This window comes from Actinoplanes sp. CA-015351 (assembly GCF_050955685.1).
GTDB lineage: Bacteria > Actinomycetota > Actinomycetes > Mycobacteriales > Micromonosporaceae > Actinoplanes.
Genome location: NZ_CP192102.1, coordinates 5692445 through 5807787 on the forward strand (window position 1 = coordinate 5692445; position 115343 = coordinate 5807787).

General features: G+C 70.1%; 91 protein-coding genes and 1 pseudogene (1 of these 92 cut by a window edge). 50 read left to right on the forward strand and 42 right to left on the reverse strand.

Translation table 11 applies throughout. The annotated features are described in order from the left end of the window. Positions 1-72: 72 nt before the first annotated feature. From ACQP2E_RS26000 to ACQP2E_RS26010, 3 genes are all read left to right on the forward strand, one after another. Positions 73-1533 carry a benzaldehyde dehydrogenase gene (locus ACQP2E_RS26000; protein WP_433825557.1) on the forward strand — a complete coding sequence of 487 codons (1461 nt, stop codon included), beginning with the start codon at positions 73-75 and terminating at the stop codon, positions 1531-1533. 837 nt (positions 1534-2370) lie between these two features. Then, a complete protein-coding gene (locus tag ACQP2E_RS26005) occupies positions 2371-3195 on the forward strand; it encodes an aldo/keto reductase (RefSeq protein ID WP_433825558.1) in 825 nt (274 codons plus the stop codon). Positions 3196-3283: 88 nt separating this feature from the next. Beyond that, positions 3284-3553 (forward strand): YggT family protein, encoded by a 270-nt coding sequence (locus tag ACQP2E_RS26010; RefSeq protein WP_433825559.1) that lies wholly within the window; start codon positions 3284-3286, stop codon positions 3551-3553. A gap of 66 nt (positions 3554-3619) precedes the next feature. Here the strand turns inward: ACQP2E_RS26010 and ACQP2E_RS26015 are convergent, their stop codons facing one another. Beyond that, positions 3620-4594, reverse strand: a complete 975-nt coding sequence (locus tag ACQP2E_RS26015) for an acetylxylan esterase (protein ID WP_433825560.1) — start codon at positions 4592-4594, stop codon at positions 3620-3622. A gap of 59 nt (positions 4595-4653) precedes the next feature. Between ACQP2E_RS26015 and recD2 the strand changes: the two genes are divergently transcribed. Both recD2 and ACQP2E_RS26025 read left to right on the forward strand, forming a co-directional pair. Then, positions 4654-6825, forward strand: a complete 2172-nt coding sequence (gene recD2 / locus ACQP2E_RS26020) for an SF1B family DNA helicase RecD2 (protein ID WP_433825561.1) — start codon at positions 4654-4656, stop codon at positions 6823-6825. 1397 nt (positions 6826-8222) lie between these two features. Then, complete coding sequence (locus ACQP2E_RS26025; protein ID WP_433825562.1) at positions 8223-8870, forward strand: DUF4360 domain-containing protein; 648 nt, start codon at positions 8223-8225, stop codon at positions 8868-8870. Between the two features lie 8 nt (positions 8871-8878). Here the strand turns inward: ACQP2E_RS26025 and ACQP2E_RS26030 are convergent, their stop codons facing one another. The 5 genes from ACQP2E_RS26030 to dhaK form a co-directional block, all read right to left on the reverse strand. Beyond that, on the reverse strand, positions 8879-10207 hold the full coding sequence (locus ACQP2E_RS26030) for a YibE/F family protein (RefSeq protein ID WP_433825563.1): 1329 nt from the start codon (positions 10205-10207) through the stop codon (positions 8879-8881). A 98-nt stretch (positions 10208-10305) separates the two neighbouring features. Then, entirely contained in the window at positions 10306-10992 is a 687-nt protein-coding gene (locus ACQP2E_RS26035) for an acetoacetate decarboxylase family protein (RefSeq protein WP_433825564.1), read from the reverse strand. A gap of 24 nt (positions 10993-11016) precedes the next feature. Further along, positions 11017-12585 (reverse strand): methyl-accepting chemotaxis protein, encoded by a 1569-nt coding sequence (locus ACQP2E_RS26040; protein WP_433825565.1) that lies wholly within the window; start codon positions 12583-12585, stop codon positions 11017-11019. Between the two features lie 82 nt (positions 12586-12667). Further along, on the reverse strand, positions 12668-13279 hold the full coding sequence (gene dhaL / locus ACQP2E_RS26045; protein WP_433825566.1) for a dihydroxyacetone kinase subunit DhaL: 612 nt from the start codon (positions 13277-13279) through the stop codon (positions 12668-12670). A 1-nt stretch (position 13280) separates the two neighbouring features. Continuing rightward, positions 13281-14279 (reverse strand): dihydroxyacetone kinase subunit DhaK, encoded by a 999-nt coding sequence (gene dhaK, locus ACQP2E_RS26050; protein WP_433825567.1) that lies wholly within the window; start codon positions 14277-14279, stop codon positions 13281-13283. A gap of 96 nt (positions 14280-14375) precedes the next feature. Here dhaK and dhaM point away from each other — a divergent pair, with 96 nt between their 5' ends. The 3 genes from dhaM to ACQP2E_RS26065 all read left to right on the forward strand — a co-directional run bounded on the left by dhaM (position 14376) and on the right by ACQP2E_RS26065 (position 16460). Then, a complete protein-coding gene (gene dhaM / locus ACQP2E_RS26055) occupies positions 14376-14762 on the forward strand; it encodes a dihydroxyacetone kinase phosphoryl donor subunit DhaM (protein ID WP_433825568.1) in 387 nt (128 codons plus the stop codon). After that, positions 14746-15006 carry an HPr family phosphocarrier protein gene (locus tag ACQP2E_RS26060; protein ID WP_433825569.1) on the forward strand — a complete coding sequence of 87 codons (261 nt, stop codon included), beginning with the start codon at positions 14746-14748 and terminating at the stop codon, positions 15004-15006. The genes dhaM and ACQP2E_RS26060 overlap by 17 nt, the downstream gene beginning before the upstream one ends. Before the next feature lie 122 nt (positions 15007-15128). Next, positions 15129-16460, forward strand: coding sequence for an endo-1,4-beta-xylanase (locus ACQP2E_RS26065; protein WP_433825570.1), 1332 nt, complete (start codon positions 15129-15131; stop codon positions 16458-16460). 11 nt (positions 16461-16471) lie between these two features. On the opposite strand, the gene ACQP2E_RS26070 is transcribed toward ACQP2E_RS26065, so the two are convergent. Continuing rightward, on the reverse strand, positions 16472-17749 hold the full coding sequence (locus ACQP2E_RS26070; RefSeq protein WP_433834056.1) for an acetyl-CoA C-acetyltransferase: 1278 nt from the start codon (positions 17747-17749) through the stop codon (positions 16472-16474). A gap of 52 nt (positions 17750-17801) precedes the next feature. Between ACQP2E_RS26070 and ACQP2E_RS26075 the strand changes: the two genes are divergently transcribed. The 5 genes from ACQP2E_RS26075 to ACQP2E_RS26095 all read left to right on the forward strand — a co-directional run bounded on the left by ACQP2E_RS26075 (position 17802) and on the right by ACQP2E_RS26095 (position 24391). Continuing rightward, positions 17802-19139: a 3-oxoacyl-ACP reductase gene (locus ACQP2E_RS26075; RefSeq protein WP_433825571.1), complete on the forward strand. Its 1338-nt coding sequence runs from the start codon at positions 17802-17804 to the stop codon at positions 19137-19139. A gap of 1 nt (position 19140) precedes the next feature. Then, a complete protein-coding gene (locus tag ACQP2E_RS26080) occupies positions 19141-19998 on the forward strand; it encodes a MaoC/PaaZ C-terminal domain-containing protein (RefSeq protein WP_433834058.1) in 858 nt (285 codons plus the stop codon). 888 nt (positions 19999-20886) lie between these two features. Further along, positions 20887-22119, forward strand: coding sequence for an acyl-CoA dehydrogenase family protein (locus ACQP2E_RS26085; RefSeq protein WP_433825572.1), 1233 nt, complete (start codon positions 20887-20889; stop codon positions 22117-22119). Positions 22120-22254: 135 nt separating this feature from the next. Further along, entirely contained in the window at positions 22255-23787 is a 1533-nt protein-coding gene (locus ACQP2E_RS26090) for an AMP-binding protein (RefSeq protein ID WP_433825573.1), read from the forward strand. A gap of 67 nt (positions 23788-23854) precedes the next feature. Next, a complete protein-coding gene (locus ACQP2E_RS26095) occupies positions 23855-24391 on the forward strand; it encodes a DUF6879 family protein (protein ID WP_433825574.1) in 537 nt (178 codons plus the stop codon). Here ACQP2E_RS26095 and ACQP2E_RS26100 read toward each other — a convergent pair. Continuing rightward, positions 24381-29630: a DUF3320 domain-containing protein gene (locus ACQP2E_RS26100; protein ID WP_433825575.1), complete on the reverse strand. Its 5250-nt coding sequence runs from the start codon at positions 29628-29630 to the stop codon at positions 24381-24383. The genes ACQP2E_RS26095 and ACQP2E_RS26100 overlap by 11 nt on opposite strands. A 56-nt stretch (positions 29631-29686) precedes the next feature. Then, positions 29687-31267, reverse strand: coding sequence for an FAD-dependent oxidoreductase (locus ACQP2E_RS26105; protein WP_433825576.1), 1581 nt, complete (start codon positions 31265-31267; stop codon positions 29687-29689). Positions 31268-31344: 77 nt separating this feature from the next. Here ACQP2E_RS26105 and ACQP2E_RS26110 point away from each other — a divergent pair, with 77 nt between their 5' ends. Next, complete coding sequence (locus ACQP2E_RS26110) at positions 31345-31926, forward strand: helix-turn-helix domain-containing protein (protein WP_433825577.1); 582 nt, start codon at positions 31345-31347, stop codon at positions 31924-31926. On the opposite strand, the gene ACQP2E_RS26115 is transcribed toward ACQP2E_RS26110, so the two are convergent. From ACQP2E_RS26115 to ACQP2E_RS26125, 3 genes are all read right to left on the reverse strand, one after another. Then, a complete protein-coding gene (locus ACQP2E_RS26115; RefSeq protein WP_433825578.1) occupies positions 31903-32835 on the reverse strand; it encodes a phosphoglycerate dehydrogenase in 933 nt (310 codons plus the stop codon). The two genes, ACQP2E_RS26110 and ACQP2E_RS26115, sit on opposite strands and share 24 nt — an antisense overlap. A gap of 16 nt (positions 32836-32851) precedes the next feature. Then, a complete protein-coding gene (locus ACQP2E_RS26120; protein WP_433825579.1) occupies positions 32852-34390 on the reverse strand; it encodes a glycosyltransferase family 39 protein in 1539 nt (512 codons plus the stop codon). A gap of 209 nt (positions 34391-34599) precedes the next feature. Further along, on the reverse strand, positions 34600-36708 hold the full coding sequence (locus tag ACQP2E_RS26125; protein ID WP_433825580.1) for a PhoX family protein: 2109 nt from the start codon (positions 36706-36708) through the stop codon (positions 34600-34602). A gap of 154 nt (positions 36709-36862) precedes the next feature. On the opposite strand from ACQP2E_RS26125, the gene ACQP2E_RS26130 reads away from it, so the two are divergent. From ACQP2E_RS26130 to ACQP2E_RS26140, 3 genes are all read left to right on the forward strand, one after another. Then, positions 36863-38233, forward strand: a complete 1371-nt coding sequence (locus ACQP2E_RS26130) for a cytochrome P450 (RefSeq protein WP_433825581.1) — start codon at positions 36863-36865, stop codon at positions 38231-38233. A gap of 86 nt (positions 38234-38319) precedes the next feature. Continuing rightward, positions 38320-38979: a hemerythrin domain-containing protein gene (locus ACQP2E_RS26135; RefSeq protein ID WP_433825582.1), complete on the forward strand. Its 660-nt coding sequence runs from the start codon at positions 38320-38322 to the stop codon at positions 38977-38979. Continuing rightward, on the forward strand, positions 38976-39791 hold the full coding sequence (locus tag ACQP2E_RS26140; protein WP_433825583.1) for an AfsR/SARP family transcriptional regulator: 816 nt from the start codon (positions 38976-38978) through the stop codon (positions 39789-39791). The genes ACQP2E_RS26135 and ACQP2E_RS26140 overlap by 4 nt, the downstream gene beginning before the upstream one ends. A 195-nt stretch (positions 39792-39986) precedes the next feature. Here ACQP2E_RS26140 and ACQP2E_RS26145 read toward each other — a convergent pair whose 3' ends face one another. After that, complete coding sequence (locus ACQP2E_RS26145; RefSeq protein WP_433825584.1) at positions 39987-40922, reverse strand: EamA family transporter; 936 nt, start codon at positions 40920-40922, stop codon at positions 39987-39989. Positions 40923-41184: 262 nt separating this feature from the next. Between ACQP2E_RS26145 and ACQP2E_RS26150 the strand changes: the two genes are divergently transcribed. The 3 genes from ACQP2E_RS26150 to ACQP2E_RS26160 all read left to right on the forward strand — a co-directional run bounded on the left by ACQP2E_RS26150 (position 41185) and on the right by ACQP2E_RS26160 (position 48167). Continuing rightward, a complete protein-coding gene (locus ACQP2E_RS26150) occupies positions 41185-44076 on the forward strand; it encodes an AfsR/SARP family transcriptional regulator (protein WP_433825585.1) in 2892 nt (963 codons plus the stop codon). A 150-nt stretch (positions 44077-44226) separates the two neighbouring features. Next, positions 44227-46734 (forward strand): alpha-L-arabinofuranosidase C-terminal domain-containing protein, encoded by a 2508-nt coding sequence (locus tag ACQP2E_RS26155; protein ID WP_433825586.1) that lies wholly within the window; start codon positions 44227-44229, stop codon positions 46732-46734. A gap of 11 nt (positions 46735-46745) precedes the next feature. Next, on the forward strand, positions 46746-48167 hold the full coding sequence (locus ACQP2E_RS26160) for a family 43 glycosylhydrolase (protein WP_433825587.1): 1422 nt from the start codon (positions 46746-46748) through the stop codon (positions 48165-48167). A 53-nt stretch (positions 48168-48220) separates the two neighbouring features. Here the strand turns inward: ACQP2E_RS26160 and ACQP2E_RS26165 are convergent, their stop codons facing one another. From ACQP2E_RS26165 to ACQP2E_RS26175, 3 genes are read right to left on the reverse strand one after another with little or no spacing between them, the layout of a single operon-like run. Beyond that, positions 48221-49312 carry a flavin-containing monooxygenase gene (locus ACQP2E_RS26165; protein WP_433825588.1) on the reverse strand — a complete coding sequence of 364 codons (1092 nt, stop codon included), beginning with the start codon at positions 49310-49312 and terminating at the stop codon, positions 48221-48223. Next, positions 49309-49644, reverse strand: coding sequence for an NAD(P)-binding protein (locus ACQP2E_RS26170; protein WP_433825589.1), 336 nt, complete (start codon positions 49642-49644; stop codon positions 49309-49311). The genes ACQP2E_RS26165 and ACQP2E_RS26170 overlap by 4 nt, the downstream gene beginning before the upstream one ends. After that, a complete protein-coding gene (locus tag ACQP2E_RS26175; protein ID WP_433825590.1) occupies positions 49641-51326 on the reverse strand; it encodes an FAD-dependent oxidoreductase in 1686 nt (561 codons plus the stop codon). The genes ACQP2E_RS26170 and ACQP2E_RS26175 overlap by 4 nt, the downstream gene beginning before the upstream one ends. 118 nt (positions 51327-51444) lie before the next feature. Between ACQP2E_RS26175 and ACQP2E_RS26180 the strand changes: the two genes are divergently transcribed. Then, positions 51445-52248 carry an alpha/beta fold hydrolase gene (locus tag ACQP2E_RS26180; RefSeq protein WP_433825591.1) on the forward strand — a complete coding sequence of 268 codons (804 nt, stop codon included), beginning with the start codon at positions 51445-51447 and terminating at the stop codon, positions 52246-52248. A gap of 969 nt (positions 52249-53217) precedes the next feature. Here ACQP2E_RS26180 and ACQP2E_RS26185 read toward each other — a convergent pair. Continuing rightward, positions 53218-53433, reverse strand: coding sequence for a hypothetical protein (locus ACQP2E_RS26185; RefSeq protein ID WP_433825592.1), 216 nt, complete (start codon positions 53431-53433; stop codon positions 53218-53220). A gap of 152 nt (positions 53434-53585) precedes the next feature. Here ACQP2E_RS26185 and ACQP2E_RS26190 point away from each other — a divergent pair, with 152 nt between their 5' ends. Continuing rightward, positions 53586-54365, forward strand: coding sequence for an SIR2 family NAD-dependent protein deacylase (locus ACQP2E_RS26190; RefSeq protein WP_433825593.1), 780 nt, complete (start codon positions 53586-53588; stop codon positions 54363-54365). On the opposite strand, the gene ACQP2E_RS26195 is transcribed toward ACQP2E_RS26190, so the two are convergent. From ACQP2E_RS26195 to ACQP2E_RS26210, 4 genes are read right to left on the reverse strand one after another with little or no spacing between them, the layout of a single operon-like run. Continuing rightward, the gene (locus ACQP2E_RS26195; protein ID WP_433825594.1) at positions 54313-55848 is read right to left on the reverse strand and encodes an acyl-CoA synthetase; all 1536 of its coding nucleotides are present in this window, start codon (positions 55846-55848) and stop codon (positions 54313-54315) included. The genes ACQP2E_RS26190 and ACQP2E_RS26195 overlap by 53 nt on opposite strands. Next, on the reverse strand, positions 55848-56306 hold the full coding sequence (locus tag ACQP2E_RS26200; RefSeq protein WP_433825595.1) for a MaoC family dehydratase: 459 nt from the start codon (positions 56304-56306) through the stop codon (positions 55848-55850). Before ACQP2E_RS26200 ends, ACQP2E_RS26195 begins: the two co-directional genes overlap by 1 nt. Further along, positions 56303-57169, reverse strand: a complete 867-nt coding sequence (locus ACQP2E_RS26205) for an amidohydrolase family protein (RefSeq protein WP_433825596.1) — start codon at positions 57167-57169, stop codon at positions 56303-56305. The genes ACQP2E_RS26200 and ACQP2E_RS26205 overlap by 4 nt, the downstream gene beginning before the upstream one ends. Beyond that, entirely contained in the window at positions 57169-58062 is an 894-nt protein-coding gene (locus tag ACQP2E_RS26210; protein WP_433825597.1) for an SDR family oxidoreductase, read from the reverse strand. The genes ACQP2E_RS26205 and ACQP2E_RS26210 overlap by 1 nt, the downstream gene beginning before the upstream one ends. 179 nt (positions 58063-58241) lie before the next feature. Between ACQP2E_RS26210 and ACQP2E_RS26215 the strand changes: the two genes are divergently transcribed. Next, positions 58242-58652 (forward strand): MarR family winged helix-turn-helix transcriptional regulator, encoded by a 411-nt coding sequence (locus ACQP2E_RS26215; RefSeq protein WP_111647602.1) that lies wholly within the window; start codon positions 58242-58244, stop codon positions 58650-58652. Between the two features lie 123 nt (positions 58653-58775). Here ACQP2E_RS26215 and ACQP2E_RS26220 read toward each other — a convergent pair whose 3' ends face one another. The 3 genes from ACQP2E_RS26220 to ACQP2E_RS26230 are packed head-to-tail and all read right to left on the reverse strand — an operon-like array spanning position 58776 to position 62252. After that, positions 58776-60170, reverse strand: a complete 1395-nt coding sequence (locus ACQP2E_RS26220) for an amidase (protein WP_433825598.1) — start codon at positions 60168-60170, stop codon at positions 58776-58778. A gap of 10 nt (positions 60171-60180) precedes the next feature. Then, entirely contained in the window at positions 60181-61788 is a 1608-nt protein-coding gene (locus tag ACQP2E_RS26225) for a CocE/NonD family hydrolase (RefSeq protein WP_433825599.1), read from the reverse strand. Continuing rightward, a complete protein-coding gene (locus ACQP2E_RS26230) occupies positions 61788-62252 on the reverse strand; it encodes a DUF3237 domain-containing protein (protein ID WP_433825600.1) in 465 nt (154 codons plus the stop codon). Before ACQP2E_RS26230 ends, ACQP2E_RS26225 begins: the two co-directional genes overlap by 1 nt. A gap of 70 nt (positions 62253-62322) precedes the next feature. On the opposite strand from ACQP2E_RS26230, the gene ACQP2E_RS26235 reads away from it, so the two are divergent. Beyond that, on the forward strand, positions 62323-62910 hold the full coding sequence (locus tag ACQP2E_RS26235; RefSeq protein ID WP_433825601.1) for a TetR/AcrR family transcriptional regulator: 588 nt from the start codon (positions 62323-62325) through the stop codon (positions 62908-62910). On the opposite strand, the gene ACQP2E_RS26240 is transcribed toward ACQP2E_RS26235, so the two are convergent. Genes ACQP2E_RS26240 through ACQP2E_RS26260 form a run of 5 tightly spaced genes read right to left on the reverse strand, consistent with a single transcriptional unit; the run spans position 62897 to position 68046 of the window. Then, positions 62897-63688: an ABC transporter ATP-binding protein gene (locus ACQP2E_RS26240; protein WP_433825602.1), complete on the reverse strand. Its 792-nt coding sequence runs from the start codon at positions 63686-63688 to the stop codon at positions 62897-62899. The two genes, ACQP2E_RS26235 and ACQP2E_RS26240, sit on opposite strands and share 14 nt — an antisense overlap. After that, on the reverse strand, positions 63688-64635 hold the full coding sequence (locus tag ACQP2E_RS26245) for an ABC transporter ATP-binding protein (protein ID WP_433825603.1): 948 nt from the start codon (positions 64633-64635) through the stop codon (positions 63688-63690). Before ACQP2E_RS26245 ends, ACQP2E_RS26240 begins: the two co-directional genes overlap by 1 nt. Then, the gene (locus tag ACQP2E_RS26250; RefSeq protein ID WP_433825604.1) at positions 64632-65471 is read right to left on the reverse strand and encodes an ABC transporter permease; all 840 of its coding nucleotides are present in this window, start codon (positions 65469-65471) and stop codon (positions 64632-64634) included. Before ACQP2E_RS26250 ends, ACQP2E_RS26245 begins: the two co-directional genes overlap by 4 nt. Next, entirely contained in the window at positions 65468-66409 is a 942-nt protein-coding gene (locus tag ACQP2E_RS26255) for an ABC transporter permease (protein ID WP_433825605.1), read from the reverse strand. The genes ACQP2E_RS26250 and ACQP2E_RS26255 overlap by 4 nt, the downstream gene beginning before the upstream one ends. After that, entirely contained in the window at positions 66406-68046 is a 1641-nt protein-coding gene (locus tag ACQP2E_RS26260) for an ABC transporter substrate-binding protein (protein ID WP_433825606.1), read from the reverse strand. Before ACQP2E_RS26260 ends, ACQP2E_RS26255 begins: the two co-directional genes overlap by 4 nt. Positions 68047-68203: 157 nt before the next feature. Between ACQP2E_RS26260 and ACQP2E_RS26265 the strand changes: the two genes are divergently transcribed. The 3 genes from ACQP2E_RS26265 to ACQP2E_RS26275 are packed head-to-tail and all read left to right on the forward strand — an operon-like array spanning position 68204 to position 72757. Further along, entirely contained in the window at positions 68204-70504 is a 2301-nt protein-coding gene (locus ACQP2E_RS26265; RefSeq protein WP_433825607.1) for a putative bifunctional diguanylate cyclase/phosphodiesterase, read from the forward strand. A gap of 55 nt (positions 70505-70559) precedes the next feature. After that, positions 70560-72128 carry an MFS transporter gene (locus ACQP2E_RS26270; protein WP_433825608.1) on the forward strand — a complete coding sequence of 523 codons (1569 nt, stop codon included), beginning with the start codon at positions 70560-70562 and terminating at the stop codon, positions 72126-72128. A gap of 14 nt (positions 72129-72142) precedes the next feature. After that, on the forward strand, positions 72143-72757 hold the full coding sequence (locus ACQP2E_RS26275) for a TetR/AcrR family transcriptional regulator (RefSeq protein WP_433825609.1): 615 nt from the start codon (positions 72143-72145) through the stop codon (positions 72755-72757). Positions 72758-73112: 355 nt separating this feature from the next. On the opposite strand, the gene ACQP2E_RS26280 is transcribed toward ACQP2E_RS26275, so the two are convergent. Further along, a complete protein-coding gene (locus tag ACQP2E_RS26280; RefSeq protein ID WP_433825610.1) occupies positions 73113-73895 on the reverse strand; it encodes a DedA family protein in 783 nt (260 codons plus the stop codon). A 133-nt stretch (positions 73896-74028) separates the two neighbouring features. Here ACQP2E_RS26280 and ACQP2E_RS26285 point away from each other — a divergent pair, with 133 nt between their 5' ends. Further along, positions 74029-78864, forward strand: a complete 4836-nt coding sequence (locus ACQP2E_RS26285; RefSeq protein WP_433825611.1) for a DUF4011 domain-containing protein — start codon at positions 74029-74031, stop codon at positions 78862-78864. On the opposite strand, the gene ACQP2E_RS26290 is transcribed toward ACQP2E_RS26285, so the two are convergent. Beyond that, complete coding sequence (locus ACQP2E_RS26290; RefSeq protein ID WP_433834060.1) at positions 78815-80548, reverse strand: polysaccharide biosynthesis protein; 1734 nt, start codon at positions 80546-80548, stop codon at positions 78815-78817. The two genes, ACQP2E_RS26285 and ACQP2E_RS26290, sit on opposite strands and share 50 nt — an antisense overlap. A 235-nt stretch (positions 80549-80783) precedes the next feature. Between ACQP2E_RS26290 and ACQP2E_RS26295 the strand changes: the two genes are divergently transcribed. The 11 genes and pseudogenes from ACQP2E_RS26295 to ACQP2E_RS26345 all read left to right on the forward strand — a co-directional run. Continuing rightward, positions 80784-82199, forward strand: a complete 1416-nt coding sequence (locus ACQP2E_RS26295) for a polysaccharide biosynthesis tyrosine autokinase (RefSeq protein WP_433825612.1) — start codon at positions 80784-80786, stop codon at positions 82197-82199. Beyond that, positions 82196-82954, forward strand: a complete 759-nt coding sequence (locus ACQP2E_RS26300) for a TylF/MycF/NovP-related O-methyltransferase (RefSeq protein ID WP_433825613.1) — start codon at positions 82196-82198, stop codon at positions 82952-82954. Before ACQP2E_RS26295 ends, ACQP2E_RS26300 begins: the two co-directional genes overlap by 4 nt. Next, a complete protein-coding gene (locus ACQP2E_RS26305; protein ID WP_433825614.1) occupies positions 82951-83766 on the forward strand; it encodes a transketolase in 816 nt (271 codons plus the stop codon). The genes ACQP2E_RS26300 and ACQP2E_RS26305 overlap by 4 nt, the downstream gene beginning before the upstream one ends. Beyond that, positions 83763-84701: a transketolase family protein gene (locus ACQP2E_RS26310; RefSeq protein ID WP_433825615.1), complete on the forward strand. Its 939-nt coding sequence runs from the start codon at positions 83763-83765 to the stop codon at positions 84699-84701. The genes ACQP2E_RS26305 and ACQP2E_RS26310 overlap by 4 nt, the downstream gene beginning before the upstream one ends. Next, positions 84676-85785 (forward strand): DegT/DnrJ/EryC1/StrS family aminotransferase, encoded by a 1110-nt coding sequence (locus ACQP2E_RS26315; protein WP_433825616.1) that lies wholly within the window; start codon positions 84676-84678, stop codon positions 85783-85785. Before ACQP2E_RS26310 ends, ACQP2E_RS26315 begins: the two co-directional genes overlap by 26 nt. Before the next feature lie 5 nt (positions 85786-85790). Beyond that, positions 85791-86798, forward strand: a complete 1008-nt coding sequence (locus ACQP2E_RS26320; protein WP_433825617.1) for a glycosyltransferase family 2 protein — start codon at positions 85791-85793, stop codon at positions 86796-86798. Further along, on the forward strand, positions 86795-87832 hold the full coding sequence (locus ACQP2E_RS26325) for a DegT/DnrJ/EryC1/StrS family aminotransferase (RefSeq protein ID WP_433825618.1): 1038 nt from the start codon (positions 86795-86797) through the stop codon (positions 87830-87832). The genes ACQP2E_RS26320 and ACQP2E_RS26325 overlap by 4 nt, the downstream gene beginning before the upstream one ends. Continuing rightward, entirely contained in the window at positions 87825-89135 is a 1311-nt protein-coding gene (locus ACQP2E_RS26330) for a GNAT family N-acetyltransferase (RefSeq protein WP_433825619.1), read from the forward strand. Before ACQP2E_RS26325 ends, ACQP2E_RS26330 begins: the two co-directional genes overlap by 8 nt. Before the next feature lie 26 nt (positions 89136-89161). Next, positions 89162-90424: a lipopolysaccharide biosynthesis protein gene (locus ACQP2E_RS26335; protein ID WP_433825620.1), complete on the forward strand. Its 1263-nt coding sequence runs from the start codon at positions 89162-89164 to the stop codon at positions 90422-90424. Then, positions 90421-91671, forward strand: coding sequence for an O-antigen ligase family protein (locus ACQP2E_RS26340; protein ID WP_433825621.1), 1251 nt, complete (start codon positions 90421-90423; stop codon positions 91669-91671). The genes ACQP2E_RS26335 and ACQP2E_RS26340 overlap by 4 nt, the downstream gene beginning before the upstream one ends. A gap of 644 nt (positions 91672-92315) precedes the next feature. Further along, positions 92316-92696, forward strand: a pseudogene (locus ACQP2E_RS26345) (formylglycine-generating enzyme family protein); the annotation flags it as partial. 685 nt (positions 92697-93381) lie between these two features. Here the strand turns inward: ACQP2E_RS26345 and lexA are convergent. From lexA to ACQP2E_RS26375, 6 genes are read right to left on the reverse strand one after another with little or no spacing between them, the layout of a single operon-like run. Then, positions 93382-94005, reverse strand: coding sequence for a transcriptional repressor LexA (lexA, locus tag ACQP2E_RS26350; RefSeq protein WP_433825622.1), 624 nt, complete (start codon positions 94003-94005; stop codon positions 93382-93384). A 58-nt stretch (positions 94006-94063) separates the two neighbouring features. Continuing rightward, on the reverse strand, positions 94064-95287 hold the full coding sequence (locus ACQP2E_RS26355) for an MFS transporter (RefSeq protein ID WP_433825623.1): 1224 nt from the start codon (positions 95285-95287) through the stop codon (positions 94064-94066). After that, on the reverse strand, positions 95284-95937 hold the full coding sequence (locus ACQP2E_RS26360) for a helix-turn-helix domain-containing protein (protein ID WP_433825624.1): 654 nt from the start codon (positions 95935-95937) through the stop codon (positions 95284-95286). Before ACQP2E_RS26360 ends, ACQP2E_RS26355 begins: the two co-directional genes overlap by 4 nt. 60 nt (positions 95938-95997) lie before the next feature. Next, positions 95998-97176 (reverse strand): hypothetical protein, encoded by a 1179-nt coding sequence (locus ACQP2E_RS26365; RefSeq protein WP_433825625.1) that lies wholly within the window; start codon positions 97174-97176, stop codon positions 95998-96000. After that, on the reverse strand, positions 97173-98390 hold the full coding sequence (locus tag ACQP2E_RS26370; RefSeq protein WP_433825626.1) for a hypothetical protein: 1218 nt from the start codon (positions 98388-98390) through the stop codon (positions 97173-97175). Before ACQP2E_RS26370 ends, ACQP2E_RS26365 begins: the two co-directional genes overlap by 4 nt. Next, a complete protein-coding gene (locus ACQP2E_RS26375; protein WP_433825627.1) occupies positions 98387-99448 on the reverse strand; it encodes a hypothetical protein in 1062 nt (353 codons plus the stop codon). Before ACQP2E_RS26375 ends, ACQP2E_RS26370 begins: the two co-directional genes overlap by 4 nt. A gap of 115 nt (positions 99449-99563) precedes the next feature. Between ACQP2E_RS26375 and ACQP2E_RS26380 the strand changes: the two genes are divergently transcribed. Further along, positions 99564-100163 (forward strand): TetR/AcrR family transcriptional regulator, encoded by a 600-nt coding sequence (locus ACQP2E_RS26380; RefSeq protein ID WP_433825628.1) that lies wholly within the window; start codon positions 99564-99566, stop codon positions 100161-100163. A 276-nt stretch (positions 100164-100439) separates the two neighbouring features. Next, on the forward strand, positions 100440-100634 hold the full coding sequence (locus tag ACQP2E_RS26385) for a helix-turn-helix transcriptional regulator (RefSeq protein ID WP_433825629.1): 195 nt from the start codon (positions 100440-100442) through the stop codon (positions 100632-100634). Between the two features lie 18 nt (positions 100635-100652). Here the strand turns inward: ACQP2E_RS26385 and ACQP2E_RS26390 are convergent, their stop codons facing one another. The 3 genes from ACQP2E_RS26390 to ACQP2E_RS26400 form a co-directional block, all read right to left on the reverse strand. Continuing rightward, positions 100653-100985, reverse strand: coding sequence for a hypothetical protein (locus ACQP2E_RS26390; RefSeq protein ID WP_433825630.1), 333 nt, complete (start codon positions 100983-100985; stop codon positions 100653-100655). Then, positions 100975-103107, reverse strand: coding sequence for a hypothetical protein (locus tag ACQP2E_RS26395; protein WP_433825631.1), 2133 nt, complete (start codon positions 103105-103107; stop codon positions 100975-100977). The genes ACQP2E_RS26390 and ACQP2E_RS26395 overlap by 11 nt, the downstream gene beginning before the upstream one ends. An 86-nt stretch (positions 103108-103193) precedes the next feature. Next, positions 103194-103532 carry an L-rhamnose mutarotase gene (locus tag ACQP2E_RS26400; RefSeq protein WP_433825632.1) on the reverse strand — a complete coding sequence of 113 codons (339 nt, stop codon included), beginning with the start codon at positions 103530-103532 and terminating at the stop codon, positions 103194-103196. 78 nt (positions 103533-103610) lie between these two features. Here ACQP2E_RS26400 and ACQP2E_RS26405 point away from each other — a divergent pair, with 78 nt between their 5' ends. The 5 genes from ACQP2E_RS26405 to ACQP2E_RS26425 all read left to right on the forward strand — a co-directional run bounded on the left by ACQP2E_RS26405 (position 103611) and on the right by ACQP2E_RS26425 (position 107780). Next, entirely contained in the window at positions 103611-104447 is an 837-nt protein-coding gene (locus ACQP2E_RS26405; RefSeq protein WP_433825633.1) for an alpha/beta hydrolase family protein, read from the forward strand. After that, a complete protein-coding gene (locus tag ACQP2E_RS26410; RefSeq protein ID WP_433825634.1) occupies positions 104444-104881 on the forward strand; it encodes a MarR family winged helix-turn-helix transcriptional regulator in 438 nt (145 codons plus the stop codon). The genes ACQP2E_RS26405 and ACQP2E_RS26410 overlap by 4 nt, the downstream gene beginning before the upstream one ends. A gap of 294 nt (positions 104882-105175) precedes the next feature. Beyond that, a complete protein-coding gene (locus ACQP2E_RS26415; protein ID WP_433825635.1) occupies positions 105176-106531 on the forward strand; it encodes an NAD(P)/FAD-dependent oxidoreductase in 1356 nt (451 codons plus the stop codon). A gap of 39 nt (positions 106532-106570) precedes the next feature. Beyond that, positions 106571-107209, forward strand: coding sequence for a thymidine kinase (locus ACQP2E_RS26420; protein WP_433825636.1), 639 nt, complete (start codon positions 106571-106573; stop codon positions 107207-107209). Between the two features lie 40 nt (positions 107210-107249). Further along, positions 107250-107780 carry a hypothetical protein gene (locus tag ACQP2E_RS26425; RefSeq protein ID WP_433825637.1) on the forward strand — a complete coding sequence of 177 codons (531 nt, stop codon included), beginning with the start codon at positions 107250-107252 and terminating at the stop codon, positions 107778-107780. Here the strand turns inward: ACQP2E_RS26425 and ACQP2E_RS26430 are convergent. Beyond that, positions 107771-108664, reverse strand: a complete 894-nt coding sequence (locus tag ACQP2E_RS26430) for a lamin tail domain-containing protein (protein WP_433825638.1) — start codon at positions 108662-108664, stop codon at positions 107771-107773. The two genes, ACQP2E_RS26425 and ACQP2E_RS26430, sit on opposite strands and share 10 nt — an antisense overlap. Positions 108665-108729: 65 nt before the next feature. Here ACQP2E_RS26430 and ACQP2E_RS26435 point away from each other — a divergent pair, with 65 nt between their 5' ends. The 4 genes from ACQP2E_RS26435 (at position 108730) to ACQP2E_RS26450 (ending at position 114615) form a co-directional block, all read left to right on the forward strand. Beyond that, positions 108730-110499 (forward strand): ABC transporter ATP-binding protein, encoded by a 1770-nt coding sequence (locus ACQP2E_RS26435; protein WP_433825639.1) that lies wholly within the window; start codon positions 108730-108732, stop codon positions 110497-110499. A 116-nt stretch (positions 110500-110615) separates the two neighbouring features. Then, a complete protein-coding gene (locus tag ACQP2E_RS26440; RefSeq protein WP_433825640.1) occupies positions 110616-112421 on the forward strand; it encodes an ABC transporter ATP-binding protein in 1806 nt (601 codons plus the stop codon). Positions 112422-112802: 381 nt separating this feature from the next. Beyond that, positions 112803-114116, forward strand: coding sequence for a DUF3500 domain-containing protein (locus ACQP2E_RS26445; protein ID WP_433825641.1), 1314 nt, complete (start codon positions 112803-112805; stop codon positions 114114-114116). Positions 114117-114207: 91 nt separating this feature from the next. Beyond that, the gene (locus ACQP2E_RS26450; RefSeq protein WP_433825642.1) at positions 114208-114615 is read left to right on the forward strand and encodes an RDD family protein; all 408 of its coding nucleotides are present in this window, start codon (positions 114208-114210) and stop codon (positions 114613-114615) included. 68 nt (positions 114616-114683) lie between these two features. Here ACQP2E_RS26450 and ACQP2E_RS26455 read toward each other — a convergent pair whose 3' ends face one another. After that, positions 114684-115343, reverse strand: the end of a protein-coding gene (locus ACQP2E_RS26455) for a M14 family zinc carboxypeptidase (RefSeq protein WP_433825643.1). The gene runs 1869 nt beyond the window's last position; the window shows 660 of its 2529 coding nt (coding positions 1870-2529); its start codon lies beyond the right edge, outside the window; its stop codon occupies positions 114684-114686.

Consider the following 115343-nt stretch of genomic DNA (forward strand, 5'->3'; position numbering starts at 1 on the left):
GAACACTCTGTTGATCTGCCGGAAACATGGGCATAGCGTCGGCGAACCCCAGCACGCAGAGAGGGCGGGCACATGCTCCTCGACGAGAAGACCTGGACCGGCAACATCTTCATCGGTGGGGCCTGGCGGCCGGGCCGCGGCGAGGGGTACGACGTCGTCGAACCCGCCACCGGCACCGTGCTCGGCCGGATCGGGCAGGCCACCCCCGCCGATGTCGACGAGGCCGCCCGCGCCGCCGCCGAGGCACAGCGGGCCTGGGCCGCTACCCCGCACACGGCACGTGCCGCGGTGCTGCGCCGGGCCGGGCAGCTCTGGGCCGAGCACGCCGAGGAGATCAGCGGCTGGAACGTACGCGAGGTCGGGGCGATCCCGCCGATGGCCGGGTTCGCCCTGCACACCGCCGAGCAGGAGTGTTACGAGGCCGCCGCGCTGCCGTCCCGGCCGTACGGCGAACTGCTGCCCAGCGAGGAGCCGCGCCTGTCGATGGCGCGGCGGGTGCCGGCCGGCGTGGTGTCGGTGATCGCCCCGTTCAACGTGCCGATCATCTTGGCGATCCGTTCGGTGGCGCCGGCCCTGGCGCTCGGCAACGCGGTGATCCTCAAGCCGGATCCGCGTACCGCTGTCACCGGCGGGGTCGCCCTGGCCCGGATCTTCGAGGAGGCCGGGCTGCCGCCGGGTGTCTTCCAGGTGCTGCCGGGTGGCGCCGGCGTCGGCGAGGCCCTGGTGGTTCACCACCTGGTCCGGGTCATCTCGTTCACCGGCTCGACCGCGGCCGGCCGCCGGGTCGGCGCGCTCGCCGGTGAGCACCTCAAGCGGGCCCACCTGGAACTCGGCGGCAACTCGGCGCTGATCGTGCTGGACGACGCGGACGTCGAGGCTGCCGTGAACGCGGCGTCGTTCGGCTCCTGGTTCCACCAGGGCCAGATCTGCATGACGACCGGGCGGCACCTGGTGCACGAACGGCTCTACGACGATTTCGTGGAACGGCTCGCCGCGAAGGCGAACGCTCTGCCGGTCGGCGACCCGGCCCGGGAAACCGTCGTGCTCGGCCCGATCATCGACGCCGCCCAGCGCGACAAGATCCACAGTGTGGTGACCCGCTCGGCCGGTTACGGCGCCCGGATCGCGGCCGGCGGCACCTACCGTGATCTCTTCTACTCCCCCACCGTGCTCGCCGACGTCGCCGACGACACGCCCGCGTTCGTCGAGGAGATCTTCGGTCCGGTCGCGCCGGTGCTGCGATTCCGCAACGAGGAGGAGGCGGTCCGGCTCGCCACCGCCAGTGAGTACGGTCTGTCACTGGGTATCGTGACGCGCGACGTCATGAAAGGGCTCGCGCTCGCCGACCGGGTGCCGACCGGCATCGTGCACATCAATGATCAAACGGTCAGCGACGAGGCGAACAGTCCGTTCGGCGGGGTGGCCGCCTCCGGAACCGGCTCACGCTTCGGTGGCCCGGCCGCCAACGTCGAAGCGTTCACCGAGACCCGCTGGGTCACCGTGCGTGACAAGCCGCCGGTGTACCCGTTCTGAGGAAACTTGTTTCCGCGTAGTTAAAGCGGAGGCAAGATGCTTGCATCGGATGCACGGTCATCAATAATGAGCGCCATGAATCGAGCCGAGGCGATGCCGGTTGCCGGATCCCGGAGCACGACCCCATCGCCGGAAACCAAGCCCACCGACCCCCTGACGGGCCGGTTGCTTCCCCGGGTCCGGCCACCAGCGCCAGCACCGGCGCCGGCGGCCCCGGGAAGCCCACCGGTCAGACGGAGACCGGGCGCCACCCGACGGCTGGTCGGGTTGTGAGCCCACCCGCGCGGCAGCCGGTTCCCCATCCAGCTGACCGCGCCCCCACCGTCCGGACCATCCCCCGACCTCACCCATCCCCCCGTCGAGTCAGGCCCACCCCCGCCCGGACTCCCCTGGACCGCACTCCCTTGGAGCAGCACGGCCCGACCGGTGGCATCGCACCCTGCCGGCTCCGCCGCAGCCTCCTCGCCAGCACCCGGCGACCCCGGAACCGCCGCCGCAGACCCGGCGGCGAGCCGGTGAGCGCGCCCACTGCCACCCACCGAGCCGGCGGCGAGCCGCCCGGCGCGACCATTGGCCACCGCCCAGCCGGCGGCAAGTCTGCCGTGACGGCGCGAGCTTTCGCTGTCTGCGGGAGCCGTGTCCCCTCCGGGGGCGGACTGGCGCTTGCGGTTACGCGTACCAAAAAGGGGTTGATCTGCGGATCTCCCGAGATGAATGCGCCGCACCCGCCGCGCCCACCACCCTGGGCCGCGAGGCGGCTTGCCGGAAAGCGTTGTTGATCATGCGGGTTTCGGGGTAAGCGTTAGGGCACCGCAACGCAACCCGGAGGCGAATCGCATGGCTGACACGCCAGTCATCACTCTCAACAACGGCATCACCATGCCGCAGATCGGCTACGGCGTCTTCCAGATCCCCGAGGCGGACACTGCCGCCGCGGTCACCAGCGCGCTGGAGGCGGGTTACCGCAGCATCGACACCGCGGCTGTCTACGGCAACGAGGCGGGTGTCGGCGCCGCTCTGCGCGACGCCGGGATCCCGCGCGACGAGCTGTTCGTCACCACCAAGGTGTGGAACAGCGATCAGGGGTACGACGCGACGCTGAGCGCGTTCGACGCCAGCCTGGCGCGGCTCGGGCTCGACCACCTGGATCTGTACCTGATCCACTGGCCGACGCCGAAGCACGAGAAGTACCTGGACACCTGGCGGGCGCTGGAGACGCTCTACGAGCAGAAGCGGGTACGCGCGATCGGCGTCTCCAACTTCTTCCCGGAACACCTGCGTGCCGTGGCGGATCTCGGCGGCACCGTTCCGGCGGTGAACCAGATCGAGGTGCATCCCGCGCTGCAGCAGCGTGAGGTGCAGGCGGCCGGCGCCGAGCTGGGTGTGGTGACCGAGGCGTGGAGCCCGCTCGCCCAGGCCGGCGTGCTCGACGACCCGCGGGTGACCTCGATCGCCGCGACCCACGGCCGGTCGCCGGCCCAGGTGGTGCTGCGCTGGCACGTGCAGCAGGGCCGGGTGGTGATCCCGAAGTCGGTCACCCCGTCCCGGATCCGGGAGAACTTGGCGATCTTCGATTTCGAGCTGACGCCCGCCGAGGTGGCCGAGATCGACGGCCTGGAGCGGGACGGGCGCACCGGACCGCACCCGCTGCACTTCAACTAGGTTTTTCAGTGGCTCAGGAAACGTAAAGGAAGCACACAGGAAGCCGACTCATAGTTAAGGCACACACCCCGCAGTTGGAGGTTCCGCGATGCTTCTCGCTCTTGTCGGTCTGGTTCTGCTCGTGGTCCAGTTCTTGCTGATCGCCCGCGCGGTCCTCGACTGGAGCGTCGCCCTGGCGGGTCCGGCCATGCCCGGCTCGATCCGCTCCCGGGCGATGAGCGCGGTCTACACGGTGACCGAGCCGATCCTGGCTCCGGTCCGGCGGATCGTCCCGCCGCTGCGGGTCGGCGGTGTCTCGATCGACCTGTCGTTCATCCTGGTCTTCCTGGCGATCGGCATTCTCCGCGCGCTGATCTAGTTTCCCTCGGCCTGTACGGCTTCGTCCCGGCCCGGACCGCTCTCTGCGGTCCGGGCCGTTTCGTCGTCATCGCACGATGTCGTCGACGAACTCACAGGCCAGGGTGTCGAAGTACGTCCGGCCGCCCTCGTGGCCATCCCACTCGTAGACCTCGATCCGCTTCTCGCCGGGGATCGCGTTGTATGCGCCGAACACCCCGGACGGCGGGCAGACGTCGTCCATCAGGCCCACCGACAGCAGCGCCGGCGCGGTGACCCGGCGGGCGAAGTGCACCGCGTCGACGTGGTCGAGCGTGTTCAGGGTCTTCTCCGCCAGGTGCGGGTTCGTCCGCAGGAACCGGACCACCTCGGCGTACGGGTTGATGTCGGTGACCGTGACGGCTCTCCGGATGTCGCAGAGGAACGGCACGGCCGACACCACCGCCGACACCAGATCGGGCACCAGACCGGCAGTGGCCAGCGACAGCGCGCCGCCCTGGCTCTTACCGGTGACGACGATCCGGGAGGCGTCGACGCCGGGCAGTTCGGCCGCTGTCTCCACGGCGCGTACCGCGTCGGTGATCAGCCGCCGGTAGTAGAACGACTCCGGCGCCTGCACGCCCCGGGTCAGGAAACCGGGCGACGACGGGCCGGAACCGGACTCGTCCGGGTCGGGGGTGTCCCCGCCGCGCCAGCTGCCGCCCTGACCCCGGGTGTCCATGATCAGGTGAGCGAACCCGGCGCTGGCCCAGACGAGCCAGTCGATCGGCAGGCCGCGGCCCCCGCCGTAACCGATGAACTCGACGACGACCGGCAGCGGGCCGGTGCTGCCCGCCGGACGGTTCAGCCAGGCTTTCACCGGCTGGCCGGCGTACCCGCTGAACGTCACGTCGTACGTGGTGATGCCCCGCAGCGGGGTCTCTGCCTCGGCCACCTTGGGCGGGATGGCAGCACGGCGGGCCGCAGCGAGCGTGCCGGACCAGAAGGTGTCGAAACCGGCCGGTTCGGGGTGAGAGGGACGGTACGTGCGCAATTCGTGGAGTGGAAAGTCAAACAGCGCCATGAGTGATCACGCTATGCCCTGCCGTGGTCACGTTCCAGAGGACGAGGCACCATGGCAGCGTGTCAAAGGCCTCCCCCCACGTGCTGGAAGCGGTACTCGAACGACTCACCTATGTGAACGAGGAGACCGGGTACACCGTGGCCCGGGTCGCCACCGGCCACGGATCGGACCTGCTGACAGTGGTCGGCGCGCTGCTCGGCGCGCAGCCCGGGGAAAGCCTGCGGCTGAGCGGCTGGTGGTCATCGCACGCACAGTACGGGCGGCAGTTCGAGGTGATCTCGTACACCACGGTGCTGCCGGCCACCATCCAGGGAATTCGGCGATATTTGGGATCCGGGCTGGTCAAGGGCATCGGGCCGGTCTTCGCCGAGCGGATCGTGGACCACTTCGGACTGGAGACCCTGGAGATCATCGAGGAGTCACCGGATCGGCTGATCGAGGTGGCCGGCCTCGGACCGAAACGCACCGCGAAGATCACCTCGGCCTGGGCCGAGCAGAAGGCGATCAAGGAGGTGATGGTCTTCCTCCAGGGCGTCGGGGTGTCCACCTCGATCGCCGTGCGGATCTTCAAGAAGTACGGGGACGCGTCCATCTCCGTGGTGAAGAACTCGCCGTACAAGCTGGCGTCGGACGTGTGGGGCATCGGCTTCAAGACGGCGGACACGATCGCGCAGGCGGTCGGGATCCCGCACGACAGCCCGGAACGGGTGAAAGCGGGGCTGCAGTACACGCTGTCGCAGGCGACCGACAACGGGCACTGTTTCCTGCCTGTCGCACAGTTGTCGGAGGAAGCCGCCAAGATCCTTGAGGTACCCGAGGGGCTGATCCCGTCCTGCCTGGCGTCGCTCATCGAGGAGGAGGGCGTGGTTCGCGAGGACGACTCGGTTTACTTGGTGCCGTTCCACCGCGCTGAGCAGTCGCTGGCTTCGACACTTCTTCGCCTTTTGTCGGATAAATCGGATAAGTTGCCATCGTTTGCCGGCGTCGACTGGGTCAAGGCCCTCGCCTGGCTGCACAAACGCACCGGCACCGACCTCGCCGCCGAGCAGGAACAGGCCGTCAAACTCGCCCTCACCTCGAAGGTCGCGGTGCTCACCGGCGGCCCCGGCTGCGGCAAGAGCTTCACGGTCCGCTCGATCGTCGAGCTCGCCGCCGCGAAACAAGCCAAGATCGTGCTGGTCGCGCCGACCGGCCGGGCCGCGAAACGGCTCGCCGAGCTGACCGGCCACCCCGCCGCGACGGTGCACCGGCTGCTGAAGCTCCAGCCTGGCGGCGAGGCCACGTACGACCGGGACAACCCCCTCGACGCCGACCTGATCGTCGTCGACGAGGCCAGCATGCTCGACCTGATCCTGGCGAACAAGCTGGTCAAGGCGGTTCCGCCGGGGGCGCACCTGCTGCTCGTCGGCGATGTCGACCAGCTGCCCTCGGTCGGCGCCGGCGAGGTGCTGCGCGACCTGCTCGCCGCCGAGGCCATCCCCCGGGTGCGGCTCACCCAGATCTTCCGGCAGGCCGCGCAGAGCGGCGTCGTCACCAACGCCCACCGCGTCAACCAGGGCCGGCCGCCGGTCTTCGACGGCATGCGCGACTTCTTCCTCTTCCCGTGCGACGACACCGAGGAGGCCGCCGCCCTCACCGTCGACGTGGTCTGCAACCGGATCGGCCGCAAGTTCGGCCTCGACCCGCGCCGTGACGTGCAGGTCCTCGCCCCGATGCACCGCGGACCGGCCGGCGCCGGCGCGCTCAACGGCCTGCTCCAGCAGCAGCTCACCCCGGGCCGCGAGGGGCTTCCGGAGAAACGGGTCGGTGGCCGCGTCTTCCGGGTCGGCGACAAGGTCACCCAGATCCGGAACAACTACGACAAAGGCGCGGCAGGCGTCTTCAACGGCACCGTCGGCGTCGTCACCGCGCTCTCGCCCGAGGAACAGACCCTGACGGTACGCACGGACGAGGACGAAGTCATCGAATACGACTTCGACGAGTTGGACGAGCTGGCACACGCGTACGCCATCACGATCCACCGTTCGCAGGGGTCGGAGTACCCGGCCGTGGTGATCCCGCTGACCACCAGCGCCTGGATGATGCTGCAGCGGAACCTGCTCTACACCGCGATCACCCGGGCCAAGAAACTGGTCGTGCTCGTCGGCTCGCGCCGGGCCCTGGCCGCCGCGGTCCGCACGGTCAGCGCCGGGCGTCGGCACACGGCACTGACCCGCCGGCTCGGGTCGTAGTCACGGCCGGCTTAACGCGGCGGTCGCCGTGACGTACAGCCGGCAGCCGTGACGCACAGCCGGTTTTCCCGGGGCCGGCTCGCAGGTGACACCGAGCTGAGCTGGGCCGCGTGACGGACGGGCTCCGCGGAGGCGGAACTCGTGTTCTGGCGTTTCGATGGACAGGGCTGAACGGGCCACCACCAATATGCCCGATTCGCAATTTTCGCACTCTCGTGATGGCCGGCACTCACGGCTGATCCTGCTGTCCAATTCGCTTGAGTAGACGACGGCGTGCGGTTGCGCCATCGGACCGACCCGAAACTCACAAGTTCCGCCGCCGCGCCCAACGCCCAGCCCGTTTCGCTCGGCGCTGCCGGAGCAACCGCACGACCGCACGACCGCACGACCGCACGACCGCACGACCGCAGCCCAGTGTGGGTCCAGTGTGTTGATTTAGGGTTCGATCCGCACCCAATGTCCACACGCACGCTGACGAAACGGCTGCTCGTGTCGACTACAGGTTCGCATCGCACCCTAAATCAACACACTGTGGGGCTGCCTGTGGCAAAGCCGGCCCCGCGGTGCGCGGCGGAGCGCTTCGGTGCGCGGCGGAGCGCTTCGGTGCGCGGCGGAGCGCTTCGGTGCGCGGCGGGTGCGCGGCGGGTGCGCGGCGGGTGCGCGGCGGGTGCGCGGCGGGTGCGCGGCGGGTGCGCGGCGGGTGCGCGGCGGGTGCGCGGCGGGTGCGCGGCGGGTGCGCGGCGGGTGCGCGGCGGGTGCGCGGTTCACCGGCGACCTGCTTCGTCGCTCTGCGTGCCGCGCCCACGGGCATCACGTGCCGATCTTGGTAACTGGCGGTGCCTGGAGGCCCCACCATGCTCCACACATCGACCACCGGCCCGCCTCGCCGTGACAGCGTGTAACACTCCGCAACCAGAAGCCTCCAAGATCGCGGACTGGTCGGCTCGTGCCGCTCGGCAAGACGCTGGGCGCCGGCTCGCGAGGGCGCCGGCCCATTCAGGCAGCAGGGTCACGGCTGCCAGCTGCACACCACGTACCCGGCCGGCGCACACGGCTGCCGGCTCGGCGCGCGCAGAACGGGCCGGCTCGGCGCGCGCAGAACGGGCCGGCTCGGCGCGCGCAGAACGGGCCGGCTCGGCGCACACGGCTGCCGGCTCGGCGCGCGCAGAACGGGCCGGCGCGGCGCGCTTAGCACGGATCGGGCTCGGCTGTGGGGTGATCGGGAATATCAGGTGCTAATGGTCGCCTTTACCGGACTTCCGTTCGACTGTTTCCCGGCCTGGCCATGCGGTTCCGCGAAATCACTATGGTGGGAAATGGGAACAATTGAAGAATCCTTCTCGGCGAACAATTCTCCGGTTTCGCCTAATGGATTCCTTACGAACGGAGTAATTCTCATGTTGCGTACGCTCACCGCGGGGGCGGCGATGTTCGGCGCACTGGCCATGGCCGCGCCGGTCCAGGCAGCGCCGGCGGGCAACCCGACACCCGACGAGATGATGATCATTGACGTGGTCAAGGCCAACGGGTCGGGCTGCCCGGACGGCACGGCAGCCATCACGGTGTCGAAGGACAACAAGGCCTTCACCGTCTCGTACTCCGAGTACACCGCGCAGGTCGGCCCGGAGGCCTCGGCTCTGGACTTCCGGAAGAACTGTCAGCTCGCGCTCGACATCAAGGTGCCGAACGGATTCACGTTCGCCGTCGCGACCGCCGATTACCGCGGTTATGCGAACCTGCAGAAGGGCGCCTGGGCCGAGCAGAACGCCGGTTACTACTTCCAGGGATATTCGCAGACGACGCGTACCCGGCACCCTTTCAAGGGCCCGATGGACGGCAACTGGCAGCGCACCGACGAGGTGGGAATCGCCTCGCTGAACTTCCTGAACTGTGGTGACCGCCGGTTCCTCAACATCAACACCGAATTGCGCGTGAACCGTGGCACGTCGGACTCGAAGAAGCACACCAGCTTCATCTCGATGGACTCCACCGACGCGTCGCTGAACACCGTCTACCGCGTCCAGTGGAAGAAGTGCGGAAAGTAGGAACCCGGTCAGTCGCGGTCGACGAACGCGGCCCAGCGGTTCTCCTCCGGCGGACGCCGTCCCCCACCCTCGGCGGGGGCGGCATCGCCGGCGGCCGCATCACGCGCCACATCACCACGCGCCACATCACCATCGGAGGCGTCGGCCGCCGGGTGGGGCGCCCTGGCTGACAGCAGCGCCGCCAGCGCCGTGGTGATCGGCACCGCGGCGACCAGGCCGATCGTGCCGACCGCGCTGCGCACCAGCTCCTGCGAGATCAGCTGTGAGGTGAGCAGCTCGCTCACCGGCGTGTTGCCGGCCGCGAACAGCAGCATCAGCGGCAGCGACGCGCCGGCGTACGCCAGCACGATCGTGTTGATCACCGAGGCGATGTGCGCACGGCCGATCCGGGTCGCGGCGCCGTAGAGCTGCCGGAAGCCGTACCGCGGGTTGGCGACGGCCAGCTCGGCGACGGTGGCGGACTGGGTAACGGTGACGTCGTCGAGCACACCGAGCGAGCCGATCACGATGCCGGCCAGCAGCAGGCCCTGCATGTTGACGTCGCCCTGGGTGATCGTCAGATAGTTCGACGTCTCGTCGGCCACCCCGGTCAGGTGCACGGCGGCCGTCGCCGCAGCGGCCAGCACCGCGGTGATCGCGAGGCTGGCCAGGGTGCCGGCCACCGCGATCGTGGTGGTCATCGAGAAGCCGTGCGTCAGGTACAGCACGATCAGCATGATCGCGGCGGCGCCGACGACCGCCACGGCGACCGGCGAGCGACCGTCCAGGATGGCCGGCACGATGAAGAAGAGCAGGATCGCGAACGTGACGGCGAGCCCGCCGAGCGCGGTCAGCCCGCGCCACCGGCCGAACGCGACGACCGCGAGGGCGAACGCCGCGCCGAGCAGCCACAGCTGGGTCGACCGCTGATGGTCGGTGATCGAGTACTCGCGGGTGCCGTCCTCATTCTCCAGGACCATCAGCGTCACGTCGTCGCCCGGACCCACCTCGGGCGCGCCCGGGCCACCGGGGATCTCGCTGGTGACACCGGTGCCGTCGTCGAGCGTGACGGTGACGGTTCCGCAGCCGGTCAGCGGCGTCTCGCCCTCGGGCACCTCCGGGCAGGCCTCCGGCGTGACCGCGACGATCCGGCCGAACGCCCGCTCCGGCCCGGCGCCCTCGGTGGACTGCGGGGTGTCGCGCGGCCAGAGCAGCAGCATCCCGAGCGCGGTGATCAGGACGGCAGGCACCAGCAGCCACAGGGTGATCCGGCGGGCACGGGCCGACATCGGCTGTGCCGGGCCGGCGGTGTGGTGATGGTGGTCGTGGCCGGCCTGGTTCATCTCACTCCTCGTCACGGGTCGGCGATGCTCCCGCCGAACCGCGGGCCGGCGATACCTTCTGCCGAACCGCGGGTCGGTGATGCTTCTGCCGAACCGTACCCAAGGAACCTTTTTCAGCCGCGGGTGTTCCCCTTCTCCGTGGAGTGGGCCTTGCGCGCCCGGTCGGTCGGCGTGCGGCCGAACACCAGCCAGAAATCGGTGATGGCGAGGCTCAGCACGGGACGCCGCCCGGCCAGGTATCCGATCGGGCCCTCCGGCTCGACCTGCCAGGCCGCGGTGGTCGTACGCAAGCCGCCCCGGCCTCGCACCGGTGTGCGCCGGACCGTCTCGCCCACCGCTTGGGCGACAGTGAGTGCCAGCGGGAAACGGCCCGGAAGCCGCCCTTTCAGCCGGACCAGCGCGGAGCCGATGCGCCGGCCGCCGGGCGCCACCGCCGCCTGCGCGTCGACAAGCGGTTCGTTCTCCGCGTCGATCGTGAAATCGGCCATCTCTTTCGGGATGCCCCAGAGCCGCCGGCCGCCCTCACGGGAGGCGAGGCTGTCCACCCAGATGTCGGTGATGCTGACCCGGGGACGGCCGCGCTCGTGCACCAGCACGGCACTGAGCAACTCCTGGTAGTGCAGGACGCCGCCGGGCTCGTACCGAACCCAGGCGGCGCCGACCGCGACCCGGCCGCCGACCGTGATCGGCTGGACCGCTGTGTCGAGGACCGGGGGGAGCTGCGGCAGCCTGCCCCGCGGGACGAGGAAGACCGAGAGATACATCTGGCCGCGCAGATGCCAGGGCTCGGGCGGGTACATGGCCTCTACATTGACAGCTGTCGGTCAGTAGCGGAAGCGGGAGACCACCCGCTGAAGCTGCGCGGCGGTGATGTTCAGGGCGTCGGCGGCGGTCCGCGTCTCGCCGACCGTGTCGGTGGTCCGGCGGGTCGCGTCGGAGACCGTCGTGATCGTCGCCGCGATGTCGCCGGCACTGCTGGCCGCCTCGGACAACGTCCGGTTCATCTCCTGGGTGGTGGCGGTCTGCTCCTCGACCGCCGAGGCGATGGTCAGCTGGAGGCCGTTGATCCGCTCGATGATCGTCGAGATCTCGGCGATCGCGGTGACCGCGCCGCTGGTGTCGGCCTGGATGGCCTGGACCCGCCCGGAGATGTCCTCGGTGGCCTTCGCCGTCTCCTGGGCCAGGTCCTTCACCTCGCCGGCGACGACCGCGAAGCCCTTGCCCACCTCACCGGCACGGGCCGCCTCGATGGTGGCGTTCAGGGCCAGCAGGTTGGTCTGCTCGGCGATGCTGGTGATCACCTTGACCACGGTGGCGATCTCCTCGGAGCTCTCGCCGAGCCGCGCCACGATCGCGTTCGTCGCCGAGGCGACGTTGACGGCCTGCGCGGCGACCTCGGTGGCCTCGGTCGTCGAGACGCTGATGTCGCGGATCGCCGAGCCCATCTCCTGGGAGCCGGCCGAGACGATCTGGAGGTTGCCGGAGACCACGTCGGCCGCCGAGGCGACCGTGCCGGCCTGCGAGGACGCCTGCTGCGCGGCGGCGTCCACGGCGATCGAGACCGAGCTGAGCTGGCCCGCCGCGCTCTGGATGGTGTCGGCGTTGCGGGCCACCTGGACCACGTCCTCGCGGAGCCTGCCGATGCCCTTGTCCAGGGCGGCGGCCATCCGGCCGATCTCGTCCTGGGTCTTCACGCCGGAGGTGCGGGTCAGGTCGCCCTCGGCGAGGCCTTCGGCGATGTGCGAGACACCGTGCACGGTCTCGCCGACCCGGGCCGCGACCCGGAACCCGATCAGCAGGCTGAGCAGCACACCCGCCACGAGCAGGCCGGCGATCAGGTACGCGGCGTTGCGCCCGGACTTCTCCGCGGCGGTGATCTGGGCCTCGGCCATCGCCGTCGCCTGGTCCTGCAGCGCCACCTGGTCCTCGCCGAGGGCGTCGTGCAGGGTGGTGTACTCCTGCAGGGCCGCGGTCAGTTCGGTCGCCGACGCCGTGGAGCGGTCGGTGCCGACGAACTCGACGAACGCGTCCCAGTCGGTGTTCGCCTTGGCCACCGTGCCGTCGCCGGGCAGAGCCGCGTCGAGGGAGTCCAGGGCCCCCTCGACGGCCGCCTTGTTCGCCTCCATGCCGGCCAGGAGCTGCTCGGCGATGTTCGGGTACAGCTGCACCGCCGAGACGCCGCCCACGTACGCTTCGATGTTCTTGCTGAACGTGCCGACCGCGTTCGCGATCGTGATCGACTGCCGCTGAGCGGTGGCCGCGTCCTGGTTCAGCTCGTACACGGTCTTGATGGCTACCCCGCCGACGATCAGACCGCTGACGGTCGCGACCATAGCCGCAGAGCCGATCTTCGTACGCAAGGACCGGTTGTCGAACAACCCGCCGATACCCATCACACCTCCCGGAGCCTCCGATCATTCTCGGTACGCCGGAGACCCCGATGAGTGGAACTTGGCGGATTTGCCCACTGAGAACCTATTTTGCGGTAACGGCATTCAGTGCTCTGAAAATCAACGCCGTCGAGGTGGCTCCCGGGTCCTGGTGTCCGACACTTCGCTCGCCCAGGTACGACGCCCGGCCCTTGCGCGCGCGCAGATCGACGGTGGCCCGGGCGCCCTGCTCGGCCGCCCGTGCCGCGTTCTCGGCCGCCGCCGCGAGGTCGTCACCGGTGAAGGCGTCCACCGCGGGCTGGAACGCGTCCACCATGGTCGCGTCCCCCGGATCCGCCTTGCCGAGTTTCCGGACCGCCTCCAGCCCGGCCCGCAGTCCGGCGGCCAGCTCCGGCGCGGTGACCGACGGGCCGGCCGGCAGCGCCTTGCCCAGCGCCCGGAACGCGCTGCCGTACAGCGGGCCGGACGCACCGCCCACCTTGGAGATCAGGGTGGTGCCGGCCTTCACGAAGACGTCGCCGACGCTGTCGAACGTGCCGGCGTCCAGGGCCGCGATCACGGCCGTGAAACCCCGGCTCATGTTCACCCCGTGATCGCCGTCCCCGATCGCCGCGTCGAGCCGGGTGAGCTCGCCGGCCGAGGCCGCGACGGAGTCCGCCGCGGCCCGCAGCCACGCGATGGCGAGATCCACCTCCACGTCAGGCACCCCACCGCAGGCCCGGAGTGGACACCGGAGCGTCCCAGAGCTGCAGGAACTCGTCGGTCGCCTTGGTCACCGTGATCGACAGGCCGGCCATGTCGAGGCTGGTCACGTAGTTGCCGACGAGGCGCCGGGCGACGGTTATCCCGCGCGCTTCGAGCAGCTTCACCAGCGTGCCGTAGACCAGGTACAACTCGATGAGCGGTGTGCCACCCAGCCCGTTGACCAGGACGATCACCTCGTCCGGCGCGGCCAGCGGCTTGGCTTCCAGGATCGCGTCCAGCGCCGCGGCGACCAGGTCGTTCGCCGGGCGCAGCTTCTCCCGCCGGCGGCCCGGCTCGCCGTGGATGCCGACGCCCGCCTCGATCTCGTCGTCCGGCAGGTCGAACCCGGGACGGCCGGCGGACGGTGTGGTGCCGGCCGTCAACGCGTACGCGAAAGAGGCCGAATGGGTGTTGACCTCGCGCCCGATCGCCGCGACCTCGGCCAGTTTGCCGCCCTCCTCGGCGCGCGCCCCGGCGATCTTCTCGACCAGCAGGGTGGCGCCGGTGCCGCGCCGCCCAGCGGTCCACGTCGAGTTCTCCACGGCCACGTCGTCGTCGACCAGAACGGTCTCCACCGCGATGTTCTCGTCGGCGGCCATCTCGGCGGCGAGCTGGAAATTCATCACGTCGCCGGTGTAGTTCTTCACGATGTGCACGACGCCGGCGCCGCCGTCGACCGCTGTGGTGGCGGCGAGAATCTGGTCCGGAACGGGCGACGTGAAGATCTCGCCAGGGCAGGCGGCGTCGAGCATGCCGGGGCCGACAAAACCGCCGTGCAGCGGCTCGTGGCCGGAGCCGCCGCCGGAGACCAGCGCGACCTTCCCGGAGCGGGGTGCGTCAGCGCGGGCGATGTACTGCTCGGCCGCGTCGACGCGCAGCTCCGGATGAGCGGCGGCAAGCCCGGCGAGCGCTTCGGCCACCACGTCGGCGGGATCATTGATGAATTTCTTCACGGCCGGCTCCTCCCAGTCGGGCGACGGTGCCCGTGGGATCAGCATCGTCGCGTTGAGCGATTCGGCCAACCCTTTCGGTGACTAACATCCATGGACATGGCGCTTGTCGGGATCGTTCTCGTGTCACACAGCGGAAAACTGGCCGAGGGGGTGCGCGACCTGGTTCGCCAGGTCGCGACCGAAGAGGTGCGGGTGGAGCCGGCCGGCGGCACGCCGGACGGCTCGCTCGGCACCGACTTCGACGCGGTCTCCGCGGCGATCGAGCGGGCCGACTCCGGCGCGGGCGTGCTGGTCCTGGCCGATCTGGGCAGCGCCGTGCTGACCACCCGGACCGTCCTGGAAGACCTTCCACCCGGTCCGGTCCTGGTCGACGCGCCGTTCGTGGAGGGCGCGGTGGCGGCCGCCGTGATCGCCTCCACCGGCGCCGGCCTCGACGAGGTCGTGGCAGCGGCCGAGGAGGCGCGCGATGTCTCCAAGTTCTGAGATCCCGGTGGTGCTGCCCGCCGCCTTGCACGCCCGGCCCGCGGGCGCGGTGGTCCGGGTCGCGGCGGCCTTCCAGGCCACCATCGAGGTACGCCATGACGGCCGCACGGCGAGCGCTCGCAGCGCACTGCGCCTGATGTCACTGGGCGCTCGTGAGGGAGCCACGGTGACCGTGCACGCCGACGGCGACGACGCGGTCCTGGCGGCGACAGCGGTGGCCGAGATCCTGCGAACGGCTTCGTAAGTTTCGAAGCTTTCCACCTGCGCGATCAACTACTGAACCGGTTGAGGTTTCCGGAACATGTCGGTAACGTTTCGATGGGCGTCGATCCCCACGCCGCCCATCGTCCCCTACTGGAGTTCCCCATGAGACGAACACTCGTCCTGCTGACGGCGGCCGCACTCACCGCCGCCGGCGTCGTCGCCCTCTCCCCCACCGCCGACGCTGCCTCGACCCTGGGCGCGTCCGCCGCCGAGAAAGGCCGCTATTTCGGTACGGCCGTGGCCGCTTACAAACTCTCCGACTCGGTCTACTCCGGAATCCTGAACCGGGAGTTCACCTCGGTCACGCCGGAGAACGAGATGAAATGGGACGCCACCGAGCCGTCCCAGGGCACGTTCAGCTACACCGGCGCCGACACCATCGTGAACCGTGCCATCGCCAACGGCCAGAAGGTCCGCGGGCACGCCCTGGCCTGGCACTCGCAGCAGCCGTCCTGGGCGCAGAACCTCAGCGGCACCGCGCTGCGCAGCGCCATGGTCAACCACGTCACCCAGGTCGCCACGCATTACAAAGGCAAGATTGATTCCTGGGACGTGGTGAACGAGGCGTTCGCGGACGGCTCGACCGGCGCCCGCCGGGACTCCAACCTGCAGCGCACCGGGAACGACTGGATCGAGGTGGCGTTCCGTACCGCGCGCGCCGCCGACCCGGCCGCCAAGCTCTGCTACAACGACTACAACACCGACGGGCAGAACGCGAAGAGCAACGCGGTCTACGCCATGGTCCAGGACTTCAAGGCCCGGGGCGTGCCGATCGACTGCGTGGGCTTCCAGTCGCACTTCAACGCGGCGTCCCCGCTGCCGAGCGATTACCAGGCGAACCTGCAGCGGTTCGCGGACCTCGGCGTCGACGTGCAGATCACCGAGCTGGACATCGAGGGCTCGGGCACCGCTCAGGCCAACTCGTTCGCCGCGACCGTACGGGCCTGCCTCGCGGTGACCCGGTGCAACGGCATCACGGTGTGGGGCATCCGGGACACGGATTCGTGGCGGGCGAGTGGCACGCCGCTGCTGTTCGACGGCAGTGGCAACCCGAAGGCCGCGTACACCGCGGTGCTGAACGAGCTGGGCGGGACGACAACCAGTCCTTCACCCTCGGTTTCGGTCTCACCCAGCGTGAGCAACCCGCCCACCGGCTCCGGCTGCACGGCGGCCACCTCGGTGAACGCCTGGACCGGCGGCTTCGTCGTGACGGTGAAGGTGACCGCCGGCGCGGCCCGGATCAACGGCTGGACCGTCGGGCTCTCGCTGCCGGCCGGCTCCGCGATCACCAACACCTGGAGTGCCACGGCGAGCGGCTCGACGTTCACGAACGTCAGCTACAACGGCAGTGTGGCTGCCGGCGCCAGCACCGAGTTCGGTTTCCAGGGCACCGGCACCGCCCCGTCCGGGACGCCGACCTGCACTGCCCGCTGATCTGCCGCCTTTCAGCGCTCCAAGATCGCCACGACACCCTGGCCACCTGCCGCGCAGATGGAGATCAGGCCCCGGCCCGATCCCTTCTGCGCGAGCAGCTTGGCCAGGGTGGCCACGATCCGGCCGCCGGTCGCGGCGAACGGGTGGCCCGCGGCCAGCGACGAGCCGTTGACGTTCAGCTTGGCGCGGTCGATCGAGCCGAGCGGCGCGTCCAGGCCGAGTTTCTCCTTGCAGAACTCCGGCGACTCCCAGGCCGCGAGGGTGCTGAGCACCTGTGACGCGAACGCCTCGTGGATCTCGTAGTAGTCGAAGTCCTGCAGGGTGAGCCCGTTGCGGGCGAGCATCCGCGGCACCGCGTAGGCCGGGGCCATCAGCAGGCCCTCGTCGCCGTGCACGTAGTCGACAGCCGCGGTCTCCGAGTCCTTGATGAAGGCGAGCGCCGGCAGCGAGTGCGCCGCTGCCCACTCCTCGGAGGCGAGCAGCACCGTCGAGGCTCCGTCGGTGAGCGGTGTCGAGTTGCCGGCCGTCATGGTCGGGTTCTCCGTGCCGTACACCGTCTTCAGCGACGCGAGCTTCTCGATCGTGGAGTCGCCGCGCAGGTTCTGGTCCTTCGTCAGCCCCAGGTAAGGCGTCAGAAGATCATCGAAGAAGCCACTCTCGTACGCCGCCGCGAGCCGCTGGTGTGACGTGAGCGCCAGCTCGTCCTGCGCCTCCCGGGTGATCTGCCAGCGCAGGGCGGTGATCGCCGCGTGCTCACCCATCGAGAGCCCGGTGCGCGGCTCCGAGTTGCGCGGCTGCACCGGCTGCAGGGCCTGCTGCGGACGCAACTTCGCGGCGGCCTTGAGGCGGGCGCCGAGCGTCCGCGCCCGGTTCATCTCCAGCAACGCGTGGCGCATGTCCTCGTTGACCTGCAGCGGGGCGTCCGAAGTGGTGTCCACGCCACCGGCGACGCCGGCGTCGATCTGCCCGAGGGCGATCTTGTTGGCGACCAGGATGGCGGCTTCCAGGCCGGTGCCGCAGGCCTGCTGGATGTCGTACGCCGGGGTCCGCGCGTCGAGGCGGGAGCCGAGCACCACCTCGCGGGTCAGGTTGAAGTCACGGGAGTGCTTGAGCACGGCGCCCGCGACGACCTCGCCGAGCTGCTCGCCGGCCAGGCCGAACCGGGCGATCAGACCGTCCAGCGCAGCGGTCAGCATGTCCTGGTTCGAGGCTTCGGCGTACCGGCTGTTGGACCGGGCGAACGGGATCCGGTTCCCGCCGAGCACCGCCACACGCTTGATGTCCGGCACGACTATCCTCCACATCGAAAGCACTTCGGTTACTCACGGGTAGGCTACCCGCATGGCTGACAGGTACGCGAACTTCGCCAACTCCGGACTCGGCCGGACCGTCGTCAAGCGGCTCGGGCTTCCCGATCCGCCCCGGCTGCGGCGTCACCAGGCGGGAGATCCGCCGGCCGACGGACCGGTCCTGGTGGGTGCGGCGCCTGACGGCCGGCTCTCCGAGCCGATCCGCAAACTGCTGGGAGACGCAGGCGTCCAGGTCGCCCCTTCCTTCACCGAGGGTACGAGATATGCGGCGCTGATCTTCGACGCCACCGGCATCGCCGACTCGTCGCAACTGCGCGCGCTGTACGACTTCTTCCACCCGTACGCACGCTCCCTGAAGGTCTCGGGCCGCGTGATCGTGCTGGGCACCCAGCCTTCGGGGTTGGATGCGCGAGAGGCGACCGCGCAGCGGAGCCTGGAGGGTCTGACCCGCAGCATCGGCAAGGAGTTCGGGCGCGGGGTGACAAGTCAGCTCGTTTATGTGGCGCCCGGCGGTGAGGGTGGGCTCGAGTCGACTCTGCGGTTCCTGCTGAGCGGGCGCTCGGCCTATGTCTCCGGGCAGGTCATCCGGATCGACAGTGGCTCGGTGGACGCCCCTGCGGACTGGGAACGGCCGCTCGACGGCAAGCTCGCCCTGGTCACCGGCGCGGCCCGGGGCATCGGCGCGGCGATCGCCCGCACCCTGGCCCGGGACGGCGCCGAGGTGATCGCGCTGGACGTCCCGGCCGCCGGCGACGCTCTCGCCGACGTGGCGAACTCCTGCCAGGGCCGCGCGCTCCAGCTGGACCTGACCGCCGGCGACGCGCCTGCCCGGCTGGCCGGTTACCTCGCCGCCGGACCACACGCCGGCGTCGACATCGTCGTGCACAACGCCGGCATCACCCGGGACAAGACGATCGCCCGGATGTCCGAGGACCACTGGGACTCGGTGATCGGGGTGAACCTGACCGCGCCGTCGCGGGTCAATGACCTTCTTCTGGAGCGTGGCCTGATCCCGTCCGGCGGGCGGATCATCGGCGTCGCGTCGATCGCCGGAATCGCGGGCAACCGGGGGCAGACGAACTACGCGACCAGCAAGGCCGGTGTGATCGGCATGGTGCAGTCGTACGCGCCCCTGCTCGCCGACCGGGGCATCACGATCAACGCGGTGGCGCCCGGCTTCATCGAGACCGCGATGACCGCGAAGATGCCGGTCGGCCTGCGCGAAGCCGGCCGCCGGCTGAACAGCATGTCGCAGGGCGGCCTCCCGATCGACGTCGCCGAGACGATCGCCTGGTTCGCGTCACCGGCCTCGGCCGCGATCACCGGCAACGTGGTACGGGTCTGCGGCCAGAGTTTGCTGGGTGCCTGAGATGGTGGCGGTCGTCGAGCTGAGTTCCGGACCGGGGACGACGGCTTCCTACGCCCGGGCCGCGCTGGGCATGCTCCCGGGCACCCGCCGCGGCTCGACCTTGCCGGACGTCGAGATGGTGCACCGGGGTGTCGTGGTGGACCGGTCGCATCTGGCCGCTTATGACCGGGTGTGCGGTTTCCGGCTGTCGGATCGGTTGCCGGCCACCTATCCGCATGTGCTCGGATTCCCGCTGGCCATGCGCCTGATGACAGCGCCGGACTTCCCACTGCCGCTGATCGGGCTGGTCCACGTGACGAACCGGATCACGGTGTCGCGGCCGGTGTTCGCGGATGAGCGGCTTGATCTGTCGGTACGGGCGGTGGAACTGCGCGACCACGCGCGGGGCCGCCAGTTCGATGTGGTCACCACCGCTTCGGTGGGCGGGGTGCAGGTGTGGCGAGAGGTGTCGACGTACCTCCGCATCACGGGGCCGGGCAGCGCGGGCAGCGCGGGTTCCTCAACATCGGATATTTCGGATTTTTCCGTAATTCCCGGCGGTGCGGTGTGGTGGGTGCCGGCCCGGGTGGGCAGTGATTACGCCGCTGTCTCCGGCGACCGCAACCCGATCCACACGTCCCGGGTATGCGCCAAGCTCTTCGGCTTCCCCCGCCCGATCGCCCACGGCATGTGGACCAAGGCCCGCTCACTGGCCGCCCTGGAGGGCCGCTTGCCGGAGTCGTACACGGTGGACGTCGCCTTCAAGAGCCCTCTCCTGCTCCCCGGCAAGCCGTCGTTCACGGCGGCCCTGGCCGGCGCGGGCTGGGAGTTCTCACTCAGATCGAAACGCCCCCACCTGACCGGCAGAATCACCCCCTGACCGGCAGAATCACCCCCTGACCGGGCAGAGTCCGGCTCCAAGATCCGCCAGACGCCCCGGCCAGCTCCACACCGTTCGTGACAGAGAGTGGACCGCGGCGCCTGAGGCCCAGCGGCTCGGCCCTCGCTGGCGGTTCTCGGGGGGCGGCGGCGGGTAGTCCCTGGCCCGGTTGGGGACGGTGAGCTGCGCAGGCCCGGCCCGAGCGGCGTAGACGGGATCACACTTAACCGCTCGGTGCGGTCTCATCCACGCCATAGCCGGGACGCCAGCACACACACCGACTACGTGCGCCCTGATCACCGCTGAGCGGCGCTTCCGTGCGCCCGCGTCTCGGTTGCGGCAACCCGACCAGCATTGGGCGGGAGGGCCGGATCGGGATCCGGCCCGCCCGGCTACCGGCCGCTCGTTCGACGCGAACAGGGATCACGCGAGATCACCATGAGCTGCGAGACATCGCCCACGACCGGCTCGCGCCTACGGTCGCGTTTGCCGCCTCCACACGACCACAAGCACGAGCACAAGCTGGCCGCGCTTCGCTCAGCTGTCACCTGCGGCTGCCAGCTGTCGTGCATGGCGGCCGTGAGTGACAGCCGGACGGAGATCAGCCGCCGCACAAGCAGCCGCCCACGCAAGCAGCCGGCCCGCGAGGTGGCGGACCCCGAGCAGCCGACACCCGCGCCGCGGCCTGGGCGGTCACGCCACAGACCGGGCGGGCACGCCGCAGACCGGGCGGGCACGCCACGAACCGGGCGGCCAGGCCACGCCGCAGACCGGGCGGGCACGCTGGGGGCGGGTGTTTGGGTTTGGGGGTTGGGGTGGTTGTCAGGGGCTTGGGGTGACCTTAAAGTTACCGGCGAGTTAACCCGCTGCCGGAAAGGCTGATCCGACGTGGAGTTCTGGCTCGACCTCAATGAGGAACAAAACGACCTGCGTGAATGGGTGCACGGCTTTGCCGAGTCGGTGATCCGGCCTGCGGCGTCCGAGTGGGACGAGCGGGAGGAGATGCCCTGGCCGGTGTTGCAGGAGGCCGCGAAGATCGGGCTCTACGGGTTCGAGTTCCTGGTCAACACCTGGTCGGACACGTCCGGGCTCAGTCTGCCGCTCGCCAACGAGGAGCTTTTCTGGGGTGACGGCGGCATTGGGATGGCGATCTCCGGGACGTCGCTCGCGGTCGCTGCGATCTACGGATCGGGTACGCCCGACCAACTGGTCGAGTGGGTTCCACAGTGTTTCGGTGACGCCGCCGACCCCAAGGTTGCCGCGTTCTGCAGCACCGAGCCGGAAGCCGGATCGGATGTGGCGTCGATGCGCAGCCGGGCGGTTTACGACGAGGCGTCCGACGAGTGGGTGCTGAACGGGCAGAAGGCGTACGCCACCAACGGCGGCATCGCCAATGTGCACGTCGTGACGGCGAGTGTCGACCCGAGCCTGGGTTCCCGGGGGCAGGCCGCCTTCGTGGTGCCGCCCGGCACGAAAGGGCTGGCCGCCACCCGCAAGCTGAAGAAGCTGGGCCTTCGCGCCTCGCACACCGCCGACGTCTTCCTCGACGATGTGCGGATTCCCGGCAGCTGCCTGCTCGGCGGCAAGGAAGCTCTGGACCGGCGCCTGGCCCGAGCCAGAGAAAAGCAGAGCACCCCTGCGGACCGGACGAAACGGTCCGGGCAGGCCGCGATGCGTACGTTCGAACTGTCCCGTCCCGCAGTCGGCGCACAGGCGCTCGGCATCGCCCGGGCCGCGTACGAGTACGCCCTGGAGTACGCGAGGACCCGTGTCCAGTTCGGCCGTCCGATCATCGAGAACCAGGCGATCGCGTTCGCCCTGGCCGACATGCGTACCGAGATCGACGCGGCGCGGCTGCTGGTGTGGCGGGCCGCGTGGATGGGCCGCAACGAGCGGCCGTTCGCGGCGGGCGAGGGTTCGATGTCGAAGCTGAAGGCCGGCGAGGTGGCGGTCGCCGTCACCGAGAAAGCGGTGCAGATCCTCGGCGGCGCCGGATATCTGCGTGATCACCCGGTGGAGCGGATGTACCGGGACGCCAAGATCTACACGATCTTCGAGGGCACGTCGGAGATCCAGCGCCTGGTGATCGCCCGAGCCATCTCCGGAATCCAGATCCGCTAACCCCTCCCCGCCTCGATCTTGTTGAGTTCTCCGGAAACGGTGCGGACGAAATCAACAAGATCGCGGACAGGGTCGCGCCGGTGGTCAGCACGACCAGGTCACGGGAAGGGCGGGTGAGCGAGAGGAGACACTGTCATGGATCTGCCCTTCATCGCTGCCACCATGGCCCGGCGTGGTCTGCTCATGCCGGGCAATCCAGTACGGATCGTCCGGCAGTTCGGCGCGCTCGGCCGCTGGGGTTTCGGCCTCGCCGGCGAGCTGCGCCAGGCCGCCGCCCGCAGCCCCGAGCGGCTCGCGGTGATCGACGACGAGCGCCAGGTGACGTACGCCGAACTGCTGGCCGGCTCGGAGCGCACAGCAAGCGCACTGAACCTGAGAAGCGGGGAACGCGTCGGCCTGCTCTGCCGCAACTCGGCCCGGATGATCGAGGCGCTGATCGGGATCACGTCGATCGGCGCCGACCCCGTGCTGATCAATACCGGTCTTTCCGCCAGTCAGCTCGCCACCGTCGCCAAGGACCAGGACCTCAAAGTCGTGATCCACGACGAGGAGTTCGCGCCACAGCTGGCCCTCGTCGAGAACACCGAGAAGATCCGGGCGGACAAGATCCAGGCGGGAAGGAGCAAAGACCTGCTCCCACCGGCAAAACCCGGCCGGACCATCGTGCTCACCTCCGGCACCACCGGCACACCGAAGGGAGCGCGACGGCCCACCCCCGGCGGCTTCCGCCCGCTCTGCTCGGTGATCGACCGGATCCCGCTGCACGCCGGTGACCGGATCCTGCTGGCCGCGCCGCTCTTCCACACCTGGGGCTTCGCCGGACTCCAGATCGCCCTGGCGTTGCGCGCGACGATCGTGCTGCATCGTCGCTTCGACGCCGCCAAGGTCCACGAGTCACTGATCCGCAACGACGTGGATGCGCTGATCGGCGTACCCGTGATGGTGCAGCAGCTGATGGATCTCGGAGAGCGAGAGAGAGTCACCAGCCTGAGAGTGGCCGCGGTGAGCGGCTCGGCTCTGCCGGGTGGCCTCGCCACCCGGTTCATGGACCGGTACGGAGATGTCCTCTACAACCTGTACGGCTCGACCGAGGCGTCCTGGGTCTCGATCGCCACACCGGCGGACCTGCGGGCCGCGCCGGACACCGCGGGCCGGCCACCGTTCGGGACAACGGTGAAGATCCTCGACGAGGACGGCAGCGAAGCGCCCACCGGCACGATCGGCGGCATCTTCGTCACCAACGAGATGCTTTTCGACGGATACACCGGACAGGAAGCCAAAAATCCGGAAAAAAGCTTGCTGGAAACCGGCGATCTCGGCCACCTCGACGACACCGGACGACTCTTCGTCGACGGCCGCCAGGACGACATGATCGTTTCCGGCGGCGAGAACGTCCACCCCGCCGAGGTGGAAAACCTCCTCGCCGGCCTCCCCCAGATCCGCGAGGCCGCCGTGATCGGCGTCCCGGACGACCAATACGGGCAGCGCCTGGCCGCCTACATCGTCCTGCGCGACGGCGAGAAGCTGGCCCCCGACGAGATCCGCGACCACGTCCGCCGGCACCGCGCCCGGTTCTGCGTCCCCCGCGACGTGATCTTCCTCGACACGCTGCCCCGCAACGCCACCGGCAAGATTCTCGCCCGGGAACTCCGCGACTCCGGACAATAATTTTCTGCAAATTGCATATTTCACCTCACGTGTGGACCTCGACACCCTGAGTGACCATCGTGGACTGATGCAGTTGCTCTTGAACGACGAATTCGACGAGATCTTCCGCGGTTTCCAGCGCGAGGCCTTCCATCTGGAGGTCGCCGACGTCTACGAGACACCTGGGGAGACCGAGCCGATACGCCGATATCTCGCCGGCGAGCCCGACGACTTCGAGTGGCAGCAACCCTGGCTCAACCTGGTCCGGCAGACCACCGGGTCCGGGCGCACCGTGCGGCGGCTGCGCGTGGTGACCGAGCCGCATGGGGATTACACCCGCTGGCTGCTGAGCATCTCGCACCTGAACGCCGACGCCGGCGAAGTGATCCGCTGGCTGCCCCGCGCCGAGCTGAACGGGCTGCCGATCGCCGCCGACGATTACTGGATCTTCGACGACCGGCGAGTGGTGTTCACTCTCTTTGCCGAGGACGACCTGGACATCTTCGGCGCGGCGACCGACGACCCGGCGATCGTCGGGCATTGCGTGCGGGTCCGCGACGCGCTCTGGCCGGTCGCGGTCCCGCACGACGCCTACTCAAAAAGATGGAATGGCATCAAGCGCTGACGTCCGACCGCCGTTTCGCGTCGTCACGATGCGGCAGTGTGGCCGGATCGGGCAGGTCGAGCAGATCCTCCTCGGGCGCGGCGATCAACCCGCTGCGATGCGCGATCAACCGCCCGGCCGAGACCAGGTCGTCGAGCATCTGGGCGAGCCGGGACGCGCCGGCCCGGTTGCCGCTCCAGCCGAACAGCCGACCGGCCGCCGCCAGCAGGTCCTCCCCCTCGACCAGGCCGGCGTCGAGCACCAGGTATTCCAGGGCGAGCTGCAGCTCCGGCTCGGCGACCTGGTCGGGCTTGCGGTTCACCCCGTCGGCGGGTACCCGGACGGCCGGGATCGGCGAGTCGGGCGCGGTGACGAACGTGCCGTCGAATCCGGCGCTGGACGAGCGGATCGCCGTTTCGATAGCGGTCTTCACCCCCTGGGTGAGCCGGCTGATCCCCCACGCCTCGCGGATGCGCCGGGTCAGGACCTGCAGATGCACCGGACCCTCAAGCTCGGCGACCCGCTCGACGGCCTGCACGAGCAGGGCACGGGCCACGTCGTCGTTGGCCCGCGCGCTGGCCGGCAGCTGGCCGACAGTGGCGCGCTCGTAGGGCAGTGCCCATTCCGGGCGCGGCACCGGGCGAATCGCCAGCAGCTCCTCGTCCGCTTCGGCGAAGACGTCCGGGACGGCCAGGGCGTTCTCGATGGCGACTCGCAGCCGGGCCTCCTCCTGCGCCCGGTCGCGGTACCACGGGACGCTCCAGATCCGGTGCAGGCTCCAGCCGAGGCTGTGCAGCACCTGGTCGCCGAGGCGGTCCCGGTCGCGGGCCACGGGGGCGGCCTGGCCAGGTCCGTCGCACAGGACTCCGAGCACGTACCCGGTGTCGTCGGCCTCGTTTGCGCGTACCCCGACCGCGACGCGACCTGGACCGACGCCCACCTGGGCGTCCGCCGCGAAGCCCCAGCCGGTGATGGTTTCGAGGACGGAGTCCTCGAGCGCGGTGGAGATCTGGTCGCCTCGCTCACCCGCAGTGGATCCCGAGGTCGCGTTCTCCAGGTACGCGGAAAGCTTGCGCTCGCCCTCCCCGGCAGGTTCGGCGCGCGCCGGAATGGCGCTGACCACCTCGACCCGCTGGCGGGCCCGGGTGATCGCGACGTTGAGCCGGCGGGCGCCGGTGGGGCCGGCGGCCGCTTCCAGCGAGGCACCGGTGGCCAGGATGATCACGTCGCGTTCGTCGCCCTGCGCGGTCTCGGCGTCCTTCACGAAGACGTCGCCGAGGAACCGTTCCAGGTCGGGGTCACCGGCGAGGGTCGTCTCGACGGCGTCGGCGATCGTGTCGGCCTGCCCGGCGGTCAGCGTCACCACACCGACCGAGAGGGTGGGCCGGTGGTTGAAGTGGTGGACGACCCGCTCGGCCACGTAATCGGCCTCGCTGCCGCCGTGACCGACGCCGAAGAGTTCGACGCCGATGTCCGGCCCGGGCGGCAGCGCGCCCGGGAACGTGACCAGCCGGCCCTGGTAGAACGCCTGGTTGGCGAAGTCGATGAGCGACTCGTGGCGGCTGCGGTAGTGCCGGGTGAGCCCGACCCGGGTGAAGGCGCCGCAGTCGTTCGCGACGACGAGCGCCGACGGCTGGTCGCCGGTCGGCGGCAGCTGGGCATCGTCGCCCACGATGATCAGTGAGGTACCGCGCCGGGCGCAGGAGACCAGCGCGGCCGGCGTCATCCGGGACGCCTCGTCGATGATCACGACGTCGAAGCGGGCCTGGTCCGGTAGGAACCGGCCGGCCGCGGCGGGCGGCATCAGGAAACACGGCTTCAGCGCGGCAGCGGCCTCCCAGACCTCGCCGAGGAGCTGGCGTACCGGGAGGTGGCCCTTCTGCTTCTGCCCCTCGGCGCGGATCAGCGCGATCGTCGGCGGGGTCTTCTTCGGCGTCTTCGGCCGGCGGCGCTGAACGGCCTGGATGACCGCGCTCGCGGCGTCCTGGAGCAGACCGGCGTCGAGCCGGCGGAACTCGTCGACAAGCTCGTTGCGGTCCGCGGCGGCGAGCGGTTCCAGCCGCTCGTCGGAGGCGACGACGTCCTCGGCCCATGCCCGGTACGCGGTCCGCTCGATCACGTCCGGCACCAGATGCACGTCGACGGCGTGGTCGGCGCAGAAGTCCACGACACCGTCGAGGCCGTGTTCGGCGAGGATCTCGCGGGCGTCCAGGTAGTCGAACCACTCGCGCTGCCCGGTGTCGTCCTCGCGCAGGTCACGCAGCAGGTCACGAGCGGTCTCGTAGCGGTCGAGGGTGGTGGCCAGCCGCACCTGGCGGGCCGGGCCGAACGCGTCGAGGATCCGCTGCCGGGCCTCCTGCCAGGCGGCGATGAGCGGCAGCAGGTCGGACGGCCGGCTGCCGCCGCTGCTCAGCGCCTGCATCTGGTCGGAGTTCAGCGGCGCGTCCGTCCCGGTGCGCAGGGTCCGGGCCCGCGCCGTCCAGTCGATCGCCTCGCCGAGCGCCCGCAGGTCGGTCCGCCGGCCCTGGTACGCGTCCCCGAGCGCCACCCGGTACCCCGCCGAAGCGGCGTTCAGCGCGTCCTCGGCATCCAGGACGGCCTGCCGCGCCTGAAGGACCGTCCGGGCCTCGGCGACGTTGAGGTCCCGGCTGACCGCCCGGCCCAGCTGGTCGAGCAGCGTCGCGGTCTCACTGAGCGGGCCGACCTGGGCACGCAGCCAGGCGATGCCGTCGTGCACGGTGCCCTGCCCCAGCTCGGGACGGGCCGCCGGTTCCGGTTCCGGGCGCAGCGTGGACCGCCAGTGCCGGAACACGTCCCGGGCCTCGGTCACCGCGAGCAGCAGCTCCTCGTCGTGCCCGGTCTCCGAGGTGACATATCCGATCACGGCGGGCAGCGCCTCGGTCGGCGCCACCCGCAGCACCTCGGCCGCGGTCTCCAGGGCCCGGCCGACCGCGCGGAAGTCGGTGTCGAGCCGCTTCCAGTACCGGCCGAGCGAGGAGCCGTGCTGCCGTTCCGCCGCGACCAGGCCCTCGTGCGCCCGCCGCCAGGCGACGGCGAGGTCGAGGTGCACGACGGCTTCGTCGATGCTGACGTCGGGCCGGGTGAATCCGGCGACCGCCTCCTTGTCGCGCCGGTGCGGCGCGAGCAGCTTGCGGGCGCCGCGGTGCACGGTGGCGAACCGTTCGGCCAGCTCCTCGACGGGTTCGCGCAGCACCGCGTCGGTGAAGTACGCGTCCGCCTCGGCACGCGCGGCCGAGACGGCTTCGACGTGCCGGCGCAACTGGGCGGCGGCGCCGTGCACCGCGCTCTGCGCGCCGGGGCTGAACCAGGCGGTCAGCGGCTTGTCCGGCCGGCCACCGAGGTCAGCGATGAGGGTGACCAGCTCGACGTCGGTGAACATCACGACGTCCGGCAGCCGCAGCCGGGTGGTGACCCGGTCCAGGCGCCGCTGCTGGTGCTCCAGCTCGTCGGCGTCCGCGGCGAACCTGCCGGCCAGGGACTTCGCGTCGGCGGCGGTGAGCGGTTCGAGGCGTACCGCCGGCGGGATGAGCCGGGGCGGCTCGGGGATGCGGCCGGCGTCCAGCGGCGCGGCCAGGGTCTCCCAGCTCACCCCGGTACGCGCTTCGGCCTGCTCGACGGCCCTGGTCACCTCGTCGAGCAGCCGTTCCAGGTCTTCGGCGGCCTGGCGTACCGGCCGCAGGGCCATCGTGGTGAGCCAGGCGTCCTGGACCTCGGGCGGCCGTTTGGCGGCGTGTTCGGCAGCCTCGGCCAGCGCCGGGGCGTCGGACGGCAGGCGCAGGTGGAACGCGGTGGCGATGGCCGCGTTCGGGGTGGACGCTCCGGCCAGGTCGTCGAGGGCGATCTGGGCGAGCTGCAGTGCCTCGTCCAGCGATTCCTTTTCCAGGACCTCACGCCACCGGAAACCACTGCGCTCGTTGGCGGGACGCCAGGCGGCGGTGAGGTTCTCGGCGGCGGCGCGTACCCGGTCCAGGGCCTCGCTGGTGAGAGCGGCCGCACCGATGCCGGCGGTCGGGGCGTCCGGCAGGTCGTTCAGCCCGGACAGTGCGCCGACGACGTCGTGCAGGCTCTTGCCGAGCGGTTCGCGGATCTCGTTGACGGCTTGCGCGTACGCGTTGAGCTTCTCCCGTGCCGCCCGCAGCGCCTCGCGTTCGTCGCCGGGCATCCCGGGCGCCGGCGCGGTCGGCGCCGCGTCCAGGGCGGCGGCAAGGGCGCTCGCCACGCTCCGCCGGGAGATCTTGGATCCGTGCAGGTCGAGCAGGTGGTTGCCGAGCCCGGCGGCGGAGAGCCGATGCTGGACGGTGTCCAGTGCGGCGGCCTTCTCGGAGACGAACAGGACGCGTTTCCCAGCGTGCGCGAGTGCACCGATCATGTTGGCGACGGTCTGCGACTTGCCGGTTCCGGGCGGGCCGTCGATGACGAAGCTGTGCCCTTCGAGCGCGGCCGCGACGCAGGCCCGCTGGTCGGCGTCGGCGTCGAGCACCAGCGGGGTGTCCTCGGGCGGCGCCAGGGTGTCGATCTCGGCGGCCGTGATCGGCGCGAAGGTGAACGCGTTCGCGGTGCCGGTGGCGAGGGCGCGGACGACCGGGTGGCCGGCGGCGGCCTGCTCGTTGACCGCCAGGTCGCGGCGGATCTCCTCGGCGGCCACGTCGAAGCGGGCCAGCACGAGAGTGTCGTCGGTGCGCCAGCCGGGCTTCTCCGCGATCTGAGCACGCAGGGTCGCGATGTCGATACCGATGGTGATGCCGAGCCGCGCCAGCCGGGTGGCGAGCGCCGGGTTCGGGATCGGGTCGCCGCTGCCGGCACGCAGCCGGGGCACGTCCTCCGGGCCGAGCGCGACCAGCTCCACGGGCACCAGCTGGATCGGGCTGGCGTAGCCCGTACCGTCGCTGTCCTGCCAATGCAGCAGGCCGGCGGCGAGATGCAGAACCTCGACCCCGCGATCGGCCTGTTCGGCAAGTGCGTGCCGGCGGAGCCGGCGCAGCAGCGGGTGCAGCACCTCGTCCGGCAATTCGACGCGCAGCTGATCGGCACCGAACGCCACGTCCCGGCCCTCGCTGAGAGCGCCGAGAACGCCGGAGGCGTCCGGTGCGACGATCTCGACGAGGTCGGCGCCGCCGCGTGGCAGGTTGAGGAGCCGGTTCGCCGGACCTGGTTCGCCGATACCGTCGCGCCAGGCCGCAAGCGCCGCCCGGGCGTCATCGCCCGGGCCGGTGGGTCCTTCAGCATCATCCGGCCGCATGTGCCCATTCCAGCAAGGCGGCCGGACGAATGCTGGCGATTCGCCCGAATATCGACTCAGTTGCGGCGTCGAGCGACCAGGACAGCGTCGTGAATCGTGATTTCCCGGCCTTCCGGGTCGGTGTGCGGCCTCGGCCGGGCCTCGGCCGCGACGATCTCCCACAGCGACGGGTCGAGCGTCGCGGCGATCTCCTCACCGGTGAAGAGCATGTCCGGGAAGTGCATCCGGCCCACGGTGGTCGCCAGGTCGGACGGGTGGTGACCGACGATCAGCAGGGTTCCGCCGGGTGCGACAGCGCCGGCCAGGTGCGCGTACAGCTCCTGCCGCGCCTGCGGCGGCAGGTGCATGAACTGCGCCGAGACGAGATCGTACGCCGCAGCGGCCGGCGCATCCTGGCGAAGATCAGCGTGGGTGAACGTGATCCGGTCGGCGACACCGGCCGACTCGGCGTGCCCGGCGGCGCGGCTCAGTGCCACCGTCGAGATGTCGGTCGCGGTGACCTGCCAGCCTCGCTGGGCCAGCCAGACCGCGTCGGCGCCCTCACCGGAGCCGACGTCGAGCGCCCGTCCGGCGCTCAGCTCGGTCGCCTCGGCCACCAGCTGCGGGTTGGGCCGGCCGCTCCAGACGGCGTCCTTGCCCCGGTACCGCTCCTCCCAGGCGTCCTCCTCGAACATCGTGGCGATCCGGTGCCGGTACGCACCGACCGCCTCCCGGGTCTCCTCCGCGATCAGGTCCAGGTTGATCATCGCGCCGGTTGTCTGCGCGGCCGCTGCGGCAACCGCCACCGTGGCGCCCAGGTTCGTGACGTTGCCGGCCACCCAGACGCCGGGGACCGCTGTGGCGCCGTTCGGGTCGGCCGGGATGTGGCTGCCGAGCACGGCGCCGTTCATCTCGAACTCGGCAGCCTTGAGCCCGAGCGACTCCAGAACGGCCGAACGCGCCACGAACCGGGGGCCGACCGCGATGGCGTCCAGCGCGATCACGGCACCCGAGGCGAGCCGGACCCCGGTGAGGCGGTCGCCGGTGACCTGGACCGCGGCGATCGTCTCGGCCACCACCGGCATCCCGCGGGCGGCGAATTCCTCGGCCTGCTCGGAAGCGGGCGCGGCGCCGCCGTTGAGCAGGAGGAGCACGTGCGGGCTGAGCTGGCGCCACATCTGCGCCGCGTGGAAGGCGAGCGGGCCGCTGACGATGACGCCGATCCGCTGGTCGCGCAGTTCGTACCCGTGGCAGTACGGGCAGTGGGCGACGTCGCGGCCCCAGCGATCGGCCAGGCCCGGAATGTCCGGGAGCTCGTCGACGAGGCCGGTGGTCACCAGGAGCCGTCGTCCGGTGACCTGGCGGCCGTCGTCCAGCGTGACCGTGAAGCCGTTTTCCCCTCTGAGAGCCGAGATGACGGTCGCGGTCACGAATTCCGCGCCATATCCGGAAATTTCCGCTCGGCCCGCCGCGAGAAACTCAGCCGGCGCCTTCCCGTCGAAACCCAGCACGTTGTGCATGTGAGCCGCCGGGGCGTTACGCGGCTCACCGCTGTCCACGACGAGCACTGACCGCCGGGAACGGGCCAGCACCATCGCCCCGCTCAGCCCGGCAGCGCCGCCACCGATCACTACGACGTCGTACGCATCCTGCTGCATCGGTCTTCCCTCCGTTGCCCTGACTACTCGCTCACCGTGCCTCAGGATCCCGAGAATCAGCAACTATTGTTGCCGTTATGGCAAAAGACGAGCTTGCTGCGGTCGGCCCCCGCCTCCGGGATCTCCGCCAGCAAAGGGACCTGACTCTCCACCAGGTCGCCGACACCACCGGGATCTCGGTGAGCACCCTGTCCCGCCTGGAGTCGGGCAGCCGGAAACCGACCCTGGAGCTGCTGCTGCCGCTCGCCAAGGCGTACCAGGTGAGCCTCGACGACCTGGTGGACGCGCCGGAGACCGGCGATCCCCGGGTGCGGGCGCGGCCGATCGTGCGCGGCGGGCGGACGTACATCCCGCTGTCGCGGCGGCCCGGCGGTCTGCAGGCGTTCAAGACGATCATCGGAACCGGTGAGGGTGACTGTCACGAGCAGAAAACCCATGAGGGGTACGAGTGGCTCTACGTGCTCTCCGGGACGGTCCGGCTGCGGCTCGGTGAGCACGATCTGCTGCTGGAGCCGGGTGAGGCCGCCGAGTTCGACACCCGGCTGCCGCACCTGGTGCTGAACGGGGGCACCGAGCCGGCTGAGGTGATCAGCATCTTCGGGCCGCAGGGCGAACGGGTCCACATCCGTGCCCGGTCAACGAGCAACGGGGTTTCGTAACGGCCTCCCCTCGGTGAAGGCCGCCAGATTCTCCTCGATCAGAGCAGAGGCGCCGATCGGCCGGCCACCCGCCGCGTGCGGCGTGATGATGATGTTCTCCTCGTCCCAGAACCCGGAGTCGATCGGCAGCGGCTCGGTCTCGAAGACGTCGAGCGCCGCTCCGGCGATCCGGCGCGACCGCACCGCGTTGAGCAGCGCCGCCTCGTCGAGGGTGCTGCCCCGGCCCACGTTGACGACCCAGGCGTGCGGTTGCAGGTGGGCCAGGACGTCGGCGTTGATCACGCGTACCGTCTCGGGGGTTGCCGGAAGGATCGAGATGAGCAGGTCGGTCGCCGGCAGCAGGTCCGGCAGATCCGCGGCCGTGACCACCGGGAATCCGTGCCGCTCGCCCGCGCTGCGGGCCACTCCGGTGACAGTCGCGCCGAGCGTCGTGAGGATCGGCGCGAGTGTGGCGGCGATGCCGCCGAAACCCCAGATCACCACGTTGGCGTCGCGCAGCGTACGGAAAAGAGCCGGCTCCCGCACCGGCTGGATCCCGCCCAGCTCCTCCGCCCACCGGTGGCCGATCTGCGCCCGGACCAACAGATGCAGCCGCCGGGCCGCGGCCAGGACCATGGCGAGGGTGTGCTCGGTGACGGTCTGGTCGTGCAGGCCGATCCCGCAGGTGATCAGCACGTCCGGCGCGAAACCGGCCTGGACCACGGCGTCCGGGCCGGCGGACAGGGTCTGCACCCAGCGCAGGCTCTTCAAACGGCGGGCGGCGTCGGCGATCATGTCCGGCGGGTTGCCCCAGATGACGAGCACGTCGGCGTCCCGATGCTCGTCGGGGATGGGCTTGCCGACCTGGTAGACGACGGCGCCGTCCAGCGTGAGGTCGAGTTCGACGGAGTCGGGGAGCAGTACCTTCATGCCACTCAGCTAACCATCAACCGCGCCGTTCATAGAGCGCCACCGTTGCGCGTTTCGGCTGCCAGAAGCCGACCTCTTGGTATCCGTCCGCCAGCATCCGGCGAAGTTGCGGCCGGGCCGTCGCCGGGTCGGCGCGGCGATCGCCGACGACGAGCCAGATGCGGTTCGCGGTCAACCTGGAGGCGTCGTCGGAGTACTCGTCGGCGATCAGCCACCCGGTCTCCGCCGACGGGATCCGCACCAGCGGGTCGGCCGGCTTGGCGGGCAGCCGATTCAGGTAATAATCCATCCCGGCCCGCAGCGCACGGTTCTTCGGCGGATAGACGATCACGTCCCCGGGCTGCTGGAACTCCCCGACGATCCGGGCCGCCGCCCGATAGTCCGGTCCGACCTTGGCGGCCGGCTCGCGGACCTTGTGCTGGCCCGGCAGCGCCACGAAGGCGAGCAGCAGCAGAACCGCGATGACCCGGGACTTCTCACCTCGACCTACCAGGGCGACCGCCGCGAGCATCGCCAGCGGCGCGAGCACCACCAGCAGATAACGCGCCACCCACATCGGCGACACCAGCGCCGACACCACCGCGAGAGTCAGCATCGGACCGAGCACCAGCGCGGCCATCGGGAGCAGCCGGCGCATCGGCCGCCACGACGCGAGCACCGCCAGCCCGATCACCATCCAGGCCAGCTCGCGCGACCCGAACATCTCCCACGGCATGGCCCGGATCCGGGCGAACGTGATCGGCTCCACCCAGTGCAGCTGAGTGTCCTCCTGATGCGCGCCGAGCCACGCGATCGGCAGCACCGGCAGCACCGCCACGCCCACCGTTGTGCCCCAGGTCAGCGCGAGCGTCCGGCGCCTGCGGCGCCTGCGCCACATCACCAAGGCGATCAGCGCCGCGTGCGCCACCAGGGTGGTCAAGGCCAGCAGATGGGAGAGACCCAGGAGCGTCACACTCAGCCCATAACCCACCCATCGGTACGCGTGACCGCGCCGGACCGCCGCCACCAGCAACAGCATCGCCAGCACCGAGAAGAAGCAGGCGAACGCGTACGGGCGGGCCTCGGCCGCGTACCGCGAGGTGTTCGGGATGAGGCAGAGGATGAGCCCGGTGGTCAGCCCGGCCATCGGCGAGAAGAGCCGCCGTCCCAGCTCGGCCGCGACCGCGACACCGCCGGCCATCGCCACGATCGACGGCAGCCGGAGCGCGACCTCGGAGGTGCCGGCGACGTCGCTCCAGAAGTGCAGGAAGACGTAGTAGAAGCCGAACACCGCGTCGATGTTCTGGACCAGGTCGAGGATCTGGCCGACGGATCGCTGGGAGACCTCGGCCGAAGTGACCTCGTCCCAGCTGAGGACGGGCCGGCCGGCCTGGATGAGGCCGAAGGCGAGCATGAGCAGGCCGGGGATGAGAGCGGGGAGCGCGATCGCGCCCGGCAGCGGCCTTTTCTGCGGCCTTTCTCCCTGCTGTTCGATGGCTGCTGGGACGTCCGCACCGTGCGTTCTCGGCAGCCTCGGCACGGCCTCCGGTCGCGTTCTGGTCGGTGAGTCGGTCACCAGTTACCCCCGCCGGTGTTCGTGTCCACGGTTTCTCGTCCTCCGTTGAACACGGCTGATCGGGCCGGCCCGGATCAGCCGGCGCCCGAGTTCACCAGATTTACCTCCTGGTTCTCCTTGATCACCGGGGAAACCACCTTTCCGGTGTACGAAAACGGCTGCGGCGCACGAATGCACCGCAGCCGATATTTCCGGTTTTTCGTCTTACATCAGCTTCCGACCGGACCACCGTCGGTACGCCAGGTCACGATCACGCCGGGCTTGGCGTAGTCGCCGTCCGGCCAGACCGACGCCGGCTTCTCCACCGAGGCGCCGGAGATCTCACCCGGGTGCTGCACCGCGACGAACACCGACTTGTCGTCGGTGGTGACGAACGGGCCACAGGTCTCGGCGCCCTTGGGCACGGTGAGGAACTGCTTGAGGTGGCCCCGCTCCTTGCCCTCGATCGGCGTGGCGAACAGGCCGTCGTTGGTGCCGAGCGCGTTGCCGTCCGTCGAGATCCACAGGTTGCCGGCGCTGTCGAAGGCGACGTTGTCCGGGCAGGAGATCGGCGAGACGGCCGTCTTGTCGTACCCACCGAAGTAGGTGTCGGCGGCGGCCGGGTCGCCGCAGACGATCGGCAGCGACCAGGTGAACTTCAGAGCGGTGTGGTCGCCGCAGTCCTCGACGATCTCGAAGATGTGGCCGTGCTTGTTGGCCGGACGCGGGTTGGCCTCGTCCACGCCAGGGTTGGTGCCGACACCCCGGTTGGTGTTGTTGGTCATCGCCGCGTAGATCTTGCCGGTCCGCAGGCTGGGCTGCACGTCCTCGGGACGGTCCATCTTGGTCGCGCCGACCGCGTCACCGGCGAACCGGGTGTTGATCAGCACGTCCTCGGCGGTCATGCCGGTGACGAACGACTTCTTGCCGGACACCAGCTTGATCCAGACGCCGGTGCCGTCGAACTTGCCGTCCGAGGGCAGCTTGCCGGTGCCGTCGATCTCGGCAACCGGGCTGTCACCGGTGACCTTGGCGACGTACAGCGTGCCGGACTCCAGCAGGCTGAGGTTGTGCTTGCGTGCCCACGGGGCGTCGCTCTTGATGTACTTCTTCTCGGAGACGAACTTGTAGAGGTAGTCGAACCGCTCGTCGTCACCCATGTACGCCACCACGTGCCCGCTGCGCGAGACGATGACGTTGGCGCCCTCGTGCTTGAACCGGCCCATCGCGGTGTGCTTGCGCGGCGGGGCGTCCGGGTTCAGCGGGTCGACCTCGACGATCCAGCCGAACCGGTTCGCCTCGTTCGGGTGCTTCGCCAGGTCGAAACGCTCCTGGACCCGGTCCCACTTGCGCGAGCCGCTCGGGTACCGCGCGGTGGTCGGGATTCCGTACCGGTTGAACTTGGTCTTGGTGGCCGCGTCGACCGCGTCACCGCCGACGAAGTACTGGTTGAAGTTCTCCTCGCCGGAGAGGACGGTGCCCCACGGGGTGACGCCGCCCGCGCAGTTGTTCAGGGTGCCGATGACCGTGGTGCCGGTCGGGTCCGCAGCCGTCTTCAGCGCAGCCGACCCCGCCGCCGGGCCGGTGAGCTTGAACTCGGTCTCCAGCGCCGTGATGCGCTTGTTGTACTTCAGCCGGCGGCTCTTCACCGGCTTCCACTGGCCGGTCCTGCCGACCCGCTCGATCTCCACCACGGAGAGTCCGTGCGCCGCGATCGCTGCCTCGATCTGGTCACGGGTGAGCGCGTCCTGGCTGACGAAGCCGGGGAACATCAGGTCCTCGTTGGTGTACTCGTGGTTCACCACGAGCAGCGCCCGGTTCTTCTCGTCCGGAAGCGGGATCACACCGACGAAGTCGTTGTTGTAGCCGAACTGCTTCGACTGGGTGGCGCCGCTCTGCTTGGTGAGGTCGAACGCGGGCGCGCCGGGCACCACCGCGTCGCCCCAGCGCAGCACCACGGAGGTCTGGTAACCCGGCGGGATGGTGACGGCGTCGGCCGTGTTCGGCGCGACGGCCTGGAAGCTCAGCTTGCCGGCCTTCTGGGGTTTGCTTCCACCGTGGTGAGCAACGGTGGCCGGGGCGGCAGCCGCGGGGCTCGCGCCCACGAGCGCCCCGCCGAGACCCAGCACCAGGGCGCCCGCGGCGCCGGCCTGGACCACGCCGCGACGGCTCATCTCAGCGTTGACGATGTCGCCGAGGTACGGGTTGGCCGAACTGTTCGGAACTGGGTGATCGCACGCGTTGCCACAGCGGTACAGACAGGTCATCGCGTCGCGCGCGCCGCCACTGTGTCCTGGGGTGCCCAGCAGCGGAAGAAGCCGGCGACTCAGGTCGGACATCAAATCTCCTCGGTCTTCTCGTCACCGTGCCAGTGACGAGTAGCCCGGACGCTAAAAGCCCAGGTGAAAGCCAACCACCCAGTGAGGGTTAACGAAAGGTGAACGTAGACCCACGTTTATCGGGTGTCGACCGGTCGCGCCGACAATCCCCGCCGTGACAGATGTGCGCGACCTACCCGGCCCGCCACCGTTTCCCCTGCTCGGGAACCTGCCCGGCCTGCTCCGCGGCGGCCGTCCACACCGGATCCTGGAGGACTGGTGCGACAGGTATGGCGCCACGTACCGGATCGTCACGCCGGCCGGTCCGGCGATGGTCACCGCCGATCCCGCCGTCGTCGACCAGATCCTGCGGGACCGGCCGCGCCTCTTCCGCCGCGACCCGCAGATCACCCGGATCATCGAGGAGGCCGGCGTACACGGCGTCTTCACGGCCGAGGGTGACCGGTGGCGGCGGGCCCGGCGGATCGCCAACCACAGCCTCAACCCGGCGCACCTGGCCGGGTACTTCCCCGCCCTGATCACCGGCGCCGAACGCCTGCGCAAGCTCTGGGCCGGCGCTCCGGCCGGTGCGGGCATCGACGTGCTGCGCGACCTGCGACGGTTCACCCTGGACGTGACGTTCGCGCTCGCCACCGGCCACGATCTGAACTCCCTGGAGAACCCGCGCGGCCGCCTCGCCACGCTGCTGCCCCAGCTCCTCCCGGCGATCAACCGCCGGATGAGCTCACCGGTGCCGTACTGGCGTCTCGTTCCGCTGCCCGCTGACCGCCGGCTCACCACGATGCTCCGTGAGCTCGACGAGGTGCTGATCGAGCGTACCGTCGCCGCCCGCGCGCACATGGCGACCGGCGCGACGCCCTCGACCGTCCTGGAATCGCTTGTCGCGACGCCGCCGGACGACGAGCCGTTCACCCCCGCCGAGCTGTTCGGCAACGTACTGACCATGCTCCTGGCCGGCGAGGACACCACCGCCTCGACGATCGCCTGGACCCTGCACCACCTCGCCGGCTCACCCGCCGACCAGGAGAAGATCCGCGCCGAGGTGTCCTTCGACATACCCCGCACGCCCCGTGATCTGCGCGGCCTCGCGCACGCTTCGGCCGCGTCGCGCGAAGCGCTCCGCCTGCACCCGGTCGCCTCACTCACCGTCGTGGAAGCGCTGGGCGAGACCGAGATCAACACCCCCGGGGTACGCGTGAGGCTGGGCCCCGGAACGCCGATCTGGACACTGCTGACCTACGGTTCCCGCCGGGACAGCCGCCGCTTCCCGGAACCGGACGCGTTCCGCCCGCAACGCTGGCTGGACGAGGCCGAGCCGGGCAAGGGCGACCTGCGCTATCTGCCGTTCGGCGCCGGTCCACGCGCCTGCCCCGGCCGGAGCCTGGCGCTGATGGAGGCAACCCTGGTGGTGGCCGTGATCGCCCGGGACTTCGCGATCTCCGCCGCTCCTTCGAGGCCGCCGAGGGAACGGGTCGCGTTCACGGTCTCGCCCTCCGGCCTGCGCCTGAAGCTCACGCCTCGTTAGGGGCCGCGTCGCTTGCAAGTGGCTGGCAAGTGCGCTCCGGAACACTGTCCGCTCGAATTCCGGCAGACTTTTCAAGGAGCAACGCTGTGCCCGTCACGACCACGCCGTACACCCAGGAGATGGTGATGATCCATCGGGTGTTCCGCCGCGAGGCCGCCCTCCTGCTGCGCTTCGTCACCTGGGCGAACGCCGGAGACGCCGCCCGCGCGCGCCAGGTGGCCGAGGCGGTCCGCGAGTACATCGGCGGGCTGCACCACCACCACGGCCTCGAGGACGAGCTGATCTGGCCGCTGCTGCACGCGCGCGCCACCGTCTACACCGACCTGGTGAACCGGATGGAGGACCAGCACAAACGCCTCGACGGCACGCTCACCACCATCGAGACCCTGCTGCCGCGCTGGGAGGCGACCGCGACCGAACCGGAACGCATCGCCCTCGCGGCCGCCCTCGCCGAGCACCAGGACGTGCTGCTGGAACACCTCGCCGACGAGGAGGAACTGGTGATGCCGCTCGTCGAGGAGCACCTGACCCTCCCCGAGTGGGAGCTGGTCGGCCGCCGCGGCCTGGAGAACGTCCCGAAGCAGAAGGTCTTCCTGGCCCTCGGCGCGATCCTGGAGGACGCCACCACCGACGAGCGGGACCTCTTCATGTCCAAGGTGCCCCTGCCCGGCCGGGTCCTGTGGCGCCTGGTCGGTAAGCGCCAGTACGAACGCCAGATGGCGACGCTGCGCGGTCCCGCCGCATGACGCTCTCGTTCTCCCTGCTGGGCCCGGTCCGAGCGTGGCGGCACGGCGCCGAGGTGCCGCTGGGCTCCCCGCAGCAGCGCACCACCCTGGCCGTGCTGCTGCTCCGCGAGGGGCTGCTCACCACGATCGACGAGCTGGTCGACGCCATCTGGCCGGTCGACCCGCCGGACTCGGCGGTGGCCACCATCCGCACCTACCTGTCCCGACTGCGCCGCCTGCTGTGCGGACCGGCCCGGGTACCCGGCGGCCCTCCCGCTGTTGTCGAGGTGCGCATCGACTGGATCGGCGGGGGTTATGTCCTGACCGCGCCACCCGGCTCCCTCGACGTGCACCTGTTCCATCGGCACTGCGCCCGCGGCGCCGAGGCGATCAGCCGCGGCGACCACACCACCGCCGCGACCGAGCTGCGCTCCGCCCTGGACCTGCATCGCGGCACCCCGCTGGCCGGCGCGGCAGGTGGTTACGTCGAGGGTCAGCGCGCCCGCCTGACCGAACTCTCCCGGGGCGCGGCCCTGGACCTGGTAGCCGTCACCGTCGAACTGGGCCGGCACGCCGAAGCGATCGCCGAACTCCGCGCCCTGGTAACCGAGGAACCCCTCCGGGAACGCGGCCACGCCCTGCTGATGACCGCCCTCTACCGAAGCGGCCGGCAGGCGGATGCCCTGGCCCAATACCGCCACCTGCACCGATACCTGGCCGACGAACTGGGCGTGGAGCCGACCCCCGGTCTCCAGAACCTCCACCAGAGCATCCTGCTGGGCGACCCGGACGCAGGCCGGACAGCAGCACTCTTCCCCGCATCCACCCACTGACCCCAGCGGCCCGCACAACCGCGGTGCGGGCCGCTGGCCCCAGTCGACACGAACAGCCATTTTCGCGGCGTGCGCGCCGACTTGAGGTGCGGATCGAACCCCAAATCAACACACCGGTACGGCACCACGGCACCGCGCCGGCACGGGGCGGGGGCCCGGCGCGAGGCGGGGCGGGGGCCCGGCGCGGGGCGGCGGTTACTGCGCCAGGCAGGCCACCGCCAGGAGGGCGGTCAGCACGCCTACCAGGTGGATGTGCGGCAGCCTCTCCCGCAGCACTGTCGTGTTCAGCAGGACGGTCACCGCCGGGTACATCGAGGCCAGGATCGCGGCCGTACCGATCGTCCCGGCTGCCGCTGAGAACGCGAACGCCCCGTCCGCCACCGTGTCGAGCACCCCGACGACAACGGGCAGCACCCACACCAGGCCCGGCGCGACGCGACGACCGGACACGTCACCCGAGGACGGCGCTGCGCGATCACCCGGCGAGGCCGCCCGGGACGGCCTCCAGAGCGCCAGCAACAGCAGTGCCGCGAGACCGCCGGCGATCCGCGCGTACCCGGTGGCAGCGTACGGATCGTCCGGCGCTGCCTCGTGCAGCAGCACGAAATACGTACCGAACCCGAGCGCCGCCCCGGTCGCGCACAGAGCGGAAACCCGGCGCGACTTCACCCGCACGAGCAAGCTGCCCTCCCCGGCCGGGTCGGCCGAACGGCTCGTCGTCACCGGCCAGCTGGCGAGGGTGATGCCGGCCAGGGCGGCCACCGCGCCCACCACCGTCGCCAGTCCCGGGATCGAGCCCTGGAAGATGCCCCATCCGACCGGAACCAGAGCGGCCCCGGCGGCGACCGGCGCGACCACGGTCAGGCTGCCGTCGCGCATGGCCCGGTAGAGCAGGCCCATCGCCGGGATGCCGATGGCACCGGCGGCCGCGGTCATCAGGATCAGCCGGCTGCCGGTGGGCAGCGGCCACGGACGCAGGGCCAGAAAGACGACGGCGAAGAGCATGCCGGCCACCTTCGATCCGATCAGCACGGTCCGGATCGGAATCCGCCGGGCGCAGATGCCCGCCACGAAATCCGAGCTACCCCACGCCACCGCCGCCAGCCCCGCCAGTGCCAACGTCTGCACCACAGCCCGCTCCCCCCTGCTTGCCTCACCGTGAACGGGTGCTGCGCCGAATCCGGCCACGCCAGGCCAACCCCGGCGACGCCAGCACAGCACCACCCGCCCATTACCGGACAACTCCCTGGACAAGCGATTGACAGCGACATAACGCCCGCCTGTCGCATTGCCGACGCGACCCGCACAGAATGCGAAACCGGCTCGCCGGACCGCTTAAGATCCCCCCGGCAGCAGGCCCGGAGACAGAACCCAGAAGGCCAGAAGGATTGAGTTGACCGAGGGCGAACTGATCCGGATCGGAGTGCTCGGCCCGCTCGACATACGCGTCGGCGGGCGGCCGGTCGCCGCCGGTGGACGGCAGCAGCAGGCGGTCCTCGCGATGCTGGTGGCCGCGCACGGCCAGGTCGTACCGGTCGATCGGATCGTCGAGCAGCTCTGGGACGGCACGCCTCCGCCACGGCCGCGGGTCTCGCTCCAGGCGTACATCTCACGCTTACGGCGCGTGCTGGAACCGCGCCGCGCACCGCGCGGCACCGCGCGGGTCCTGGTCAGCGAGGGCATTGGGTACGCCCTGCGCCTCCCCGACGAAGCGGTCGACGCCTGGGCCTTCGAGCGGGATCTACGGCGGGTCCAGGAGTTGCGCCCGATGGGCCGGTCGGCGGGCGCGGCCGAGGTGGCCCTGGGCATCCTGCGCGCCACGATGGACCGGTGGCGGGGCGAACCCTATGAGCCGTTCGCCGACGAGCCGTGGGCGCAGCCCGCGATCGCCCGGCTCGCCGAGTCCCGCCGCAGCGCGCAGGAACGCATCACCGCCTCGCTGCTGGTCCTCGGCCGCACCGGCGAGGCGGTTCAGGCGGCACAGTCCCTCACCGAGGCGGACCGCTGGCGGGGGCAGGCCTGGCGGCTGCTGGCCGTCGCGCTCTGGGCGGCGCACCGGTCGGCCGAGGCGCTCGACGCCCTGCGCCGGCACCGCCGCAACCTCGCCGAGGATCTCGGCCTGGAACCGGAGCCGGCCCTCGCCGCTCTGGAGCAGGCCATCCTGGAGCAGCGGCACGAGACCCTGGCCGAGGAGCTGACCTTCGGCGTCCCGGCGGCGCCCGCGCCGGACCCGGCCACCGACCGCACGCCACCGGCGGATTTCGAGGTCAGACCCGCCCAGCTTCCCCGCTCACCGGCGACCTTCTCGGCCCGTCAGGACCAGCTCGCCGAGCTCACCCGGCTGCTCGACGAGGCCGACGGCCCGCCGCTGATCGTGGTGAGCGGCGCCGGCGGCGTCGGCAAGACCACTCTCGTGGTCCGCTGGGCACACCAGGTCGCCGGACGCTTCCCGGACGGTCAGCTCTACGCCGACCTGCGCGGGTTCAGCCCCGAGGACGCGCCCGCCGCTCCGGCCGACGTGCTGTTCGGATTTCTGCTTGCTCTCGGCGTACCCGAGCATCGCGTGCCGCCCGGTGAGAGTGAGCGAACCGCGCTCTTCCGCAGCGTGCTCGCCGGGCGGCGGATGCTGCTGGTGCTGGACAACGCCCGCGACTCCGAGCAGGTACGCCCGCTGCTGCCCGGCACCGACGGCTGCGCGGTGATCGTCACGAGCCGCAGCCGGCTGGGCGGTCTGGTCGTCACCGACGGCGCGGCCACCACCCACCTGGACGGTTTCCAGGCCGAGGAGGCCCGCACCTACCTGCGCGGACGCCTCGGCGACACGGTGGCCGATGCGGACCCGCAGGCCCGCGACGCGATCGTGGCCCGATGTGGCGGCCTTCCGCTGGCCCTCGCCGTGGTGTGCGCCCGTGCCGCCGGGATGTCACTGACCGGCGTCGCGGCGGAGCTGGCCGAGGAGGAGGGCCTGGACGCGTTCGCCGTGGCCGGCCTGGAACACGACCTGCGCGCCGTCTTCTCCTGGTCGTACCGCAGGTTGCCGGAGGACGCGGCCGCACTGTTCCGGCGGCTCGCGCTGCACCCCGGGCCGGACGTGAGTCTGCCCGCGGCGGTGAGCGTGACCGGCGCCGGGCGGCCGCGTACCCGGGCGCTGCTGCGGCTGCTGCGCGACGCGCACCTGCTGGACGAGCGGCGGCCGAGCCGGTTCACCTATCACGACCTGGTCGGCGGGTACGCCGCCGAGATGGCGCACCGGCACGACACCCCGGCGGATCGGGACGCGGTGCTGCGCCGGCTCGTCGAGCATCACCTGCACTCGGCGGCCGGCGCGATCGGGCTGCTGGCGAACCCGCGGCCGGACCGGGTCGGGCCGGTCCCGGAGCGGATCGAGCCGGAGACGTTCGCCGACCGGGAGGCAGCGCTCACCTGGATGGCCGGCGAGTACGACAACGTCCTGGCCGTCGCCGAGGAGTGCCACGAGTCCTGGGGCGACGGGTACCTCGGCCCGCTGGTCTGGACGCTCGCGCCGTACCAGCAGGACCTGCGGTTCCTCGCCGAGGACTCGTTCACCCTGGCCCGGCGGGCGCTCAAGGTGGCCGAGCGGGACGGCGATCAGTGGTGGGTGGGTTTCCTCAACTACATCCTGGCGCGCGGTTATCTGCGCCTGGGCCGTTACGAGCAGGCCCGGCCCTACCTGGAGCGGACCATCGCGGTGGGCCGGGCGACCGGTGACACGCTGCGGCTCGCGCACGGGCTGCTCGCCACGGCGGTGTCGCACATCGGCATCAACCAGGTGCCGAGCCGGGAGGACACCCTCGCCGCCTATCCGTACGCGCTGGAGGCCCGCGAGCACTACCGCCGGATCGCGCACCGCAACGAGGCCCGCGTCGAGGAGGCGAACTGTCTGCTCGCGATCGCCTGGTACCACTTCTACCAGCCCGGTGGGCAGGCCGAGACGCTGCGGATGCTGGAGCGCAGCCTGGCCGTCCAGCGGGACCTGTCCGACGCCCGCGGCACGGCCGACGTGCTGCTTCACCTGGGACGGTTCCGCCAGGCGACCGGTGACCCGGCCGGTGCGGCCGCCGATTTCACCCGTGCTCTCCAGCTATATCAGGACATGCCGGATCTGCGGATGGAGCCACTGATCTGCCTGTACTCGCTGTATCTGGCGACCGGCGATCGAGCAGCCGCCGCACCGATCCGCGCCGAGCTGACGGGCATGGTGAAGACCGCCCGGTACCCGGACGTGAACCGCCTGCAAGCGCTGCTCGCCGGCGCCTCCGAGTGAGCGTTAACAAAGCCCTCACGCCCTCACTGTAAGGGCTATTGCGCAGGAAATACATCGACGGGACGCTCTTGACACGCCCGTCGATGTTTGCGTACACATTGCAGAGCTTCGTCCACCGGAAACATCCCCGACACACCGGAGGACCCATCCATGCCCTCACTCAGAACGACCCGCATCGCGGGTGCGGCCGCCGTCCTGGTCTCGCTCCCGCTCGCCGTCTCTCCCCCGGTGGCCGCCCACGCTGTCGAACCGGATTACACGATCACGGTGAACCCGGCCGTGACCGGTGCTGCCATCGACAAGTCCATGTACGGCGTCTTCTTCGAGGACATCAATTACGCGGCCGACGGCGGTCTCTACGCCGAGCTGGTCCGTAACCGCTCGTTCGAGTTCTCCAGCACCGACGCCTCCGGCTGGAACGGCCTGACCGGCTGGACGGTGGCCGGCTCGGCCGCGGTGACCAACGACGACCAGCGGCTCAACGAGCGCAACCGCAACTACCTCACGGTCAGCGGCGCGACCACGCTCACGAACGCCGGCTTCCCGAGCCCCAGCACCAGCACGGCCATCGCGGTGAAAAAGGGCGACAAATACGATTTCTCGGTCTGGGCGCGGACCGGAAGCAGCACGTCCATCCAGGTAGCACTGCACCTGACGGACGGCACAGCCCTGGCGGCACCGATCACGGTAACCGCCGACAAGGCCGGTTGGATGAAGTACACCGCGCAGCTCAGGGCGACGGCGACCAGCGACGCCGCCCGCCTGTCGGTGAAAACCAGCGGAGCGGTCAAGCTCGACGAGATCTCACTGTTCCCGAAGGACACCTACAAGGGACGCGCCAACGGCCTGCGCAAGGACCTCGCCGAGAAGGTCGCGGCGCTGGACCCCGGCTTCGTGCGCTTCCCGGGCGGCTGCCTGGTCAACACCGGCAGCATGTACTCGTACGACGCCGCGAACAACTTCCCGCGGGCCCGGGCGTACCAGTGGAAGGACACCGTCGGGCCGGTCGAGACGCGGGCCACCAACAAGAACTTCTGGGGTTACAACCAGACCTACGGCCTCGGCTACCACGAGTACTTCCAGTTCTCCGAGGACATCGGCGCCATGCCGCTGCCGGTGCTTCCGGCGCTGGTCACCGGCTGCGGCCAGAACCGGGCCACTGTCGACGAGGCGCTGCTGCAGCGGCACATCCAGGACGCCCTGGACCTGATCGAGTACGCCAACGGCCCGGTCACCAGCACGTGGGGCAGGGCCCGCGCGGACGCCGGCCACCCGAAGCCGTTCGGCCTGACCACCATCGCGGTCGGCAACGAGGAGAACCTGCCCGAGGAGTACTGGGCGAACTTCCTGAGGTTCGAGTCCGCGATCAAGGCGAAGTACCCGGCGATCACGGTGGTCAGCAACTCCGGCCCGGACGACACCGGCACCACGTTCGACAACCTGTGGGCCAAGAACGCGGCACACGGCTCGGACATGGTCGACGAGCACTACTACAACAGCCCGAGCTGGTTCCTGCAGAACAACGCGCGGTACGACAGCTACGACCGCAACGGCCCGAAGGTCTTCCTCGGCGAGTACGCGTCACTCGACAACAAGCTGTACAACTCGCTGGCCGAGGCCGCGTACATGACCGGGCTGGAACGCAACGCCGACGTGGTGAAGATGGCGTCCTACGCGCCGCTGCTCGCCCATGTCGACAACGTCCAGTGGAAGCCGGACATGATCTGGTTCGACAACGACGAGTCGTGGGGCTCCACCAGCTATCAGGTGCAGAAGCTGTTCATGAACAACGTCGGTGACCGGGTCGTGCCGACGACGGCCACCGGCAACGTGCTGCAGCCCAAGCCGATCACCGGCGCGATCGGGCTCTCCACCTGGCGAACCGCGGCGACCTACGACGACGTCACGGTCACCCGCCCGGACGGCACGGTGCTGTACAGCGACGACTTCAACGACGGCAACGCCGACGGCTGGTCCTCGGTGACCAACCGGGGCAACTGGGCGGTGACCAACGGCGCCTACACGCAGACCACCACCGACACCGAGGACACCATGGTGAAGGCGGCCACGATCGGCGAGTCCGACTACGACTACACGCTGAAGGCCACCAAGACCGCCGGCGCCGAGGGCTTCCTGGTCGCGTTCGGCATCCAGGAGACCGGCCAGTTCTACTGGTGGAACCTGGGCGGCTGGAACAACACCCAGGGCGCCGTCGAGAAGGGCATCACCAGCGCGAAGGAGCAGATCCTCACCAAGCCGAACACGGTGACGACGGGCAAGACCTACGACCTCAAGATCCAGGTACGCGGAACGAAGGTCACCCTGTTCCTGGACGGCGTCGAGTGGGCCGGTTTCGACGACAACAAGGTCACCGAGCCGTTCGCACAGGTCGTCACGGAGGACACCACGTCCGGCGAGCTGATCGTGAAGGTGGTCAACGCGCAGGACACCCCGGCGATCACCACTGTCGACCTGGCCGGCCGCAAGGTCGCGAGAACCGCGCGGATGACAGTGATCAGCGGTGACCCGGGCGAGCTGAACACCCGCTCCGCCGAGCCGATCCTGCCCGTGACCAGCACGGTCCACGGCATTGGATCGACGTTCACGCGTGAATTCGCGCCGAACTCGGTCACCTTCCTCCGGATCAAGACTCGATAAGGGGCCTCGACATGACGAGCAGATTCAGTCGCCGTACCCTCGTGCGGGGTTCACTCGGAGTGACCACCGCCGGAGCTCTCGCGGCACTCGGCGCCGTGAGTGCCGAAGGCGCCCCGCGGCCGGGAACGCTGCCCACCGATGCTGAGATCTACGGTGTGACCACCAAAGACCCGCTGATCAGCCAGCGTGCCGACCCCTGGATCACCCAGCCGGTCAACGGCACCTACTACTTCACCGGCTCGGTTCCGGAGTACGACCGGCTGGTCGTCCGGGGTTCGAGCACGATCGAAGGCCTGTCGACCGCCGAGGAGTCGGTGATCTGGCGGCGGCCGACGAGCGGCACGATGGGCGGCCACATCTGGGCGCCGGAGCTGCACCGGATCGGCGGCAAGTGGTACATCTACTTCGCCGCCGGTGACGCGGACGAGGTGTTCCGGATCCGCACCTACGTGATGGAGTCGGCGCTCGACGACCCGCGTGACCCGGCCGGCTGGACGCTGAAGGGTCAGCTGGCCACCGAGTGGGACGGCTTCACCCTGGACGCCACCAGCTTCCACCACCGGGGAAAGCAATACCTGGTGTGGGCGCAGAGCGAGCCGGAGATCGCTGTCAACTCCAGCCTGTACATCGCCGCGATGGCGAACCCGTGGACGCTGGGCAGCAAGCCCACCCGGATCGCCACACCCACCCTGAGCTGGGAGATCCTGGGTTACCGGGTGAACGAGGGCCCGGCCGTGCTGATCCGCAACGGCAAGGTCTTCCTCACCTTCTCGGCCAGCGCCACCGACGCCCGGTACGCCGTCGGCCTGCTCACCGCGGACGCGAGGTCGGACCTGCTGAAGCGGGAGAGCTGGGTCAAGACCCCGGACCCGGTCTTCACCACCAACGAGAAGACCAAGCGGTACGGGCCCGGCCACAACTCGTTCACCGTCGCCGAGGACGGGAAGACCGACGTGCTGGTCTACCACGCCCGCGACTACCGGGACATCACCGGCGACCCGCTGTACGACCCGAACCGGCATACCCGCGTACAGAAGCTCTACTGGCACGAGGACGGGACGCCGCTGTTCGGCCTCCCGGTCGGCGACGGCGGGCCGATCGTCCGGCTCTCCCCGTCCGACGCGCCGCGCTGGTTCGTCCGGCACACCGGCGACGCGGTCACGACCGAGAAGGCGCCGCGCGACCTGGCGGCGACCCAGTTCCGCTTCATCAAGGCCGCGGACGGCACCGAGACGATCCAGTCGGTCGACGAGCCCACGAAGTTCGTCACCATCACCGGCAGCACGGTCTCACTGTCCACGACCGGCACTCCGATCACCCGGGTGGCCGGCCGTGGCGGCGTGACGATCCGGGTGTCCACCGGCCGTTACCTGCGGCACGCCGGCGGCACCCTCACGGTCTCCGACAAGGCGACGGCCTTCCTCCTCAGCTGATCCTTACCCGAAGGGGTGCGCCCGGCCGCCGGCCGGGCGCACTCTTCAAGAGATCACCGGAAATCGCCGGGGTCCAGGCGGGCCGTCCGGCGGCGGTACTCCTGCGCCTTCCCCGGCCAGTTCGTGACCACCCGTCCGGTCGCGGTCCGGTACCAGCTCTGGCAGCCGATCCACACACTGTCCGCCAGCCGGGTCTGCATCTCCTGGTCGTAATCGGTCGCGCGCTCCGGGCGTACCTCGAAGGGCCGGTCGCCCAGGGCGACCCGCCGCACGGCTTGCGCGATGTATCGCGCCTGGGCTTCGTGGAAGTAGATCACCGACGTGTTGCCGGTGTTCGTGTTCGGACCGTAGATCAGGAAGAGGTTGGGAAATCCGGGCACGGTCATGCCCAGGTAGGCGTGCGCGCCCTCGCGCCAGACCTCGGAGAGCAGCACACCCTCCCGCCCGGTAACCCGGATCGGCACCAGGAACTCGGTCGCCGCGAAACCGGTCCCGTAGACCAGCACGTCGCACGGATGATCCGCGCCGTCCGCCGTCCGGATGCCGTTTTCGGTCACGGCAACGATCTTCTCGGTGATCAGATCGACGTCCGGACGGGCCAGCGCGGGCAGCCACGCGTTCGTGAACAGCACCCGCTTGCAACCCATCGGCTCGTCCGGCGTGACCTTCGCGCGCAGCTCCGGATCACGCACCTGGATCCGCCGCTGCAGATGCGAGATCCCACGGACCAGCGTGTCCGCGACACGGTTCCCGGTCACCGCGGCGCCGGTCACGAGGGTGAGCAGCCACGTGCCGGCGCGCGAGGCGCGCATCAGCACAGGCCATTTCCGGTACGCCCGAAGCCGTGCCCGTCCGTACCGCCGATCCGGTTTCGGCAGGGTCCACGGTGGGGTCCGCTGGAAGACGTCGATGTGCGCGGCCTCGCCGGCGATCGCCGGGACCAGCTGGATCGCGCTCGCGCCGGTGCCGATCACCGCGATCCGCTTGCCGCCGATCGGCACGTCCGGCGTCCAGTGCGCGGTGTGCACCGCCGTCCCCTGGAAGGTCTCGGCGCCCGGCAGGGAGGGTATCGACGGGCGGGAGAGCTGGCCGACCGCGGGGATCAGGATGTCGGCCTCGAACGACTCGCCGTTCGTGGTGATCACCCATTTCTCTCCGGCCCAGGTGGCGCCGGTGACCTCGGTGCCGACCTGATCCGGTCGGTGATGCCCAGTCGTGCCGCGCAGGTCTCGATGTAGGCCTGGATCTCCTGGTGGGGCGGGAAACGGCGGGTCCAGTTCGGATTCAGCGCGAACGAATAGGAGTAGAGCGGCGCCGGGATGTCACAGGCGCAGCCGGGGTAGGTGTTGTCGCGCCAGACGCCGCCGACGCGGTCCGCCTTTTCCAGGATGACGAGGTCGATGGTCTCGTCACGGACTATTTCGGCGGCGGCCGCGATCCCGCCGAAGCCGGCCCCGATGATGACGACCCGGGTCATGAGCGTCCATCCGTCTCGCGTGGTGTGATCGGGATCAGTCGCAGCGCCGCAGGTGCGTGCTCCGGGACCACGGGCTTCAGCGGCCTGACCGGATTTATCGCGACATATGCTGACCCAACTGCTGGCCGCGGATCCTCCTCGCCCGCATTCGGCCACAACGCGACCGCCCGCTCGGCCAGCGCCGTGATCGTCAGCGACGGATTCACTCCGAGGTTCGCCGCGACCACCGACCCGTCGATCACGTGCAGCCCGGCATGCCCGAACAACCGCTGGTACGGATCCACCACGCCACCGTCCGGATCCGCGCCGATCGCGCAGCCACCGATGAAGTGCCCGGTCACCGGCCGCCCGGCCAGCTCGGTCATCGCACCGGTCGGCACGCCGTCGATCTTCTCGGCCACCCGGCGTGCCACGTCGTGTGCTGACGGGACCCAGACCGGGTTGGGCGTACCGATCCCGGGCCGGCTGGTGAGCCGCCCACGTTTCGTGTACGTGGTGATCGAGTTGTCGAGCGGTTGCATCGCCAGCAGCACGATCGTCTCCCGCGACCAGTTCCTCGGCGAGACGTAGAGCCGCAGGTCCCGCCCGGCTCTCGCGATCTGCTTCGCGGCGGCCCACCAGCGCGGCGTACGCCCGGTGTCGTCGATCAGCACGGTGGCGAGCAGCGCGAGAAGGTTGCTGCCCGGGCCGTACCGGACAGGTTCCACATGGGTGACCGGATCCGGATGGATCGACGACGTGATCGCGACGCCGTGGCTGAAGTCGCGGTCCTTGCGCCGGGTCCGCGCCCCGAGAATCGACTCCGAGTTGGTCCGGCTCAGCTCACCCAGCCGCGCCGAGATCCGGGGCAGCAGCCCGTCGTCGCGCATCCGGTGCAGCAGCCGCTGAGTGCCGAGCGCGCCACCGGCGAAGACCACCTGCTTGGCGGTGAAGGTCCGCTTCCGCACTCCGCCGGTCCGCCGGGTCTCCACGACGTACCCGCTCTTCCCCGGCCGGACCGACCGCACGGTCGTCAGCTCGTGCACCACCGCGCCCGCCTGTTCCGCGAGGTACAGATAGTTCTTGACCAGGGTGTTCTTGGCGTTGGTGCGGCATCCCGTCATGCACGAGCCGCACAACGTACAGGCCCTGCGAGCAGGGCCAACCCCGCCGAAGAACGGGTCCGCGACTTCCTCACCCAACGTCTCGCCGAAGAGCACACCCACCGGGGTACGCCGGAACGTGGCGCCCACTCCAAGATCCTCAGCGACGGCCCGGAGCGCGTCGTCGGAAGCCGTGCCGACCGGGTTGACCGTCACCCCGAGCATCCGTTTGGCCTGCTCGTAATAGGGGGCCAGCTCGGCCTTCCAATCAGTGATGCCGGACCACTGCGGATCGCCATAGAACGTGTCCGGCGGCTCGTAGAGCGTGCACGCGTACCCCAGCGACCCACCACCCACCCCGGCCCCCGACATGATCATCACGTCTTTGAGCAGGGTGAGGCGCAGAATCCCGTAGCACCCCAGGGCCGGGGCATAGATGTAGTCGCGCAGCCGCCAGGAGGTCTTGGCGAACTGCTCATCGGCGAACCGGCGGCCCGCCTCCAGCACGCCGACGCGGTAGCCCTTCTCGGTGAGACGCAACGCGGTCACGCTGCCACCGAACCCGGAGCCGATCACGAGGACGTCGTACTCGTCCGACATCGCCGTACCATCACACCGCTATTGGCAACATGTCAACAACACGTTTCCGGTCTTGCCCAAAGCGCCAATCCGCGCTCGGCCTCTCCCTCATGGATCACCGATACCGCAGGCTGGCACCATGCCAACGTTGTCCCACCACCGCCAAGGCGCCGGCCCGCCCCTGGTCCTGATCCACGGCATAGGCAGCCACTGGCAGGTCTGGTCCCCCATCCTCGACGACCTGTCCGCGGAGCGAGACGTGATAGCCCTGGACCTACCAGGCTTCGGGGCCGACCCGGGTGACGACGCTGCGGTGAGTGGCGGGCGGCGCGGTTCGGTGGGGTGGTTCGCGGATCAGGTGGCCGCTTTCCTGGAGGAGCTGGGCATCCGCACCCCCGAGGTGGCCGGCAGTTCCCTGGGCGGCGGCGTAGCCCTCGAACTCGGCCGGCGTGGCCTGGCCAGCGCGGTAACCGCCTTCTCCCCGGTAGGTTTCTGGACCACCCCCGGCCGCGTCTGGTGCCAGACCGTCGTCACAGCGGCCCGAGCCGGCGCCACCCGCCTGGCCCCGGCACTGCCCCGGATCATGAACTCTCGCGCGGGCCGCGCCGCCTTCTGCGCACCGTTCTACGCCCGCCCGAGCCACTTGCCGGCCGCCGACGCACTGTCAGCAGCCCAGTCCCTGGCCCAGGCCCCCGGCTTCAGCACCGCACGCAACGCCTTCACCCACCTGCGCCCCTGGTCAGCCGACAACCTGGGAGCCCTGCCCCACATCCCGGTGACCATCGCCTGGGGCACCAGAGACGCGGTCCTCCCCTACCGCCCCCAGTCCCGCCGAGCCCGAGCGCTCCTCCCCGAAGCCCGCCACATCCCCCTGAAGGGCTCCGGCCACCTACCCTTCGCCGACGCCCCCACCACCTGCACAGCCGCCCTGCTCTCCCACTGACCCCACCTACACAGCCGCCTTGCCCTCCCCCTGACCCCACCTGCACAGCCGCCCTGCTCTTCCCTGACCCCACCCCCGCCGCCAGCTGCCCGGCCGCCCCGAGCAACTCCCGCCCAGCCAAAGCAGGCCCTGGCGGCGGACCGCGCCCCCGCTTCCGTCTCGCGGACCGGTCGTCGTGGAGGCCGGCACGACCCAGCCCCAGCCCGCACGACCCAGCCCCAGCCCCAGCGTGTCGACTTAGGGCTCAGCGTGCCGAGTTAGCGCCCAGGTGTCGACTTAGGGCCCAGCGTGTCGACTTAAAGTCCAGCGTGTCGATTAAGGGTTCAATCCGCACCCAGTGTCGACACGCACGCGCCGAAACCTCTGCTGCGTGTTGACTTCGGGTTCGAATCGCACCCTAAATCAACACGCAAGGCTGGGGCTGCGACGGAGCCGCCCTGCGAAACGGCGGTTCGCGGGTACCGCCGCCCTGTCTCGTCAGCCTGCGTGCCGCGCTCACGGGCATCCGGAGCAAGTTCAGCGCTGACAGGCAACCGGTCGACACGAGCTGACCCTCGATGCTGTCTCGCGGGCGGTGTGACCGCGCTGAGCCCCAGCCCGGACCAACCGGCTGTCACGCACGGCTGCCAGCTGCACAGTACGGCGGCCGCTTGGTACAGCCCAGGGTGGCCCGCATGCACGGAGAGTGATGAACCCCCGGGGGTGCCGACGCCCGGGGGTGCCGGCGCCGGGCGGTGCTGACGCCGAGCGACGCTGACGCCGAGCGACGCTGACGCCGAGCGATGCTGACGCCCGGGGGTGCCGGCGCCGGGCGGTGCCGACCCCGGGGGTGCCGATGCCGAGTGCCGGCGCCTGGCTTTCCAGCACGTTCACCGTTACCGCCTGGGCTTCGTGTGGACCTGGTGACGTTCCGGTGGAAAGGCCGGCCGCACGGCACGCGTTTCACATCGAACCCCTGCACCCGGCGGCTCAGGACCTGAACAGCCAGGTCAGCAGCATGGTCATCAGGAACAATATGCCCGCCGCCAGCGTGACCACCGCTACCAGCATGCTCACCTCGGACTCCGAGCGCTCCGGCCGACCCCCCGGCGCCGTCCACCCCTCGACCGCCGACCACACCCTGGAGCCGGCGACGCGCATGCGACGCTTCCAGACATCAGCCGGCGCAGGGCGGGCTGGGGTCACCGGCACTCCACTTCGGACATGTGTTGATACCTCCACGCACCGCCTCGCACGAGGTGGTCAACGACCCATGTGCGGATCGGTGATGCGGCGCGCCGCCCACCGCTGGGACACTTCCTCGCGGGGATACGGAATCCGACCGGGATGGGGATCGAATGGCAGACGTACGGGAAGCCGCGAGGCTGCTGGAGAAGGCCCAGCGGGTGGTGGTCTTCACCGGCGCGGGCATCTCGGCGGAGAGTGGTGTGCCCACTTTCCGGGATGCGCTCACCGGCCTGTGGGAACGCTTCGACGCGCAGTCGCTCGCCACCCCGCAGGCGTTCCAGGACGATCCCGACCTGGTCTGGGGCTGGTACGAGTGGCGCCGCCACCGGGTGAGCAGCGTGCACCCGAACCCGGGCCACCTGGCCGTCGCCGCGATGAGGAACGCCGTCGTCATCACTCAGAACGTCGACGACCTGCACGAACGCGCTGGCTCAGCGGACACCGTCCATTTGCACGGAAGCCTGTTCATGCCCCGCTGCGCCCAGTGCGGCGAAGCCGCCGCTTTGCCGAGCACCACGGGAGAGCCGGACGAGGGGCGCCGGGTGTGGCCGCCTTCGTGCGTACGCTGTGCGGGGCTGGTTCGTCCTGGTGTGGTGTGGTTCGGGGAGGCGCTGCCGGAGGCGGCGCTGGAAGCCGCCGCGCGCGCAGCGTCCGACTGTGACGTTCTGCTGACCGTCGGCACGTCGGGGATGGTCTATCCAGCGGCGGAGATACCACGCTTGGCGGCCCGATCCGGCGCCGCCGTCATCCAAGTGAACCCGCAGCCCACGCCGCTGGATTCAGTGGCGCTTGTCAATCTTCGAGGCAGCGCCGCCCGCGTCCTGCCCGATCTCGTGGCTACGGCCTGGCCCGATCAGGCAGCGGAAGATCCCGCAGCGGAGCCTTCCTGACCTTGTTCGACCCGGTGCGCGGCAGCTCGCCGACCACGTCCACATAGACAGGAATCTTGTACTTCGCGAGCCGCCCGTTCAGGAACTCCGGAACATCCCGAGGATCAAGATCAAACCCTTCCCTGGGTACGACGAAAGCCCGCCCCACCTCACCCCACTTCTCGTCCGCGACACCGATCACGGCCGCCTCGGAGACCGCGGGATGCTCGAAGATCGCGGCTTCGACCTCGGCCGGATAGACGTTCTCCCCGCCCGAGATGTACATGTCCTTGGTCCGGTCGACGATCCGGAAATGCCCGCCGGCATCCACGACAGCGAGGTCCCCTGACCGAAACCAACCACCGTCGTCAAAAGCCGCCGCGGTGGCCTGCGGATCGTGCCAGTAACCCGGAGTGACGTTGGGACCGCGAACCAGCACCTCCCCGGGGCCGAAACCACCGCGATCGGCGTCCACCGGATCGGCATCCCCCGGATCGGCGTCCCCCGGATCGGCGTCCCCCGGATCGAAAGAGAGGCGGACGTCGGCGAAGAACACCGGCAACCCGGCCGAACCCACGTGCTTCCGGCTCTCCCGGGCCTCCAGGAACGTGGCGCCCGGAGCTGTCTCCGTCATCCCGTACCCCTGACAGAAGGCCAGGCCACGCGCTTGATAGACCCTGATCAGCGCCTCCGGAACGGAGGCGCCGCCAGTCATCAGGCTGCGCACCGACGAAAGATCGGCCGTGTCCCAGCGGGGTGACTGGCTGAGGCCCGCGTACATCGTGGAGACGCCGAACATCCAGGTCACGCGGTGTTCGGCGATGGCGTCGAAGCAGCCGTCCACGTCCCAGCCGGGCATGATCACCGAGGTGCCGCCCTTGAGGAACGTCGGCAGCAGGCACTGGTTGAGCGCGGCCACGTGGAACAGCGGCGCGCTGACCAGGGTGACCTCGTCGGAGGCGACGTCGACGCCGACCAGCAGGTTGTAGCAGTTCCAGATGATGTTGCCGTGGGTGAGGATCGCGCCTTTGGGGTGGCCGGTGGTGCCGGACGTGTAGAGAATGCATGCGGTGTCGTCGAGGCTGACCGGCACGTCGATGGGTTGCACGGAACCCGTGGTTATAAATCCCTCATAAGTCGATAAATCCACTTTGATGGTTACGGACGTCGACGCCGCCGACGCGTGGATCAGCGCCACCGCCCCGGAATGCCTCAACTGGTACTCCACCTCCGGCCCGGTGAGCCGGAAATTGAGCGGCACGAAAACCCCGCCCAGCACGAACGTCGCGAACATCGTCTCGACGAACGCCGGATGATTCGGCCCGAGATAGGCGACCCGATCACCCTGGCGCACACCCGCCGCACGCAGGGCCGACGCCAGCCGCAACACCCGCTCGTGCAGCTCGGTGAACGAAACCCGGCGACCCTCGAAGATCAGGGCGGTGCGGCCGGGCGACATGGCCGCCCGGCGCGCCGTCCACGAACCGAGTCCGTGATTGTCCATCACGCGTAGTGCCGGTAGACCGGCCGCGCCACACACGCCGGCTTCGACGAGCCGTCCACCTCGACGGTGAAGTCGAACGTGCTCTGCACACCGTTGCCGGCGACGTCCTCGACGCTCACCACCGTGGCGTTCAGCCGGATCCTGGCGCCGACCTTGACCGGGCTCGGGAAGCGGACCTTCTCCAGCCCGTAGTTGACGCCCATAGTGATCCCCTCGACTGCCAGCAGCGAGCTGAACAGCGGGATGACCAGGGAGAGCGTCAGGTATCCGTGGGCGATCGGGCCGCCGAACGGCCCGGTCTTGGCGCGCTCGACGTCGATGTGGATCCACTGGTGGTCGCCGGTGGCGTCGGCGAACGTGTTCACCCGCTCCTGGGTGATCTCCAGCCATTCACTGTTGCCGAGGTCCTTGCCGACGAGCGACTTGAGTCCGTCGAGGCCGTTCACGGTGGTGGTCATTTCGGGTCCTCCAGGTTGAGCAGACGGGCGGCGTTGTTCTTCAAGATCTTCGGGCGTACCGAGTCCTTGATCTCGAGTTTGTCGAAGTCGGCGAGCCAGCGGTCCGGTGTGATCACCGGGTAGTCCGAGCCGAACAGCACCTTGTCCTGGAGCAGGCTGTTCGCGTACCGGACCAGTTGCGGCGGGAAGTACTTCGGCGACCAGCCGGACAGGTCGATGTAGACGTGCTCCTTGTGGGTGGCGACGGCCAGTGCCTCGTCCTGCCACGGGAACGACGGGTGGGCCAGGATGATCCGCAGGTCGGGGAAGTCAACGGCCACGTCGTCGACGAGCATCGGGTTGGAGTACTTCAGCCGGATGCCGCCGCCTCCGCGTACGCCGGCGCCGATCCCGGTCTGTCCGGTATGGAACAGCGCGACCGCGCCAAGCTCCTCGATCGCCTCGTACAGCGGGAACGCCATCCGGTCATCCGGCGCGAACCCCTGGATGCTCGGATGGAACTTGAAGCCGCGAACCCCGTGTTCCTCCACCAGGCGGTGCGCCTCGCGCACACCAGCTTTCCCTTTGTACGGGTCAACGCTGGCGAACGGGATCAGAACATCACCGTGCGCCGCGCAGTCCTCGGCTATTTCCTCGTTGGCGATCCGCGGGTGACCGGTGGCGTGCTCGGCGTCGACAGTGAAGACCACGGCCCGCATGTTCCGCGACCGATAGTAATCAGCGGTCTCGGCAATGCTCGGCTGCCGGTGCCCGTGCGCCTTGAAGTAGTCCTCGGAGGCGCCCAGCAGGGCGGGGCTCAGCGAACTCTGACCGTTTCTGCCCACTTCAACATGGGTGTGCACATCGATCGCCCGGACGTCCATCACGGCGCCTTCGGAGCCGGGATGCCGTAGGTCTCCGGGCTCTTTCCGGGGCCGGTGGACCAGCCGCCGGCGATGGCGTCCGCGGTCCACCCGCCGTCCGCGAACGCGACCGCTTTCTCCGCCGGGTGCGACCACAGCGCCAGCCGGTCGCCGCCGATGCCGATCGCCTGTCCGGTGATGTCCTTGGCCGCGTCCGACGCGAGGAAGACGATCAGCCCGGTGACATCCTCGACCGTGCCGAGACCCTCGTCGCGCCGCAGCCATGCCGGGTACGGCACGCCGGTCCGCTCGGACTCCTCGATGACCGGGGCGAACGCCGGAATGGTCTTGGTCATCTCGGTGGCGGCGACCGGGACCACGGCGTTGACCGTGACACCGGCCCGGCCCAGTTCAAGCGCCCAGGTACGCGCCATCGCGGCGATGCCGGCCTTGGCGGCGGCGTAGTTGGTCTGACCGAAATTGCCCCGCTGGCCGGCCGGCGAGGAGATCAGGATCAGCCGGCCGCCCTCGCCCTGCTCCCGCATCCGGATCGCGGCGGCCCGGGCGCAGGTGAACGTGCCGCGCAGGTGCACATCGATCACCGCGTCGAAGTCCTCGTCGGACATCTTCCAGAGGACGCGGTCGCGCAGGATGCCCGCGTTCGTGACCAGCACGTCGAGACGGCCGAAGTTGTCGACCGCGGCGGCGACCAGCCGGTCCGCTGTCTCGCTGCCACCGACCGCGGCGGCCACCCCGACCGAGCCGGGGATCTCCGCCACGGCGGCGTCGACGACGGCCTGGTCCACGTCGTTGACCACGACGCTCGCGCCCGCCGCGGCCAGCGCTCTCGCATAGGCCAGACCGAGTCCGCGTCCGCTGCCGGTGACCACGGCCACCCTGCCGGTCAGATCCATACTCTTCAACCTCTCGCATGTGATGGGCGAAGCGCCAGCCCTCGGGGCCCCGCAGCCGTTCCGAGCCGGCGCTCCGCCCACGATCAACAGGAATCCTGTTGATCCCGAGTCTTTATGACGATCAGGTTTCCTGTCAATGGGGTAATCTGACCGCGCCCAGTGGAAGAAGGAGTTCTCGGATGCCGTCGTTGCTCTACCTCGTCAAACAGCTGGAGCTGGCGGTCCGTGCACGTCTCGACGAGCTGGTCCGCTCGGCCGGCATCACCGCGCTGCAGTACACCGCCTTGACCGTTCTCGAACGTCACGACGGTCTCTCCGCGGCGCAGCTGGCGCGGGACTCGTTCGTGACCGCCCAGTCCATGGCGGACATGGTCCGTGCCCTGGAGTCCCGCGGCCTGATTCGCCGCGAGCGCAACGCCGGCAACCGCCGTGAGCTGCTGATCCGCTTGACGCCGGAGGGCCGCGCACTGCTGGCCGCGGTCGCCGAACCGGTGCACGAGTTGGAAAACCGCATGATCAGCAAGCTCACCCCCGACGAGGCGGCCGACTTCCGCCAGTCCCTGGTAACGGCCTGGCTGGCGCTGACATGACCGCTCCCGCCCACCCTCACACGGGTGGGCCGGAGCGGGCACCGCGTAAATCGCCAGCTTGCGCTCACGGTCGCCGAACGGCTCGAAACGCGACCACGAGCACAAGCCGGCCCAGAGAGCCAGTCAGGCGGGGTCCACCGGAGTCAAGGCCGGGAATGCCGCCTCGATGTCCCGAGCGGCCGCCAGCGCGATGTGCTCCCCGTTCTGCCGGGCAATCACCTGCACCCCGGACGGCCGCGGCCCACCCATCCCGGTGGGAACAGCCACCGCCGGCAACCCCAAGAAGTTGGCCGTGACGAGCAACCGGTGCGACTTCCACAGCTCCGTGCACGCCGCCGGCCCACTCAGGTCGAACCCGATGAGCGGCACCGGCTGCGTGATCACCGGCCCGAGCACCACCGGGTACCGGGCATGGAACGCCCGCCACGCGGCAGCATGAACAAACCGTTCCGCCCAGGCCCCTTGGTAAGCGGCCGACGTGTCGAGAAGCGAAACCTCAGCGATGTTGTCCTGGAAGTACCGCACGGTCCCCTCGGAGAGCGGCCCCGGAAATACCCCAGGAGTCAGCAGCATCGGCGCGTTCTCGGTGGACGACAGCTGCCGCCACAGAATCGCGCACCGGTCGACAGCAGGCGGCGAAACCTCCTCGACCTCCCACCCGGCGTCAGCAAGCGCCGAAGCGGCATCCCGGACAGCCAGCGCCACCTGCGGATCGACACCCCACCCGGCCGGATCCACGGTCACCGCCACCCGCCGCACACCGTCGTACGACGAAGAATGCGGGACCGACACCGACAGCGGATCGAAATCGTCGGCCCCGTGCATCACCGCGAACAGCAGATCGATGTCGGCGACCGAGCGCGCCAGCGGCCCGTTCACCGCCATCTGCTGAATGGACAACGGCAGCGGCTCCACCGACTTCGACGGCGCCGGAACCCGGCCCGCCGACGGCCGCAGAGCGACAATCCCCGCGGCGTGGGCGGGCAGCCGCAGCGATCCACCGTAGTCGTTGCCGATACCGGCGGCCGCCATTCCGGTGGCCACGGCAACCGCGTCGCCACCGGACGATCCGCCGGGAACCCGGGCCGGGTCCCACGGGTTCACGGTCCGCCCGAACAGATCGTTGTCGGTGTCCCACCGCAGGCCGATGTCCGGCATGTTCCCCCGGCCCACCGGGATGGCCCCGGCCGCCAGCAGCCGATCCACAAATGTGGCATGGGACGACGGTACGTTGGAAGAAGCGAACGGCAGACCGGAAGTGGTCGCCGACCAGGTCAGGTCGATGTTCTCCTTCACGGTGATCGGCACACCGGCGAGCGGGCCCGGATCCTCACCCGCCGCGATCCGCTCGTCGAGCGCCGCCGCTGCGGAACGTGCCTGCGACTCCAGCGTCACGGTGACCGCGTTGACCTTCGGGTTGACCGCGGCGATCCGTTCCAGATGCGAGTCGATCACCTCGGAGGCGGTGAGCCGCCCGTCCCGCACCCGAGAAGCGATCTCGATAGCCGTAAATTTCACTTCAAACCTCTCAGAGAACGGTCAGGGTAAGTCGAGTCGAACCACAATCGAGGCGCTGCTGATTCGGCATGGTCTTGTCAGCGAGCCACCGGTGCTCGCCGGTTCCCGGCGCCGGCACGAACTCCGGAGCGTCACTGGAAGCGATGGTGAGCCGCAGCGCGTGCCCGGCCGCGAGCCGATACCCGAGGTGACCGAGATCCAGCGTCACGGCGAACGAGGAGCCCGGGTCGATGATCGTCTGCTGCCCGCGAGCGATCAGCCGCGCCGACCCGTCCGGCGCCACGTCGAGCAACCGCGCGAAGAGATCCATCTCCGGCCCGTCCGACCCGACGACCGCGTCGAGCCGCACCGGCCCAACAAGATCAACGGGTGACGGCGACGGAGAGCCGGTGAACACCAGCACATCGGCGCGAGCGGCAAGGCCACTCTCGTCCGGATTCTCCGCCAGAAAAGCGAACGCGTCCCGCACCGGCGACGGCACCGGATCGGCCGCGTCATGCGTCCAGGTCACCCAGCCCGGAGAACCGGAAGAATCCAGAGTCCCGGCACCGCTCACCTGCAATTCCCAGGGGTACGCGGACTCCGGCGGCCAACTGTCGCAGGACCGGAATGACGCGTCCCCGGACCCGGCCAGCTGCCACCGGACCCGAGGGATGACGGCAGCGGAACCCCGCAGAAATACGTCGAAGAACTCGATGGCCGGATCCAGATAGCGAGGCAGAAACGACGGATCGCTGTTCGGCACACCCGGCTGGAAATGACTGTTGTTCTCGTGATCGATCGCTTCGAGCAGCAGATACTCGTTCCGCGCCCACGCCGGCTTGCCCTCGATCTCCCGGTGGTCCGACCACTGCCACGGCGCGCAGTTGTCCCACCACCCGATCGTCATGAGCACCGGAACGGCAGGCGCGTCGAACGGGCTGCCGGCCGGGAACCGCCGCAGGCTCACCGGGTACGGAAACCACAGGTCGTACGAGGCCGACCGGCTACCGACCGCCGTGAAGAACTCCTCGACCTGCGCGGCGAGCGGCCGCCGAGTCCAGTCGATCTCCCATTCGAGCATGTCCCGATCGTGGAACATCGACAGCGGGTAGAACCGGTGCACCGACATCTCCACGTCGTGAACCCGCTGGCCGGGCACCGGGATCGGCAGCTCACCGAGCCGGGTGCCGGTGACCCGGGGCACCATCGCCTTGAGCGCCGGGTGCCCGGTCGAGGCGGCCGCCCACTGGGTGTACCCGTAGTACGAGTCGCCCCACATCCCGACCTCGCCGTCGGACCAGTCCTGGTTGATCACCCAGTCCAGGGTGTCGTACCCGTCGTAGGCCTCGTTGACGAACAGCAGGGTCTCGCCCTCGGAGCGGAACTTTCCGCGGACGTCCTGCACGACCATCCGGTATCCCCGCGCGGTGAAGTACTCGGCGATCCGTGGCATGTAGGTGTACTCGCCGCACTTGTCGTACGGCAGCCGGGTGAGAATCGTCGGCCCGGGGCCGGCGTCCGGCGAAGGCAGGTAGACGTCGGTGGCGAGCCGCACCCCGTCACGCATCCGCACCATGTGCTGAGTCGCGGAGGAGGAGATCGGACCGGGCCCGGTCCGCTGAACAGAAATGGTCATCAGAGCACCTCGAAGAATCGGATGCAGACCTGACCGTTCGCACCACGGGCCAGCCCCACGAAGACCGAGGAGGCGAGCCAGGCATGTTCGGCGGCGTCGGTGCGGAACACCGGGCTGGTCCGGTAGTAGTACAGGGTCTCCGGCAGGTCCTCCCCGGCCTCGACCCGAGCGTCGATCTCCGGCGAGGCCCGCCAGAACCCCCGGTTCACGATGTCGATCACCGCACCGTCGTCGGCCTGGAGCAGGTACCGCGCGTCGAGCTCGGTGACCGATCCCCGGGTCGTGGACCAGTCGCCACCCCCGGCCAGCACCGTGCCGGACAGCCGCGGACCGGAAACCGTCCCACCGGTGATCGGCGTGAACATCAGCACCTCGTCCGGGCCACGCCCGACGTGTACCGAAGGGGCGACGTCGACCCGGGCCTCGAAGGCGAACACCAGCCGGGGATCAGGCAGCTCGAACATCACGGTCCTCGTTTTCTTTTCTGAAATGACAATCAATTAGGCTGTGCACAAGCAAGGGAAAGGAGCCGGGATGGGACGCCCGAGCATGGCGGCCGAGCGGATCGAGCAGATCATGCAGGCCACCGGCCACTGCCTGCGGAAGAACGGCCTGGCCGGCACCACGCTCGAACGGGTCTCCGAGGAGTCCGGGCTGAGCCGCAGTCACGTCCGGCACTACGTCGGCAACCGCGACGACCTGCTGCGCAAGTTCGCCGGCTGGCTCTACACCGGTTACCAGGCCGAGTTCATCGACCGGGTCGCCGCCGCGGAACAGCGCGACAAGCTGGCGATGACGATGGACTACCTGTTCAGCACCGGTTTCCTGCCGATCAGCGACGACGACACGGTGATCCGCGAGCTGATCACCGCGGGCGTCGCCGACGAGAGCATCCGCGCCACCCTGCAGGGCCACTACACGCGGGCCATCCAGACCGTCGAGGACGCCATCGCCGCCGAGCACCCGGGCGCGCCGGCCGGGGCGCGGCGCTCGGTCGCGTACGGACTGTGGTGCCTCGCGATGGGTAACTCGATGATGGCCGAGCTCCAGCTCCCGGTCGCGTCCGGCGGCCTGGTCCGCACCGCCGCCGAGGGCATGCTGGAAAGATTCAGCCACGACTGACCGCCCGCGACGGCACCCATCCGGGCCGCGGCACCGACGCGACCAGACGCTGGGTGTATGCGGCCACCGGCGACTCCAGCACCTCCGCGACCAGCCCGGACTCGACCACCTGGCCCCGGCACATCACCACCACGTCCTCGCAGACGTGCCGCACCACCGACAGGTCGTGGGTGATGAAGAGGTAGGCCACCCCGGTCGCGGCCCGCGCGTCGACGAGCAGGTTCAGGATCTGCGCCTGGATCGACACGTCGAGCGCCGCGACCGCCTCGTCGAGCACCAGCAGCTTCGGGTTCGGGGCGAGCGCCCGCGCGATCGCCACCCGCTGCCGCTGCCCGCCGGAGAGATGCCGCGGCAGCGATTCACCCAGCTTGCGGTCCAGGCCGACGAGATCAAGCAGCTCGTCGATCCGCGCGGCCCGGCTGCGCCGGTCCCCCGCACGATCAGAATGGCCGCGATCATGGTGAGCCAGGACCTCCTCGAGGCAGTCACTCACCGTCTGCCGACGATCAAGGGAGAGGTACGGGTCCTGAAACACCATCTGTACGACGGAAGCCCGCCGCCGCCGGTCCAGAGTGGCCGCGCCGTCCAGCACCACAGTGCCCGAGGTGGCCTTCTCCAGACCCGTGACGATCCGGGCGCAGGTGGTCTTGCCGGAGCCGGACTCACCGACCACGGCCAGCGACCCGCCGGCCGGCACGGTGAAGCTGACCCCGTCGACCGCGACGAAGTCCTTGAATTGTTTCCGCAGGTCCCGGACCTCAAGAATCGGCGCGCTCATCAGGGAACCTCCAGGTGACAGGCGGCCAGCCCGGAGCCGACCGGCAGCATCACCGGGCGCACCTGGTGGCAGTGTTCGGTCGCCGACGGGCAACGGTCGGCGAAGACGCACCCGGCCGGCGCGGTCAGCGCCGACTGCGGCGCGCCCGGCACGGTCCGCAGGCGCTCGCCGGGCGGCACCGTTCCCGGCCGCGACCCCAGCAGTGCCTTCGTGTACGGGTGCCGCGCGTCGTCGTGCAGCCGATCAGCCGGCAGGATCTCGACGATCTCCCCGGCGTACATGACCGCGATCCGGTCGCAGACGGCGGCGGCCAGCTCCAGGTCGTGGGTGATGAACAGCAGCGCCGCCGACCGCTGTCTGCGCTGCTCGTTGAGGATCGCGACGACTTCTTCCTGAGTGGTCACGTCGAGGGCCGTGGTCGGCTCGTCGGCGAGGATCAGCTTCGGTTCGGTCAGCAGCGCTGCGGCGATCACCACACGCTGCAACAGGCCGCCGCTCAATTCGTACGGTCGCTGGGAAAGCCTGCGCCGCACCTGGTCGACACCGACCTCGGAGAGTGACCCGGCAGCGCGCCGCGTCGCCTCGGCGCGGCTGACGCCCTGGTCACGCAGCACTTCGGTGAGGAAGTCACCGATCGTGCGGACCGGGTTGACCGTGGCGCGCGGGTCCTGGAAGACCATGGCGACGTCCCGTGACCGGAAACGACGTAGATCCGCAGGCCCCAGCGAGCCGACGTCGACCCCGCCGAACCGCACCGAACCGTCGACGGCCGACCCGGCAGGCAGCAGCCGCACCACGGACTTGACCGTCATCGACTTGCCCGACCCGGACTCGCCGACCAGGCCGACGGCCTCACCGGCGTGCACCGACAGGGTCACGTCCCGAAGAATCGGCCGCTCACCGAGCCGCACCCGGAGCCCACTGAATTCCAGCAAAGGAGCACTCATCGCATGTCACCGCCGAATCGGACGGCCAGCCGCTCCGCGACGGCCGTGAACGCCACCACCGTGATCACCACGGCGCTCGCCGCGACCAGGGACTGCTGCGGGAACCCGGCCAGGATCGACGGCTGACCGTTCGCGATCATCAGTCCCCAGTCGGCGGCCGGCGGTTGCAGCCCGAGACCCAGGAACGAGATCGACGCCAGGTCGATCATGGCGTACCCGAAACCGATCGCGGCCTGGACCATCAGCAGCGGCGCGAGGTTCGGCAGCAGATGCCGCAGGCAGATGTGCAGGGCGGAGAAGCCCTGCACGCGCAGTGCCTCGATGTACGGCAGGTTCCGCTCGCGCATCGCGGCGGCTCGCATGACCCGGGCGATGACCGGCACGAACGCGAGCGAGAGCGCCACCACCGGCGTGACGAACCCGGTGCCGAACAGCGCCGCCACGGTGATCGCCAGGACCAGCCCGGGGAACGCGAAGAGCACGTCGAGCCCCCGGGAGACCAGGTTGTCGAACCAGCCGCCGAACCAGGCAGCGCCGACCGCGAGCCCGGTGCCGAGCGTCCCGGCGGCGATCACCACGATCAGCGGCCCGGCCAGGCTGGTCCGCGCACCGTAGACAAGCCGGGAGAGCAGGTCACGGCCGAGGTCGTCGGTGCCGAGCGGATGCGCGACGGAGAACGGGGCGTACGCGTTCAGCGGGTCGACCGCGAACGGGTCGTGCGGGGCGATCCACGGCGCGAGCAGCGCCATCAGCACCACGAGAACGCAGACGGCGACGGCGACGGGCACGAGCGACCGCGGCGCCTTCACGAACGGTTTCGCCAGAAGAACGGTCATGTGCGCTCCCTCAGCAGGCGCGGGTCGAGCACCGCGTTGAGCACGTCGACCAGGGTGTTGACCAGCACGAAGATGGCGACCAGCAGTAGCGCGATGGCCTGCACGACGACCATGTCCTGCCGCGCCGCGCTCTGCACCAGCAGTGAGCCGAGCCCGCTCACCCCGAACGCCTGCTCGGCCACCGCGGTACCGGCGAACAGCCCGGCCACGGTCACGCCGGAGACCGCCAGGATCGGCGGCGCGGCGTTGCGCAGCACGTGCCGCCTCAGCACATGACGTCGCGGCAGCCCGCGCACCCGGGCGGCGGCCACGTGGTCGGAGGTCAGTTCGGCGCGTACCTCGGTCCGGGTGATCCGGCTGACGTAGGCGAGATATCCCCCGCTGAGCGCGAGCGCCGGCAGCGTCAGGTGGTGGATCCGGTCGAGGAACCCGGTGCCCGATCCGTAGACCGGGAACCAGGACAGCTTCGTCGCGAACACCCAGATCAGCAGGATCGCCGCGACGAACGCCGGCGCCGCCATCAGCACCGTGGTGGTCACGGTCAGCACCCCGTCGACCACCTTCCCGGCCACCCCCGCGAAGATCCCCGAGGCAACCCCCAAGATCAAGATCAGGAGACTTGCGTACGCGACCAGAAGCCCCGTGGTCGGCAACCGCGCCGCGATCAGGCCGGTGACCGGCTCCTTGAGCACCATCGAGGTGCCCGGATCACCGGTGAGCAGCCCGGACAGCCAGTGCCAGTACTGCAGCAGGAACGGGTCGTCGAGGTGGTACCGGGCCCGGATCTCGGCAAGCGCCGCCGGGTTGGGCTGGTGCCCACCGGCGAGCAGCGCGGCCGGATCACCGGGCGCCAGGTAGAGGGCTCCGAAGATGACCAGGCTGGCCACCGCCACGGTGGCGACCAGCCCAGCCAGCTTGCGGCCGAGAAACAGGATCATGCGGCGCCGACCAGGGCTGCCCAGGCCGTACTGATGTAGTTGAACGAGGCCGGCGCGCCGGTGATCCGCTTGTTCAGGTAGAGCCGGTTGTACGAGCCGGCCAGGGTGATCTGGAGCTTGGCCGGGCCGAAGATCGCCTGCGCGGCCACGAACTTCTGCGCCGAGACGGCCGGGTCGGTCTCCGAGACGGCCGCACCGAGGTTCGCGGTGACCTCGGGGTTCGCGTAGTTGGTCCAGTTGAACGGGGCGCCGGAGAAGACGAATCCCGGGGCGTAGTAGAGCGCGCCCGGCACTTCGAGATAGCCGGTGGTCGCGATCAGGTCGATGCCGGTCCGCAGCGCCGGGTCGTAGAAGAGGCCGGCGAACTCGGCGGGCTGCAGCTGCTTGATGGTGACGGTCAGGCCGATCTGCCCGGCGGCCGCCTGCGCGATGGTGGCGGTCTGCAGCAGCGACTGGTCACCGGCCGGCGTGGCGATCACCAGGTCGGTGCGGCTCGGGGCGGCTTCGGCCACCAGCTTCTTGGCGGCTTCGAGGTCGGCCTTGCTGGTGTCCGGCAGGGCCGCGTACCCGGCGTCGTAGACGTCCTTGGCCGGGCTGCCCTGCCAGGCCAGCGGCGGGGTGAAGGTCTTGAGCGGCTCGCCTGCGCCCTTGAGCACGCTGGTCACGAAGCTGGTCTTGTCGATCGCCAGGTCGAGGGCCTGCCGGATCTTCGGGTCGGCGGCCGGCCCCTCGGCGGCGACTGCGCCGAGGCTGACGGTCTCGGTGCTCGGGCCGAAGTACAGCGTGCCGGCCTCGGAGCGCTGCAGCGCGGCGATGCTGCCGACCGGCGCGCCGTAGACGCCGTCCACCTCGCCGGACAGCAGTGCGCTGGTCAGCGTGCTGCTGTCGGTCAGGAAGACGAAGTCGAACGTGGCGGCCTTGGCCTTGCGGGCGGTGTCCCAGTACGCGTCGTACCGCTTCAGGGAGATCTTCTGGCCGCTGGTCCAGGTGCCGAGCTGGAACGGGCCGGTACACATCAGGCCGCCGCTCGCGGTGCCGAACGCCTGTCCGGCCTTCGTCGCGAACTTCTCCTGGATGATCGAGCCGGGCACACCGGCCAGGTCCGGGATGAACTGCACGTCAGGGGTCTTGAACTTCACCGTGACCTCGAGCGGCCCGGTCGCTTCGATCGTCGTGACGCTCGCGTAGACGTGGGCGGCGTACGACGCCAGCTTCGGGTCCATGTTCCGCTTGAGGCTGTAGACCACGTCACCTGCGGTGAGCGGTGAGCCGTCCCAGAACGTCACGCCGTCGCGCAGGGTGATCACCACGGTGGTCGGGTCCTTCTGCGTCACCGCGCTGGCCAGGCCGGGCGAGGTGGAGAAGTCCGGCTCCAGGCGCAGCAGGCTCTCGCAGAGGTTGGTGCCGACCGTGTTGGCCGAGTAATCGCCGGTGCGGGCCGGGTCGAGCGAGGCCGGCTCGCCGGACGGCAGCGCCCAGGTCACCGTGTCGACGTCGCCGGTGGCGGCCGGGGTCGTCTCGACCAGCTCGATCGCGCCCGCCCCGGTCGCCGGCGCCTGTCCGGACCCCGAGCAGGCGGTCAGGGACAAGCCGAGGAGCAGGGCGATCGCGGATTTATGTACAGATCTCAATGTCACTCCCGGAACTGAAGCGCGGCGTTGACCGCCTCAGGTTTCCGCCCCGGGCCGTAGATTGTCAATCCTGGAAATCAACTATTAACTGCAGCCGTCCAACCAGCGATAACGAGGTATTCTGGATTGACGAAGAATTCCGGAGCCGCAGGGACCGCGCGCGGTGGCCGATGAGAACGGCATGGGTGCGGCGCAGCCCGCCGGGCTCCTCCGGCATCTGTGGTTGATCTACCTGGTCGTCGCATCGACGGCCGCTGTCGCGTACGTTCTGGTGCCACTCAACGCCGCGACCCGGTGGATCTACGTGGCGGTGAACTGCACCGCCCCGATCGCCACGTGGTATGGCCTGGTCCGGCATGCGCCACGGCGGCGTACCGGCTGGCTGGTCATCGTGGCCGGACTGGCCATATCCGGGCTCGGCGACGTTCTCTTCGCCGGTTACACGTCACGCGGCCTGGCCGCGCCATTCCCCTCCGCGGCGGACGCGTTCTACCTGCTCGGGCACGTCGGGATCGCCGCCGGCACCGCGGTGCTCGCGGCCCGCGCCGGCCGGACCGCGTTCATCGACTCGGCGGTCATCCTGTCGCCGCTCGCCGGCCTGGCCTGGATCCTGGTCCTGGAGCCGATCCGCACCCTCGGCGGCACGCTGTCCGCCCAGTTCGTGGCGGTCGCCGCACCGGCCAGCACCCTCTTCGTCGTCTACTGCGCGCTCGCCCTCGCCCTCGGCGTCGAGCTGCGCACCCCGGGCGTACGCGTCCTGCTGCTCGGCCTGATCGCCTGGTTCGTATCCGACGCGCTCTACACCCACCAGAGCCTGGCCGGCACCTACATCGAGGGCGGCCCGATCGACCTCGGCTGGATGGCGATGCCGATCCTGATCGCCACGGCCGGCCTGCACCCGTCGATGGTCACCACCACGCCGCGCCGGTCCGCGCTGGTGATGCTGACAGTGCCCCGGGCCGTCACGCTGTTCTGCGCCTCGCTCGTGCTGCCGACCCTGCACCTGTTCTGGGAGCCGGTGCCGGACACGCCGTTGATCCTCGGCTCCTCGATCTCGATGTCACTGGTAGCGGTACGCCTGATCGCCCCGATCCACGAGCTGGCCCGGCGCGCCGGGCACGACCCGCTGACCGGGCTGGTCAACCGCAGCCTGCTGATGGACCGGATGCACCTGGCGCTGAGCTCGCTGCCGGCCGACGGGCGTACCCGGGTGGGTTTGCTCTTCTGCGACCTGGACCATTTCAAGACGGTCAACGACAGCCTCGGCCACGACGCCGGCGACCAGCTGCTGGTCGCCATCGCCGACCGGATGCGCGCGTCGGTCCGCGCCGGCGACGTGGTCTGCCGGCTCGGCGGCGACGAGTTCGTGGTGCTGATGCCGGCCGTCGCCGAGCAGGAGGCGGACGACATCGCCGCCCGGGTCACCGCCGACCTCGCCGAGCCGCTGCGCCTCTCCGACGGCAGCGAGTTCTTCCCGTCGCTGTCGATCGGGCTGCGGACCACCGGCGACACCACCGCCGACCCGGACGCGCTGCTCCAGGACGCCGACACCGCGATGTACCAGGCCAAGGCCGCCGGCCGGGGCCGGATGGTCCGCTTCGACGCACAGAGCCGGGCCGAGGCGGCGCTGCGCCTGCGCCGCGACGCCGATTTCCGCCGGGCCCTGCAGCACCCGGGCGAGCTGTTCTGCGTCTACCAGCCGGTGTACCGCGTCGACGACGGCACCCTCAGCTCGGTCGAGGCCCTGGCCCGCTGGCAGCACCCGGCCGACGGCATCCTGCCGCCCGCCGCATTCGTCCCGGTGGCCGAGGCCAGCGGCACTGTCGACCAGCTCTTCGCCGCCGTCATCGAGCAGGCCCTGCACGAGCAGCGCACCTGGTACAACCGGACCGGCCGCTGGATCCCGATCGCGGTGAACCTCTCCCCCCGCCAGCTGGACGCCACCACCGCCGAGGCGGTGCTCGCGGCGCTCCAGGTGGCCGGCACACCCGCCGAGGCCCTGACCCTGGAGCTCACCGAGACCGGCCTGGCCGACCCGGAAACGGTGGAGGCCGCCCTGGGCCCGCTGCGCCGGGCCGGGGTGAAGCTGGCGGTGGACGACTTCGGCACCGGTTACTCCTCGATGGCCCGGGTCGCCGACCACGGCTGGGACATCGTGAAGATCGACCGCACCTTCGTGGCGGGCATCGCCCACGACCAGGCCCGGCGCGGCCTGGCCGACGCGATGGTCGGCATGGCACACGCCCTCGGCATGGCCTCGGTGGCCGAGGGCGTCGAGGACCCCGCCGACCTGCGCGTGCTGCGCGAGCTGGGCTGCGAGTACGCCCAGGGCTTCCTCCTGGCCCACCCGATCGACGCCACCGGCATCCTCGACCTCCTCTCCACCCTCGACCAGAACCGGCTTGCCAGTGACCAGGAACACTTTCGATACGAGACCGTTCCGTTTCTTACCGGGGAGCGTTAGGTTGCTTTGAGATACGGAACGGTTCCGTTTCGCAAAGGTTTCGGGGGCACCTCGCATGTCAACCCAAGCTCAACCAATGACCGGGCATCCCCGGCGCTGGGCGATCCTCGGCGTGCTGGTCATCAGCCTGCTGGTGGTCGTGCTCGACAACACCGTGCTCAACGTGGCGATGCGGACCATCGCTGACCCGGAGCACGGGCTCGGCGCCAGCCAGAGCGAGCTGGAGTGGGCGATCAACTCGTACACTCTGGTCTTCGCCGGTCTGCTCTTCACCGCCGGCATCCTGGCCGACCGTTTCGGCCGCCGGCTCAGCCTCGTGTTCGGCCTGATCGTTTTCGGCCTCGCGTCGCTGTTCTCGGCGTACGCCACCAGCCCGGACATGCTGATCGCGGCCCGCGCCGTGATGGGCCTCGGCGCCGCGGCGGTCATGCCGGCCACTCTCTCGATCATCGCCAACGTCTTCGACCCGCGGGAGCGGGCCCGTGCCATCGGTGTCTGGGCCGGCGCGGTCGGCCTGGCCGTGGCGATCGGCCCGGTGCTCGGCGGCGTGCTCCTGGAGCACTTCTGGTGGGGCTCGGTCTTCCTGATCAACGTGCCGATCGTGATCGCTGGTGTCGCGCTGGTCTTCATCCTGGTGCCGGAGTCGCGTGACCCGAAGCCCAGCCGCATCGACGTGCTCGGCGTGCTGCTGTCGATCATCGGCCTGACCCTGATCACCTACGGCGTAATCAAGGGTGGCGAGGACGGTTTCGGCGAGCCGCTGGCCTGGGGCACCCTCGGCGGTGGCCTGCTGGTGATGGTCGCGTTCATTCTCTACGAACGCCGGATCACCTTCCCGTCGCTGGATGTCCGGCTCTTCTCGAACCGCCAGTTCTCCGCCTCGACCGGCATCATCGGCCTGGTCTTCTTCGCGGCGATGGGCTCGATGTTCTTCGGCGCCTTCTACCTGCAGATGGTTCGCGGGTACGGCCCGCTGATGTCCGGCGCGCTCTTCGTGCCGTTCGCGCTCGGCCAGATGGTCTTCGCCCCGCTGAGCTCGAACATGGTCAAGAAGTTCGGCCCGAAGGCGGTCAGCTCTGTCGGCCTGATCCTGGTCGCCGCCGCGCTCGCCACCTGGGTGTTCATCGGCACCGACACCCCGATCTGGGTGGTCGCCGTGACGTTCTTCGTGCAGGGCGTCGGCATGGCCAACGTGATGCCGCCGGCCACCGAGGCGATCATGTCGGCGCTGCCCCGGGAGAAGGCCGGTGTCGGCTCCGCGGTCAGCAACACGATCCGTCAGCTGGGCGGCGCGCTCGGCGTAGCGGTTCTCGGCGCCGTCGTCTCGTCGGTATACCGGGAGAACCTGGCGGCACCCGCCGGGCTGCCGGACGCGGTCGCTGACCAGGCCCGCGAGTCGATCGCCGGCGCGTACGCGGTGGCCGGTCAGGCCGGACAGGCCGCGCCCGCGCTGCTGGACGGCGCGAACAGCGCGTTCGTCACCGCGATGCACTACGCGTCCGCCGGATCGACCGTCTTCGCCCTGCTCGGCGCGCTCGTCGCGGTGCTCTTCCTGCCGGGCAAGCGTCCCTCGTCCGCCGCCGCGCCCGCCGCGGTGGAGGACGCCGCGCTGGTCGACGCGTAAACCTCTCGGTAACAATGAACGCCATGAGCACCAGCACCGACGCCGGCCAGGAGCGTAAGGCTCCTGGCCGGCCCCGCAACGCCCAGGCCGACGAGGCCATCCTCGAAGCGGTGCTGGAGCTGCTGAACGAAGGTCAGAGCGCCGCCGCCGTCTCGATCGAGGCGGTGGCGGCGCGGGCCGGCGTCGGCAAGGCCACCATCTATCGCCGCTGGCCGAACAAGGAGGCGCTGCTCGCCGACGCGGTCCGCGCCATGAAGGGCCCGCTGCCGGAACTGGCCGGCGTCTCGGTGCGGGACGACCTGATCGCGCTGATCCAGGCGAACCGCACACCGCGTGCCCGGCAGTACGGCAACGTCACCGCATGCCTGCTCCCCGAGATCATCAAGGACGAGGCGCTCGGCCGGATGCACCGGGCCGTCATCGAGCCACGCCGCGAGGTGATGCGCGAGGTGCTGCGGCGCGGCATCACAACCGGCGAGCTGCGCGCCGACCTCGACATCGAGCTCACCCAGCTGATGCTCTCCGGCCCGTCGATGGTCCAGTCGATGCTGCGCCTGCAGGACCTGGTGCCGGACGAGAACTTCGCCGAGAAGATCGTCGACGCGGTCCTACGCGGCGCTGCAGCCTGAGACCCGCGCCGCCGCCGGCTGCGTTCGCCGGGCCGGGCCGGGCCCTTGGCGGCCGGCGATCTTGGCCGACCCTGGCGGGCTTGGTGGGCCGGCGGGCTTGGTGGGCCGGCGGGCTTGGTGGGCCGGCGGGCTTGGTGGGCCGGGACATGGGCACACGCAAGGGAACTGCGGCATGGATGAGGCCGCACCGAACACCTGTGTGTGCGTCCATCTCGGTCCTGGCGTGGATGAGGTCGCACCAAGCCGTTACGTGTGACCCCATCCACGCCGGGCCGGCGTTACGTGCGACTTCATCACGCCGTTGGCGGCGTTACGTGCGGCCTCGTCCCGCCGCGAGTGAGGATCACGTTCTACTTCACGGGCGCGGGCGGGCTGCGCGCGCTCGTAGCCGCAGGCGGGTGCAAGCGGCTCGGGTCCCGGCGGCTCGAGCCCCGGCGTCCTTGGCCCCGGCGGCTCGGGTCCCGGCGCCCTTGGCCCCGGCAGCCCCGGTCCCGGCAGCCCCGGCCCCGGCAGCCCCGGCCCCGGCGGCCCCGGCCCCGGCGGCTCTGGCCCCGGCGGCTCTGGCTCGCGGGCGGATCAGGGTGGCGGCTGCGCTGACCGCGATCGCGACCACCCAGGCCACCGCGAAACCGATGAGCGGGCGGTCGGCGAAGGCCACCCCGCCGAGATAACCGAGCAGCACCGCCTGCGCGGCCCAGATCGCCGCACCGGCCAGCGTGAACCCCGTGAACGCCCGGCGCGGGAACCGGGTCGCGCCGGCCGTGAACGCGGTCGCCGAGCGCACCCCGGGCACGTAACGTCCGAGAACGATCAGCGTTCCGCCGTGCCGGCTCATCACCGCCAGGACCCAGTCGTGCAGGGCCGCTCCCCGCGCGCCGCGCCGCAGCCGGCCGGTCACCGCGGGACCGCTGCGCCACCCCACCAGGTACGCGAGATGGTCACCCGCGCACACCCCGGCGGTGGCCGCCAGGATCACCGCGACCGGCACCGCCTCCCCGTGCGCCGCGGCTGCCACACCCACCGCCACCACGATCGTCTCGGCCGGGATGAACGGCAGCACCACGTCGAACAGCGTCGCGGCCAGCACCACGAGCAGCACCCAGCGGGTGTTCACCAGCAGATCGAGGTCGTGCGGCATGATCGGCAGATTCTCAGTCCCGGGCAGCGGCGGCGTGACATCGGTGGATACACCCGGCGTCGCTTCGTGATCGGTACCGGTGCGGTTCCCGATTCGCCAGCGAAAACCTGTTCATTTACGTTGCAATCGGTGCATGAGAGAAGACCCGTCCGAATCCGCACAGGCTAGGACCGAGGTTCGGGCGGCGCTGCACGCGTGGCGGGACAGCCTGGTCGACCTCGGCGACACCAACCGGCTCATCAATTTCCCGACCGACCATCCGGACCTCGTCGAGGTGGTCGGACCGGAGCCCGAGGCGGTGGTGAGCACCCTGCATCGGGGCGCCGAGTGCCCGCTCGTCGGCACCGGCGCCGATCCGCAGCGCAACGCCACGTCCGAGGACGTTCTGCGTACCGAAATGCCTGACCCGGCGCTGGACGCCGCGCTGCGGCGGATGCTGAAGAAGTCCCGGCAGGAGTACCTGGACCGGGGTGTCTCGGTGCTGCACCTGGTGCTCGGGCTGCTGCGCTGGCGCGACGAGGAGGAGAACCCGTTCGCGAGCCCGATCCTGCTGATGCCGGTGGAGCTGGTCACTGCCGGGCCCGGCGACCCGCCCCGGCTGCGGCTGCGCGACGACGAGACCGTGCTCAACCCGGCTCTCGCGATCCGCCTGCGCCGGCTCGGGATGGAACCGCCGGTGCTGGAGCACCACGAGCCGGACGTGTCCCGGATCTGGTCCGGCCTGCAGGGCACCGTGGCGCGGCGTCGTGGCTGGCATGTGGAACGCAGCGTCCTGCTCTCCTGCCTGACCTTCCACAAGGAAGCGATCTACCGGGACCTGATGGTCAACGAGGATCGGATCCTGTCGCACCCGGTGGTGCAGGCGCTCGCCTCACCGAGCGGGCGGCAGGCCGGCACGTTCCGGTTCGCCCCGGTGCCGCCCGCCGTCGTCGACCGGGTCGCCCCGCCCGAGCACGTACCGCTGGTGCTCGACGCCGACGCGTCGCAGCGGGCCTGCATCGCGGCCGCCGTGGCCGGGCACAGCTTCGTGATGGACGGTCCGCCCGGCACCGGCAAGTCGCAGACCATCGCCAACATGATCGGCGGTCTGCTGCACGCCGGTAAGCGGGTCCTCTTCGTCTCCGAGAAGGCGGCCGCGCTCGACGTGGTCCACCACCGGCTCGTCGAGGCCGGCCTGGACCGGTACGTCCTGGAGCTGCACGGGCACAAGGCCGGCCGCAAGGAGGTGGCGACCGCCCTGGCCGCCGCCCTCGACGACAGCCCGCCGCCGGCCGACGGCCCGGACACCACCGACCGCCGGGGCACCCGCGAGCGGCGCGAGCAGCTCAGCGCGTACGCGGCCGCGATGAACGAGATCCGCTCACCGCTGGGTCGCAGCCTGCACCACGTGCTCGGGGTCTGCGCCCGGCTGGAGGACGCCCCGGCCGCGCCGGTCCCGGTGATCGCCCCCGAGACGGTGACGCCGGAGTCGGTACGCCGGGTCATGCAGGCCGTCGGCGGGCTCTCCACCGCGTGGCGGACCGTGGTGGCCCGCGACGAGCTGCCCTGGCGTGACGTGATCCAGCGGGAACCGCTCGACCCGGCGCTGTCCACTGCCGAACGCGCCCTGGCCGGGCTGACCCGGGCGGTGCTTGCCGACCGTGCCCCGGTGGAAGCGTTCGGCCTGAGCGGCACCGAGGACGCCGGCACCCTGGCCCGGCTCGCCGCGCACGCCGACAAGCGTCCGTCGCACGTCCGCGACGAGTGGCTGACCGCGCCCGCGCTGGACGAGGTCCGGCAGGCCGCCGAGGCGCTGGGCCGCGATCTCACCACGGTCCGGGCGGCGCGCGACGCCGCGACCAGACGGGCCGGGACCACCTGGTCGGCGCTGCCCGACCCGGCCGGTCTGCCCGAGGTTCCCGACCTGAGCGGGCTGACCCCGCCGCCGGTCGACCTGGAGACGCTGACCGCCGCCGAGGCCGACCGGCAGGCGAAGGTCTGCACCGAGGCGGCCGACAACCTGGAACGGCACCGGGCCGTCATCGACCGGCTCACCGTGAAGCTGGGCCTGCCGAACGCGGTGAAGGTCGCCGACATCGCTCGGGTGGCGACCATCGCCGAGCTCGGTGGCGGCGCGCACCGGCCGGAGCCGTTCTGGTTCGGCCCGGGGGTGGCCGGCACCGTCACGGCCGGCGCCCCGGCGCTGCGCCGGGCGCTGGAGAACCTGACCGCTGCCGAGATGCGCGCCCGGCCCTTCTTCGCCGATGCGATCCTGACCCAGCCGGTCGAGGAGCTGTCCGACCGGTTCACCCGGGTGCATCGCGGGTGGCGCAAGATGCTCGGGGCGTACCGGCGGGATCGGCGGATCATCGCGGCGTTCGTGCAGCCCGCGGCGGCGGTACGGGATGCTCTGCCCCGGCTGGAGACGGCCGTCGCGTGGCAGCGGGCGCGGCAGGACCTGGCGGCGGCCGAATCGGCGTACGGGGCCGCGCTGGGCCGGTACTGGCAGGGTCCGGGCACCGACTTCACCGCGATCGACGAGGCGCTGGGCGTCGTGGAGACCGCGATGCGGGCGGCTCCTCCGGCGGCGGTGCAGGCCGTGGCCGCGTACGTCTGCGCGCCGGAACCGGACCAGGAGCTGATCCGGCTCGCCACGGCCGCCCGGGACGCGGTGCTCGCGAAGCAGCCCGGTCCCTACGCGGCGGATCGGCCGGAGCTGCTCAACGGCCCGATCGACGTGGCCGTGGCCTGGCTGCGGGCGCACGCCACCGCGCTCGCCGCGGTAGCCGGGGTGGTGCACGCCTATGACGTGGCTACCGGTCGGACGCTTGACTACGCCGAGGTGATGCGGCTCGGGCGGCTCCGTGACGACGTGGCCGCTGCGGAGGCGTCGATCGCGACGAACACCGCGAGCTATGTTGACGTGTTCGGTGACGCGTACCGGGGTGGGGAGACCGACGAGGCGGCGCTGGCCGCCGCGGTCGGGTGGGCCGCCACCACGCGCGCCCTGCTCACCGGTGTGGAGCAACCGCTCACCGCGGCCCAGGCCCGGGCGCTGCACGACCTGCGCCCGATGGCCGGCCTCGACCAGCTGGCCGAGCAGTGGGCGCAGGCCCGGCAGGCCGTGCTGGACGCGTTCGGTCCGGCCCGGCGTACCGAGCTGACGGCCGAACTCGGCGACCACGACCGGGCGTCGGAGTTCCTGCGCCGGATCCGGGGCGACGCGGACGGTCAGGAGGAGTGGTTCGCCGCCCTGGACGCCCGTGCCGTGCTCAGCGGGCACGGCCTGGACGGAGTGGTGGAGTTCTGCGCCGACCGCCGGCTCGACGCCGAGCAGGTGCAGCCGACCGTCGAGCGGGCGCTCTTCCGGGCCTGGGTGGACGCGATCATCCAGGCCGACCAGCGGCTTCGCCCGTGGCGCTCCGGCGACCGGGACCGCCTGGTCGCCGAGTTCCGGGCACTGGACGGCCGGCTGGCCGCCGCCGCGGTCAGCGACATCGCCGCGTCGGTCGGCTCGCGCCGGCCGGACGCCGACAGCCAGGCCGCCGGGCTGCTGCGCAGCGAGGCCATGAAGGCCAGCCGCCACCTGCCGGTACGCGAACTGATCGGCCAGGCCCGTGACCTGGTCCTCGGTCTGCGGCCGTGTTTCCTGATGTCCCCGCTGACGGTGAGCCAGTCGCTGCCCGCGGACATCCGGTTCGACGTGGTCATCTTCGACGAGGCGTCCCAGGTGACCCCGGCCGACGCGATCAACTGTGTGTACCGGGGCGCCGCGCTGATCACCGCGGGTGACGACCGGCAGCTGCCGCCCACCTCGTTCTTCGACCGGGCGCTGGGCGCCGGCGAGGAGCCGGACTCGGAGCTGGCGGTCCTCGACTTCGAGTCGGTGCTGGAGCTGGCGAAAGGTTGCGGCGCGTTCGCCAGCCTGGGTCTGAACTGGCATTACCGCAGCCGGCACGAGGCGCTGATCGCCTTCTCCAACCACGCGTTCTACCAGGGCCGGCTCAGCGTCTTCCCGAGCGCGAACACCGGCGGGCCGGACACCGGCGTCGCGCTGCTACCGGCCGGTGGCGTCTACCGGCGCAGCACCGGCCGGGACAACCCGGTCGAGGCGGAGCGGGTGGCCGAGCGGATCGTGCACCACTTCACCACCCGGCCCGGTCTGTCGCTGGGTGTGGTGACGTTCTCGATCGCGCAGGCCGAGGCGATCGAGCGCGCGGTCGAGGTGGTCGCGGCCGGACGCCCGGAGCTGGAGCGGATCCTCGACGACGACCGGCTGCACGGTTTCTTCGTGAAGAGCCTGGAGGCGGTGCAGGGCGACGAGCGGGACGTGATGATCTTCTCGATCGGGTACGGCTTCGACGAGGCCGGCAAGATCAGCGCGAACTTCGGCGCGCTGAACCGGCCGAACGGCTGGCGCCGGCTCAACGTGGCGATCACCCGCGCCCGGTACCGGGTGGAGATCGTCACCTCGATCATGGCCCGGGACGTGCCGGAGACCGACAACGAGGGTGTCCGGCTGCTCGCGTCCTACCTCGATTACGCCGAGCGCGGCCCGGCCGCCCTGGACGTGGCGGTGCCGGAACGTTCCGCCGAGGTGGCCGACGGGCCGTTTCAGGAGTCGGTCATCGAAACCCTGCGGTCCTGGGGTTATCCGGTGCAGGCGAACCTCGGCTGGGCCGGCGGGCGCGTCGACCTGGGCGTACGCAGGCCGGACCGGCCGGACAGCGGTTACCTGCTCGGTATCCGGTGCGACGGCGGGGCGTACGGCGGGTGCACGGCGGCGCGGGACCGGGACCGGCTCAGTGAGCAGGTGCTGCTCGGGCTGGGCTGGAACCTGCACCGGATCTGGGCGATCGCCTGGTACCGGGACCGGGCCGGCGAGGAGGCCCGGCTGCGGGCCGCGCTGGAGTCCGCGGCGGGCGGCCCGCGCACCAAGCTCACCGAGCGGCGGAACCTGATCGCCGTGCCTTCTCCGGCAAGCTCGTGAGCGCTTCCAGCTGACTGACCAGCTGTTCCGGGTCGGCCCCTGGGTCGATCCGGAACAGCTGCTCGGGGTGCAGCGGCGGCACCGCGACGTGGGAGATCAGCGGGTGGAACGGCCGGTTGTCCTGCTCGCCCGCCCCGAAGAGCGTCTCTTCGAGCTTCTCCCCCGGCCGCAGCCCGGTGTACCGGATCTCGACCGGGTTCGGGCCGAGCTGGGCCATCTGACGGGCCACCTCGGCGATCCGGACCGGTTTGCCCATCTCCAGCACGAGCGCCTCACCGTCGCGGCCGATCGCCGCGGCCTGGATGACGAGGTGCACCGCTTCCTGGGTGGTCATGAAGTAGCGCGTGACGTCCGGGTGGGTGACCGTCACCGGGCCGCCGTCGGCGATCTGCGCGCTGAACGTGGTGAAGACCGACCCGCGGCTGCCGAGCACGTTGCCGAACCGGACGCTGAGGAACATGCCGGGTCGCCGGCTCGCGGTCCACGCGGTGAGCCGCTCGGTGACCCGCTTGGAGTACCCGAGGACGCTGCTCGGGTCGGCGGCCTTGTCGGTCGAGATGTTGACGAAGCGTTCCACCTCGCCGGCGGCGTCGAGGACGTTGAGCGTACCCAGAATGTTGGTTTTGAGGGCTTCTGCCGGGTAGTTCTGGAGCAGTGCGAGGTGCTTGAGCGCGGCCGCGTGGAAGACCACCTCGGGGCGGCGGCGCTGGAAGATCTCCCGGATCCGCTCGGCGTCGCGCAGGTCGGCCAGGATGACCGCGGGGTCGTCGAGCCGGCCCATCGGGCTGATCGACAGCTGCACGGCCTGCAGGGCGCTCTCGTCGCGGTCCAGCATCATCAGCTCGGCCGGCTGGAAACGGTGGATCTGCCGGCACAGTTCCGAGCCGATCGACCCGCCGGCGCCGGTGACCAGGACCCGCTTGCCGGTCAGATAGCCGGCGATGGCGTGCAGGTCGGTCTCGATCTGGTGCCGGCCGAGCAGATCGGTGACCTGCACGTCGCGGATGTCGTCGACGGCGACCGGGTGGTCGGCCAGCTCGCTCATCGACGGGACCACCTTGAACGCGGCGCCGGCCTCGGTGGTGAGGTCGCGAACCGCGCGGACCAGCTCCGCCTCGGCGTTGGCCACGGCGAAGACCAGCAGGCCGGCGCCGGTGCGTTCGAGGACCGCCGGGAGGTCGTCGCGGGCGCCGAGCACCGGCACACCGAGGATGTGCAGCCGCCGTTTCTGCGGGTCGTCGTCGATCAGGCCGATCGGCAGGTACTGCCCGTCCGGGTCGTGCAGCATCGATCGCAGCAGCAGCGAGCCGGCCTCGCCCGCGCCGAAGAGCAGGACTGGCTTGGCGGTCCGCTGATCGGGGCGGCGCCGGCGCTGCCGCCGGGCCCGTTGCGCATACCGGACCCCGAGCATGAGTACGAGCGCGACGGCTCCGCCGACGAGCGGGACCGGCGCCGGAACCGGACGGCGGCTGAAGAGCACGTCGAGCACGAGCAGCACGGCCGCGGTGGCACCGGTGGTCAGCGCGACGGCGCGGACCTCTTCGAAGCTCGCGTACGGGAACCGGCCCCGGTACAGGTGCCGGGCGTGGCCGACCGCGAGGTGCAGGACCACGGCCAGAGCCGAGGCCAGCAGGAACCCGGCGAGCCGGCGCCGGTCCGGCAGGGCGTCGTAGCGCGCCACCATCGCGGCGAACAGTCCGATGACCCAGGCGGCCACGTCCACGGCCGCCGGGATGAGCCGCCGGTGACGGAGGGTCCAGGCGCGTAGATGCAACGTCGTCCTCCCCAGCAGCAAAAGGCCGGTCACCGCGACGTTATCAGCATGTTTTACGAAAAAAGCGGACTTTCGAGATACAGCCACTCTGGGGGGAATATCGCCCCTATCGTGACAAGAAGTCACGGGGACGGGGAGGTCTGCCATGGGCCTGCGCGACTACCTCGGCGTCGCCAAGAGACATTGGTGGCTGCTGGCGGTCTGGGTCCTCGTCGCGCTCGCCGGCGCCCTGGTCGTGAACCTGCGCACCACCCCGGTGTACGCGGCCCGCGTCACCTTCTTCTTCACGGCTCCGATGGCCGCCGCCGCGGAGCTCTACCCCGCCAGCATGTTCAGTACCGGCCGGCTCGCCACGTACGCCAAGTTGCTCACCAGCGACGAGATAGCGGCACCGCTCGCCGCCCTGCCCGAGGTGGGCCTGTCCGCCACCGAGATGGCCGAGCGGATCACTTCCGAGACGATCGCCGACACGGTCCTGATGGAGGTCACGGTGGAAGACCCGTCCCGGAAACGTGCCCTGTTCGTGGCGCAGAAGCTGTCGGTGCTCTTCAAGGTCGCCGTGGAGAAACTGGAGTGGCAGGCGGCGGGCAACACGTCGGCCATCCGGGTCGAGGTGGTCAACGGGCCGCACCTGGACGCCGACCCGGTCGCGCCGCAGCCGCTGAACAACTTCGCCCTGGCCATGATGGGTGGCTTGATCATCGGCGCCGGCTCCGCCGTGGTCCGCGAGATCGCGGACAGCACCATCCGCAGCGCGGACACCTTGCGTACGCTCGCCAGCACCCCGGTCCTGGCCCGGATCCCGCTCGACGGCCGGGTCCCGATGCGGGCCGGCCCGTTCGTCTCGGCGAAGGACTCACCCCGCACCGAGGCGCTGCGCCAGGTTCGTACCCTGCTCCAGTCGGCCGCCGCCGAGCAGTCGCTGAAGACCCTCGCGGTGACCAGCGCGGTTCCCGGTGAGGGCCGGTCGGCGACCGCGTGCAGCCTCGCGCTGCTCTTCGCCGAGACCGGGCAGCGGGTCCTGGTGGTCGACGCCGAGTTGCGCCGGCCCCGGCTGGCCCGGTTCCTCGGCCAGGAGACCTCGATCGGGCTGAGCACCGTGCTGGCCGGCGGTGCCAGCGTGGACCAGGTCATCCAGCCGTGGGGCGCCGGGCTCTGGCTGCTCGCCGGCGGCCAGTCCCCGCCGAACCCGAGCGAGCTGCTCAGCTCACCGCGGATGACCGAGGTGGTCGACGAGGTACGCCGCCGCTTCGACGTGGTGATCTTCGACTGCCCGCCGCTGCTGCCGGTGACCGACGGCGAGGTCCTGGCCGCCCGCGCCGACGGCACCCTGTTGGTGGTCAGGTACGCGAAGACCACCGGCGCCCAGGTCACCGGCGCGGTCCGGGCCCTGCACGGGGTGAACGCCACACTGCTCGGCTGCGTCCTGAACATGGTGCCGCTCAAGGGCCCGGACGCGTTCCCCAGCTTCGACCACTACACCGGCGGCGCCGCGCCGAAGCGCAAGGGCCGCCGCCGGGCGAACCCGTGGACCCGCGAGGCGCTGGGGGTGGCGGCATGAGCGCGCCGAAGCCGGGGGCACCCGGCAGCTTCAGCACCGAGGCCGAACGCCAGGTCCCGCGCCGGATCGCGGAGATCTTCGAGCGCAGCCCGGACGACCTGCCGGTCCGGCTCGCGAACATGGCCCGGTACGCGCGCCGCGCCCAGGTGACCCGCTTCGCCGCCCTCTACGAGCTGTTCAAGCTGGCGCTGCCGGTGAAGGGATCGATCGTCGAGTGCGGCGTCTTCCGCGGCGCTTCGTTCATGACGTTCGCCCAGCTCAGCGCGGCCCTGGAACCGACAAACCTGACCCGGCGGATCTACGGTTTCGACTCGTTCGGCGGTTTCCCCTCGGTCGCCGAGCAGGACCGGCCGCAGACCACCGAGGTCCGCGCCGGCGACCTCGCGTCGGACAGCTACGACGAGCTGAACCGGCTCCTCGAGGTCTACGACACCGACCGGTTCCTCGGCCATCTGCCGAAGGCCCGGCTGATCCGGGGCGACGTCACCGCGACGATCCCGGCGTTCGTGGCCGAGAACCCGCACCTGGTGATCAGCCTGCTCTTCCTCGATCTGGACCTCTACGAGCCGACCCGGGTGGCGCTGCGACAGCTGCTGCCCCGGATGCCGCGGGGGGCCGTGCTCGCCTTCGACGAGCTGGACAACCCGCTCTGGCCCGGCGAGACGGCGGCGGTGCTCGACGAGATCGGCCTGAACCACCTGGAGCTGCGGCGCTTCGACTTCGACCCGTACATCGGATATGCGGTGCTGCGATGAGCTCCGTGTCCCTGGCGAACGCCGTCCGCGCCGACGTGCTGCGGATGACCAGCACCGGCCGCAGCTCGCATGTCGGCTCCGCGCTGTCCTGCGCCGACATCCTGGCGGTGCTCTACGCCGGCGTGCTGGAGGTCCACCCGGAGAACCCGGACTGGCCGGACCGTGACCGCGTGATCATGAGCAAGGGCCACGCCGGCGCCGCCCTGTACGCGGTCCTCGCCGAGAGCGGCTTCTTCGACCCGGCCGTGCTGCACCGGCACTACCAGAACGGCTCGTACCTGTCCGGGCACGTCAGCCACGTCGGTATCCCGGGCGTCGAGTTCTCCACCGGCTCGCTCGGTCACGGGCTCCCGGTCGGCGCCGGGCTGGCCTGGCGGGCCCGGCAGATCGGCCGGTCCTGGCGCACGTACGTGCTGCTCGGCGACGGCGAGTGCGACGAGGGCAGCATCTGGGAGGCCGCGATGTTCGCCGGCCACCACGAGCTGGCGAACCTGGTCGCGATCGTCGACTACAACCGGATGCAGTCGCTCGGCACCACCGAGGAGACGCTGCGCCTGGAGCCGTTCGCGGAGAAGTGGCGCGCGTTCGGCTGGGACGTCGCCGAGGTGGACGGGCACGACCACGGCCAGCTGGACATCGCGCTGCGGGTGCCGCGCAGCGCCCGCCGCGCCCGGCCGCGCTGCGTGCTGGCGCACACCGTCAAGGGCAAGGGCGTCTCCTTCATGGAGGACCAGGTGCTCTGGCACTACCGGCCGCCGTCACCCGACGAACTCGAACGAGCCCTGGCCGAAATCGGAGTCACCACCGGATGAGGAACCGTTTCTTCTCCGGGCTGCTGACCGCCGCACTTGTCGACCCGGATCTCGTGCTGATCACCGCCGACCTCGGTTTCGGGGCGGTCGACGACTTCGCGGCGGCCCGGCCGGCGCAGTTCGTCAACTGCGGTGTCGCCGAGCAGAACATGGCCGGGCTGGCCGCCGGGATCGCCCTCGGTGGCGGCCGGGTGTTCACCTACTCGATCGCGAACTTCCCGACGCTGCGGTGCCTGGAGCAGATCCGTAACGACATCTGCTACCACCACGCGGACGTGACGGTGGTGGCGGTCGGTGGCGGGCTGGCGTACGGGGCGCTCGGCATGTCGCACCACGCCACCGAGGACCTGGCGATCATGCGGGCCCTGCCCGGGATGGCGGTCGCGGCGCCCGGCGACCCGGCCGAGGTGGACGCGGTCCTGGACGATCTGCTGACCAGCGGCGGTCCCGCGTACCTGAGGCTGGGAAAGACCGGTGAACGGACCGTGCACACCGCCGGGGTGTCCGCGCCGCGAGGCGCGTCGATCTTCGCGAGGGACAACGGCGAGAACAGGGTGCTGCTCTGTTCCACCGGCGCGATCCTCGACGAGGTCAGCGTGGCGGCCGACGACCTCGGCGCGGACGTGCGGTCGTTCCCCTGGCTGGACCCGTTCGATGCGGCGGCGATCCGCGACGCGGCGGCCACCTATCGACTGATCGTCACGGTCGAGGAGCACTCCATCGTCGGCGGCCTGGGCAGCGCCGTCGCCGAGGTGCTCGCCGAGTCGGCGGCGGGCACGCCGCTGCTCCGGATCGCGCTGCCCAACCAGTCGTCCTCGGTCGTCGGGGACCAGCAGTTCCTGCGCACCGCGTTCGAGCTCGACGCCGAGTCGATCAGCCGGCGCGTCCGCAACCACCTGGAGGCGAACCGTGGACTGGCGAGTCAGATTCGTTGACTACCCCGAGCAGTGGCGGCGGCAGCGGGCCGAGCTGCTACCGATCATCGAGGACACCATCGCCCGGGGTGACCTCATGCTCCGGCAGCAGCTTCTCGACTTCGAGGAGCACCTGGCCGCGTTCAACTCCTCGCCCCGGGCGGTCGGGGTGAGCAACTGCACCGACGGGCTGCGGCTGCTCGCGCACGCGCTCGACATCGGGCCGGGCGACGAGGTGGTGAGTGTGGCGCACACGTTCATCGCTACCGTGTCGCCATTCGTGCTGCGCGGCGCGAAACCGGTCTTCGTCGACATCGGCGACGACCATCTGATGGACACGTCGCGGCTGGCCGACGCGGTCACCGAACGGACCAAGGTGATCATTCCGGTGCACCTCAACGGGCGTACCGTCGACATGCACGCGGTCGGCAAGGCCGCCGCGTCGGTGGGGGCCGTGGTCCTGGAGGACGCCGCGCAGGCGCTGGGCGCGACGTTCGACGGCCGGACCGCCGGCACGTTCGGGCTGGCCAGCACCTATTCGTTCTATCCGGCGAAAATGCTCGGCGCGCTCGGCGACGCCGGCGCGGTGCTCACCGGCGACCAGGACCTGGCGAACCGGCTGCTGCGTCTGCGCGACCACGGCCGGGTGCAGAAGGCCGAGATCGACGGCTGGGGTTACAACTGCCGGCTCGACAACCTGCAGGCCGCGATCCTGGACTATCGGCTCAGCAAGCTGGCCGGCTGGATCGAGCGGCGCCGCGAGCTGGCCCGCCGGTACGACGAGCGGCTGTACGACATCGAGGCCCTGCGGATCCCGGTCGGGCCGGACGCCGATCCGCTGCGCCGCGATGTCTACCAGAACTACCCGGTAACCACCGAGGAGCGGGACCGGCTCTTCGAGCATCTGCGCGCCGACGGCATCGAGACCCTGATCTCCTGGCCGATCCCGCTGCACCACCAGCGCGGCCTGGGCCTGGATCACTGGCAGCTGCCGCGCACCGAACAGCTCTGCCGGCAGGTTCTCTCGCTGCCGATGCAGGTGGAGCTGGAGGACTGGCAGGTCGATCACGTCGCGGACAGCGTCCGCCGGTTCTTCGGGGCATAGACACCATGGACCTTCCCTTCCTCAGCGTCGTCATCCCGTGCTGGAACGAGTCCCGGTTCGTGGCCGCGTTTCTCGACTCGGTGCTCGGCAACACGTACCCGGCGGACCGGATGGAGGTGCTGCTCGTCGACGGCATGAGCGCCGACGGCACCCGCGAGATCGTCCGCCAGTACGCCGTCCGTGACCCGCGCATCGTCCTGGTCGACAACCCGGGACACAGCAAGCCGGCCGCGCTGAACCTCGGCATCCGGCAGGCCAGAGGTGACGTGATCATCCGGCTCGACGTGCACGCCGAATACCCGCCGGACTACCTGGAGAGCTGCGTCCGCGGCCTGGTGGAGAACCCGCGGGCGGACAACGTCGGTGGCATCCGGATCTCCCAGGCCCGCGACGACACGCTGCTCGGGCGGGCCATCGCGCTCTCCACGACAAGCGTCTTCGGCGCCGGCAACTCGAAGTACCGGGTCGGTGTGAACGGGCCGCAGTGGGTCGACACCGTCTTCGGCGGCTGTTACCGCAAGTCCGTCTTCGACCGGATCGGCCTCTTCGACGAGCAGCTCACCCGGGCACAGGATCGGGAGTTCAACCAGCGTCTGCGCGCGGCCGGCGGCAGCATCCTGCTGCTTCCGGACATCACCTGTACGTACTACGCGCGCAGCGACTTCCGCGAGTTCGTGTCGTGGACGTTCGAAGCCGGGTACTGGCCGTTCCGCGCCAGCCGCACGGTCGGCCGGTGGATCGGCTCGTGGCGCAACGTCGTACCCATGGGATTCGTCCTGACCCTCGTGGCCGGAGCCGCGGCAGCTCCGGTGAGCCGCACTGCCCGGCGGGTGACCGGCGGGGTGCTCGCCGCCTACGGCCTGACCGCGCTGACGTTCGCGACCCGCCTGGCCCGCAAGCACCACGACCCGGCCCTGGCGCTGGCGATGCCGCCGGTCTTCCTCACCACCCATGTGATCTACGGGGCCGGCTCGATCAAGGGCGCCCTCGAACGCGGACCGGAGCGATCATGAGCGTTCTCCTGCACTACTACCGTGGCCGGGTCGCGCTGCACGCGATCCTGAAGGGCCTGGGCGCCGGTCCCGGCGACGAGATCGTGATCCAGGCGTACACCTGCGCCGCGGTGGTCGAGCCGCTGCTGCGCCTCGGCGTCCGCCCGGTGTACGCCGACATCGCCCGCGACACGTTCGGCATCGACCCGGCCGGACTGGCGGCGCTGCTCACGCCGCGGACCCGGGCCATCGTCGCGCAGCACACGTTCGGCATCCCGGCACCGATGACGGCGATCACCGGGATCGGCCGGTCCGCCGGAGTCCCGGTCGTCGAGGACTGCGCGCACATGACACCCGGGACGGTCACGCCGGGCGGCTCGGTCGCGTCCTTCTGGTCGTACGAGTGGGGCAAGCCTGTCGTCGCCGGCGTCGGTGGCACCGCGGTCGTGCACGACCCGGGCCTGGCCGCCGAGATGCGATCCCGGTATCACCGGTACACCTCACCGCCGCCGCTGCGGGAGGCAATGATGGCGGCCGAATATCTGGCGTACCGGGTCGCTTCCGGCACCGGGATGCTGTGGCGGCTGCGCTCGCTCCACCGGCGGCTCTCCGGCCTCGGCGTAGTGACCGGCTCCTACTCCCCGGACCCTTCCGGGAGCCCCGAGTACGGGTGGCGGATGAGCCGTACCGTGCGGTGGCGCCTGCCGAACCGGATCGACGCGGGCCGGATGCAGGCACACCATCGGCGGCGGGTCACCGGCCAGGACCTGCCCTACGTGCCGCACCGGATCCCGGTGATCGTCGGCGACAAGCAGCGGGTGCTGCGGGAGGCCGCGAAAGCCGGTCTCGAGGTCGGCGACTGGTTCACCACCCCGGTCCACCCGCTGTCCGGGCCGGACCTGGCGGCAGCCGGGTACACCCCCGGGAGCTGCCCGAACGCCGAGTGGGCGGCCGCGCACGTGGTCACCCTCCCGGTACGCCCGGAAACCCGGCACGCCGACATCCAGCATGCCGTGGCCCTGCTCTCCCGGATCGAGGCGAGTGTCGATGCCTGAACGCTTCCGGATCGTCAGCGGCCCATTCACCGAGAAGCAGATCGCCGCGATCGCGCGCCTGCACGCCGGCGAGGTGCCGGACGGCTTCCTCTCCTCGCTGGGTGAGCCGGTGCTGCGCCTGCTGTACCGGCACGCGGCCGGCAGCCGCCTCGGCGTGGTGCTGCTCGCCGAGAGCGTCGAGACCGGCGAGCCGCTCGGGTACATCTGCGGCGCCACCGACACGTCCGCGCTGTTCGCCGAGTTCGTCCGGCGGCGGTGGCCATTGGCCGTACCCACGATCGTGCCGCGGCTGATGCACCCGGCTCGCGCCTTCCGGATGCTGGAGACGCTCGCCTATCCGGGGTCGTCGGACGCCGGGCTGCCGCGCGCCGAGATCATGAATTTCGTGGTGGTGCCGTCGATGCGCGGGTCCGCGGTGGCGACTCGGCTCTTCGAGCATCTGATGCGGTCGTTCACCGATCGGGGCGTGCCGGCCGTGAAGGTGGTGACCGGGGAGCAGCAGCGGCGGGCGCACGGGTTCTACGAGAAGTCGGGCAGCGTGCTGCACGGTCGCACGGCGATCCACCGAGGCCACCAAAGCCGGATATATATCCATACGCTCAGCCCGACGAGTGACTACGCTCCGCCTGTGGGGAAGGTACGACACGACGCGGTGAAAAGGGCGATGGACATCGCCGTCGCCTCCGCCGTGCTCACCGCCACCGCGCCGGCCGGCCTCGTCGTCGCGTGGCGGATCAAGCGCGAGGACGGCGGCCCGGTCTTCTACCGGGGCACCCGCGTCGGCCGGTACGGGCAGCCGTTCGGCATGCTCAAGTTCCGCAGCATGGTGATCGACGCGGCCCGGCTCGGCGGTCCGTCCACGGCTGACGACGATCCGCGGCTCACGCGTACCGGGAAGTTTCTGCGCCGATGGAAACTCGACGAGCTGCCGCAGATGGTCAACGTGCTGATCGGCGACATGAGCCTGGTCGGGCCGCGTCCGCAGGTGCCGTCCGACGTGCAGCGATACACGACCGAGGAGATGCGGCTGCTCGACGTGCGGCCGGGCGTCACCGACTGGGCGTCGATCGTCTTCCACGACGAAGGTGCCATCCTCGCCGGGCACGCGGACGTGGATCAGGCGTACGACGACCTGATCCGGCCTGGGAAGATCGCGCTCGGTCTCGCGTACGTGGCGAACCGGGGCCTCGGCACCGACCTGCGCATCCTCGCGCTCACCGCGCTCGCCCTGGCCGGTTACCGCCGCACCACCGAGCTCCTCCAGCGCGACGTCCCTCTCGATCTGGCCCACGTGCGACGTTGAGGCTGCTCCGCGCGATTCCCGATGCGGTGCGACGTGATTACGCCGCGACGTTGCTCTCGCAGTGGTTCGTGCTCGGCATCGGCCTGTTCCTCTTCTACGTCGTAGCTCGCCGTGGCGGCGTCGCCGGCTTCGCCTACTACCAGATCGCCCGCGGCGTGGTCAGCTCGTTCCAGCCGCTAGCCATGATCGGAATGGGACAGGGCCTCCACCGCTTCCTGCCCCGGGCCAGCGTCGGGACCGAACGCCTCGCCCTGCAGGCCTTCCTCGCCCAAGCCGGCGTCGCGATCGGGCTAACGCTCATCGGCGTCGCGCTCGGCCCGCAGGTCAGCGGCCTTCTCGGCCTACCCGGCGGCACCGGCGCGGTCGCCGCCATCATGATCATGCTGGTCGGCAACTGCCTCTGCTCGATGGCTGTCGCCGCGCTGCGCGGCACCCATCAGATCGCCCGCGCGAACACCATCTCCGCTGTCGGTTTCGGTCTCATCCCGGTCCTGGTCTTCCCTCTCGCGGACCGCGTCGACGACTTCCTGCTGCTACAGGGCTCCGGCATGACGCTGGTCGCCGCCTGGGGAACGCTCACTGTCCGTCACCGGTCGCCGGCTCCGCCGGCCCCTGCCGGGTCCAGGCCCGATCCCACCTTGCGCACCTTGATCGGGTACGGAATCCGACGGCTGCCCGGGGACATGGCCCTGCCCGCCCTGTTCACCTATCCCACCTTCGCCGTTGCCGTCGCCTTGCCCGGTGGACCGGAGGCCGGATACGTCGGCTTCGCCTCCTCCGCGGTGACCCTGATCTGCTCGCTGTTCGGCACGCTGACGCCGGTCCTGCTGCCCCGGCTGAGCCGGCTCTTCCACGCGGATCCTTCGGCCGGAGGTGGTGACACCAGCCGGATGCTGGTCCGGCTCCCGATGTACGCGGCCGTGCTCGCCGCCGTGGCCGCCGCCCTGCTCCATGTCTTCGCGCCGGCGCTGGTGGCCGGATTCCTCGGCCCCGAGTTCAGCGCCGCCGCCGATGTGGTGCGGATCAGCGCGGTCGCGGCGATCCCGCTTGCCATGTTCTACGCGGCCCGGCCCACTCTCGACGCGCTGCTCGACCGGCCCGCGATCAGCCGTCTGCTGCTCGGCTGCTTCGTCATCCAGGTGGTGCTGACCCACGCCGGCCAGCTGGTGCTGCCCGCGTCGACGGCCGCCGTCCTCGCCTTCTGCCTCGCCGCCACCGTTCTCGGGTTCCGCGCCGAACGGCTGGTGGTCCGCGCCCTCGGTCCTTCTTTTTCCGGGCGGCAGCCATGACTTCGTACTTCGAGAACCTGCCGCCGGCCCGGCCGAAGCCGGGCGGTGTCGTGGTGCTCGCGTTCATCGCGACCCTGGCCGGCCGGTTCGTGCTGACCCGGCTCGGCCTCGACGTCCCGGTGATCAACGACGTCCGGGTGCTGCTCTACCTCGCTCTGACCCTGTGCCTGCTGCTGGAGGCACACCGGATCGGCCCGGCCGGCAAGACCGCCGGCGGGTACGCCGTCCTGCCGATCTTCGGCCTGCTCGGTTATCAGATCCTGTCCGCCGCGTGGGTGCCATCTGGCGCGGTCACCGGCCCGATGATCGGCGACCTGGCCGCCACCGCGTTCCTGATCCTGGTCTACTACACGCTCGCGCACTGGGACCGTGACCACGTCACCCGGATGACCCTGTACCTGTTCCACATCGCCGCCTGGGTCTACTTCCTGGCCGCCGCGTCCGGCCGTGGGCATGCCTCCAACGGCCGGTGGGCGGCCCTCGGTGGCGGCCCCAACGTCTTCGTCCGCGTCATGTTCCTGGGTTGCATCACGTCGCTGTACCTGTACTTCCGCAGCGGCCAGAAGCTGTACTGGCTGATGCCGATCCCGGCCTTCGTGTTCGGGGCACTGGCCTCCGGCTCCCGCGGCGGCCTGGCGGCGATCGCCATCACCGGCGCCATCGCGATCGTGGCGATCCGGCCCAAGCCGCGCTGGAACCAGCTCGCGAAACCGCTGGGCTTCCTGGTTGTCCTCTCCATCATGGTGGCGCTGACCGCCGGCCCGGTGATCGCCGACTTCGTGCAGACCCGCTTCGTCGACGCCACCGTCGGCCAGGGATACACCTCCGACCGTGACGTGCTGTTCGCCTGGGCGCTGCGACTGTTCTGGCAGCGCCCGCTCTTCGGCACCGGCATCAACGGCTTCCACGCCATCGCGAACCTCGGCGAAGGCGAACGCTACGTCCACAACCTCCCGCTCTCGGTCGCCGCCGAGGGTGGTTTCGTCGGGCTGACGCTGCTCGGGCTGGCGTGGTTCGGGCTCTGGCACGCGTACATCCGTACGCCCCGCGCGCAGCGCAGCAGCGAAGCCCGCACCTCCGCATACTGCGGCATCTTCATCGGCGCGACCTGCTTGTTCTCGGGCGACTACTTCGACGCCCGGATCATGTGGATCATGCTGGTGCTGGCGGCGGTCCACCAGGCCCACCCACCAGGGGCGGTACCAGCCGATAGGATCAGCCACCCATGGAGCCGAGCCTCAACCTGATCCGAGTCCCGGCGGGGCTGGTGACGCTGTCCGACCGCCGAAGCTCCCGCCGCTGGTCAGTGGAGGTCGCCGCCTTCCAGCTGTCCGCGATCCCCTTGACCGCGTCGTCATCGTTGCCGCTCGTGAACGTCTCGTGGTGGGACGCGGTCCACCTCTGCAACGAGCTGTCAGCGCGGGACGGGCTGACGCCGGCCTACCGCCTGCTCCCGCCAACGCCCGCCCAGCCCCCGCCGGCCCAGCCCTCGCCCGCCCAGCCCTCGCCCGCCCAGCCCCCGCCGGCCCAGCCCCCGCCGGCCCAGCCACCGCCCGCCCAGCCCTCGCCCGCCCAGCCCCCGCCGGCCCAGCCACCGCCCGCCCAGCCCCCGCCGCTGTCCCCAACAGGCCCGGTGATCCGCAACGCCCCGCTCGGGGGTGCTCGCAGGCGAGACGGTCTGGGTTTCGGCACTGTGGGTCCCGGGGCTTTGGGTCCCGGGGCTTTGGGTCTCGGCGCTTTGGATCCCGGCGCTCTGGGACCCGGCGCGTTTATGACCGGCGCTGGCGCGGTCGGCACTGGCGCGGTCGGCGCTGGCGCGGTCGGCGCTGGCGCGGTCGGCACTGGCGCGGTCGGCGCTGGCGCGGTCGGCGCTGGCGGGGATGGGGACGGCATTGTCTGGGACCGGAGCGCCGACGGATACCGGCTGCCCACCGAAGCCGAGTGGGAACATGCCTGCCGAGCCGGCACAACCGGCCCTCGATACGGCCCACTCGACGACATCGCCTGGCACCGAGCCAACTCCGGCGACCGCATCCACCCACCCGGCGGCAAAGAACCCAACGCCTGGGGCCTGCACGACATGCTCGGCAACGCCTGGGAGTGGTGCTGGGACCGATACGACCCCGAGATCTACGGCGAATACCGCGTCCTGCGAGGCGGCGGCTGGTTCGACGAACACTGGAGCTGCCGAGCCTCAGTCCGCCGCCGAAGCCACCCCGACCTGACCCTGGACGACATAACGTTCCGCCCGGCCCGCACCCTCCCCACCTGACCACCCGGAGGCCAGGTCCGGCTGACTGTCAGTGCTGCCTCGCGGGCGTTTTCGCAACGTCGTTTCCACCAAGCCTGCCGAGTCCGGGCGCATTCGCGACCGAATAGTGCGATCAGCACCGAATACTGCTATCGGCACCGAATTAGTGCGATCGGCACCGAATTAGTGCGATCCGCACTGAATAGTGCGATCCACGCTCCAAACCGACACGCTCCGGGCAACCGAACGCACCGGGCAGCGAACGCACCGGCGACCGACCCGACACCAGCGGACACATAGCGGCGCGGCCGCGTAGTCCGCAGCACACACTGACGCCGATCCACATAGACCCAGGAACACGCAATCACTCCGTGCGCCCTGATCACGGCTATGGCACCGACGAGGTCACACGCAACCGATCCGTGTGTCCTCGTCACTGCTCAGGCTCACCGTGTGCCTCTGTCCATGCGAGCCAGACACCCACCGTGTGCCTCTGTCCATGCGAGCCAGACGCCCACCGTGTGCCTCTGTCCATGCGAGCCAGACGCCCACCGTGTGCCCCCGTCCATGCGAGTCAGACACCCACCGTGTGCCCAAGCCCCGCCGAACCGAACGCCCACCGTGTGCCCGGGGCTCGGCAAGACACCAACCCACCGTGGGCTCCCGCCGACGTAAAACGCAGCCCCGCCAGCCCCACCACCCCCCGTCAGAGGCGGCGGATCACGCAGACCACCTTGCCCAGCACCACCGCTTCATCACCCGGAATAACCTGATAAACCGGGTTCCGCGGCACCAACTCCACCCGGCTCCCCCGCCGCCGCAACACCTTCACCGTCGCCTCGCCCTCGATCATCGCCGCCACGATGTCGCCGTTCTCCGCGACCGGCTGCTGCCGCACCACCACGACATCCCCGTCGCAGATCGCGGCATCGATCATCGAGTCGCCCTTGACGTTCAGCGCGAAGAACGTCCCGTGCCCGACCATCCCGGCCGAAACCGTGAGGTGATCCTCCACGTTCTCCTCGGCGAGGATCGGCGTGCCGGCGGCGATGGCCCCGAGCACCGGAACACTGATGGTCCGGTCCGTCGACGGGGTCCGGACGTCGACAGCCCGTGACCCGTGCGGTTCGCGGCGCAGCAGGCCGTGCCGTTCGAGGACTTTGAGATGGTGCGTCACCGAGGAGGGCGAGACCAGACCGACCGCCGCGCCGATCTCCCGGACGGTCGGCGGGAAACCACGGTCGCGGATGGACTCGTGGATGACGGCCAGGATCCGCTCCTGCTTGGCGGTTATCGGGCGTTTCGGTCCCTCACCGCTGTCGATGCTCATGTGCCGCACCTTACCCCACGATTAGATCAGATGTACTAACCGTGACCGAAACCGCACGTTAGAGGGAAGGCCATGACCCTCGATCGAGGGTTGCCGCCACTGCGGCGGCGAGCATCACCCCGGCGAGCACCCAGATCGCGGTGACCGGCCCGGCCGCGGTCAGCAGGAACCCCGCGCCGAGCGACCCGAGCGGCATGACTCCCCAGGTCAGCGTGGCGCCCGCACTCATCACCCGGCCCAGCAGGTGATTGGGGACGAGCAGGGTCGCGTACGTAAATATCATGACGTTCCACAGCGGGCCGACGAACGCGCACAACGCACCGACCGCGCCGAGCCACAGCGGCCCGGCATCCACCACGAACAGCGGCAACAGCAGCGCCCACACCCAGTTGATGCCGATGATCAGGACACGCGGCGTCACCATCCGATGCAGCCGGGTGGCCGCGAGCGCACCCACCAGGCCCCCGGTGCTGTAGAGCCCGAGCATCAGCCCGATCTCGAAATCCGAAGCGCCGGCCCCCTGCGCCCGCACGACCAGGACCAGCACCAGCGCCTGAAAAACCAGGTTGCTCACCGCCATCAGCGCGAGCGCGAGCCGGACGACCCGCTGCCCCCACATCCATCGCAGCCCGGTCAGCGCCGCACGCCAGACCGGCTCGGTGACCGCCGGCGCCGGCTCCTGCAGGTCGCGTCGCAGAAAGATCAGGCTCACCGCGGCGATCAGGTAGGAGATCCCGTCGACCAGGAACGGCAGCGCCCGGTCGACGCCGAAGAGCATTCCGCCGAGCGGCGGACCGGCCAAGCTGCTGCCGCGACTCCGGGCTTCATTGTGGGCAATTGCCGAGGGTACGCACGAAGCAGGCACAACACGGGGCAACGCCGCCCGCTCCGCCAGCCCGAAGAAGACGAAGCACAGCCCCTGAACGAACACGACAAAGCACAGTTGCGCCGTGGTCAGCAGCCCCGACCAGATCGCGAGCGGCACCGTGAGCAGCGTCAACCCGGCCACGACTTCACTGATCAGCAGGATCTTCCGGCGGTCCCACCTGTCGACCAGCGGCCCGGCCGGCAGATTGGCGAGCAGGTGCGGAAGGGTCCCCGCCGCCCCGACAAGCCCCGCATCGGCGGGGGAACCGGTCGTCGCCAGCACCAGCAGCGGCGTCGCGGTGGCGCTGATCTGCGCACCGAGCCCGGACACCACCTGACCACCCCAGAGCAGCGTGAAGTCCCGGTTCCGCCAGAGCGACACCGCCTCCGCCGACTGCCCGGCCGGCGCGGTCATCCGGCGGCCTCCGTCGAAGAAGACGCGACTCCCAGCGAAGAAGCCGCAGCCTCCGGCGAAGAAGCCACAGCCTCCGGCGAAGGAGACGCAGCCTCCGGCGTCGGGAAAGCATGGAACAGCACCGTGATCGGCCGGGCACCGGCGGGCAGCTCGTCCGGCGTCCGGTGCCAGCGGTTGAGGAACGCGATGTACTCCTCACCGAACCTCTCCAGCTCCTCGGCGGTGAGCACGGTCGCGCCGAACGAGTGCTGGGCCGCCGCGGCGAACTCGCCGTAGGATGCCCGGTCGGTCAGGTACGTGGTGAGGTCACGGTCGGCGCGTTCCAGCCACTGCCGGCCGATCTCCTCCACGACGGCCCCCACATCCGGATTCGCGAAGTCCCGGGGCAGCCGCAGGTCCTGCGGAACGAACTTCCAGTACTTGCGCCGTCCCGCCGACAGTGCGGCGTCCTCCTCGATGAACCCGTACCGCGCCAGTTGTCGCAGGTGGTAGCTGGTGGCGCCGCGGTCGGCGTCGAACTCGACGGCCAGGTCGGCGGAGGTGGCCGGCCCGTGCCGATGGAGCCGGGTGAGCATCCGCTGACGGAGCGGATGAGCGAACGCCTTGAGGGTGTCCATGTCGGACAGCAGCCGGGCTGGCATATCGACCATGATGAGAAGCTATCAATGCAAAGACATCTTCTCAATGAATCTATAAAGAAAACTTACGACTCACCGGACGAAGAGTAGGAACAGGCCCGCCCAGGTGCACCCGATCATGAAGATGACCATCGGCAGCTCGTCGGCGAGCGTCGCCAGCACCGGCCGATCCGGCGACTCGGCGAGCGCCTGGTCGTGCGCGATGATCACGCCCAGCGCGTGACCGATCAGGATCAGCGCGATCTGCGCGCCGGCGATCACTGAGGGCACCGGGGCGACGTCCCAGGTCACCCCGTCGGCGATCCCCCACTGCTGGACCAGCAGCAACAGTCCGCGAGGGCCCTCCACGAGCAGTGACGAAAGGTAGTGGGCGAGGGTGTAACCGACGGCGATCGGAATCAGCGAGGCGGTCACGTCGAGACGGCCGGCCACCCGCTGGACAGCGAGGAACACCAGCCCGCAGATCGCGACCAGCGCACCGGTGGCGTACCCGTCCGGGTGGCCCGCACGCTGCACGAACGTGGCCCAGGCCGGTGACGCCGACGCGCTGTCGAAGACCGTCGAGCCCCACCAGACGGCGAGGAAGGCACCGAGGGCTCCGGCCGGGACGCCGGAGAACGCGAAGACCCGGGGACTCAGACGCCCGGCCAGATCCGAGTAGACCTCGAAGCAGTCACCCCGGGCGAACCAGTCCTCACCGCGTACCGTCGCGCAGGCGAGCTGCGTCACCGCGTACCCAAGAATGAACGCACCGACCGTGACCGGATCGCCATGATGGGGTGCGACGAGCTCGAACCAGACGAAGAGCAGCAGAAACGCAGCCGCGGGCCAGGAGTCGAGGGCGCTGCCGAGCGGACGAGGCGCAAGCGGGCGCAGCCCGCGACGCGGCAGGCGCAGAAGCGCGAAGAGGGTGCGCAACGGGTTGACCGCGCGCCACACAGGTCCGAAAACGACACTGATCAGCACCAGGCCGACCCAGAGCCAGACGAAGAGCGCGTGCGCGGCCGGGTTCGTGCCGCTGGGTGGGCCGAGGAACGCGTTGACCAGCACGTAGAGGGCCAGGATCAGCACCGGCCAGCGGAGTTTTCCCGCCGGGACGCGCCTGACGATCCGTGACGACAGGCGCGGGCGGCGCCACCAGAACGCCGCGATCAGAAACGACAGGACGACAGTGGCGGCGCCGGCCTGCAGCACCAGGTCGAGCGGGAGCGGCAGATCGGCGGAACTGCCGACACCGTGAGCGACGATCACCGAACGTCGATCTGCAACAGCAGCGTCTCCGGATGCGCCTCCACATCGAACAGCCCAGCACGGTCAGCGACGAAAAGCACGCACGCCGGCTGCCCGATCCGCACCGGATAGACCAGGTCATAGCCATGAACATGCACCTCGGTCGGCACGTCCGCGCTCACACCGAGCAACACCGGACTCCCCGTCGGCACCGACACCCGATGCGGCGCAGGCTCCGCGCGCCCCTCACGCAGAGCGACATTCAGGGGTACGGCATCAGGCGCTGCCGACCCACAGGTGGACGGAACCGCCGCCACCGGCGTGGTGCGGGTGCAGCCGCCGAGGACCAGGATCCCGACGAGCAGCAGGGCCGTGGGCTGGCGGGCGAGCGTACGCAGAACGCCCGCTCCCGCGACCGCGACGCCCGCGCCGAGGCCGAGCGCCAGAACGACGAGGAAACGTTCGACGATCGCGGGCCCGGCGAACGGCAGCACCGCCCGGTGGAACGAGGTCACGTCCGGCAGTACGAACACCGCGGTCAGGGCCGCGCCGCCGCAGACCGCGAGGACACCGGCGGGCCGGCCACGGAAAGCGGTCACCGCCCCACCGATGATCAGCGGCCAGGCGAGCAGGTTGATCCCGGCGGCGCTGAGGAACGTCCCGGCCGGCGGCGCCGACTCGACGGCGAGCGTGGAACCGGCGACGTGCCCGATCGACGCGCCGGCGGCTACCAGCCCGGCCGAACAGAGCAGCAGATCACCCCTGGTCAACCGGCGTGCCGCGAGGATGACGGCGGCCGCGACGAGGACCGCCGACACCCACCAGATCAGCGGGATCGGCGGCTGTTCGCCGGTGAGCACGCCGCTGACCGTGACGGTAGTACCGCCGACATCCAGCGGAATGGTCCAGCCGACGGTCTGACCTGCGGCGATCCGGCGGCCCTCCGGCGTGACCCGGCTGTCGATCCAGGTCACGTCCGCCCCCGGCGCGATGGCCGCCGGCACCTTGCCTGTCGTGTCCGGAGCCGGCGTGATCATTTCGCCGGTGCCGTTGACCAGCCGGATCCGCGCGCCGTTCTCGATCGTGACGACGCGCAGTCCCGGAACCGCCGGCGTCACCGCGACGACCCGGCTCCGGGAGTCGGTCGCGGTGAGGCCACCGGCGTGTGCGTGCGCCGGGGCCGGCGCCGCCAGCAGGGTGATCGCGAACGCGAGGAGCGCGAGAAGTGCCTTCACTCGGCTTGCAGGTACTGCACGCTCCGCGCGACCAGCACGGTGGCCGCCCCGGTGAGTGCGGTGTAGAGCAGCAGCCCGCTGACGATGTGGATGTTGAATCCGACGCTGCCCTCTTCGATCTTGCCGACGACCAGGACGGATCCCCAGGCAAGCGGCGGGGCGAGCAGGCCAAGCAGGATCCACCGGGCGTTGACCGGCAGGCGTACGAAACGGTTCGCGATGCGGAAACCCGCCTCCAGCACCACCGCGGCGACGGCCAGGGTGAGCGCCGGCCACCACGCGTCCTCCGAGTCGAACATGAGGTGCATCAGCAGCGCCGGGATCGCGATCAGCGCGGTCGGCAGTCCGAGCGGCAGCGCCCACCGGCGTCCGATGATGATCAGCGGGAGCAGCAGCAGGACCGTGCTGAACAGGTAACCGTGCACGAGCTGCGCGTCCGGCGAGAAGATCGGGATCGGCTCGTCGCCGTTGCCCATGCCCAGGTGCCGGAAACCGATCGCGGAGGCGTGCAGCGAGTAGATGTGCACCGGCAGCACCGCGAAGAGCACCGAGACGCCGACCAGCCAGCCGCCACCGAAGCCGAGCGTGCGGCCGGGCAGCGTGGCCTGCATCAACGCCGGCCCCATCGCGACCAGCGCCATGCCCAGGATGATGAACTCGTGGCTCGGGCTGACGAAGATCTCCATGTCCCGCTCGATGCCGAACACGTTGTGCCAGAGGGTGTCCATACCGCCGCCGACCAGCAGCGCGGCCATGCCGGCGAGCGGCAGGCGCAGCGCGTTGGGCAGGGCGAGCAGGCTTTGGTACGTGGGAATGCTCGGCAGCCGGGAGCGCATGATCCAGAGCAGGGTGAACCCGGAAGCGGCGATGCCGGAGTACAGCACGCCGTGCCACGGCGTCCAGAACGTCTCCAGCTCGGGCGTCGTGGCGTGCGCGTACGCGTCGAGCTGGAGCCCGATCACGAGCCAGGCGCTGGCGACGACCAGAACCCAGCGCTCTTTCGCGGTGAACGGCACAGCCTGCTGTGCGGCTGGTGCCCGTTCCACGGACGTCGTCACGGTTACCACTCCTTGTGATCAGAACTCGGCGACGGCACAGTACATCGCCACTGTTACATGATTCGATCGACAGCGGTTGAACGCGGGCTTGCGCACGCCGATAAGGTGTGATCCCGTGGCGAACCTCCGCGAAACGCAGAAGTTGATGACCCGCCGGCTCCTTCTCGATCACGGCCTCGCCCTTTTCCGGGCCAAGGGGTACGCGGCCGCCACGGTTGACGAGATCGCCGCCAGCGCCGGGACCACTCGAACCACGTTCTACCTGCACTTTCCCTCCAAGGCGCAGCTGATGCAGGCCCTGCTCGACGAGGTCATCGAAAAGCTGATCGGCATCGACGACCCGCCGCTTGCCGAGGTGGTCGAGCGCGGCGAACGCCCGCTGGTCGAGGAGTGGCTGAACCGCAAGTTCGACCAGTGGCCCCCGATCGCCCCCTATCTGACAGCCGCGTACCAGGCCGCCGCGATCGAGCCGGAGATCAATGCGGCCCTGACCAAGTGGTTCGACAGCACCACGTCGGCGATGCACGACGGCCTGAACCAGGCCGACCGCTTCGACGCCAACACCAGGCACGTCCGGTCCATGCTGGCATTCGGCCAGTTCGAGTACGTGGCACGGCGCTGGTTCGAGTCGGGCTGGACCTTCGACCGAGCCACCACCCTGACCACGATCACCGACTCCTGGTGCCACCTCCTGATCGATGTAAAGCACGCTTGACATCACGGCGCGAGGCACCCTAGCGTGTCAAGTGTCCTTGACATCGCGGCAAGGGAGGGCACGTGCAAGCAGCAGACGAACTCAAGGCCTCCGCGCAACTCGTTCTCGGTACGCTCATCTGGGCGGCGACCCTGGCCTGGCCTGGATCATCGGCTTCGCGTACGTCGTGGCGGACACGGCCGGCCTGATCACCCGCGACCTCGACCTCGCCCTCTTCCCCGCGCTGATCGGCATCGTCTTCGTGCTCGCCTTCGTCACCGGCAAGTTCCGCTACCGATGAAGAACCGCATCACCGCACTCCGCGCCGAACACGGCTGGACCCAGGCCGACCTGGCCCAGCGAGCCGGCGTCTCCCGCCAGACCATCAACGCCATCGAGACCGGCAAGTTCGACCCCAGCCTCCCCTTGGCCTTCCGCCTGTCCCGGCTCTTCAACCAGAAGATCGAAGACCTCTTCGACGACGAACCCTGACCCGGCCGGCGGTGACTCTCACTCTGCGGCGAAGCGGTGGGCGAGGGCTCGGTGGTGGGCTGCCGCTTCGGTTGCCTGGGCTGCTGACAGAGGGCTGCCCGGCATCGCCCCGAAGGACTCGACCTGGATGGCCAGCTGGGTGTGTGCGTGGCAGGCGAAACGGCGGCAGGCGAGGCAGGTGACGCTTTCCGGGCGTACCGAAGTCATGGCCCTGGGCACCTCCTGGCCGCAACCGGTGCGCACGGTCGGCGGCAAATCGGCCGCCAGGCCGAAAGCCGAAGCGAGGATTCGCCGGGACGCGACCTGACCGCCGAGCTGGGCGTCGACATGGATGTGCGGGTCAGCGGCCATTTCCCACCACCACCGGTCCGGTCGCGTCGGTCGGCAGCCGGAGCTGGTCGCTGGGGCGCTCCCAGATGCGGCTCGGGTCGTTGAGCGGGTCCACGTGCCAGAGCAGGATCGGCACGGTCGCGTCGGCCAGGCGGCCCTGCTGGACCTCGGCCTGCACGCCGGTGGACAGCGTTGTTGGCTTCAGGGTGAGCGCTGTCAGCGGCACCGGCTGGGCGGGCAGCAGGGCGTCGGCCAGCAGCACCGCGTCCCAGGCCGGGATCAGGAAGTTACCCAGGTCGTTGGGGCGGCAGGGCTGGCTCTGCAGTTTCGCGGCGGCGTCCAGGGTGCAGGCGTCGAGGAGCTGGCGGTCGCGAGCGCCGGCGGCCCGGTCGGCGCAGGCGAATGTCTCGCCGGCGCGCAGGCCGAGGACGTCACCGGACCGGTAGATCTGCTCGGTGAGCGTCGTGTACATCTCGGGGCTCAGGTCCGAGCAGCCCGGACCGCCGACGTAGTAGTCGACCGGCCAGTCGGCGTTGCTGACCGCGCGGAGCTGGTAGTTCGCCATGAAGCGGCCCACCGAGCCGTCGGCGATCACCATGTGCGGCCGGGCGTGCCCGCAGACATCCTTGATCCGCTGGACGAAGTCGGCGAACCGGGTCCATCGATCGGCGAAGTAGAGAACCGTGTCCTGCTCACAGGTGATCCCGTCGAGGGAGGCAACGTGCCGCGCGGTGGAGCCGGGTGCGTCCTTCACCGCCGACAGCAGGTCGTTGACCAGCGATGTGGTGTAGAGGTCGGTCGGATTCGGCTGCGCGTAGATGTCCATCTTGAAGCCGTCGGCGAACCGCTGGGACAACCGGGTCACGGTGTCCTTCGCGTAAGCCAGGTTCGCCGGGGCGAGCTGGAGATAACCGGGCCGGTCCACGAACGGTTTGCCCGGGGCGCCCAGGTCGGCGAGCAGGTTCGGCGCGATGAACGGGATCCCGGCGTCGAGGATCCGGTTGATCGCCCGCTGCGTGGTGTCCCGGCTGTCCCCGCCGCCGATCACGACGAGACGTTTGCCGAGCGCCGCCTTGCGTTCGACGATCAGCGCGGCGATGTCGTCGGCGTGGCGTACGTCCTGGGTGGCGTCGGCGATCACCACGTGCACGTTCTTCAGATGGGTCTGGGCGAACAGCAGGGCCCGCAGCTGGTCCCGCTCCGACGGGTAGTCACGGCCGTCCGCGCACTTCGTCTCGTCGCCGGGCAGCGGGTCGCAGGAGAGCGCGCCCATCCACACCACGGTCAGGTCGCCGTCCTTCACCGGCCGGTTGTTCGCGAGGATCGCCCGTTCGAGCTTCACGGTGACCGGGTCCTTGCCGAACCCGGCCGGCACGAACACACCCGGGTCGGCGGTGTCGAGCAGTCCGTAACAGCGGGAGCCGTCGGCGGTCGCCCGCAGCACGGTGATGCCGTTCGAGGTGGGCAGGGTGTAGCAGCTGTGCACGACACCGGGCAGCCAGTCCGCCCTGGTCCAGCCGAGGAAGCTGAGAGTGAGCGTGAGCACCGCGAGGACGACCTGGTGAGTGGCGGTCAATGACGGCAGCTTGATCAGCGAGGTCAGCTTCTCCGACACCAGCACCGGCAGGACCACGGCGGCCACCGACACGGCCAGCGCCCGGGCCTCGGCGCTGCCGCTGAACGCGCTCTCGACGAAGACGGTGGCCGTAGCGAACACCACGGCGGTGCCGCCGATCAGCGCGACCAGCCGCAGGTTCGCACTGAGCAGCGCCGCGACGGCGGCCAGCAGGACCGCTACCAGGATCGTCCAGATGCCGACGTACCCGGTGATGCCGGCGTGCACCACCAGGATCACCAGGGCCAGCACCGCCAGCACCTGAGCCCGGGACCGGTCCGCCAGCAGCGCGGGCAGCGGGGACTCGGGATCCGCCGCTGCGGCTGCCTTGGCGAGGAACGCCCGGATCGCCGAGATCGCGTACCCGATGCCGTAGATGGCGCCGATCGCACCGACCACCAGCACGATCGAGTAGAAGCCGTCGGCTCCGGCGAACAGCACACGCACCACGATGATCGCGGCCAGCAGCACCGCCGCCAGGCGCAGAATCACGTTCACGGTCAGCAGCGAGCGAGGGATTCGGGGCATCGACACCTCTCTGTCTACTATGCACCCAAGGTAGTCGGCCCCCGCCATCACTCAGCCCTGCTTGTCAAAGCTTGCCGAGCTGCTCCTCAAGGCCTGTCGAGCTGTTCCTCCAGGTGGAAAACCTGCTCGAGGACGAGCATCCCCTCGTCCGGGCGTGCGTCCTGCAGGGTCGGGAAGAACTCCGCCATCGCCGCCTGCCAGCGTGCGTTGACCTCGGTTTTCGCCATTGCCTCCTGCGCCGCCGCGAAGTCGTCGGTCTCCAGGAAACCGACGAGCAGTCCGTCCGGCCGCAGGTACAGCCGATAGTCACGCCAGCCGGTGTCAGCGAGCGCCCGCAGCATCTCCGGCCACACCGCGGCATGCACCTCGCGGTAGGCGTCCAGCTTGCCGGGATCCACTTGAAGGGTGAAACACACGCGACTCATGCCAGGCGATTATGCCGCGCTTGCTTGAAACGTTCCAGACCCTTGGGTACGCCCAAAGCCCTCCCGTAAATTGTTCGCATGCGAAATACTGAGGTCCGGGTCGGGCAGATCGTGGGGACGCTGCGGGAACCCGACGACGAGCCCACCGCCGCGCTGGTCATCCACTCCGCGACAGCTACGCCGGAGCGGTTCTACACGAACTTCGCGACCTACCTGGCCGACAACGGCATCGCCACGGTCACGTACGACTACCGCGGCACCGGCCGCTCCGGCTCACCGCGCGCCAACCGCGGCCTCGGCATGCGCGACTGGATCGAGTACGACGTCCCGGCCGTCGCCGACTGGACCGCGGCCCGCTTCCCCGGCCTGCCGCGACTCGCGATCGGACACAGCATCGGCGGGCACGCCCTCGCTCTCGGCAACGGCACCGCCGGCCTGTCCGGCATCGTCCTGCTCGCTTCCCACGCCGCGTCAGCGGCCGCCATCCCCGAACGCCGCCGGGTCAGGCTCCTGCTGCACGTGCTCGGCCCCGCTCTGGCCGTCACACTCGGATATGTGCCGGCCCGCCGCCTCGGCCTGGGTGAGGACATTCCGGCGGCCGCGATGAGGCAGTGGGGTCAGTGGGCCCGTCTGGACAACTACTTCTTCGACGACCCGGCCATGAACGCGGCGGAGAAGGCCGCGACGGTGACCCCGCCGGTCCTGGCCGTCGGCTTCACCGACGACAAATGGGCCATTCCCTCGCGGATCGACCTGCTGACCAGCTATCTCACGGCCACCCAGGTGGAACGGCGGACCTACGCCCCGTCCGACGGCGGGGTGTCCGCCATCGGCCACCACGGCTTCCTGCGCCGCGGCGTCCAGGACACCCTCTGGCCGGAGCTGCTCACCTGGCTCCAGAAGCAGGTCCGATGAGCACGCCGCGACTCGTCTTCGAGATGATGACCGCCGAACGAGCCGTACGCCGCTGGATCGACGGCCGCTCAGGCGGCACCGGCATCGGCGCGGCCGGCGCCGGCGTCCTGTTCTTTCTGGCGTCCAACGACAACGCGCTGGTGGGCGACGTGACGGCGGCCCTGTGCGCCTCGGCGTCAGGAATGAGCGGCCTGATCACCCGCCTCGAGAAGTCGGGATTCATCGAGAAGTCACCGGATGAGTCGGATGCCCGCGCGGTCCGGCTGACCCTGACACCGCAGGGCCGCGAGGCGGCGGCAACAGCCCGCGCCGTGGTCCACGACCTGAACAACCACCTGACAGCCGGCTTCACCCCCGCCGAGCTGGCGGTGGTAGCCCGCTGGCTCTCCCACGCCTCCACCCTCACCCCAACTCCACCCACCGTGTCGAGTTGAGGCGCAATCCGCACTCGGGACACGCTGGCGTCCGGCCCCGGCCGGCGGCTGGGGTCGCGTGGGGAGTAACCGGTGGGCGCGGGCTGGACCACCGCGGGTGGGCGCTGGGGCGCGGCGTCCGGCATGGCCGGATGCCCGCGCCTCGGGCGGGAGGGGAGTCCTGGGGCGCGGGGTGGCCACGGGAGGTATGGCTGCGTTTGGGAGTGATGTTGACCCGTACTAAATGAATGTGACTTCCGTTGAAGGCCGGGGCATACCAGTGTGGTCGTGGGTGCCCTATGCGGAGGAGTGAGCATGCGTCATCGTTTGGTAGTCGTCGGGGCTGGTTTCGGGGGGTTGTTCGCCATCAAGGCGCTGCGCCGGGCGGATGTGGAGATCACCCTGATCAACGGGACGGCATACCACCTCTTCCAGCCGCTGCTGTACCAGGTGGCGACCGGCATCCTCTCTGAGGGTGAGGTGGCGCCGCCTATTCGTGAGGTGCTCAAGAGGCAGAAGAACGTCGATGTGCGGCTCGGGTGGGTCAACGATGTCGACGTCGAGAACAAGTTTGTGTCGGTCAATGGGCCGGGGATCGACTACACCGTCGAGTACGACACGCTGATCGTGGCGGCGGGGGCCTCGCAGTCGTATTTCGGGAATGACGAATTCGCTGAGTACGCGCCAGGCATGAAAAGCATCGACGACGCGCTGGAGCTGCGTGCCCGGATCTTCGGGGCGTTCGAGGTGGCCGATCTGCAGACCGAGGAGGCGGACAAGGAGCGCTGGCTCACGTTCGTCATCGTCGGGGCCGGGCCGACCGGCACCGAGATGGCCGGGCAGATCGCCGAGCTGGCGCACCGGACGCTGCCGGACCAGTACCGGCACATCGACACCCGCAAGTCGCGGATTCTGCTTGTCGACGCGGTCGGCGCGGTGCTGAACACGTTCGGCGACCGCCTCTCCGGGCGCGCCAAGCAGCAGCTGGAGAAGCTCGGCGTCGAGGTACGGCTGAACACCAAGGTCGTCGGCGTGGACACCACCGGCATCGAGGTGGAGACCGAGAACGGCCGGGAGCGGATCCCCACGATGACGAAGGTCTGGGCGGCCGGCGTGTCCGCGCCGACCGTCGCCACGAAGCTGGCCGAGGCGACCGGGGCGAAAACCGACCGGGCCGGCCGGGTGTTCGTCGAGAAGGACACCAGCCTGCCGGGGCACCCGGAGATCTTCGTGCTCGGCGACATGATGAACCTGGCCGGCGAGGACGGCCGGCCGCTGCCCGGTGTGGCGCAGGTCGCGATCCAGAGCGGGCAGCACGCCGCCGACCAGATCAAGCGGCGGCTGGCGGGCAAGCCGGACAAGCAGCCGTTCAAGTACTTCGACAAGGGCAGCCTGGCCACGATCTCCCGGTTCTCGGCGGTGGCGAGCATCGGCAAGGTGCACCTGTCCGGCTTCCCGGCCTGGGTGGTATGGGTCGCGGTGCACCTCTTCTACCTGGTCGGATTCAAGAACCGGGTGACAGCGGTGCTGCACTGGGCGGTCAGCTTCCTGGGCCGGGGAAGGTCGGAACGAGTGGCCACCCAGCAGCAGGCGTTCGCCCGAAGGGCACTCCGTTTGTACGGTGACCCGTTCAAGCGGGAGGCCGAAGAGAGCTCCGGCGGCGCCAGGTAGCGTGTACCGGCCCCCAGCAATTGCGAGGAAGGTTCATTCGTGGCTCAACCCGTTGTCATCCCGCGTGCGCGGGCGGTGGCCCCGGTCTTTCACGAGCTGACCCTTTTCCACGGGAGCATGGGGGCCGGTAAGTCGACGCTGGCGTTGCAGAACGCGTACAACCGGCGGCAGGCCGGTCGTCCCGGTGTGCTGCTGACCAGCATGGATCGGGCCGGCAGCGGGGTGCTCTCGTCGCGGCTCGGCGTGATGGCCGACGCGATCGAGGTGAACGGCGAGACCGGCCTGCTCACGCTGATCCAGGAGCAGGTGCCGGCCGGCGGGTTCGTGATCGTCGACGAGGCGCAGTTCCTCCGGCCCGAGCAGGTCGAGGAGCTGGCCCTCGCGGTCGACGACCTGCACGTCGACGTCGACTGCTACGCGATCTCGACGGACTTCATGTCGCGGTTGTTCCCCGGCTCGCAGCGGCTTCTGGAGCTCGCTGACCGGATCGTGTCGCTGCAGGTCGAGGTGACCTGCTGGTGCGGGCGGCCGGGCCGGCAGAACGCGCGGATCGAGGACGGCCGGGTCGCGCGGTCGGGTGCCCAGGTGGCGGTCGGCGACATCGACGAGGCGGCCGAGGTGACGTACCGGGTGCTGTGCCGGAGGCACTGGCGCAACGGCAACGCCGGCCCTTCCTGAGGCAAAACATCCGACGAACTCGACCGCGGAGGCCGCAGTCATGCCGTTCCTCCAGGCTCGTACCGCTATCGGCCTGTGCTGTCTCGCGCTGCTCCTGTCCGCATGCGGACGCTCCGCCGGCGACCCGGTGCCAGCCTCCGCCCAGGCGTCGGCCGGCACCGACCCGAAGACCGCCATGAACACCGATGGCGACCCGCTGAGCCAGCGGATCACCGCCGACACCGCCCGATTCGTCGGGTTGACCGCCGGCTCGGACGGCGCCCTCGTGATCGCGCTGACCGCCGGTACCGATCCGGGGAAGGCGGTCGCCGATCTGGCGGCGGAACTGGGTGGCCGAAAGCACCGCGTGGTCACCTGCGACACCACCCGCCCCGAGTTGGAGCGAGTCCGTGCCGAGGTAGCGGCCGGCGACATCGGCGCCAGTGGGTACGGCATCGTCATCGACCCGGCGATCTGCGCGGTACGCCTCGACGGCGACATCCCGCCCGCCATCGCCGAACAGCTGAGTGACCGTTACGGCACGCTGATCCGGATCACCGTCGGACCACCCGGATCACGCGCTCAGGGGTAGATCTGCCAGGCCCGTAGGTCGCCCTGCGGGTCGAACAGGTAACCGCCGTCGCCGTAACCGTGGTTGGCCGGGTCGACGTTCGTGAAGATCGGCTGGGGCAGGCCCCAGTAGTAGTCGGTCGCGGTGTTGCGGCCCGAGCCCACATGCACGGTCAGCGAACCGCCCGCTGCGACGGTCGCGCCTTTCGGCAGGACATAGCGACGGTACGCCGAATCGCGCACCCACCAGCCGGCCAGACTGACAGCCGACGAGGACGGGTTGTGCACCCGGATCCACTCGCCGTTCAGATTGCCGGCGTCGGAGCCGGGCGGGTCGTAACTCACCGACACCGTCAGCCCGGCGTTCTGAGCAGGTCCGGCACCACAGCTGTCGGTGTCGTAAAGCCCTCGATGCGCGGCTGCAGCAGCCTTGGCCGCCGCCAGATAGCGCTGGTCCCACGTCCACTCGCCGGAGAACGGCAGCCACAGCGCGAGGCCACGGCTCACCAGATCCAGGCCGACGTCCTGCCACTTGCCGTCGATCTTCACGGCCACCGAGCGGAGCGCGCGGTCGCCGCTCCTGCTGGAGGCTTTCAGGGCGGTGAGGCGTACCTTCGCTCCCCCGGCCTTGACCATCTGCTCGACCCGCGCGGTCGCGGCCAGCGCATGGCACTCGCCGCGCCGCTTCGACGGGGTGGGCGAGTACGTCGTCTGTTCCATCGCCTGAATGCCGATGACCCGGATCGACTTGAGCTCGCTGGTGCCGTCGCCGTGCACGTCGACGCGGGGCGTGTCCCCGTCGGCGATCCAGCCGACGGTGCCGGTCTCGGTCACGGCGGCCGCGTGAGCAGGCGTCGCGACGCCGAGAGTGGCGACAACGGCGAGGCACACCAGACGACGGAGCATGCACCCATAATCGGCCCGACTTTTATGCAGTTGAGAAATTCCGATCGTTAGCTAGGCTAAACATCGTGATCTCCCCGCCACGCCGGGCCCCCAAGGCCGGCATCCACCCCGACAAGGGCAAGAGCTGGTTACGGCGGGCCTGGCCGCTGGTCCGGGCGCATCGCACGCTGCTGATCACGTCTCTGGTGCTCTCCTTCATCGGCCTCATCGTCCAGGTGCAGATCCCCGACCTGGTCCGGATCGGCATCGACCGGGCGCTGATCGACCGCACCGAGGACCTGACCCGCTATGTCTGGCTCATCGCGGCGCTCGCGGTCGCCCAGGGTGTCATCAACTTCCTGGCCCGGCTCTATCTCTTGCGTACGGCCTACGAGCTGGAGTACGACCTCAGGAACATCGTCTTCGGCCACCTGATGCGGATGTCGTACGGCTTCTACGACCGGGTCCAGTCCGGTGAGCTGATGTCCCGGGCCACCAGCGACATCCGGGCCGTGCAGATGTACCTGGCGTTCGGCCCGTCGATCCTGGTGCAGTGCACGATCGCCGTGATCGCGTTCGCCCTGATGCTGTCGATCAACGCACCGCTGGCCGTGGTGGCGATGGCGGCCATGCCGGTGATCGGGTTTCTCGGCGTACGGATGCGCAAGGCGATCTTCCCGGTCTCCTGGCTGATCCAGGCCCGGCTGGCCGGGGTGGCGACAGTGGTCGACGAGAACATCCAGGGTGTCCGGATCGTCAAGGCGTTCGCGGCCGAGCAGCGGCAGATCGACGGGCTCACCGAGGCGGCGGACGGGGTGCGGTGGGCGTACACCACTGACGCGCGGATCCGCAGCCGGTGGATGCCGGTGATGGACAACCTGTCGCGGGTCGGGCTGGCGCTGGTGCTGCTGGTCGGCGGGCTGATGGTGCTGGACGGTAACGCGACGGTCGGCACGATCGTGGCGTTCAACTCGTACGTGCTGATGCTGATGCCGCCGTTCCGGATGCTCGGGATGATCATCATGATGGGTCAGCGGGCAGCGGCGTCGGCACAGCGCATCTACGACATCCTGGACACCCCGTCCGATATCGCGGAGAAGCCGGACACGGCTGCCCCGCCTCCTCGCGGCGATCTGCGGTTCGAGGGCGTCCGTTTCTCCTATGCGGACGGCACGCTGGCTCTCGACGGCCTGGACCTGCGCGTCTCCCCCGGTGAGACGGTGGCGCTGGTCGGCGCCACCGGGTCCGGCAAGTCGACGGTCGGCAAGCTGGCGGCCCGCTTCTACGACGCGGACGACGGGCGGGTGCTGCTCGACGGGCAGGACGTCCGGGACTATCAGCTCGCAACGCTGCGGGACCGGGTCGGGATCGTGCCGGACGAGCCGTTCCTGTTCTCGGTGTCGCTGCACGCGAACATCGCGTTCGGCCGGCCGGGCGCGAGCCGCGACGAGGTGGAGGCGGCGGCACGCGCGGCAGGGGCCGACGGGTTCATCCGGGAGCTGCCCGAGGGGTACGACACGGTGGTCGGCGAACGCGGGTACACCCTCTCCGGCGGGCAGCGGCAGCGGGTGGCGATCGCGCGGGCGCTGCTGGTCAACCCGCCGGTTCTGATCCTGGACGACGCCACCAGCGCGGTTGACGTGCGGGTCGAGCACGATATCCACGAGTCGCTGCGAGGGCTGATGGAGGGGCGGACCACGATCGTGGTGGCGCATCGGCTCGCGACGATCGGGCTGGCTGACCGGGTGATCCTGATCGAGGACGGGCGGGTGGCGGCGGACGGGACGCACGTGGAGCTGCTGGCGAGTTCGGAAAAGTACCGGAAAGTTCTGGCGAGTCAGGCGGTTGTCGCGTGAGCATGTTCGGCGGCGGGTTCGGCGGGCCTGGTGGAGGTCCGGGTTCGGGCGGGGTCCGGGGCATGGGCGGGACGGGCTCTCGTGGTCCGTTCACGGGTGTGCCGCCGGAGTTGGCCGTGGCGATCGCCAAGCTGGAGGCGAGCGAACCGAGCGTGCCCGCGCCGTCCGGCACTTTCACCCAACAACCCGAAAAATCGGGCCTGACCCTGTGGGGGCTGCTCTCCGGCCGCCCCACGCTCCTGATCACCGCCGCCATCGCGGTAGTGATCGAAGCCCTCCTGCTCCAATCCGGCCCGCTCCTGGTCCAGATCGGCATTGACCACGGCATTTCGGGAAATAACCCGACGATCCTCGTAGTCGCGGCCACCGCTTTCCTCGCGTCAGTGGGACTGACAGCGCTCGCCTCCGGCGTCCGGATCCGCCAATCCGGCCGCCTGGCCGCGTACGCCATGCGCGACCTGCGAATCCGCATCTTCTCCCACCTGCAACGCCTCAGCCTCGACTTCTACACGAAAGAAAAAGCCGGCGTCACCATGACCCGGATGACCTCCGACGTGGAGGCCCTGCAACAACTCCTCCAGGAGGGGTTCGCCCAGTTCCTGATCCACGGCCTCACGATGGTCGTGGTGACAGCGGTCCTGATCCACTACAACTGGCTGCTCACTCTCATCACCTTGCTGCTGGTCGTCCCGCCGCTGCTCCTGATCTCGCTCTGGTTCCGGCGCGCCGCCGACGTCACCTACAACCGGCAGCGCGACACCATCGCGTCGCTGTTCTCGCACCTGTCCGAGAGTCTGTACGGCGTCCGCGTCATCACCGCGCACAACCAGCAGGACCGCAACGTCGTCGAGCACCGGGGCGTCGTCGGTGCGTACCGCGACGCCAACGACCACACCGGCCGGATCAACGCGATCTACGGCCCGGGCACCTCGGTGATCGGCCTGCTCGGTCTGGCCGCACTGCTGCTGATCGGCGGCCGGATGGTCCTGCGCGGCACGCTCACGATCGGCGAGCTGACCGCGTTCGTGCTCTACCTGAACGCGTTCTTCCAGCCGGTCCAGCAGCTGGTCCAGCTCTACACGAACTATCAGCAGGCCCGCGCCGCACTGGGCAAGCTACGCGGCCTTCTGACAACGGAACCGACCGTCCGGGAAAAGCCGTCCGCGACCGATCTCCCGCCCATCACCGGGGAGATCGAAATGCGCGGCGTCACGTTCGGTTACTTCCCGGAGCGCCCGGTCCTCCGCGATGTCAGCCTGCGCATCACGGCCGGCGAGACCATCGCCTGCGTCGGACCGACCGGCGCCGGCAAGTCCACCCTCGCGAAGCTGGTGGCGCGCCTTTACGACCCCGACTCCGGAACCGTCCTGATCGACGGCCACGACCTGCGCGACGTCACCCTCGACTCGCTGCACCGCCAGGTGGGTGTCGTCCCGCAGGAACCGTTCCTCTTCGCCGGAACGCTGCGTGACAACATCGCCTTCGCTCGCCCGGAGGTCCCCGACGAGGTGGTCGAAGCCGCCGTCGACGCCGTCGGCCTGCGCGACCTGGTCGACCGCTCCCCCGACGGCCTGCACACGATCCTGCACGAACGCGGCCAGTCCGTCTCCTCCGGCGAACGCCAGCTCATCGCCCTGGCCCGCGTCTTCGTCGCCGAACCCCGCGTCGTCGTCCTCGACGAAGCCACCTCCAGCCTGGACCTGCGCTCCGAACTCCGCGTCGAAGCCGCCATCGGTCGCCTCCTCGAAGGCCGCACCGCCATCCTGGTCGCCCACCGGCTCTCCACAGCGGTCCGCGCCGACCGCATCATCGTCGTCGACAGCGGCGGCATCATCGAATCCGGCCCGCACAGCGCCCTGCTCGCGGCCTCCGGCCGCTACGCCGACATGTTCGCCACCTGGGAATCCCACTCCCAAGAATAATTGGGTACACCCAAAGCCCACCCGCTGGTCAATTCACTTGAGTGGACGACGGTGTGCAGTTGCGCCATCGAACCGACCCGAAACTCACAAGGCCCACCGCCGGCGTCAACTCACGATCCAGTGTGTTGATTTAGGGTTCGCTCCGCACCCCATGTCCACACGCACCCCGCGAAACGGCCGCTGCGTGTGGACTTCAGGTTTGCATCGCACCCTAAATCAACACGCTGGAGGGCTGGGGCTGGAGGGCTGGGGGCTGGTTCCTATGCGGAGCATCCGAATCGGCTAGCAAAGTCCTTTGAATGTCGCCGATTCCTTGATATTTGCTGACAAGATTGTCAATGATTCGCCGAGCAATCGTCAGCGGATTTGAAGGAGTCACCCGTGTCGCATCCCGGCCCTCTGCCGGTTCCCCCTCGCCGCCGACGAGTAGGCCTGGCCGCTCTGATGCTCCTGCTCGCCACCGCGGCCTGCACCGATTCCGGCGAGGACAAGGCCACCTACGAGGTCAAGTCCTATGACAAGAACGTCACCGGTGTCGTTGCGGCGGCAAACGCGTTCCTGGCGACCCTGGACGACACCGAGAAGGCGAAGGCCCAGCTGGAGCTGACCACGGAGAACGCCACCGCCTGGTCGAATCTCCCGTGCGGCTCCACCTGCCGTCCCGGCATCAAGTTCGGCGACCTGGACGCCGAGGAGCTGGCCGCTGCGAAGAGCGTGCTGAACACGGCCCTCGGAACCGGCGAGGGAACCGGCTACCAGCGCGTCGAAGAGATCATGCTCGCCGACGAATACCTCAACGGCATCCAGGCCAGCGGCAACGGCGGCGGCCCGGGCGGCGGGGGCACGCAGCCCTCCGGCGCACCCGGCGGCGGTTTCCCCGGCGGCGCACTCCCATCCGGCGGACCTGACGGCGGCTTCCCCGGCGGCGGTTTCCCCGGTGGCGCGGATGCCTCCGGTGGCCCCGGCGGCGGTTTCCCCGGCGGCACGGATGCCTCCGGCGCTCCCGGCGGGGGCCAGGGGGGACCCGGTGGCGCGGACAGCGGTTACTCCGAAGGCACCTACTTCCTGGCCTTCCTCGGCGCACCCAGCGCCGACGGCACCTGGCAGCTCCACTTCGGCGGCCACCACCTGGCCGTGAACCTGACGTACAAGTCCGGCCAGGTCGCCGGCGCCTCCCCGTTCTTCATCGGCGTCGAGCCGACCAGCTGGACCGAGGGCAGCACCACGTATGCCCCGATGGACGACATGTTGCAGGCCCTGCTCGCGATGACCGGCAGCCTGAGCGAGTCACAGCTGGCGAAGGCCAAGCTCGCACAGACCTACAGCGACGTCCTGGTCGGCCCCGGCGAGGATGGCAAGTTCCCGGCCACCAAGGAAGGCCTGGCCGTCAAGGACCTCACCGCCGACCAGAAGAAGCTGGTCCTGGCCGCGGTGAAGCCCTGGGTCGCGGGCGCCGACGACGCCACCGCCGAGGCCCTGATGAAAACCTACGAGTCCGAGATCGACGAAACCTATATCGCCTGGTCCGGCACCACCGGCCTGACCAACCACGCCGACTACGTACGCATCGACGGCCCCAGCGTCTGGGTCGAGTTCGTCTGCCAGAACGGCATCGTCATCCAGGACCAGATCCACTACCACACCGTCTACCGCGACCACACCCGCGACTACGGCGGCGAGTTCAGCTTCAGCTGAGCACTCGTCCGACCAGCCACTCGTCCGATGTATTGCCCTACCCGGGGGTCTGCAAGAGGGTGGGCAACCACGACGGACGAGAGGCGTGACCATGACCGATCCCCGCCAGATGCCCTACGGATGGGCTCCACCGATCACGGACGGCTTCGTGCGGGCCCGATCGCTCGTCACGCCGGGGCGGCGGATCATAGCCGGGCTGCTCGACGTACTGCTGCTGGCGGTCACGCTCGGCGCAGGCTGGCTGATCTGGGCGATGTTCACCTGGCCGGCCGGTCAGACACCGGCGCAACGGCTGCTCGGGCACGTGGTCACCGACGGCCGCACCGGGCAGCCGCTCGGCCGCCGCCGGATGGCGGTCCGCGAGGTCTGCGTGAAGCTGGCCCTGAACATCGTCACGCTCACCGCGTTCGCCTGGATCGACTGCTTCTTCATCTTCGGCGAGCAGCACCGCGCGCTGCACGACCGCATCACCAACTCGGTGGTGGTCGAGGGCCCCTGAGCCCGATCTTGTCGAGTTCACACGGACCGTTTCCGGAGAACTCAACAAGATCGGGCGGGGTTCGGGTCTTAGCTTGCGGTCCAGAAGAGGGCTCGGGCGTACTGGGCGAACAAGCCCTTCGGGTGGGCCCGGAACAACGGCTCGGTGCCGAACAGCACCGCGCTGCCGCCTCCCGCCGTCGCGCCCGAGACGACGGCCGCCTGGCCGGCTGCCTGGGCCGGGCCGTTCGTGCCGGCCGCGTTCGGCTGCCAGTGACCGGCGACCAGCGGGACCGCGCCGTACCGCTGCTCGACCGTGAAACCGCTGCCGGTGAACCAGAGCGGCGAGTACACGAACGAGTGCGGCAGCGAGCCGGCGCCGACGATCGGGCCGGAATTCACCACGTTCACCACGCCGTTCGCGTCGCCGCGGCCGGCCGTCGCAACCGCCGGCAGCAGCTTGGTCGCCGCGTTGAAGTTGGCGCCGGTTGCGCCCCGGGTGACCACGCCACCACCGCGGGCCAGGAAGGCGTCGACAGTGGCCTTGCCGGTGGCGTTCAGGCCCGCGTACGACAGGCCGGACGAGACGAGCAGGGTGTCCGTCTCACTGAGTGAAGCGCCCGCGTTGAGCAGGGCCGTCGACACCGTCTGAACGGCGAAGCCCATCTCCTTCAGCGCGAACAGCTCATCGGCCGAGACCGCGCCGGCGATCACCGGCTGGTCGAAGACGTCACCCTTCACGTTCTTCGG

Coding starts and splice junctions, on each gene's coding strand:
- ACQP2E_RS26410 (WP_433825634.1), top strand. CDS start 104,444: ATGAGCACGCCGCGACTCGTCTTCGAGATGATGACCGCCGAACGAGCC.
- ACQP2E_RS26415 (WP_433825635.1), top strand. CDS start 105,176: ATGCGTCATCGTTTGGTAGTCGTCGGGGCTGGTTTCGGGGGGTTGTTC.
- ACQP2E_RS26395 (WP_433825631.1), bottom strand. CDS start 103,107: ATGCCCCGAATCCCTCGCTCGCTGCTGACCGTGAACGTGATTCTGCGC.
- ACQP2E_RS26015 (WP_433825560.1), bottom strand. CDS start 4,594: ATGGCGCTGTTTGACTTTCCACTCCACGAATTGCGCACGTACCGTCCC.
- ACQP2E_RS26310 (WP_433825615.1), top strand. CDS start 83,763: ATGAGGAACCGTTTCTTCTCCGGGCTGCTGACCGCCGCACTTGTCGAC.
- ACQP2E_RS26140 (WP_433825583.1), top strand. CDS start 38,976: ATGACGCTCTCGTTCTCCCTGCTGGGCCCGGTCCGAGCGTGGCGGCAC.
- ACQP2E_RS26100 (WP_433825575.1), bottom strand. CDS start 29,630: ATGCGGCCGGATGATGCTGAAGGACCCACCGGCCCGGGCGATGACGCC.
- ACQP2E_RS26080 (WP_433834058.1), top strand. CDS start 19,141: ATGGTGGCGGTCGTCGAGCTGAGTTCCGGACCGGGGACGACGGCTTCC.
- ACQP2E_RS26105 (WP_433825576.1), bottom strand. CDS start 31,267: ATGCAGCAGGATGCGTACGACGTCGTAGTGATCGGTGGCGGCGCTGCC.
- ACQP2E_RS26280 (WP_433825610.1), bottom strand. CDS start 73,895: ATGCCGCACGACCTCGATCTGCTGGTGAACACCCGCTGGGTGCTGCTC.
- ACQP2E_RS26115 (WP_433825578.1), bottom strand. CDS start 32,835: ATGAAGGTACTGCTCCCCGACTCCGTCGAACTCGACCTCACGCTGGAC.
- ACQP2E_RS26385 (WP_433825629.1), top strand. CDS start 100,440: ATGAAGAACCGCATCACCGCACTCCGCGCCGAACACGGCTGGACCCAG.
- ACQP2E_RS26300 (WP_433825613.1), top strand. CDS start 82,196: ATGAGCGCGCCGAAGCCGGGGGCACCCGGCAGCTTCAGCACCGAGGCC.
- ACQP2E_RS26040 (WP_433825565.1), bottom strand. CDS start 12,585: ATGGGTATCGGCGGGTTGTTCGACAACCGGTCCTTGCGTACGAAGATC.
- ACQP2E_RS26025 (WP_433825562.1), top strand. CDS start 8,223: ATGTTGCGTACGCTCACCGCGGGGGCGGCGATGTTCGGCGCACTGGCC.
- ACQP2E_RS26005 (WP_433825558.1), top strand. CDS start 2,371: ATGGCTGACACGCCAGTCATCACTCTCAACAACGGCATCACCATGCCG.
- ACQP2E_RS26240 (WP_433825602.1), bottom strand. CDS start 63,688: ATGAGCGCGCCGATTCTTGAGGTCCGGGACCTGCGGAAACAATTCAAG.
- lexA (WP_433825622.1), bottom strand. CDS start 94,005: ATGAGCATCGACAGCGGTGAGGGACCGAAACGCCCGATAACCGCCAAG.
- ACQP2E_RS26180 (WP_433825591.1), top strand. CDS start 51,445: ATGCCAACGTTGTCCCACCACCGCCAAGGCGCCGGCCCGCCCCTGGTC.
- ACQP2E_RS26330 (WP_433825619.1), top strand. CDS start 87,825: ATGCCTGAACGCTTCCGGATCGTCAGCGGCCCATTCACCGAGAAGCAG.
- ACQP2E_RS26230 (WP_433825600.1), bottom strand. CDS start 62,252: ATGTTCGAGCTGCCTGATCCCCGGCTGGTGTTCGCCTTCGAGGCCCGG.
- ACQP2E_RS26235 (WP_433825601.1), top strand. CDS start 62,323: ATGGGACGCCCGAGCATGGCGGCCGAGCGGATCGAGCAGATCATGCAG.
- ACQP2E_RS26215 (WP_111647602.1), top strand. CDS start 58,242: ATGCCGTCGTTGCTCTACCTCGTCAAACAGCTGGAGCTGGCGGTCCGT.
- ACQP2E_RS26035 (WP_433825564.1), bottom strand. CDS start 10,992: ATGTACCCGCCCGAGCCCTGGCATCTGCGCGGCCAGATGTATCTCTCG.
- ACQP2E_RS26430 (WP_433825638.1), bottom strand. CDS start 108,664: ATGCTCCGTCGTCTGGTGTGCCTCGCCGTTGTCGCCACTCTCGGCGTC.
- ACQP2E_RS26060 (WP_433825569.1), top strand. CDS start 14,746: ATGTCTCCAAGTTCTGAGATCCCGGTGGTGCTGCCCGCCGCCTTGCAC.
- ACQP2E_RS26305 (WP_433825614.1), top strand. CDS start 82,951: ATGAGCTCCGTGTCCCTGGCGAACGCCGTCCGCGCCGACGTGCTGCGG.
- ACQP2E_RS26205 (WP_433825596.1), bottom strand. CDS start 57,169: ATGGACGTCCGGGCGATCGATGTGCACACCCATGTTGAAGTGGGCAGA.
- ACQP2E_RS26340 (WP_433825621.1), top strand. CDS start 90,421: ATGACTTCGTACTTCGAGAACCTGCCGCCGGCCCGGCCGAAGCCGGGC.
- ACQP2E_RS26000 (WP_433825557.1), top strand. CDS start 73: ATGCTCCTCGACGAGAAGACCTGGACCGGCAACATCTTCATCGGTGGG.
- ACQP2E_RS26125 (WP_433825580.1), bottom strand. CDS start 36,708: ATGTCCGACCTGAGTCGCCGGCTTCTTCCGCTGCTGGGCACCCCAGGA.
- ACQP2E_RS26200 (WP_433825595.1), bottom strand. CDS start 56,306: ATGACCACCACCGTGAACGGCCTCGACGGACTCAAGTCGCTCGTCGGC.
- ACQP2E_RS26355 (WP_433825623.1), bottom strand. CDS start 95,287: ATGACCGCGCCGGCCGGGCAGTCGGCGGAGGCGGTGTCGCTCTGGCGG.
- ACQP2E_RS26160 (WP_433825587.1), top strand. CDS start 46,746: ATGACGAGCAGATTCAGTCGCCGTACCCTCGTGCGGGGTTCACTCGGA.
- ACQP2E_RS26390 (WP_433825630.1), bottom strand. CDS start 100,985: ATGGCCGCTGACCCGCACATCCATGTCGACGCCCAGCTCGGCGGTCAG.
- ACQP2E_RS26175 (WP_433825590.1), bottom strand. CDS start 51,326: ATGTCGGACGAGTACGACGTCCTCGTGATCGGCTCCGGGTTCGGTGGC.
- dhaM (WP_433825568.1), top strand. CDS start 14,376: ATGGCGCTTGTCGGGATCGTTCTCGTGTCACACAGCGGAAAACTGGCC.
- ACQP2E_RS26110 (WP_433825577.1), top strand. CDS start 31,345: ATGGCAAAAGACGAGCTTGCTGCGGTCGGCCCCCGCCTCCGGGATCTC.
- ACQP2E_RS26320 (WP_433825617.1), top strand. CDS start 85,791: ATGGACCTTCCCTTCCTCAGCGTCGTCATCCCGTGCTGGAACGAGTCC.
- ACQP2E_RS26155 (WP_433825586.1), top strand. CDS start 44,227: ATGCCCTCACTCAGAACGACCCGCATCGCGGGTGCGGCCGCCGTCCTG.
- ACQP2E_RS26245 (WP_433825603.1), bottom strand. CDS start 64,635: ATGAGTGCTCCTTTGCTGGAATTCAGTGGGCTCCGGGTGCGGCTCGGT.
- ACQP2E_RS26270 (WP_433825608.1), top strand. CDS start 70,560: ATGTCAACCCAAGCTCAACCAATGACCGGGCATCCCCGGCGCTGGGCG.
- ACQP2E_RS26400 (WP_433825632.1), bottom strand. CDS start 103,532: ATGAGTCGCGTGTGTTTCACCCTTCAAGTGGATCCCGGCAAGCTGGAC.
- ACQP2E_RS26065 (WP_433825570.1), top strand. CDS start 15,129: ATGAGACGAACACTCGTCCTGCTGACGGCGGCCGCACTCACCGCCGCC.
- ACQP2E_RS26210 (WP_433825597.1), bottom strand. CDS start 58,062: ATGGATCTGACCGGCAGGGTGGCCGTGGTCACCGGCAGCGGACGCGGA.
- ACQP2E_RS26090 (WP_433825573.1), top strand. CDS start 22,255: ATGGATCTGCCCTTCATCGCTGCCACCATGGCCCGGCGTGGTCTGCTC.
- ACQP2E_RS26295 (WP_433825612.1), top strand. CDS start 80,784: ATGGGCCTGCGCGACTACCTCGGCGTCGCCAAGAGACATTGGTGGCTG.
- ACQP2E_RS26255 (WP_433825605.1), bottom strand. CDS start 66,409: ATGATCCTGTTTCTCGGCCGCAAGCTGGCTGGGCTGGTCGCCACCGTG.
- ACQP2E_RS26450 (WP_433825642.1), top strand. CDS start 114,208: ATGACCGATCCCCGCCAGATGCCCTACGGATGGGCTCCACCGATCACG.
- ACQP2E_RS26325 (WP_433825618.1), top strand. CDS start 86,795: ATGAGCGTTCTCCTGCACTACTACCGTGGCCGGGTCGCGCTGCACGCG.
- ACQP2E_RS26360 (WP_433825624.1), bottom strand. CDS start 95,937: ATGGTCGATATGCCAGCCCGGCTGCTGTCCGACATGGACACCCTCAAG.
- ACQP2E_RS26075 (WP_433825571.1), top strand. CDS start 17,802: ATGGCTGACAGGTACGCGAACTTCGCCAACTCCGGACTCGGCCGGACC.
- ACQP2E_RS26405 (WP_433825633.1), top strand. CDS start 103,611: ATGCGAAATACTGAGGTCCGGGTCGGGCAGATCGTGGGGACGCTGCGG.
- ACQP2E_RS26285 (WP_433825611.1), top strand. CDS start 74,029: ATGAGAGAAGACCCGTCCGAATCCGCACAGGCTAGGACCGAGGTTCGG.
- ACQP2E_RS26225 (WP_433825599.1), bottom strand. CDS start 61,788: ATGACCATTTCTGTTCAGCGGACCGGGCCCGGTCCGATCTCCTCCTCC.
- ACQP2E_RS26195 (WP_433825594.1), bottom strand. CDS start 55,848: ATGGACAATCACGGACTCGGTTCGTGGACGGCGCGCCGGGCGGCCATG.
- ACQP2E_RS26250 (WP_433825604.1), bottom strand. CDS start 65,471: ATGACCGTTCTTCTGGCGAAACCGTTCGTGAAGGCGCCGCGGTCGCTC.
- ACQP2E_RS26010 (WP_433825559.1), top strand. CDS start 3,284: ATGCTTCTCGCTCTTGTCGGTCTGGTTCTGCTCGTGGTCCAGTTCTTG.
- ACQP2E_RS26095 (WP_433825574.1), top strand. CDS start 23,855: ATGCAGTTGCTCTTGAACGACGAATTCGACGAGATCTTCCGCGGTTTC.
- ACQP2E_RS26425 (WP_433825637.1), top strand. CDS start 107,250: ATGCCGTTCCTCCAGGCTCGTACCGCTATCGGCCTGTGCTGTCTCGCG.
- ACQP2E_RS26190 (WP_433825593.1), top strand. CDS start 53,586: ATGGCAGACGTACGGGAAGCCGCGAGGCTGCTGGAGAAGGCCCAGCGG.
- ACQP2E_RS26290 (WP_433834060.1), bottom strand. CDS start 80,548: ATGGTGGCGCGCTACGACGCCCTGCCGGACCGGCGCCGGCTCGCCGGG.
- ACQP2E_RS26275 (WP_433825609.1), top strand. CDS start 72,143: ATGAACGCCATGAGCACCAGCACCGACGCCGGCCAGGAGCGTAAGGCT.
- ACQP2E_RS26170 (WP_433825589.1), bottom strand. CDS start 49,644: ATGACCCGGGTCGTCATCATCGGGGCCGGCTTCGGCGGGATCGCGGCC.